This is a genomic window from Nostoc sp. LEGE 06077, assembly GCF_015207705.1.
Lineage (GTDB): Bacteria > Cyanobacteriota > Cyanobacteriia > Cyanobacteriales > Nostocaceae > Nostoc_B.
Genome location: NZ_JADEWI010000006.1, coordinates 1 through 115,343, shown reverse-complemented (window position 1 = coordinate 115,343; position 115,343 = coordinate 1). Strand labels below are relative to the sequence as shown.

General features: G+C 39.8%; 109 protein-coding genes and 2 pseudogenes (1 of these 111 running past the window's edge). 58 read left to right on the top strand and 53 right to left on the bottom strand.

Annotation, left to right across the window (positions count from 1 at the left end; genetic code table 11):
* Window positions 1-450 carry the 3' portion of a ParB/RepB/Spo0J family partition protein gene (locus IQ244_RS06440; protein ID WP_096560806.1) on the top strand. Its footprint begins 537 nt before the window's first position, so the window shows 450 of its 987 coding nt (coding positions 538-987); its start codon lies beyond the left edge, outside the window; the stop codon is at window positions 448-450.
* 35 nt (window positions 451-485) lie between these two features.
* Here IQ244_RS06440 and IQ244_RS06435 read toward each other — a convergent pair whose 3' ends face one another.
* From IQ244_RS06435 to IQ244_RS06410, 6 genes are all read right to left on the bottom strand, one after another.
* A complete protein-coding gene (locus IQ244_RS06435) occupies window positions 486-665 on the bottom strand; it encodes an alcohol dehydrogenase catalytic domain-containing protein (protein WP_096560807.1) in 180 nt (59 codons plus the stop codon).
* Window positions 666-670: 5 nt separating this feature from the next.
* Window positions 671-1,414 (bottom strand): SDR family oxidoreductase, encoded by a 744-nt coding sequence (locus IQ244_RS06430; protein ID WP_096560808.1) that lies wholly within the window; start codon window positions 1,412-1,414, stop codon window positions 671-673.
* A gap of 42 nt (window positions 1,415-1,456) precedes the next feature.
* Window positions 1,457-2,233 (bottom strand): SDR family oxidoreductase, encoded by a 777-nt coding sequence (locus IQ244_RS06425; RefSeq protein WP_096560809.1) that lies wholly within the window; start codon window positions 2,231-2,233, stop codon window positions 1,457-1,459.
* A 23-nt stretch (window positions 2,234-2,256) separates the two neighbouring features.
* Entirely contained in the window at window positions 2,257-3,348 is a 1,092-nt protein-coding gene (locus tag IQ244_RS06420; RefSeq protein WP_193891019.1) for an alpha/beta hydrolase, read from the bottom strand.
* An 84-nt stretch (window positions 3,349-3,432) separates the two neighbouring features.
* Window positions 3,433-3,912, bottom strand: a complete 480-nt coding sequence (locus IQ244_RS06415) for a cyclophilin-like fold protein (protein WP_228058771.1) — start codon at window positions 3,910-3,912, stop codon at window positions 3,433-3,435.
* A gap of 47 nt (window positions 3,913-3,959) precedes the next feature.
* Window positions 3,960-4,463, bottom strand: a complete 504-nt coding sequence (locus IQ244_RS06410) for a cupin domain-containing protein (RefSeq protein WP_096560812.1) — start codon at window positions 4,461-4,463, stop codon at window positions 3,960-3,962.
* 361 nt (window positions 4,464-4,824) lie between these two features.
* Between IQ244_RS06410 and IQ244_RS06405 the strand changes: the two genes are divergently transcribed.
* The 3 genes from IQ244_RS06405 (at window position 4,825) to IQ244_RS06395 (ending at window position 7,328) form a co-directional block, all read left to right on the top strand.
* Window positions 4,825-5,865: an AraC family transcriptional regulator gene (locus tag IQ244_RS06405; RefSeq protein WP_228058770.1), complete on the top strand. Its 1,041-nt coding sequence runs from the start codon at window positions 4,825-4,827 to the stop codon at window positions 5,863-5,865.
* Between the two features lie 568 nt (window positions 5,866-6,433).
* Window positions 6,434-6,775, top strand: a complete 342-nt coding sequence (locus IQ244_RS06400; RefSeq protein WP_096560815.1) for a hypothetical protein — start codon at window positions 6,434-6,436, stop codon at window positions 6,773-6,775.
* Window positions 6,776-6,884: 109 nt separating this feature from the next.
* Entirely contained in the window at window positions 6,885-7,328 is a 444-nt protein-coding gene (locus tag IQ244_RS06395) for a hypothetical protein (RefSeq protein ID WP_096560816.1), read from the top strand.
* 92 nt (window positions 7,329-7,420) lie between these two features.
* Here IQ244_RS06395 and IQ244_RS06390 read toward each other — a convergent pair whose 3' ends face one another.
* Window positions 7,421-8,665 (bottom strand): ParM/StbA family protein, encoded by a 1,245-nt coding sequence (locus tag IQ244_RS06390; protein WP_193891015.1) that lies wholly within the window; start codon window positions 8,663-8,665, stop codon window positions 7,421-7,423.
* 864 nt (window positions 8,666-9,529) lie between these two features.
* Window positions 9,530-10,108, bottom strand: a complete 579-nt coding sequence (locus IQ244_RS06385) for a hypothetical protein (RefSeq protein WP_193891013.1) — start codon at window positions 10,106-10,108, stop codon at window positions 9,530-9,532.
* A gap of 516 nt (window positions 10,109-10,624) precedes the next feature.
* Between IQ244_RS06385 and IQ244_RS06380 the strand changes: the two genes are divergently transcribed.
* Both IQ244_RS06380 and IQ244_RS06375 read left to right on the top strand, forming a co-directional pair.
* Window positions 10,625-10,981: a plasmid mobilization protein gene (locus IQ244_RS06380; protein ID WP_193891011.1), complete on the top strand. Its 357-nt coding sequence runs from the start codon at window positions 10,625-10,627 to the stop codon at window positions 10,979-10,981.
* Window positions 10,982-11,023: 42 nt separating this feature from the next.
* A complete protein-coding gene (locus tag IQ244_RS06375; RefSeq protein ID WP_228058769.1) occupies window positions 11,024-12,559 on the top strand; it encodes a relaxase/mobilization nuclease domain-containing protein in 1,536 nt (511 codons plus the stop codon).
* Window positions 12,560-12,691: 132 nt separating this feature from the next.
* Here IQ244_RS06375 and IQ244_RS06370 read toward each other — a convergent pair whose 3' ends face one another.
* Complete coding sequence (locus IQ244_RS06370; protein WP_228058768.1) at window positions 12,692-13,189, bottom strand: class I SAM-dependent methyltransferase; 498 nt, start codon at window positions 13,187-13,189, stop codon at window positions 12,692-12,694.
* A gap of 472 nt (window positions 13,190-13,661) precedes the next feature.
* Here IQ244_RS06370 and IQ244_RS06365 point away from each other — a divergent pair, with 472 nt between their 5' ends.
* A complete protein-coding gene (locus IQ244_RS06365; RefSeq protein WP_193891006.1) occupies window positions 13,662-21,416 on the top strand; it encodes a hypothetical protein in 7,755 nt (2,584 codons plus the stop codon).
* A 7-nt stretch (window positions 21,417-21,423) separates the two neighbouring features.
* Window positions 21,424-22,194, top strand: a complete 771-nt coding sequence (locus IQ244_RS06360) for a hypothetical protein (protein WP_096560825.1) — start codon at window positions 21,424-21,426, stop codon at window positions 22,192-22,194.
* 1 nt (window position 22,195) lies between these two features.
* Here the strand turns inward: IQ244_RS06360 and IQ244_RS06355 are convergent, their stop codons facing one another.
* On the bottom strand, window positions 22,196-22,441 hold the full coding sequence (locus tag IQ244_RS06355; protein ID WP_096560826.1) for a hypothetical protein: 246 nt from the start codon (window positions 22,439-22,441) through the stop codon (window positions 22,196-22,198).
* Window positions 22,442-22,697: 256 nt separating this feature from the next.
* Here IQ244_RS06355 and IQ244_RS06350 point away from each other — a divergent pair, with 256 nt between their 5' ends.
* A complete protein-coding gene (locus tag IQ244_RS06350) occupies window positions 22,698-23,486 on the top strand; it encodes a response regulator (protein WP_096560827.1) in 789 nt (262 codons plus the stop codon).
* A gap of 4 nt (window positions 23,487-23,490) precedes the next feature.
* Here the strand turns inward: IQ244_RS06350 and IQ244_RS06345 are convergent, their stop codons facing one another.
* Genes IQ244_RS06345 through IQ244_RS06335 form a run of 3 tightly spaced genes read right to left on the bottom strand, consistent with a single transcriptional unit; the run spans window position 23,491 to window position 25,905 of the window.
* A complete protein-coding gene (locus tag IQ244_RS06345; RefSeq protein WP_193891003.1) occupies window positions 23,491-24,111 on the bottom strand; it encodes a DUF6753 family protein in 621 nt (206 codons plus the stop codon).
* 55 nt (window positions 24,112-24,166) lie between these two features.
* Window positions 24,167-24,973 (bottom strand): hypothetical protein, encoded by an 807-nt coding sequence (locus tag IQ244_RS06340; RefSeq protein ID WP_193891000.1) that lies wholly within the window; start codon window positions 24,971-24,973, stop codon window positions 24,167-24,169.
* A gap of 47 nt (window positions 24,974-25,020) precedes the next feature.
* Window positions 25,021-25,905, bottom strand: coding sequence for a chromosome partitioning protein ParA (locus IQ244_RS06335; RefSeq protein WP_193890997.1), 885 nt, complete (start codon window positions 25,903-25,905; stop codon window positions 25,021-25,023).
* A gap of 314 nt (window positions 25,906-26,219) precedes the next feature.
* On the opposite strand from IQ244_RS06335, the gene IQ244_RS06330 reads away from it, so the two are divergent.
* Entirely contained in the window at window positions 26,220-27,161 is a 942-nt protein-coding gene (locus tag IQ244_RS06330) for an Rpn family recombination-promoting nuclease/putative transposase (RefSeq protein ID WP_193890994.1), read from the top strand.
* A gap of 68 nt (window positions 27,162-27,229) precedes the next feature.
* On the opposite strand, the gene IQ244_RS06325 is transcribed toward IQ244_RS06330, so the two are convergent.
* The 3 genes from IQ244_RS06325 to IQ244_RS06315 form a co-directional block, all read right to left on the bottom strand.
* On the bottom strand, window positions 27,230-27,511 hold the full coding sequence (locus IQ244_RS06325; RefSeq protein WP_096560832.1) for a hypothetical protein: 282 nt from the start codon (window positions 27,509-27,511) through the stop codon (window positions 27,230-27,232).
* A 122-nt stretch (window positions 27,512-27,633) separates the two neighbouring features.
* Window positions 27,634-29,835, bottom strand: a complete 2,202-nt coding sequence (locus tag IQ244_RS06320) for a hypothetical protein (protein ID WP_096560833.1) — start codon at window positions 29,833-29,835, stop codon at window positions 27,634-27,636.
* A gap of 558 nt (window positions 29,836-30,393) precedes the next feature.
* Entirely contained in the window at window positions 30,394-31,578 is a 1,185-nt protein-coding gene (locus tag IQ244_RS06315) for a hypothetical protein (protein WP_193890991.1), read from the bottom strand.
* 517 nt (window positions 31,579-32,095) lie between these two features.
* On the opposite strand from IQ244_RS06315, the gene IQ244_RS06310 reads away from it, so the two are divergent.
* Window positions 32,096-32,548, top strand: a complete 453-nt coding sequence (locus IQ244_RS06310; protein ID WP_045873776.1) for a helix-turn-helix domain-containing protein — start codon at window positions 32,096-32,098, stop codon at window positions 32,546-32,548.
* Between the two features lie 91 nt (window positions 32,549-32,639).
* Here IQ244_RS06310 and IQ244_RS06305 read toward each other — a convergent pair whose 3' ends face one another.
* From IQ244_RS06305 to IQ244_RS06210, 21 genes are all read right to left on the bottom strand, one after another.
* Window positions 32,640-33,146 carry a hypothetical protein gene (locus tag IQ244_RS06305; RefSeq protein ID WP_096560834.1) on the bottom strand — a complete coding sequence of 169 codons (507 nt, stop codon included), beginning with the start codon at window positions 33,144-33,146 and terminating at the stop codon, window positions 32,640-32,642.
* A 278-nt stretch (window positions 33,147-33,424) separates the two neighbouring features.
* Window positions 33,425-34,690 (bottom strand): hypothetical protein, encoded by a 1,266-nt coding sequence (locus IQ244_RS06300; RefSeq protein ID WP_096560835.1) that lies wholly within the window; start codon window positions 34,688-34,690, stop codon window positions 33,425-33,427.
* Between the two features lie 271 nt (window positions 34,691-34,961).
* The gene (locus IQ244_RS06295; RefSeq protein ID WP_193890987.1) at window positions 34,962-35,441 is read right to left on the bottom strand and encodes an ATP-binding protein; all 480 of its coding nucleotides are present in this window, start codon (window positions 35,439-35,441) and stop codon (window positions 34,962-34,964) included.
* A 21-nt stretch (window positions 35,442-35,462) separates the two neighbouring features.
* Complete coding sequence (locus IQ244_RS06290; protein WP_096560837.1) at window positions 35,463-35,927, bottom strand: hypothetical protein; 465 nt, start codon at window positions 35,925-35,927, stop codon at window positions 35,463-35,465.
* Window positions 35,917-37,950, bottom strand: a complete 2,034-nt coding sequence (locus IQ244_RS06285) for a DNA translocase FtsK (protein WP_228058767.1) — start codon at window positions 37,948-37,950, stop codon at window positions 35,917-35,919. The genes IQ244_RS06290 and IQ244_RS06285 overlap by 11 nt, the downstream gene beginning before the upstream one ends.
* A gap of 15 nt (window positions 37,951-37,965) precedes the next feature.
* Window positions 37,966-38,091, bottom strand: a complete 126-nt coding sequence (locus tag IQ244_RS32950) for a hypothetical protein (RefSeq protein WP_265578908.1) — start codon at window positions 38,089-38,091, stop codon at window positions 37,966-37,968.
* Between the two features lie 9 nt (window positions 38,092-38,100).
* A complete protein-coding gene (locus IQ244_RS06280) occupies window positions 38,101-38,928 on the bottom strand; it encodes a lysozyme (RefSeq protein ID WP_096560839.1) in 828 nt (275 codons plus the stop codon).
* A 26-nt stretch (window positions 38,929-38,954) separates the two neighbouring features.
* Window positions 38,955-39,605, bottom strand: coding sequence for a M23 family metallopeptidase (locus IQ244_RS06275; RefSeq protein WP_193890984.1), 651 nt, complete (start codon window positions 39,603-39,605; stop codon window positions 38,955-38,957).
* 4 nt (window positions 39,606-39,609) lie between these two features.
* On the bottom strand, window positions 39,610-39,951 hold the full coding sequence (locus IQ244_RS06270) for a hypothetical protein (RefSeq protein WP_193890981.1): 342 nt from the start codon (window positions 39,949-39,951) through the stop codon (window positions 39,610-39,612).
* On the bottom strand, window positions 39,951-40,439 hold the full coding sequence (locus tag IQ244_RS06265; RefSeq protein ID WP_193890978.1) for a hypothetical protein: 489 nt from the start codon (window positions 40,437-40,439) through the stop codon (window positions 39,951-39,953). Before IQ244_RS06265 ends, IQ244_RS06270 begins: the two co-directional genes overlap by 1 nt.
* 18 nt (window positions 40,440-40,457) lie before the next feature.
* Window positions 40,458-41,024 (bottom strand): hypothetical protein, encoded by a 567-nt coding sequence (locus IQ244_RS06260; protein ID WP_193890974.1) that lies wholly within the window; start codon window positions 41,022-41,024, stop codon window positions 40,458-40,460.
* 4 nt (window positions 41,025-41,028) lie between these two features.
* Window positions 41,029-41,871 (bottom strand): phage terminase large subunit family protein, encoded by an 843-nt coding sequence (locus tag IQ244_RS06255; RefSeq protein ID WP_096542706.1) that lies wholly within the window; start codon window positions 41,869-41,871, stop codon window positions 41,029-41,031.
* A gap of 10 nt (window positions 41,872-41,881) precedes the next feature.
* On the bottom strand, window positions 41,882-42,100 hold the full coding sequence (locus IQ244_RS06250) for a hypothetical protein (protein ID WP_011316696.1): 219 nt from the start codon (window positions 42,098-42,100) through the stop codon (window positions 41,882-41,884).
* A gap of 60 nt (window positions 42,101-42,160) precedes the next feature.
* A complete protein-coding gene (locus IQ244_RS06245) occupies window positions 42,161-42,421 on the bottom strand; it encodes a hypothetical protein (RefSeq protein ID WP_193890971.1) in 261 nt (86 codons plus the stop codon).
* Between the two features lie 8 nt (window positions 42,422-42,429).
* Window positions 42,430-42,981 (bottom strand): hypothetical protein, encoded by a 552-nt coding sequence (locus IQ244_RS06240; protein WP_193891087.1) that lies wholly within the window; start codon window positions 42,979-42,981, stop codon window positions 42,430-42,432.
* A 22-nt stretch (window positions 42,982-43,003) separates the two neighbouring features.
* Window positions 43,004-43,402 carry a hypothetical protein gene (locus IQ244_RS06235; RefSeq protein WP_193890966.1) on the bottom strand — a complete coding sequence of 133 codons (399 nt, stop codon included), beginning with the start codon at window positions 43,400-43,402 and terminating at the stop codon, window positions 43,004-43,006.
* 391 nt (window positions 43,403-43,793) lie between these two features.
* A complete protein-coding gene (locus IQ244_RS06230) occupies window positions 43,794-44,381 on the bottom strand; it encodes a hypothetical protein (RefSeq protein ID WP_193890963.1) in 588 nt (195 codons plus the stop codon).
* A gap of 5 nt (window positions 44,382-44,386) precedes the next feature.
* On the bottom strand, window positions 44,387-45,631 hold the full coding sequence (locus IQ244_RS06225; protein WP_193890960.1) for an AAA family ATPase: 1,245 nt from the start codon (window positions 45,629-45,631) through the stop codon (window positions 44,387-44,389).
* 145 nt (window positions 45,632-45,776) lie between these two features.
* Window positions 45,777-46,628 carry a hypothetical protein gene (locus IQ244_RS06220; RefSeq protein WP_193890957.1) on the bottom strand — a complete coding sequence of 284 codons (852 nt, stop codon included), beginning with the start codon at window positions 46,626-46,628 and terminating at the stop codon, window positions 45,777-45,779.
* A gap of 14 nt (window positions 46,629-46,642) precedes the next feature.
* On the bottom strand, window positions 46,643-47,437 hold the full coding sequence (locus tag IQ244_RS06215; RefSeq protein ID WP_193890955.1) for a hypothetical protein: 795 nt from the start codon (window positions 47,435-47,437) through the stop codon (window positions 46,643-46,645).
* A gap of 20 nt (window positions 47,438-47,457) precedes the next feature.
* Window positions 47,458-48,441, bottom strand: a complete 984-nt coding sequence (locus tag IQ244_RS06210; protein ID WP_096560853.1) for a hypothetical protein — start codon at window positions 48,439-48,441, stop codon at window positions 47,458-47,460.
* 233 nt (window positions 48,442-48,674) lie between these two features.
* Here IQ244_RS06210 and IQ244_RS06205 point away from each other — a divergent pair, with 233 nt between their 5' ends.
* The 9 genes and pseudogenes from IQ244_RS06205 to IQ244_RS06165 all read left to right on the top strand — a co-directional run bounded on the left by IQ244_RS06205 (window position 48,675) and on the right by IQ244_RS06165 (window position 54,993).
* Entirely contained in the window at window positions 48,675-49,262 is a 588-nt protein-coding gene (locus IQ244_RS06205; RefSeq protein WP_096560929.1) for a hypothetical protein, read from the top strand.
* 72 nt (window positions 49,263-49,334) lie between these two features.
* On the top strand, window positions 49,335-50,450 hold the full coding sequence (locus IQ244_RS06200; protein WP_096560854.1) for a hypothetical protein: 1,116 nt from the start codon (window positions 49,335-49,337) through the stop codon (window positions 50,448-50,450).
* Window positions 50,451-50,504: 54 nt separating this feature from the next.
* Window positions 50,505-50,837, top strand: a complete 333-nt coding sequence (locus IQ244_RS06195; RefSeq protein WP_228058766.1) for a GIY-YIG nuclease family protein — start codon at window positions 50,505-50,507, stop codon at window positions 50,835-50,837.
* Window positions 50,806-51,111 carry a DUF3155 domain-containing protein gene (locus IQ244_RS33350; protein ID WP_096560856.1) on the top strand — a complete coding sequence of 102 codons (306 nt, stop codon included), beginning with the start codon at window positions 50,806-50,808 and terminating at the stop codon, window positions 51,109-51,111. The genes IQ244_RS06195 and IQ244_RS33350 overlap by 32 nt, the downstream gene beginning before the upstream one ends.
* Window positions 51,112-51,167: 56 nt before the next feature.
* Complete coding sequence (locus tag IQ244_RS06185; protein WP_193890952.1) at window positions 51,168-51,332, top strand: hypothetical protein; 165 nt, start codon at window positions 51,168-51,170, stop codon at window positions 51,330-51,332.
* A gap of 180 nt (window positions 51,333-51,512) precedes the next feature.
* Entirely contained in the window at window positions 51,513-51,695 is a 183-nt protein-coding gene (locus IQ244_RS06180; protein ID WP_193890950.1) for a hypothetical protein, read from the top strand.
* A gap of 128 nt (window positions 51,696-51,823) precedes the next feature.
* Window positions 51,824-51,967, top strand: a pseudogene (locus IQ244_RS06175) (6-pyruvoyl trahydropterin synthase family protein); the annotation flags it as partial.
* Window positions 51,960-54,104: a tRNA-guanine transglycosylase DpdA gene (gene dpdA, locus IQ244_RS06170; RefSeq protein ID WP_228058765.1), complete on the top strand. Its 2,145-nt coding sequence runs from the start codon at window positions 51,960-51,962 to the stop codon at window positions 54,102-54,104. The pseudogene IQ244_RS06175 and the gene dpdA, both read left to right, overlap by 8 nt.
* Window positions 54,105-54,153: 49 nt before the next feature.
* Window positions 54,154-54,993 carry a hypothetical protein gene (locus tag IQ244_RS06165; RefSeq protein WP_096560857.1) on the top strand — a complete coding sequence of 280 codons (840 nt, stop codon included), beginning with the start codon at window positions 54,154-54,156 and terminating at the stop codon, window positions 54,991-54,993.
* Here IQ244_RS06165 and IQ244_RS06160 read toward each other — a convergent pair.
* Window positions 54,990-56,087: a DNA sulfur modification protein DndB gene (locus tag IQ244_RS06160; protein ID WP_096560858.1), complete on the bottom strand. Its 1,098-nt coding sequence runs from the start codon at window positions 56,085-56,087 to the stop codon at window positions 54,990-54,992. The two genes, IQ244_RS06165 and IQ244_RS06160, sit on opposite strands and share 4 nt — an antisense overlap.
* 193 nt (window positions 56,088-56,280) lie before the next feature.
* Between IQ244_RS06160 and IQ244_RS06155 the strand changes: the two genes are divergently transcribed.
* From IQ244_RS06155 to IQ244_RS06130, 6 genes are all read left to right on the top strand, one after another.
* Window positions 56,281-56,463 carry a hypothetical protein gene (locus IQ244_RS06155; RefSeq protein WP_193890947.1) on the top strand — a complete coding sequence of 61 codons (183 nt, stop codon included), beginning with the start codon at window positions 56,281-56,283 and terminating at the stop codon, window positions 56,461-56,463.
* Between the two features lie 12 nt (window positions 56,464-56,475).
* Window positions 56,476-58,689, top strand: coding sequence for a UvrD-helicase domain-containing protein (locus IQ244_RS06150; protein WP_096560860.1), 2,214 nt, complete (start codon window positions 56,476-56,478; stop codon window positions 58,687-58,689).
* 11 nt (window positions 58,690-58,700) lie between these two features.
* Complete coding sequence (locus tag IQ244_RS06145; protein ID WP_096560861.1) at window positions 58,701-59,720, top strand: PD-(D/E)XK nuclease family protein; 1,020 nt, start codon at window positions 58,701-58,703, stop codon at window positions 59,718-59,720.
* A gap of 522 nt (window positions 59,721-60,242) precedes the next feature.
* Window positions 60,243-65,210, top strand: a complete 4,968-nt coding sequence (locus IQ244_RS06140) for a DEAD/DEAH box helicase (RefSeq protein WP_193890944.1) — start codon at window positions 60,243-60,245, stop codon at window positions 65,208-65,210.
* Between the two features lie 10 nt (window positions 65,211-65,220).
* Window positions 65,221-65,736, top strand: coding sequence for a phospholipase D-like domain-containing protein (locus IQ244_RS06135; RefSeq protein ID WP_096560863.1), 516 nt, complete (start codon window positions 65,221-65,223; stop codon window positions 65,734-65,736).
* Entirely contained in the window at window positions 65,733-67,919 is a 2,187-nt protein-coding gene (locus tag IQ244_RS06130) for a tetratricopeptide repeat protein (RefSeq protein WP_193890941.1), read from the top strand. Before IQ244_RS06135 ends, IQ244_RS06130 begins: the two co-directional genes overlap by 4 nt.
* 33 nt (window positions 67,920-67,952) lie before the next feature.
* Here IQ244_RS06130 and IQ244_RS06125 read toward each other — a convergent pair whose 3' ends face one another.
* Window positions 67,953-68,447 (bottom strand): hypothetical protein, encoded by a 495-nt coding sequence (locus IQ244_RS06125; protein WP_193890937.1) that lies wholly within the window; start codon window positions 68,445-68,447, stop codon window positions 67,953-67,955.
* Window positions 68,448-68,726: 279 nt separating this feature from the next.
* On the opposite strand from IQ244_RS06125, the gene IQ244_RS06120 reads away from it, so the two are divergent.
* The 12 genes from IQ244_RS06120 (at window position 68,727) to IQ244_RS06065 (ending at window position 78,124) form a co-directional block, all read left to right on the top strand.
* A complete protein-coding gene (locus tag IQ244_RS06120; RefSeq protein ID WP_096560866.1) occupies window positions 68,727-69,809 on the top strand; it encodes a tyrosine-type recombinase/integrase in 1,083 nt (360 codons plus the stop codon).
* A 357-nt stretch (window positions 69,810-70,166) separates the two neighbouring features.
* A complete protein-coding gene (locus IQ244_RS06115; RefSeq protein ID WP_096560867.1) occupies window positions 70,167-70,637 on the top strand; it encodes a hypothetical protein in 471 nt (156 codons plus the stop codon).
* 267 nt (window positions 70,638-70,904) lie between these two features.
* The gene (locus IQ244_RS06110; RefSeq protein WP_096560868.1) at window positions 70,905-71,396 is read left to right on the top strand and encodes a hypothetical protein; all 492 of its coding nucleotides are present in this window, start codon (window positions 70,905-70,907) and stop codon (window positions 71,394-71,396) included.
* A 54-nt stretch (window positions 71,397-71,450) separates the two neighbouring features.
* Window positions 71,451-72,014, top strand: coding sequence for a GNAT family N-acetyltransferase (locus IQ244_RS06105; RefSeq protein ID WP_096560869.1), 564 nt, complete (start codon window positions 71,451-71,453; stop codon window positions 72,012-72,014).
* On the top strand, window positions 72,011-72,550 hold the full coding sequence (locus IQ244_RS06100; RefSeq protein ID WP_096560870.1) for a hypothetical protein: 540 nt from the start codon (window positions 72,011-72,013) through the stop codon (window positions 72,548-72,550). The genes IQ244_RS06105 and IQ244_RS06100 overlap by 4 nt, the downstream gene beginning before the upstream one ends.
* Window positions 72,551-72,871: 321 nt before the next feature.
* Complete coding sequence (locus IQ244_RS06095; protein ID WP_071524687.1) at window positions 72,872-73,171, top strand: HNH endonuclease; 300 nt, start codon at window positions 72,872-72,874, stop codon at window positions 73,169-73,171.
* 134 nt (window positions 73,172-73,305) lie between these two features.
* Window positions 73,306-73,473, top strand: a complete 168-nt coding sequence (locus tag IQ244_RS06090; protein WP_016869155.1) for a hypothetical protein — start codon at window positions 73,306-73,308, stop codon at window positions 73,471-73,473.
* Between the two features lie 96 nt (window positions 73,474-73,569).
* Window positions 73,570-74,172, top strand: coding sequence for a siphovirus Gp157 family protein (locus IQ244_RS06085; RefSeq protein ID WP_096560871.1), 603 nt, complete (start codon window positions 73,570-73,572; stop codon window positions 74,170-74,172).
* 428 nt (window positions 74,173-74,600) lie between these two features.
* On the top strand, window positions 74,601-75,050 hold the full coding sequence (locus IQ244_RS06080) for a hypothetical protein (protein ID WP_096560872.1): 450 nt from the start codon (window positions 74,601-74,603) through the stop codon (window positions 75,048-75,050).
* A gap of 182 nt (window positions 75,051-75,232) precedes the next feature.
* Window positions 75,233-75,601 (top strand): hypothetical protein, encoded by a 369-nt coding sequence (locus IQ244_RS06075; RefSeq protein ID WP_096560873.1) that lies wholly within the window; start codon window positions 75,233-75,235, stop codon window positions 75,599-75,601.
* A 259-nt stretch (window positions 75,602-75,860) separates the two neighbouring features.
* Complete coding sequence (locus IQ244_RS06070; RefSeq protein ID WP_193890932.1) at window positions 75,861-76,838, top strand: SLOG family protein; 978 nt, start codon at window positions 75,861-75,863, stop codon at window positions 76,836-76,838.
* Between the two features lie 455 nt (window positions 76,839-77,293).
* Window positions 77,294-78,124 carry a hypothetical protein gene (locus IQ244_RS06065; RefSeq protein ID WP_096560876.1) on the top strand — a complete coding sequence of 277 codons (831 nt, stop codon included), beginning with the start codon at window positions 77,294-77,296 and terminating at the stop codon, window positions 78,122-78,124.
* A gap of 229 nt (window positions 78,125-78,353) precedes the next feature.
* Here IQ244_RS06065 and IQ244_RS06060 read toward each other — a convergent pair whose 3' ends face one another.
* On the bottom strand, window positions 78,354-78,932 hold the full coding sequence (locus tag IQ244_RS06060) for a hypothetical protein (RefSeq protein WP_096560877.1): 579 nt from the start codon (window positions 78,930-78,932) through the stop codon (window positions 78,354-78,356).
* Between the two features lie 199 nt (window positions 78,933-79,131).
* Here IQ244_RS06060 and IQ244_RS06055 point away from each other — a divergent pair, with 199 nt between their 5' ends.
* The 14 genes from IQ244_RS06055 (at window position 79,132) to IQ244_RS05990 (ending at window position 98,361) form a co-directional block, all read left to right on the top strand.
* Entirely contained in the window at window positions 79,132-80,769 is a 1,638-nt protein-coding gene (locus IQ244_RS06055) for an ATP-binding protein (RefSeq protein ID WP_096560878.1), read from the top strand.
* Window positions 80,770-80,893: 124 nt separating this feature from the next.
* Complete coding sequence (locus IQ244_RS06050; RefSeq protein ID WP_096542615.1) at window positions 80,894-81,460, top strand: DUF192 domain-containing protein; 567 nt, start codon at window positions 80,894-80,896, stop codon at window positions 81,458-81,460.
* A gap of 372 nt (window positions 81,461-81,832) precedes the next feature.
* A complete protein-coding gene (locus IQ244_RS06045) occupies window positions 81,833-82,480 on the top strand; it encodes a hypothetical protein (RefSeq protein WP_193890915.1) in 648 nt (215 codons plus the stop codon).
* A gap of 93 nt (window positions 82,481-82,573) precedes the next feature.
* Window positions 82,574-82,909, top strand: coding sequence for a hypothetical protein (locus tag IQ244_RS06040; RefSeq protein ID WP_193890912.1), 336 nt, complete (start codon window positions 82,574-82,576; stop codon window positions 82,907-82,909).
* A gap of 42 nt (window positions 82,910-82,951) precedes the next feature.
* Window positions 82,952-85,780 carry a hypothetical protein gene (locus IQ244_RS06035; RefSeq protein WP_193890908.1) on the top strand — a complete coding sequence of 943 codons (2,829 nt, stop codon included), beginning with the start codon at window positions 82,952-82,954 and terminating at the stop codon, window positions 85,778-85,780.
* A gap of 112 nt (window positions 85,781-85,892) precedes the next feature.
* Window positions 85,893-86,624 (top strand): hypothetical protein, encoded by a 732-nt coding sequence (locus IQ244_RS06030; RefSeq protein ID WP_010993861.1) that lies wholly within the window; start codon window positions 85,893-85,895, stop codon window positions 86,622-86,624.
* Between the two features lie 70 nt (window positions 86,625-86,694).
* Window positions 86,695-87,846 (top strand): hypothetical protein, encoded by a 1,152-nt coding sequence (locus IQ244_RS06025; protein ID WP_193890905.1) that lies wholly within the window; start codon window positions 86,695-86,697, stop codon window positions 87,844-87,846.
* A 13-nt stretch (window positions 87,847-87,859) separates the two neighbouring features.
* Window positions 87,860-88,636, top strand: a complete 777-nt coding sequence (locus tag IQ244_RS06020) for a hypothetical protein (RefSeq protein WP_010993863.1) — start codon at window positions 87,860-87,862, stop codon at window positions 88,634-88,636.
* A 24-nt stretch (window positions 88,637-88,660) separates the two neighbouring features.
* Window positions 88,661-90,487, top strand: a complete 1,827-nt coding sequence (locus IQ244_RS06015) for a TrbI/VirB10 family protein (RefSeq protein WP_193890902.1) — start codon at window positions 88,661-88,663, stop codon at window positions 90,485-90,487.
* Window positions 90,484-91,341 carry a hypothetical protein gene (locus IQ244_RS06010; protein WP_096560886.1) on the top strand — a complete coding sequence of 286 codons (858 nt, stop codon included), beginning with the start codon at window positions 90,484-90,486 and terminating at the stop codon, window positions 91,339-91,341. The genes IQ244_RS06015 and IQ244_RS06010 overlap by 4 nt, the downstream gene beginning before the upstream one ends.
* Window positions 91,341-92,774: a hypothetical protein gene (locus IQ244_RS06005; RefSeq protein ID WP_096560887.1), complete on the top strand. Its 1,434-nt coding sequence runs from the start codon at window positions 91,341-91,343 to the stop codon at window positions 92,772-92,774. The genes IQ244_RS06010 and IQ244_RS06005 overlap by 1 nt, the downstream gene beginning before the upstream one ends.
* 143 nt (window positions 92,775-92,917) lie before the next feature.
* Window positions 92,918-94,684 carry a type IV secretory system conjugative DNA transfer family protein gene (locus tag IQ244_RS06000; RefSeq protein ID WP_193890899.1) on the top strand — a complete coding sequence of 589 codons (1,767 nt, stop codon included), beginning with the start codon at window positions 92,918-92,920 and terminating at the stop codon, window positions 94,682-94,684.
* Window positions 94,685-94,770: 86 nt separating this feature from the next.
* On the top strand, window positions 94,771-97,260 hold the full coding sequence (locus IQ244_RS05995) for a hypothetical protein (RefSeq protein WP_193890896.1): 2,490 nt from the start codon (window positions 94,771-94,773) through the stop codon (window positions 97,258-97,260).
* Between the two features lie 300 nt (window positions 97,261-97,560).
* Window positions 97,561-98,361: a hypothetical protein gene (locus IQ244_RS05990; protein ID WP_193890893.1), complete on the top strand. Its 801-nt coding sequence runs from the start codon at window positions 97,561-97,563 to the stop codon at window positions 98,359-98,361.
* Window positions 98,362-98,539: 178 nt separating this feature from the next.
* Here IQ244_RS05990 and tnpA read toward each other — a convergent pair.
* Window positions 98,540-98,812: pseudogene (tnpA, locus tag IQ244_RS05985) on the bottom strand (IS200/IS605 family transposase); the annotation flags it as partial.
* Window positions 98,813-98,960: 148 nt separating this feature from the next.
* Between tnpA and IQ244_RS05980 the strand changes: the two are divergent.
* The 4 genes from IQ244_RS05980 (at window position 98,961) to IQ244_RS05965 (ending at window position 103,085) form a co-directional block, all read left to right on the top strand.
* Complete coding sequence (locus tag IQ244_RS05980) at window positions 98,961-100,421, top strand: RNA-guided endonuclease InsQ/TnpB family protein (protein WP_228058764.1); 1,461 nt, start codon at window positions 98,961-98,963, stop codon at window positions 100,419-100,421.
* Window positions 100,422-100,571: 150 nt separating this feature from the next.
* Window positions 100,572-101,414 (top strand): hypothetical protein, encoded by an 843-nt coding sequence (locus IQ244_RS05975; RefSeq protein ID WP_096560891.1) that lies wholly within the window; start codon window positions 100,572-100,574, stop codon window positions 101,412-101,414.
* A gap of 364 nt (window positions 101,415-101,778) precedes the next feature.
* Window positions 101,779-102,234 carry a hypothetical protein gene (locus IQ244_RS05970; RefSeq protein ID WP_096560892.1) on the top strand — a complete coding sequence of 152 codons (456 nt, stop codon included), beginning with the start codon at window positions 101,779-101,781 and terminating at the stop codon, window positions 102,232-102,234.
* A 2-nt stretch (window positions 102,235-102,236) separates the two neighbouring features.
* Window positions 102,237-103,085, top strand: coding sequence for a hypothetical protein (locus IQ244_RS05965; RefSeq protein WP_228058763.1), 849 nt, complete (start codon window positions 102,237-102,239; stop codon window positions 103,083-103,085).
* 55 nt (window positions 103,086-103,140) lie between these two features.
* Here IQ244_RS05965 and IQ244_RS05960 read toward each other — a convergent pair whose 3' ends face one another.
* From IQ244_RS05960 to IQ244_RS05930, 7 genes are all read right to left on the bottom strand, one after another.
* On the bottom strand, window positions 103,141-103,542 hold the full coding sequence (locus IQ244_RS05960) for a hypothetical protein (protein WP_228058762.1): 402 nt from the start codon (window positions 103,540-103,542) through the stop codon (window positions 103,141-103,143).
* 176 nt (window positions 103,543-103,718) lie between these two features.
* Window positions 103,719-103,859 (bottom strand): hypothetical protein, encoded by a 141-nt coding sequence (locus IQ244_RS05955; RefSeq protein WP_193891096.1) that lies wholly within the window; start codon window positions 103,857-103,859, stop codon window positions 103,719-103,721.
* Window positions 103,860-104,194: 335 nt separating this feature from the next.
* Window positions 104,195-104,683 carry a DUF2808 domain-containing protein gene (locus IQ244_RS05950; protein WP_096560895.1) on the bottom strand — a complete coding sequence of 163 codons (489 nt, stop codon included), beginning with the start codon at window positions 104,681-104,683 and terminating at the stop codon, window positions 104,195-104,197.
* A gap of 232 nt (window positions 104,684-104,915) precedes the next feature.
* Window positions 104,916-105,380 (bottom strand): DUF2808 domain-containing protein, encoded by a 465-nt coding sequence (locus tag IQ244_RS05945; protein WP_096560896.1) that lies wholly within the window; start codon window positions 105,378-105,380, stop codon window positions 104,916-104,918.
* A gap of 415 nt (window positions 105,381-105,795) precedes the next feature.
* Window positions 105,796-106,473: a tetratricopeptide repeat protein gene (locus IQ244_RS05940; RefSeq protein WP_096560897.1), complete on the bottom strand. Its 678-nt coding sequence runs from the start codon at window positions 106,471-106,473 to the stop codon at window positions 105,796-105,798.
* Window positions 106,474-106,533: 60 nt separating this feature from the next.
* The gene (locus IQ244_RS05935; protein ID WP_096560898.1) at window positions 106,534-107,862 is read right to left on the bottom strand and encodes an Nramp family divalent metal transporter; all 1,329 of its coding nucleotides are present in this window, start codon (window positions 107,860-107,862) and stop codon (window positions 106,534-106,536) included.
* Window positions 107,863-108,086: 224 nt separating this feature from the next.
* On the bottom strand, window positions 108,087-108,470 hold the full coding sequence (locus tag IQ244_RS05930; protein WP_096560899.1) for a hypothetical protein: 384 nt from the start codon (window positions 108,468-108,470) through the stop codon (window positions 108,087-108,089).
* Between the two features lie 819 nt (window positions 108,471-109,289).
* Here IQ244_RS05930 and IQ244_RS05925 point away from each other — a divergent pair.
* On the top strand, window positions 109,290-109,481 hold the full coding sequence (locus tag IQ244_RS05925) for a CbtB domain-containing protein (RefSeq protein WP_015364251.1): 192 nt from the start codon (window positions 109,290-109,292) through the stop codon (window positions 109,479-109,481).
* A 309-nt stretch (window positions 109,482-109,790) separates the two neighbouring features.
* On the top strand, window positions 109,791-110,960 hold the full coding sequence (locus IQ244_RS05920) for a hypothetical protein (protein ID WP_096560900.1): 1,170 nt from the start codon (window positions 109,791-109,793) through the stop codon (window positions 110,958-110,960).
* A 5-nt stretch (window positions 110,961-110,965) separates the two neighbouring features.
* Here the strand turns inward: IQ244_RS05920 and IQ244_RS05915 are convergent, their stop codons facing one another.
* The 5 genes from IQ244_RS05915 to IQ244_RS05895 all read right to left on the bottom strand — a co-directional run.
* The gene (locus tag IQ244_RS05915; RefSeq protein ID WP_096560901.1) at window positions 110,966-111,565 is read right to left on the bottom strand and encodes a hypothetical protein; all 600 of its coding nucleotides are present in this window, start codon (window positions 111,563-111,565) and stop codon (window positions 110,966-110,968) included.
* 146 nt (window positions 111,566-111,711) lie between these two features.
* On the bottom strand, window positions 111,712-113,112 hold the full coding sequence (rppB, locus tag IQ244_RS05910; RefSeq protein WP_096560902.1) for a two-component system sensor histidine kinase RppB: 1,401 nt from the start codon (window positions 113,110-113,112) through the stop codon (window positions 111,712-111,714).
* The gene (gene rppA, locus IQ244_RS05905) at window positions 113,090-113,827 is read right to left on the bottom strand and encodes a two-component system response regulator RppA (protein WP_096560903.1); all 738 of its coding nucleotides are present in this window, start codon (window positions 113,825-113,827) and stop codon (window positions 113,090-113,092) included. The genes rppB and rppA overlap by 23 nt, the downstream gene beginning before the upstream one ends.
* A gap of 31 nt (window positions 113,828-113,858) precedes the next feature.
* On the bottom strand, window positions 113,859-114,302 hold the full coding sequence (locus tag IQ244_RS05900) for a DUF2808 domain-containing protein (RefSeq protein ID WP_228058761.1): 444 nt from the start codon (window positions 114,300-114,302) through the stop codon (window positions 113,859-113,861).
* Window positions 114,303-114,632: 330 nt separating this feature from the next.
* Window positions 114,633-115,343: sigma-70 family RNA polymerase sigma factor (locus IQ244_RS05895; RefSeq protein WP_193890887.1), on the bottom strand; the 711-nt coding region annotated here is incomplete at its 5' end.

Below are 115,343 nucleotides of genomic sequence, written 5' to 3'. Positions count from 1 at the left end.
TCGAAGTTAGGAAAAATTACTTGGCAGTCGTTTGTAGCTAATCGTCTTCCTTTACTCAAACTCCATTTGGATATCCAAACTGCATTGCAAAAAGGCAAAATTGAATACACAAAAGCTAAGGAAATCAACCGGATAAAAAATGATGATGAAAGGCAGGAAGTTTTAAATAAAGCGATCGCAGAAGGTTTATCATTATCTGAAATTAGGATTATAGTAGGAAATATTCTTCAGCAACAATCAGAAAGTAAGCCATCATCTCATAACCAAGAGCAAAAAGAAAAAGCTGACAAAATATACAAAGCACTTAGAAAAAGTAAAATTTGGAATGATGAGAAAAAGCTAAAAAAAATTAATAAGCTTTTTGCTCAAATTGAAGCACTTCTAGAAGAAGAAAACAAAGATGATATTTCTTTACAGTCAGGTAGTGAAGTCTCGGAGAACTCTTTGTAAAAGGTAATGGATGGCTAGAAGTCAACTCATCTCTTTCACCGCCGCGATCGCTTCTTTCCCTCGAATGCTGACAACAGTTCACCATCATTTATAGTTCCCCAAAAACCACCATGTACGCAGGCGGTGTGAATTCCTTTATGGCAGAATTCACAGGTAGCATCGGAAAACGCAAAGGGAGCGAGGACGCGATCGCACGAGAGTCTAAACAACCGCACTATTCTTACCAAGGCTGCGTGGTTGGTCCAATTGTAAATTCATTCACGTTTGTGTCTTCTGGCTGTTCAATTGCAAACGCCACAACATTGGCGACTCGATCTGGTGAGATGCCATATTGCTCATACAACTTTGTCATTGCTTCAGCCGCATCTTGGTCAGCAATCTGACCTAACAACTCAGTGTTAATTGCAGCAGGATAAATTGTCGCAGTCCGAATGTTAGTCCCCTCTTGAGCAGACTCCATGCGTAGAACTTCCATGAAATCGCGCACGAACCATTTCGTCCCACCATACACCGCACCACCTGGATAAGCTTTTAATCCAGCCACCGATGAAGTTGCGATAATATGCCCAGACTTTTGGCTAATAAACGTTGGTAACACAGCAGCGATCCCATTTAGTACACCCTTAATATTGACATCAACTGTTTGATTCCATTCATCCGTTTTCAATGCAGAAAGTGGAGAAGTGGGCATGATGCCAGCGTTCAAGAAAATAACATCAATGCCTCCAAATGCTTCCTTGGCAAGCTTGACGATCGCAGCGTTATCCGATGGGTTAACCACATCCATCACTTGATAAACTGCTTGCCCGCCCGCTTTTTGAATTTCATCAACTAATTGTCTCAATTGCTGCTCGCGTCGCGCACCTAATACGACCTTAGCACCTTTGCTGGCAAGCAATTTCGCACTTGCTTCACCAATCCCTGATGATGCGCCAGTAATAATCACAACTTTGTCTTTAATCATCTTATTCCTCTTTTTGTTGAGTAGATTCTTTTGCACCGACCATTACTGCACCGTTTGGCCGCCGTCAATGACCATAGCGTGTCCAATGACAAAGCCTGCTGCGTCCGAACATAGCCAGACGACGGCTGCGGCGATCTCCTCAGGCTTACCCATCCGTCCGACTGGCTCCTGGGCAATTACCTTCGCCCGCCCTTCGTCCGTACCGCCAGTGAAGCGACCCATCATCGGAGTGTCGATGTAGCCGGGACAGACGACGTTGATGCGGATGTTCTGCGCGGCGTAGTCGAGGGCCGCCGATCGCGTGAGACCGATCACACCATGCTTCGCGGCGGTGTATGCAGGGCTGCCTTTGATGCCGATAACTCCCGCGCCCGATGACGTGTTAACGATCGCGCCGCCTCCCTGCTTGAGGATCAGAGGGATTTCATGTTTCATGCACAGGAAAACGCCGCGGAGGTTGATGTCGATGATCTGGTTCCACTCTTCCTCCTCGTACTCTGCGGTGGGAGCTGGCTTTCTTGGCTCGATGCCCGCATTATTGAAGGCGAAGTCCAGCCGCCCGAAAGCCTCAATGGTCTTGGCTAGGGCTGTCTTCACGTCCTCGGCCCGTGTTACGTCGCACCGGACAGCGATTGCCTGCCCGCCGAGTTCTTTGATTATGTGTGCCGTTTCTTGATTGCCCTGTTCTGAAACGTCGGCAACCACCACCGCCGCGCCTTCACGGGCAAACGCCAGCGCTGTGGCACGGCCAATGCCGCTCGCTGCTCCGGTGATAAAGGCCACCTTGCCTGTGTAGTTTCCATTCGAGTTAGGTAGCATATTTTCTCCTGTCAATTGCTCGCTCACCGACTGAGATGTTGATTAAAAAAGGACTGAAGCTTGTCCCACGGGATCAGGTTCACCCGATCGTACAAATCGACATGGCCCGCATTCGGCACGATGTGGAGTTCCTTTGGCTCGGCTGCGCGTTTGTAGGCATCTTCGCTGAACTCCCTGGAATGTGCATCTGCCCCCGTGATGAACAGCATAGGACGAGGTGAAATCGTCTCAATATCGTTGAACGGGTAGAAGTTCATGAATTTAACGTTGCTGGTAAGCGTCGGGTGGGTTGTCAATTTCGGCGACGAACCTTTGGGGGTGTACTCGCCTCTGGGAGTGCGGTAGAAATCGTAAAATTCACGCTCAATAGCGGTGGAGTTCTCGTTCAGTTCATGCACGGTTCCGCTTGTGTATTTGGTCTCGCCGCCCGTGAACTCCGCATAGCGTTGTTCAGCCGCTTCTGCAATGACTTTCTTTCTCTGTTCGAGGGTCGTAGAATGCCTCAGCCCGTTACGGTTGGCTGCACCCATGTCATACATGCTGACCGTCGCAATGGCCTTCAGGCGCGGATCGATCTTGGCGGCACTGATGGCAAAGCTCCTGCTACCGCAAATTCCAAGAACGCCGATCCGCTCCCTGTCAACGAATGACTGGGTACTCAGAAAATCGACCGCAGCACTGAAATCGTCGGCATAAATATCCGGCGAAACAACGTTGCGGGGCTGCCCCTCACTCTCGCCCCAAAATGACAAATCGAGGGACAAAGTGACGAACCCTTGTTCAGCCAGTTTTTGGGCATACAGATTTGCGCTTTGTTCTTTGACTGCGCCCATTGGGTGTCCGACAATGATTGCCGGATTCTTAGCGTTCTGATTCAAGGTTTTGGGAATGAAGAGATTCCCCGCAACCTTCATGTTGTATTGGTTTTTGAACGTAACCTTTTGCATAGTTACTTTATCGCTCTTATAGAAGTTGTCCGCCCCCTCGACCACAGCAGACTGCTGTACGGATGCTTGGGCGATATTACGCGAGGCGGGTGTTTGGTCGGGCGCAAATGCCGCTGTTGTGAAGATTGCACTCATTAAGAGGGTTGGGATTAGAACGGGGTGTTTCATTGAGTTCTCTGTATGTGTATGGTTATCAAGTGGGTTAGCTTCGGTTCGATCGCCGTCGTAAGCAGCTTCGTTTCTGCATCCTCTTTACTGCGCTTGAAGCTCGATCGTCACTTCTACAGAACCAGGCACATTCAATGCCTCGATATCACCGTCAATTTTTCCGAGGATAATCAGTCCGTTTGAGTATCCAAAATCGTTGTAATACATCGCCAAATTTCCCCAGGGAGCGTAATACGCGATATCTCCAACCGCAGGATCACTGCCCGAAGGTGCATCTTCTGTCGATAATCGTCTTGGCAAATCACTAACTTTTTCGGTGTTCGCGTGATCTTCTAGCGTCAGTGTCAATGGCAGCAGGGAAATAAAATCCTGAGTGGTTTTGCTATCAATCAACGTGGCTGTCACGACTTCGTTTCCAACCCTGATGTTGATCTTCATCCTGTTTGCTTGCTCGGTTGATAGTTCCGTCGGTATCTCTGACGGGGCATTGCTGGTGATACTGTTGTCGGCACGGCAGGCTGAGGAACTTAGGGACATTGCTAAAGCGAGAACCAAAATCAGCATTCGCTTCTGACCGTTTTTTCCTCTAGTGGGAAGCCATCTCAAGAGCATCAGGATCTCCCTTCATATTGCTCGTCGCTGACCTGTTCCATCCAGTCCACAGGGCTGCCGTTGAGCGCTTCGTGAATGGCGGTGTGAGTCATGGCTGTAGTGGCTGTAGCGCCGTGCCAGTGCTTTACACCCGGTGGAATCCAGACGACATCACCGGGTCTAATCTCTTGAATTTGACCGCCCCACTGTTGAACCCAGCCAACTCCAGCCGTCACAATCAGGGTTTGCCCTAAGGGATGAGTGTGCCATGCGGTTCGGGCACCTGGCTCAAAAGCTACACTTGCGCCAGATGTGCGAGCCGGATCGTGCGCTGCAAAAAGAGGATTGATACGTACAGAACCCGTGAAATAGTCGGCAGATCCTTCGGTGGAAGGCTGCGAACCATTCTGCGTAATTTCTACGCCCTGTAGGCGATTGCCAGATGAGACTTGTGTATGACCCGCCCGCGCGAACCCCAAAGCCAATAAGGAAAATGCCATGACAGGCATCGTGAGCCGTTTCATTTCTGTTCCTCCAATTTGTGCTTTGTCATGCGAAGCTTTCCCACAGCGACCAATGCCTGCCGTGGATTTAATGATGCTTCTCGCGATTGCACGAGAAGCGCTTGACCAAACAAACCTGCTATTTCTCTTGGATAAAAGTCCAGACGCTTACAAGAAGCCGGAATCACGTTTCATTGCTTTAACCTCATTCTAGAAATTCTGAAAGGCAAGCAATAGGACGATCGTCTAAGATCGTTGTACAATCCTGCAAACTTATACTCGTTTCGGCTCAAGTCACGCTAGATTCTTGTACAGGGCTGGCACTGCCAAACCCTTGCTGAAGCTTGATGTATCCAAAAGTTTGTTTAAATCGGTATGAGAAATGAACGCTGCAAGAACGAGTGAAAAGTCCGGTAGAGCCTTGATGAATGACCTTCAGACTCTTCGCGAGGCAGACCGAGCGCAAGCCAACCGAGAGGAATTAACGGAGCGAATTGCTCAAGCGATTTGTACTGATGGAGCGATCGAGCCACTTTCTGGATTGCACTTCAACCGTTCCTCTTCCCCTTCGGAATGCTTTCATAATGTCTCTATTCCTGCCTTTTGTGTGATTGCTCAAGGCAGCAAAGAAGTTCTTCTAGGCAGCGATCGCTATCAGTACGACCCAATGCATTATTTGCTGGGGACGGTCGAACTGCCGATTGCCAGCCGAATTCTAGAAGCAACCCAGGAAAAACCGTACCTGGGTCTTCGTCTCGATCTCGACCCTACCCTGGTTGGTTCAGTCATGGTTGAGGCAGGCTATCCTTCAGCCCAAAGGGGTGCTAGTGTCAAAGCGATCGATGTTAGTCCATTGAATGCAGACCTGTTAGATGCTGTGGTGCGGCTTGTCAGACTGCTCGATTCTCCGGCTGAAGCGCATGTGCTTGCACCCCTGATCAAGCGGGAGATTATCTACCGACTCCTGATGGGAGAGCAAGGTGCTCGGCTGCGTCAGATTGCTGTTTTGGGTGGCTACACGCACTACATCGCCAGAGCCGTCGATCGACTGCGCAAAGACTTCAACCAGCCGATCAAGATTGAAGACATCGCCCGAGAGTTAGGTATGAGTGTGTCAGGCTTTCACCACCACTTCAAATCGGTCACGGCAATGAGTCCCTTGCAGTTCCAGAAACAACTGCGACTTCAGGAGGCTCGCCGTCTGATGTTGGGGCAAAACCTGGATGCGACCAGTGCTGCCTACCGGGTGGGGTATGACGATGCTTCGCACACTTCAACCGGGAGTACAAGCGGCTCTTTGGTGCGCCACCCATGCGCGATGTGGAACGGTTGCGAGAAGCTGCTCTTGAGGCTAATAGTTCAATACAATCTCCTCAAGACACCCGCCATCTTGCCAGAAATCACTAAAATATTGTGGAGATAACTCTGTGTAGCACACTGTATGCTGAGTGTTCTTGTGTCTTAGATAGTGCTGAATAAATCGTGTATCGTGCCCATTATTGATGAGCTTGTATCCGCAACCTGTTGTCACTACAACCCCATATTTCATTATCTCTGCTGAATCAACTTGCGAGTATCGGCTTATTATCTACGAACAGTATGTGACAGTATGTGTAAGCCATCCAGCTCATATTATTACCCAGAATTTGAAACTTCTATTGACCTCAGTGCATGAATCGTTAGCTTTCCTGAAGTAAATCACCCTTCGTCTTTACCTGAGAAACGGTCAACTTTATATTTCATACACTAACTAAAGTATCTTCCTTAATCCAGACATACTTTCGGTGGGTTAACTCTGCGGGTTAACCGACTTGCTACTCTATCTCTATTGGAAAATTTTTGAAAACAGGATAGTAGCCGAGGCGTTAGCATTCATTTCCAATTTAAAATTGTTATTTTTTACACGGACTTACGTCCAAATAAAGAAGAGAAAGCACTATAGCTAACGCTCAATTCTTTAAGAAGTAACTCTCACATAGGAGATAAAAATTATGGCTACTAAAACCAAAAAAGTTAGTTTAATTGATGATAACGCAATGGGTATTTACAAAATTGCTGACTACAACGAGCGTAAGTTTAAAGCAGTCTACTACGGGCTACAAGAAACCTGGGGTAAAACTATTCAAGCGCAGTCACAAACTAACTGGAATAAAACACAATGGGATGCTTTTAAAACAAGATTCATTGCTACATTCGGCTCAGTTGACAACCCCAAATACAGTGTACAACAAATGGTTGACTATTCCATTAAGCACTTCAACAAAGGCTTAGAAGAACTACTCGAAGTCAACAAACGTACTTGGCTACAACGCGAACGTTTATTAGCAAAATAATCACAAATAATCTAATTTTACAGAAAATCTCGCTCATACAGAGTGGGATTTATTTTTTTGATTAATGCTGACGCAGCTAAAAGCGAAACACTCATCAAGGAAAAAAACTATGGCTGCTAATAAATCTACTAAAGCTCAAGCTGCTACAGTCGATGATTCAACAATGGAGCAATTCAAGATTGAATCATTCGACGTGCGTAAATACAACACAATTTTCTATTCAATCCGTGACCTTTACGGACGCGAATCACAACGACAACTGGGGTCTGACAATTTCGATTGGAAAGCTTTTAAGCTTCAGTTTGAAATCTGTTTTGGTCGTCCTGAAGATTGTCGTTACACCACAGAACAATTATTGAATTTCGCCAAATACAAATTCAACATGAGTTTGGAAGACTTGTTAGCTTATAACCGTAAATCATGGGAACTCCGCAAAAGGCGAGAACAACAATATGCAGACATGGAGCAAATTAACTCTGTAATTCAACACATTCCAGAAATTACCAATTCTCATGTTGATTGCTACCAAATGCTAGAGCAACAGCCATACTAAAATCTCAAAGAATCAGTTAGAAAGTACTATTTTATGCAGCACTTCATTCTAGCTGATTCTTTTTTTACTACATTGATTTTTGTCTGAAACTATCAAACATTCTCGTTTACAGCAATAAAGGTACTAGGCCGCTCACAAGGTGTAAAGTTATACTTAAGCTTGACTTCTTCACCTGCATTATTTGTATTACCTTCAACAGATTTAGTTAGCGGTACAACTTCAGAGCGTATATAACCAGTTAACTTATCAAACTGAATAATCATGTGCTGGTGGAAAGCCCAAACATCCGCCATCCGATTGCCCATACCAGAAGATATTTCATCAGGTATAAAAATATTAGCGTGCCAGGATACTTTAATCCCCTCTTTCTGGAAGTAAGCATCTATTTCAGGACGAATGTAATCCGCAGTTCCTCCGCAAAATACTAGTTCTTCAATATCCTCATCCATCTTTGAGCGCAACCACCTGGCGATCGCACGCCAATATTCGTCTCTGGCAAGTAATAAAGCTTTGGACATCGACTCTCCATCAAGTTGAATCTCATCAACTTTGCGCTTGCGTGAGAGTTTTTGCATCACCTCGGGGTCACAACTGGCTCCAGCTTCTATCAGTACCTCAATAATATTGGAATTATCAGGGCTTAGTCCCGATGTTTTGGAAATCAAATTATTTACTAACCAAGACATACCAAAATTGCTGGTTATTCCTGCACCAATCGAACCACTGCGAAAGGTGAAAATACTCGCGTTGCGATAACCAAGCATCACATACATCGAAACAGGTACACGATCGCTTGGCGATCGCCTACGGTGGAAAAATATTCCACTACCCTCAGAAGCTGCATCATAACGAAGCATTTTCACCCGCATCTTACCTGCTGGTGTATCAAACCCTCGAAACACATCTTTCAACCGAGTTTGTAAATGTTCCTTGTCTTGCACTTCACCAGGCGGCAGCAGGACACTCAAGTAAGCTGCAACATCATTACCCAGGTTCAACTTCTCTTTAGCCAGCCAAAATACTCCGCAAATTTTGGGGATTGCTAGTTCATACTTTAACTCCCTCAGTTGCGATATACCCCCAAACCGACGACGAGCAAGTTCTCCCAAGGCGAAATACTCATCGCCTATCCCTACCCAAGCACGAGATTCAGGACTACCTTCAGGTTGGACGCTTTCAACTGAGGCTTTAGCAACATCCGCTATTTCTGAGTCTAAAAGTAAAACAACAGGCTTTCCTTCTGGATACTCCTGAACGATAGCCTTAGTTTTACTTGCACCCATGTCAATCGTAATTACTATCTTTTTTACGTCTGTTTTCTCCTTAATTTTAGGCATATATATTGATGTTTTATTAACTTTTCCTATTGTTACTAATTTACCTGAAATAGGAATGATGCTGTAGTGCAAAACATTTTCTTTACAGGAGTTAACAGGTTTTTTACATACAAAGTAAGTAGAGAAAAACCATTACGATCATTTTCTTCTATAACACTAATACCAAACCGAAACTGTAGATTCTAAGTAAATTAATGTATTAAAAATTTCTTCAACACACGCTGGTTAAATTACGTCCTGTATCATGAACAAATTACCCCAATCACACCCTAATTCTGTATCAACTAAAAGTTGAATTACAAAATAATATTTGTCTTTGGCTTGTCAAATAAACAATGTAATTGTAATTATTGCACCCAGTATTACCTCAATCATCCCCACATTTACCTCATCAAAAGCACCACAATTGGGCAGTCTTGTACAATAACAAGGTATGTCCAATGGGGTTTATTACAAATTTGCTTTGCTGCAAAATTATTGATTGCAACTTTTACAAATGAAATATCATGAAGGCAATTGCACCTCCGGAGTTAGAATGCGATCGCCTCTCCAGTTCGGTCAAATACTATTAATGCACTCGATCACAAGCTTTGACCAAGTGTATGGCGAAATGGTTTAATCGAAACTTTGAATAATGCAGGTGCTTGGGCAAAAACTTCTTCTCAATGTGCTTTGTACCTCTTTACAAAGCACTTCTTAGCAACAGTGCTTAACGCGATGCCTGCGGCAGGCGTAGCCATCGTACTCTGAAAAATACTGCCCACAATGACAAACAGGACAAAGGAGGAAATTACGTAAGTATCACAAGCGAAGGCAAAGAATACGCTTTTCTCTAACACCTAACAGCCATTCCTGATAATCCCTTTACTCCAGACGAAATCCTGCATCAACTTCTATTTCTGCCTTAGCAATTGGGTCATCCTCATCATCATTAAAGAACCCATCATCTTCAGAATTTTGTTCCAAAATATTTGATCCGGCTGGTTCTGAGAGAACAGGTAGCGAGTCAGGACTTGGCTCAGTGGAATCAAAAAAAGAAACCGAAGGGGGAACCAAATTAGCTGAAACAGGAGCTACTCCCACACCATTAGTTCCAATTGTTGGTTGTAAGCCAATCACACCCTGCGAGAAAATTCCACTATGAGGATTAACAAGAACGACCTGGGGCAACCCCTCCATCCCAAATGTCCGTTTCATCTTAATTATCTGGGCTTCAAGTTGCGCGATCGCATCATGGAGGGCCGACTGCAATTCCATACCAGATACTCCCGCAGCCGATAGCGCAAACGGTAGGTAATAAGCCCGCAGCGCCTCACATACTAACTCAGTTTGCCCTCGCTTCTTCGACTGGAGATAGCTAATTACTATCCCATCCTCAGTATCCTTATTCCGCATGATTCGCGCCAACTCAACAGAATCAGCAGGCTTACTCGCTCTTGCCATACCTTTACTTCTATATAATCTGCAAACCAAGCTTTTCAGTAAGCTATTTGTCAATACTCTTACTTTAACCACACTGTAGAAGAACTTACCCCCGTATTTACTCCTAACTACCCCAATTCACACACCAATTACCCCAATCAATTGAAAATTAGGTCTAATTTTTTAAATAAAAATATGTTGTTAACTGATAAATAAACTCTTACAATTCCCATGATTGAGGTATTCTGAGGGCAAATTGACCCAACTATTTCAGCATTACTTCAAACATCAATCGTCTTGGAACAAAACTCTACAACCCTCACTGCATATGAATTTACATCAGTCCCGTTCCACAATAAACCATTACTGTTGTCGCACAATCCAGAACTAAAACAAGGTATGTTCAATGGGGTCATTTTATCCTTATATTATTCGCAATAAATTAGATTAATTGACAATATATTCAATACAATCGTTTATCATGTAGTTCTAATAAATACTACTTCTGTTTTATATTTACTTTTTGATGACTAATGTATGGTAAATGACCCCGTAAAGCGAACTAAATCTATCAAGGTATACCTCTTTAAGGAAGAGAAAACTACCATTGAGGAAAAAGCGATCGCCACAGGGGTAACTGCATCTGAGTATTTACGTTCCTGTGGATTAAGGCGGGTACTAATGGCAAAACCGTCTGCCGACTTGATAACTATCCGCGCCACTGCTGGAAACCTTAAAAGCGAACTGATGATGTTATCTCACTTAGCGAAAGAAACAAACAACCAGCAAATTTTGGATACTGTTAATAAGGCGATCGCACTTGTAGATCAGACCATCGCAGCTGCATTTAACATAGACGTTCCAGAGAAATCACCCTCAAGCCAAGATAAATAAGGCATTGTAAGTTCTATAGCCCCCACTTTCAACTGTCTCAATTTGATTCCCGTCATCTACAAAAAACCCAATTTTCTCGACACGCTCAAGTATGTCTTGGGCAAAGATGATGCTGCGATTGTCGATACTAATATGATGGGAACAAAGCCAGACGAATTTAACCAGCAGTTTCTCACCATCAAGTACACCAACAAAGCAGTTAAACGGCAGTGCGCTCACCTCATCATCTCAATCGCACACCGCCCGAACTACCACGAGCATTTATCCAACAGTCAGTACAGTTATGTAGCAAGAGAATATCTCAAAGATATGGGATACTTGCCCAAAGAAGAATCATCTGTAGCAGCTACCAGTCAGTTTGTTGCAGTACGCCACCACGATCGCAACCACGAACACCTGCACATAATTACCTCCCGGATTCGGTTAGATGGTAGTTTAGTTAATGATTCTTATGATTATTTCAACTCCCAAGTCTCAACTAGACGCATCGCGGCGGAACTAGAATTAGAAGTAACTCCAACAACAAATGAAGCTGTCGCCTCTAGGTTAGAGAAAGAGTACGGCATCATTACACTTACCAGCCCCAACCGATCAAAAAGCATTAGAGCAGTCAACAGTAAGCACAAAACCCCAACCAGTAAGGAAATTATTCGCCAAGCAATAGGAGAAGCCATTAAGGACAGTCCCACCGTCTCTACGTTTATTCAACGCCTGGAGGAAAATAACATTGGAGTATTGCCTAAGATGCAGGGGGAAGAACTACTAGGCTTTACCTACACTCATAATGATGTAAAAATTGCTGGTTATCAAGTATACAAACCTTATAGCTGGAACAAACTGCGGTCTGAATATGGAATCATGTACGACCCAGATAAAGATATAGAAATAATCCAACAAGCTAAAGCCAGAGCAGTTAACCGCATAAATAACAAAATACTAAGTAATAATAATTACCTACATAGTGATAAACCTACTAGCAGCAGTGCAAGTGATAGCAATGGTGATACCGATAGTAACTCCAAAACACTTGTTAGTACATATACACTAAACAGTAATTATCCAAGTGAGATTCCAGTAACACAATCCAAATTATTGGAAGACAACCCCACATTGAAAGCAAATAACACTAAGAAAAAAGTTCAGCCGCATCCACAACAACAGTACCCACAACAGGATATTTCAGAAGACAACGGTCTCACTGCTAAACAATTCTTGGAAGAGCAATCTTCCCCTGTTCCTCCTTCTCTTAACCTTCTGCCTTCTACTGTCAAACATTTGCCTTCTATAATCACTGACTATATGCTTGTTACCAATAACTTCCGTATCAAAGGACGGGAGTTGAGTGCCAGCTTAGATAGCAAGACTCTGAGTGTTTACCGTCATGGGGATAATACTCCTGTGATGCAAACCTGCTACAGTCAGAGAACTTGGTACGAAGAGATACCAACTCGACTAACAACAAACGAAATTGAGCAGCTTGAAAGTTTGCGTTTCTTTACGCAACAAGTATTAATGAATAAACAGCGATCCGCGCTTCGCAGCAGCGCTTCACGATCGCAAAGAGGTATTGAGCAGTAGTAAATCTACCAGTAGAGAGAATTTAATCTACTGAGAATTCCTATTAAAGTAATAGCTAGAACAAAGGGCGACCTTAAAATTTTGGCGTAACCTGTAAGTATTTGTTAGATGGCATTCATTTTTAACAATTAGTCATGGGGCGATCGCCAATGCACAAAAATCACGATCCGTCTCCACTATCCTTGCTTGTGTGAAACCAGCAGTCGTAAGTATCTGAGTCAATCCAGTACTTGATTGCCCTGAATAAGAAGTAAAACCAAGTGCTATTCGACCACCAACCTTCATAACTCGCCGCACTTCCCGCAGCCCAACTACGGTATCTGGCCAAACTTGCATAGAGTTAACCGCCAGCACTTTATCGAATTTGTTGTCTTCAAAGGGCAAACTTTCCACCGAACCTTGCCGTAAATCAACCAGACCCATCTCAATCTCCGCCATGTTTCTAGCTGTAGCTTGCTCAACCATTTCTTGAGAGTAATCAATGCCTGCGATATATCCTGCTGATGCTAAAGAGGATAAACGCTGAATACCCACTCCTGAGCCGAATCCAACTTCCAACACTTGGTCATTTGGCTGAATATCGAGTAGGTCGATCACCGAATAGGTAAACGCTTGGTTCATGGATGCCATAATCATGCCACCCAACCTACCTAGCATACCCTTCGGGCGACCAAACATCTGCATGAATATACTGTCTACAATGCTCATCAGTGTTAATCGCCTCCCTACTGTGATGCCTCTATGCTATCTAGTATTGAGTTTTTAACACATTGTCATTCTGCTTAAAATTACCAACACAACCATAATCACAAACATTACAAAAGTTACTACGGATTTATAACTAAGTAAAAAGAAACCAATAAGTTTGTATATTTTTTGTCATGCTTAAACTTTGAGATCACGCTGAATAAGTATTTATCAATAAAAAGCTAAGTAAAATTTTTATAATATCGTATTTTAAAATACCCATAAATTGCTAGTCTAAATTAGAAATTTGTTGAATAAATTACTGATAAAGAGAAAGTAAAATTAAACTCTACGGATACTTTAGTGCCAAAAAGTGAAAATTTATCTTTAATTTTATAAGTTTAATTGTTCATATATGACAATTCAAGCTAAACATTTTGACACTAGATTAAATCAATGGATTCATACAGATGGTAATACAAATAATCCAGATTCGCTGTTAAAGGAAGAACTTAACAATACTCTATTAGAATATTTCTTTCCTGGGGTAAACTTTTCGTTCGGGCATATGGACGAAAAGTCTACTATGGAACAATTAACTAATAATCCTAAAGGTCATAAATTATTATTATCATCAAAAACTCGGTTGTTATATGGCCCCGAAGAATGTCTAGATACAATTAGGCAATTATGCCCTGATAACAAAGATAGAGGTGCTTACGGGTCTATCTTTCTTGGTTCATGTAGAAATGTTGTCAATAAAGAGTTAAACATCCTAATAGTTGATGATAATAATGGTGAAAATGGCGGCATTATCAGTAATGACCAAGCATATAGGTTAACAGGAGACTGTTACGGACAAATATCAAAAGACCTGTATCACGAATTAACCAAGCATCAAAAAGGTGATAAATATCGAGTAATTCAGCACCGCTTCGGTTGGACTAATCGAGACGGAGATGATCAAAAATACCGCTTTGGTAAAGGTACACTACGCCCTGCTAACCTTGAGCAAATCCTCAATTATCAAGACCCCAATAACTTAATTAAAATTGATCTAATTCTTCCCTTATCTGCGTTCAAAGGAACTGATAAAGATAATCCTAATGGCCCGATTAAGCCTCAAATTCAACCTGGATTATACCGACAAAATATCTGGCTAGGTGAAAAATCACAATCTGAACTCGGCAAGACAGCTATCTCACAGTTACTCGCTTCATTCCCTAACGGACTGAAAGACTTTACTGAACAATTAGAACTTGAAGCCAAAAAGCTTAAAGAAGCACAGGATGACCCTCGGCAACTTGCACAACTTTACTGCGAAAAGTACGAGAAACGGAAAGCTTTTCTTGAAGAACAAGCAACTACACTAGAAGAACAAGCAGCAGAAGATCCAACATTAGCAGAAGAGTTAGAAACTTTGCGGGATCGCATTGCTACTGACTCGTTTATTTACAAACTCATCAAAGCTGACCTGCAAGGAGATGGCCAACTTCTTGAAACTGAGAAAGTACAGCGCGAACTCGCCCGGTTCGTCCAAAACGAGTGGAAAGAAATCGCCATCGGCAAGACGTTAACGTTTGAGCGAGCAATGGTCATCCCCTCCAAAGACCTGCAAAATGGGGAAATTTCCATACCGCATTATCAAGATGGCGAAGAAGTTCTCAACTTCCGCTCCCCTTTCCTCAACTCTAATGGTCTGTGCGTCTCAACTAACAAAATTGTAGAAGATATCCTTGGGCCTGATGGTCAACCTCTTGCTGGTGCGATCGCTGTCTCGGACGAAACAAGCGATCGCATTTATAACCGCCTCAATGAGCAAATTAAATCTATCCTGCCAGAAGCTCAAGGAAAAAATATCCAGTTAGAAGGTATTGAAAATTACTTAGACCAAAGTATCAGTAAGCTCGAAACTAAAGATAAAATCGAGTTTACTAACGAATTTAATCAGTATATTTTAGAACTAAAATCAGCTGGTTATGAATTAGAAATTCTTCCTCAAGAGTCCGAACAAGAGCGTCAAGCACGCGATTACGATGGTGATTGTATCGGCTTCGAGCGGGCAACCAAATATCCCAACCTCACCGCCGAAGCAAAAGAGCGCAACCTTCCTGAAAACGCCTACGCTCCAACTGTCAAACTTAAAAAACAATCTTTTTACCAAGAAGATGGTAGTCAGCAAGAATTTGAGGAAATCGCCATCCACATGAGCGATAGCATTAGTGTGGGTGTTATCAACAATCACCTTACCGCAATTGAGGCGTTAGAGTCAGAAATTACGATTCTGAAAAACTTTGGTAGCGAAAAAGACCAAATTGAGTACGTACAGCAGGTAGCCAAACACTACGAAGATTTATTCAAAACAGAAGCCTGGGCAAAATCCAAGGGTATTGAAGGGAAGGAGATTCCAAGCAAGTATCGCAGTTACATGGAAGAGTTCATCAAAACTGTTCGACAAGAACCCTTAAACCAGGCTAATGCAGTAGTGGCTATGAAAATTAATACCCAAATGTACCGTGAAATGATTGCTGAGGCAGCATTTCAAAATCAAATTGCAGTTGACCTTTTTAAGAGTGCCAAAAAACCTGAAATTGAAATTATTCGCAACAACAGTCGGATTCTTCACCGTGAAGTCAACTATATTAAGGATAAGAAAAAAGATGTCTATATTGACAATATAATTCAACCGACGGGATATTCACCTGTTGAGTTACTAATTGCTCAAACCAATCAGTATTTTGAAAAAGCTCGCCTAGAATCGCGTGAAATTGTGCAATTTCACGCTTTATTTAAAGGGGTTGAATTTTCTCATGAACAGCGATTAAGAGCTACCATCATCAAAAAAGAATTCGACAAATCATTCAACCGAGCGAGTGAGCTATCTAAACAAAAAGAAACTGAAAAAGGGCCATCTGCAAATATTACCCTTGCTAATGGTAATCAAGTAAGTATAACTAATCTTCTACAGTATGATAATGAATTTATCTGGAAAGCTAACACAATTACAATAAAAGTATCAGAAATCTCCGAAGATAAGCGCAACATTAACCATCCTCATAAATATTTAGTTTATGCTCAAATTAACGATGAAACTGAGAATGGTAAACCCAAATTTAGAAAATTAGGGACACTGGCAAGGGAGCAAGAAAATAAACTCGAAGAAATAGGAATTACACTTGGGCATGAAGTAACATCTAACAAAATATCATTGCAGCCTGAACTAAGCGAAGGTCAAATTAAACTTCTTTACCAAAGAGCTTACGAAGTAGCAGAGGAATTTTATAATTCGATTCCAGAAGACCAAAAGCTAACAATGGCAGCTGCCACCTGGGCGGTATCAACTACTCGTGAGACTAGTAATGATAAAAGTAGCGATCGCCAAAATAAAGTTTCTAATTTCGCCTTTGCTGCTTTTCCTCAAGAGATTATCAGTCAGTTAGATACACTCAAGTTTACCGAGTTTAGTATCACTGGATTTGACCGGAATAATGAGTTTTTTAATAAAAATCAACCTCAGAGTATTCGATTTAATCTAGCTGAAGATGGAAAAAGTGTAATTGAAATCCAGAATCAAGAGGGTAATTACGAAACATTTGGGAATATTGAACAAAGTAACGCCCGGCTACCAATTGGTACTATTGCGATTGGCAGTGTTGAAAAAGGTGAAGTATACACCACCTCTGTTACAACCAAAGTACCCGGATTACCAGAACTCACTTTCAAAGTAGGCGAAGTTAATAAGTTTGGAAATTCCCAAAGGTTTAATAATGAACCTGTAATGTTAACAATCGAAAAGGTTGACCTGATTCGGGAAGACTATACTATTTATCTTCAAAATGGTAATAGACCTGAAAAACTAGGCAATATTGATAAAGAATCAATCAAAGAAGGTATTGCTCAAGGCTGGCTAACAGAAAAGCCTGGGAATGGGCAACAGTTACATCTTAAAATTCAAACTATCATCACTGGACAAAATGCCTATGCTATAGCAGAGACATCTCAGAATAATCTGTTACGAATTAATATTACGAATCCAAAGTACAAAAAACAGGAAATTAACAACCAAGTATTTCAAGAAACTTTAGTTAGGGCATTTGATAAAAAGCACGTTTATATTGCTAAAATTGGTGACCAATCACTCGGTATCATTGGTCAGCATAATGAACGTCTCGAAGCTGATTTAAATAAAGGAAATATACAAAAACAGTGGCAAAGGAAAGAAAGTAGCACTGTACAAAAATTAATTGATACGGGCATTATTCGCCCAAACCAACAACGAACCACTATCCCTGTACAGATTACCAGTAATGAAAGTACCTGTAAAATAATTATTAATCCAGAAACAGTACAGTATCCCGACAAATGGGTTAAACGCAGTCAGCTTATAAGTAATGAAAAGACTGTCAGAGACGAACAGCAAGAAAAACGTAACCAAATTCTCGGTAAAATAAACGAACGTCCTACAATCATGTTTCAAGATAAAGAGCAAAAATTAGTAGGGCTTTTAGGATTAGCAGTTGATGAAAATATAGCCGAAAAAACCAAAAAGTATCTTGAAAAAGTAGGAGTATCATACGAACAGCTTCCTATATCACAAGCTCGCTTAGAGTCCAAAAAAGGAATGACTATATTCGTACTTGATGAAACTACTATCAGCAGTGAATTAAGACAAACCTTTATTAACCGTGCTGGTGGTCATATCAACAGTGCAGATACACCCTCACAACCCACTCCCATTATTCCCCAACAAACTGTATATTTTTATAATCCAAATCAACAATATACTTCCCCCGATGGATCGCTCTTAGAAACTAAAGAAGCTTTGGGATTAGTAGTTCCCGCACAAGACGCGATCGCTGTAGCCACTTGGTTAGAATCAAAATCTACTGAAAACGATTATTTTATTGAGAGTAACACTGCTACATTTATTTTTAATAAAAATGAAATTAGTGAGGAAATAAAGAAAGAATTTAATAGTTTACTGGGAGAAGCTATTAATATCGCTGAAGTTGATGGATTTGACCGCTACGAACAGCTTAGTGCAGAGTTAAATGAAAAAGTTACAACTGAAGGTAGTCTTTTAAAATTAAACCAAATTCCAGAAAATAGTGAGTACCAAAAAGCTTTACAAGCACTTCCTAACCGTCCAAGAGAACTCAATCAAGAAGATTCTCCAGTACCAATTGTTCCTGCTAAAGCTTTACCAGAAAAGAATACAACTAATATTCAATTAAATACTAACGCCACAGTTGCAGGAATTTCACAAGTCTATCAAAACGCAGTTGAGATACAAGTAGTAACGGATACACAATCAGAAGCTAAGAATCAACCAATATTACTACCCAACTCGCGTCAAGCCGATCCAACTAAAGCTATCGAAATATTGGGTAAGGTAAGCGAGGAAAAAGTAGACCAGTTGCGATCGCATCTTGAAACCCACCTCAAGCCCATACTGGAAAATGACAAATCTAACTATGCACCACTGAGACAAGTTGCCTGGGTCGGTGCAAAATGGGATTTGAAGGATAAAGACTTCAAGCCAGGGATACAAGACGACAGGTTGATGGAACTTGTCAAACAAGTCTATCCTGACGCTGATATTGTGCTGGTAACTTATTCCGAGAACCCTGGTGCTGGGATTAACTACCACCGCGATGATTCCTACGCCGCGACGGAAGCCCGCAGCATCAATATCGGAAATTGTGACTGGGGCTATCGTGCTGCTAAGGAACGAATGGCATGGACTAGGGAAGAGAATCAGGACGCGCCATACCAAGAGTTTAAACTTGAGTCAGGTACAGTAACCCGCTTTAACTGCAAGAACGAACACGCTGCACTAAAGACTGAAGCTGGCAGATGGTCTATTAATATCTGGTCAATTAAAAATGACCTGGGCAGGGAAAACAGCGTTCGCCAAAAATTTGAGAACTTCCTCACCTCAAATCAACCTCCGCGTGCGGTAGTCCAAAGCAACAGCGACCTCACCATCAGAGCTAACGAGTGGACACCAGGGGGAGAAATTAAAGTAGAGCGCAGTTATACCAGCCTCAGAGAAGTCACCCAAAACATACCCTCACACGCTTTAAACCAACCAACTGTCGAAGAAATTATCGCCATTGGCAATTCCACTGCGGTACGCGCTGCTAATCCTCAGATTCCAGACAACCCGGTTATATCTGGCAAACCAGTACCAATGGTTTATACGCTGCATCTGCACGGCGAAGCTGCCACGATACCAGTTAAAACAACCATTGATGCTATGCGCGGACACGGTAGGATACACACTACCAGAGGTGTAGACTACCAAAAAACTTATGGTATCAATGAGGGAGATATTGCGATCGCCCAAGGTAAAAACGGCGAGCAAGTTGCTTTTCGGGTAGGTAAGCAATACAAAATTACCACCCAAATGATCCAAGACCCAAGTTACCAGCAAGCCTGGGCGAGATGGGAGAAGCATTCACCAAAAGAACTTACCCAAACTCAAGCGAGTAAGAGTCAGGTATATGGCTTATTCATGGAGCCACTAGGAGATTATGTCAATGGCAAAATTGTTCCGTTCCCAATTATCCAAAAACAACCTGCAACACCAGTAAATATCAGCCCAGACTCTAAAGATGGGCTGGGAGTAGCACTCAGCCTTGCCACTGCACTCGCCAAAGAACAAGGCAAGCTGCAAAACGATTACCAAGTTTCAGTCAAAAATAATCCAGAAGCCTCCGCCGGGCAGTATGGAGTAGAAACCCATGTCCAAAAACCTCAAGGGGTAGCATACGCATCCGCCGAACACGCATTTAATCACCAAAAGCAGTTGCATCCATCAGTTGATGAATACCAGCTAATGGTAGAAGTGCTTCAGGCTAAACTCGAACAACACCCCCGGCTAACTGAGGCGATCGCCAAACGTGGGGGAGTCAATTGGTTAGAAAACTGTACAAGCATTACTAATGCCCAGGATCAACAGTGGCAGGGTAAGGGTAAAGAATCCGCATTTATTCAAGCCCTTAGCGAAGCGTATATATATGTAGTTGCAAAATCACAACAAACTACAGTACAAACCCAGCAGGACAAGTCCCAACAGACTGCTCTGCGGCCCACAAATCCACTGTCCCAACTCGAACCTATAAACGCCGCCGTCGCTGAACACATGAAAAAAGACATTGCGATGGCCCAAATAGCTACCCAGTTTATCGGTAAATCAGCTGCACCCCTTGATACAGCTTCAAGCACACGAAATTACGAGCAAGCATGGGGGGAACGTGCCAACACAGGAAATTACTCAAAAGAAGACATGATTATGGTGTCCGGATCTGGCCCGTGGCGTGGAGTAACAAGCGAGCAAATTGCCCAAACATTTGAAAATCACTATAAACCCTTACTTGATAAGGCAATAGCAGTGAAAAGCTCTTTTCTAGTCGGAAATGCACAAGGAACTGACCAATTAGTTCAAAATTATCTTCAAGAAAAAGGGTACAGAGTAGAACAAACTTCCCAAGGATACGCAGTATTTAATCCTGTAGAAAACACCAAAGTTAGTAGCGATATTATTTCTACTAATACACAAGTATCAGATAACTCATTAATTTCTAACGACAAGAACATTTTTTCATCACAACAAAGCCAACAACCAAATATTAACCAAGCACTCGCATCACCTGCTCAACCCAAAATACAGCAAGTTGGAGTGATGGATAGCATTATCGAGCGGATGAAAGCTAATACAGTGCAAAATCTCCAAGACTGGTATATAGCAGCTGAAAAACTCGGTAAATCAGACACATATCTCAATAGAATTCAGGAGATAACTAATTTATACATTCAAGAAAATATTAGTCTTGAGAATGCTTTTAAGGCAATGGAAGAAGACATTAAAGAATTAGAAAAAGTTAATGAGATGACCAGTCTTGCTCAACGTGTAGTTAAGACAATTGGACAAGAGGATATTAATGGCATTATGACAGTCCAAACAGAAAAATATCAGATTGCTACTCAAACTCAAAACCAAACTTATCTAGTTAAAGATAAAAAGGATAATATCTTGCTATATGTCAAACAAGGAAAGACTCAAGTAAGTAACATTAGTGATGAAACATTACAAGATTTTCAATTTATGAGCGATCGCATCAATAATGCACTCAAAGATGTCAAAAAAGATTTAGTAGAAAGGTAATTTTATTATGAAAGAATTAATCGAGTTTCCAGTAGAAGGTTTAACTCCAGCAATGCAAGCTTGTCTCCTCAGAGAATTAATCGCACAGCTTAATATACCTGATGAGAAATTTGAAGAATATGCAAAAAATCCTCCAACTGCTGAGGAACGACAAGAGGCTGTGTTAAAGTTAAATTCAGAAATGAGTAGAATCAGTGAAATAGCGCAAGAGGAAGTAAAGTTAAGCTCCACAGAAATAAAACCTATCAATTTTGTTAATCCAGTTAGTCCAGAGTCATCTTTACAACCCGAAGTAAGCCAGTCTAAAAACAATACAATTGAACCAGACGTTCTAAAAAACTTTACAGATAAAAATGACGACAATAATGGCGACCTAGTAGAAGAAGATCAACACGATCAAGTACAATCTATTATCGCTAATTTCCAAATTCAACAATTTGTTATCCCTGTAATTTTAGACCGCTTAAATATATTTGGAAAACCAGATAAAGAGACACAAAGTATCCTTTATAAAAGTGAGACATATACTGCAAGTCTAAAATCAGAAGAAGATTCACAAACTCTTAGCCTTGATAGAAATTCGCCTGATTCAGAAGCAAGTCAAGAAGCACTCCTAGCATCTCGCAATCATAGCTCAGAGAATTACTCTATTATCATCAATAACCTTACCCATAATGAATTTGAACGGTTTAAGGCTCTGTTCGATGAGCAACAAGCACACTGCGAACAGAACCAACAACAATTCAAAAACCAGGATGCTGTTCAAGAGATAGATTAGATTAAATCAACCCAAAGCACACACCATAAGAAAAAGCTATAAACCCCAAAACTAGCTTGTTATTAAAACTCAAGGGAGTTTTGGGGCAAATAACAACCGCAACAGAAAAATAGTAAAAAGACGCAGTAAAGTCAAACAAACTTGTCGGGTTAACAGGTAATCTGCCTAACCCGACCAAACATAGCATTCCTATTAAAGACCAAACAACAATATTTTCTATCCATCCTAAAAGTTGATTTAAATTCATAAAAAATCGTTTATTACTCCCTAAGTTTGATAAATACTATTAAAACTAAAACTGATCAATAAAATTGCCTAGTAAATAGATTGCTTAATGAAAACTACACAAACCATCCAATCACTTTGTAAATTTTTTAAAATTAAAAATAAAGTTTTTAAATAAGCTGATTAATTTATAGTAACTGTAAAGATTAAGAAACAGTAAAAAGTAAGTGGTATAAGTATTATTATCAGGGACAATACTAAACCAAACAGTATGTAATATGAAACCTATTAATGTTGTCATCATTGAAAATGAGAACATATCTAGGGTTGGCGCGGCAGCAATATTATCTGAAACTGGTAAAATCCAGGTATGTGGCCTTGCTAAAACCGGAAAAGAAGGAATAGAAATTGTTGACCAACAAAAGCCAGATATCGTGGTGATAAATATTGATTTACCTGATATCAATGGCACTGATGTCATAAGTTTAATCAAATGCAAACACACGTCAATTAAAATAGTGGTTATGACTGCAAATAGCAGCCGAGATACCATTAACGCAGCAATTAGTAATGGCGCAGACTGCTACTACTGTAAAAATAATGCCAGAGAAGAAGTAGGAGAAAGATTCATTGAAGCAGTAATGGCTGCATACAATAATGAATCATGGATTGACCCAACTATTAATCGCATTTTGATTGATAATCTTAGGTCAAATGACACAGCCGATAGAGATTCACTAGATTTGTTAAGTGATTTTTCTAATAAAGAAATTACAGTTCTCAAATTAGCGGCTGGTGGCATGAAAAATAATGAAATTGCTAATGTCATGTATGTTTCCGAAGGTACAGTCAGGTCATATTTACATAATTCATTTATCAAGTTGGGAGTCAAAGATAGATTAAACGCTATCCGTGAAGCTATCCGCCTGGGAATCCTCAGCTTTGCAGACATGAAAATCGAAGAAGAAGTTACTCAAGCAACCCACACCAAAGTCAAAACCAACCAAAATAGTCAAAAGGATACAGCTAAAACGAGTAATAAGGGATACAAAGGCTGGGTTGCCTAGAAAATTAATCAACTGCAATTATGCAGCCGCCTGAATACTTCTTCTGCTGGCGGCAAGTTTTAATGATGGCAGCGTTTCTAACATAAATACTACGCGCTACTTTACCTTCATTGGATTTAGCCCAATCCAGAAGCTTTTTATCTTCGGGTTGTAAAATGGCAGATCCAAAAGCCGCCTGCTGAAAAGTTACACTTCCAGCAATAGTTTTATACGTAAAAACACCAATTGCAGTTCCTAAAGCCAGTACAAAACCCAACACTCCCGCTACTTGTGCCAATCGCCAATTACTTACACCCAAGACAGGCAACGCCCCACCAGCTTGCTTAGTCATCTTAATTAAATCCTTAGCAGCTTGGGCGATCGCACTTTTTTGTTGTTGTATTGCCACCTTAGAAGCACTATTTAACTTATCGTCCACCATGTCAGTCCAACCCACCACAAGCGAGTCAAGCCTACCAGGTAGCTGCTGCAACGCAAATTGGGTTGTTCCTAGTTCCGCGTATAAGTTAAACAAGGGGTCATCAGGTCGAACACCTAATTTAAGTATCCAATCAGTAACCTCTGCTTTCTTTTCTTCAGAATATTCTGCGATAACTTTTTCAACAACTTTTGCAATATTGGTCATAGGTGGTTTAAATAATTAATTTAAAACCTCACTGTCAATTTGGTAAAGCTCATACTTACCATTCTTCAGATTCAATATCTTCATTTACATCAAAATTGGAAGGATTTTGTTGATTTGCACCTACAGAAGCTAGTTCTGTACAGTTCTTACTTAGCCCTAAATAATTAGAAGCAATCACATTAGAAACAATAGAATTCTTAAAATTTTCCATCCAGTTGAATACTATCGAACGGTGAATAGTATTAAGAGGGGAGGCAGTTTCAATAAGTTGAGCATAGGGTAAACCAGTATCCTCAAGCAACTGATATAAGTCATTATATAAACCACCTAAAACTAATTCCAAACCATTTAATTTATTAATATCAGCTTGGAATTGACTACCTTCATAGTATCGAAATTCCTTACCAAAGTAATAATTTTTGATAACAACATAGTCAACTTGACTACCAAAATGCTGGTATAAATCCTCAAGATAATCTTCAACACAGTCTTTACGATGTGATATCGGGTGCAAGAAAGTAACGCGATATCCGAGATGGTTAAGATTTCCTATCAGTGAAACATCTTTATCAAAAAACTTGAACTCTTGATGGTTTTGACCTGGCATATCCGTCAAAACTACATCAATATTTGGAAACATTTCTAAGTCAAGTAATAATCTATCCGAATCGCCCCTCGACAATCCCAAATGGTTTATTTCAAAACCTTTTGTTTTATACATCGATAGCTTGTTACGATAACCGTGGTAGAAAATACGCGCATTGCATTTACTTTTCAAGTACAATTCCAGCAAGAGCCTAGAAACTGTGGACTTACCCACACGAGCATCACCCGATGTAATTACAAAACGCTTTTTAAACATAATCAACCAAGCAAACTATTCAATTAAGCAGCTATATCTTGAGATGCTTAATTTGCATCTTGGTTTTTAGCTTTTTCTTTTTCTTCATTTTCTCTAAGCTCTTTAGATTTTTCCACAACTACTGGGTAGTAACAGTCATCTGGTTGTATATCAAAACCCAATAAATTAAATGCTGGCTTAATTTGCGCTTCAAACTCAGCAAGCCAAGATTTAATTCTTGACTTAATTACAATATTTGTTTCTTTATGAGTCTGACCTTCATTAAAGGTTAAAGCATGGCGGTCAAGAAAGTCATAAGACTTGTAGAATAAATCTGGCATTACAAGTTCTATTAGACCTTCTGCAAGCATATTCTGACGTAGGGAAGAGTCATTATATCGCTCAAACTTTTCTTCTTCACCATGAAACAGATTTTTGACAACAGTATAATCTACTTGGTCTTTACAAAGTTCACGAAGTTTTTCTAAAACATTGATAGAGTCAAGAACTCTACTAATCACTGAAACCATTGTCGCTCGACAATTAATTTCAGTTTTCAGAACTTCAAAAAATGCAAGCTCTTTGACATAACTTTCAAAGAAACCTCCAGATTGTGCAGGTAAGTCTAATAATGTGATAGGACAATCACTCTCATCTAGATTAATTAATAAATCGTCAGCACCACCTCTATGAAAAATATCAATATAACGTATTATAGGGCGGTAATCTTTTTGAAAATATCTTTCTATCTGAGGATTCCTTAAGTCAGCTTCATAAGCAACACAGGGTAAATTTTTATTAATGTAAAGTTGAAATATTGCTCGTGCAAAGGTACTTTTACCCACGCCACCTTTATCACCTGTTATAATTATCAGTCGCTTTTGAGGTTTACCATTAGTATTGGAGGAAGTATTATTTGACATGGCTGGTTGTTCTTTATTTTTTCGGGTCATATATTATTTACAAAGTGATTAAACTTTGTTGTATTAGATTAATGTCAATCTAAATTTTTAAATTTGTAAACACAAAGTCAATAAATTAAATTAATGGAATAAAGAAATCAGCAACTATATTGCTCAATAAAATTTTCCTAATTTATTTTGAATAAACTACTTTGAGTATGCAACCTCTCGCTCAAAAAGCCAAGCAACAAAATTCCACATTAAACCAACATTTGTTGATATGTAAATTAGTCATAAATTTTATGTCGTTTAAAGTAACTTGACTTTCAAAAAAGGCATTATGATATTTTGATCGGAAATAATCTATGAGTGAAGTACGAGCTGATTATGATGGTGCTTGGAAGGAAGGTGTAGAACAATATTTTGAAGCGTTTCTTGTGTTTTTCTTTCCAGAGATTCAAGCAGAAATTGACTGGGAGAGAGGCTATGAATTCCTTGAGAAAGAACTTCAGCAGTTGATCCGAGAATCTGAAGTTGGTAAGCAATTTGTCGATAAGCTGATTAAAGTTTGGCTAAAAGATGGAAAGGAAACTTGGTTGCTAATTCACCTGGAAATTCAAAGTCAAGTAGATACCAACTTCACTAAACGAATGTTTTCGTATCACTACAGAATCTTTGACCGTTATAACCAAGAAGTTGTTAGCTTGGCAATTCTGGGGGATAATCAAGCCAACTGGCGACCACAAGAGTATAGTTATGGTCGTTGGGGATGTCGCCTTAGTCTTCAATTTCCCATTGTCAAGCTACTGGACTATGAATCTCGTTGGTTAGAATTGCAACAAAGTGATAGTCCTTTTGCCGTTCTGGTGATGGCGCACCTGCGGACACAAGCGACAACTCAAGATTTAGCAGGCCGATTGCAGTGGAAGTTGAGCTTAATTAAACGAATGTATGAGTTAGGCTATAGTAGAGATAAAATCCAGCAAATCTTCCGGTTGCTAGATAGATTAATGACTCTACCACCGGAGTTAGATTTAAATTTCAAAGCAGAATTGGAGCGTTTTGAGGCTGAACAAGAAATGACATACATGACAAGCATAGAACGCATAGGTATAGCAGAAGCTACCCAGAAATATATTGCTCAAATCCTAACAATTCGATTTAAAGATGTTTCTACTGAATTAGTAGAAAAATTAAATGAATTATATGATATTGAGTTATTGAATCAATTGTTAGAAAAAGCAGTAACTACAGGTTCAATATCTGAGTTTGAGCAACAATTAAGTCAAGAAAATACAGATACATAGTGTTAAAGTTGCACGGAACGGTGACCGTATAGTCATAAATTCTAACTACCAGCTAACTTTGTTTGCTTTCAAATACAAATTAATTCCCCAATCAAATCTGCTGCCCGCTTTCCATATTTTTGTTGAATAGCGTCCCTGTACGGCAAGCAATCTTCACTTAAAAAGTCACGAATAAATAGAGAAAAATTAAATCCTCTTTTCGAGTCCACGTATTCTGCTAATTCAATATGAAACAGTAATTTAAATTCATCATCTCTTTTTTTGAGTGCTGAATATTTAGTTAAATTGTTGGCTTGGAAGATTGGTTCAATTGCTTGATTAAACAGTTTTTCCATTAAGATATCTTTCATATCTCCTTCTATATTTTTGTACCAAATTTTACTCACAAGTATAATTACTTCTGTAAAGCTGAATCACCTCTTTTTGTGCAGTTAAAATCTAAAATAACAAACATCTTACCGCCTGATGTCCCTCATCTTTCCCAAAATTTTTCGCTCTCCAACTCCAAGGAAAACGGTAGACACCCAGGATTGGCAGTCGCCCACTCCTTAGCTTCTGCAATTAGAGTTTCGTTACCGGAATCGAGGTAGAATTGCATTTTGGCACGTTGCTCTAAGCGATCGCGTTCCTGAGTGCTGAGAATATGTCCCGTGATTACACAGTATTGGCGCACCTTAGCCTTAGCTTGGGTTAAAGCCATTAGCCGTAGTTTTGTCACTCGCTTGAGTTCCTCGATGCGGTAGGAATCATCAGCAGTCTCGTCACCAACAGATGCACCGTGCAAGCCATTGTTGGGGTTTTGGAGTGGTTGTTCTAGTGAAGCCGCAGCAGGTATCGAAACTACACCCAGCCCGTTATCCTCCATGTTAGATAAGTTTTGATTATCAACTTTTGACGACGTGCCGGAGCTACACAGGTATATAAAATCCTGATGAGAACTGAATTCATTTGATTGTAAAATGTTTGTATGAACCGAATTCTCTAATTGATTGGTAGTTTTATTTGAATTAATTTCAGCAGTATTAGAAGAATTTATGAATTCAAGATTTTCCGCAGGCTGGATGACAGCTAAGTCTGACTGAGAAACATCAAGTTGTTCAACAAACCCTGCTGACTCCAGCCCTTGGGGGGCTGTAGCAGCAGGAGGTAAACACTTACAAAAAACCTTCATATAGAAAGAATGAACGTAATTACTTATTCCACAAGGATTTTGAGTATCGTGTTTTACAAATGAGCTTTGAAATTCGTAAAATTGCCCGTTCTCGCTTGATTGATAAGGGTTTAAGCTATTTTCTGCCCAAGGGTCTAAAATGTAGCGTGTGGGATGCCACAAATGTAAGTGCTTTTGTAGTGTCTCTTGAGAGATAGTTTTGTTAAAGCGGTGTTTATACTCAGCACGTATAGCTTTTGCCCGTTCAGTAGCCCCTGCTGGTAATCCACTATCCCACTCTATTGCTGTTACTACTATCTGGATGCGTCGTTGGGCTTGTTGACTACGTTCCCAGTTCTGTTGGTGGCGACGGTCAAATGGAATTACGTTATCTTTAGGTTGATCAATGCTACTAACACCTGCTATGGCTTCTGCAAATGTGTTGGCGAATGTACCCAACAGCCGTTCGGGATAACTAACGTAGGCACTGTACCATTTGTTACGAATTGTGCATTCTACCCAATGCCGTACTCTAGCTTCGATTTCATGTTGGTGTCGGCAATATTGCTTATAACCAGGGGCGTTAATTGCGGTGGAGAGGCAAAATTCGACTAATTTATCGCCTCTTAAGTCTAGAAAGACGATTCCGTAGCCTGCAAAGATTTGTAGGAGGGTGTTTGTTTGTCCTTGTCCCGTCCAACCGATCGCAATTATTTCTTCCCAGTTGGCACGCCACTGTGCAGCATCAGCAGACTCTTGCTTACGATATCTCTCCTGTGCAATTTGTTTTTTGGCTTTGTTCGCTACCCGTTTTAATTTGGTTAAATCTTGCCGACTGGCCGCGCGATCGCAATAGTCGAGAAAAATGGAAACTGAGTCGCTAATAGCTTGTAAGTCATCATCAAGTAAAAATGACCCACTACCCGGTTGCATGGGACAACGGATGGCTTTGTAGTTGGTTATTTGTTTGGCACTATATGGTTTAGTGTTTGGGAAGATTTCTAGGTGTCCTTGGCGCAGGATAAAGCCTGCATTTCTCAAAGTAATTTCTAAGGCGCAAGCTACGGCAAAGGTAGGCAGGGGAGATGCAAAGTTTAAAATTAAGTGATAACCACCACTAAAGCTGGACTGGAGAATAACGATATCGACTATGCCGATTTCCTCTAATGCGGCTTTGATGCGATTTATAGATTCAATGTTATGGTAGTCACCAAAAAAGTCCAAATCGATTGTGGCGTAACGGGTTGTGTTGTCAAAGCGTAGACCTACTAATTTTGACTTATCTTGGTGCAGCTTCCACAGTTGGGAAGGTTGCAGGTAATAATCGATAGTGCGCCATGCTGGTTTTGCACCTTCTACTAAAGAAGGGGCAACTATCGCCCCAAATGGATGCCAAAAACGCTCTACGTAGCGTTTACCCAAAGATTCTGCGGGTAGGTGGGGTTTGATTTTCTTTTTTGCAGGCTGTGAAAGACTTAATTGGGGCCTGTTATCAACATCTGCCCCGAAATCTTCTTGGAACATGAGTGACTGTCCTGATGGTTTTAGTGCATCAGGTAGCCTCGCTGTTGGTCAAAATGTGTTAGCCTAAATTTGAAATTTTTGTTTTATTAAGAAGCGGTTGGTTATCCGCTTGTTGGAGACGACTGGTAATCGTCTCGTGGTTGAAAGCAAACAGAGGCTTATACTTGTTTAGGCTTAGACATACATAGGCTTAGGCTAAGATTTAGTCCAACACGCTTCACCAACAACAATGCGGCTACCCAACTTTTTTTTGAGAGCTATTTAAATACGTCAGTTCTAGCGAAGTTGTGACTAAATCTAGAAAATAGTTTTGGAATAAGAATGCAAAGCTAGTAACACCTAAAAGTGTCACCAAAAACTGGCAGAGGTTAGTACAATGGGTGAAGATGAAATTACACTTCACCAACGAATTTAAAAACAAAAAACAGTCAAATATATTCATACGAGTTCAGCACCCAAAAAATGAACCCGTACTGCAATCAGTATTGAGATGCTAATCTATTAGGTAACGTTAAATTGTGGGATAAATTCTCTGCTAGATTAACTGCTCACAGCTACCTATGCAGCACGAATATTACCCTTTTTTCTATTTGTAGATACTTCCATTGCTTGCATTTGGTTCTTATAATCCTCCCAAGTTTTTTCAAATACGTCAGACTCGTACATCCGCAATAAAACCTCCTCTTTATCAGTTAAATTTGGTAGTTTTAACAACTCCGCTAAAGATACCTGAACTGGAAAAACATCCCTAAACTTTTCCATTAAGTGAAGTATTCTTGCTCTCTGTTCAGCAGATGGTTCATCTTGCAACTCCGCATCAATCTGTCGCGGACGTATATTCACGATTTCTAGGTTCATATTTACTAAATTCCTCAATCCAAAGACAACAAATTCATTAGTTATACCAATAACACGCCCCACGATTTCCAACTCTGGCCGCAGTCTTTCCTTAAATTGATATACTTGACCAACTTGGAAACGCCGAAACGGATTGCGATCGCCATTCCGCATCCAAGCGATACCATCACTTATACTACCTATCTCATCTGCTTCAATCAGGTCTATAACCTGGTTACAGATATCTTGATTGCAAACAAACTTGTAAGCTGCATCAATACTCCGGTTAAATTCCGCCTCCAGTGCAACAACTGCCTTAAATTTTTGCAAATCCCGTAATTGAGAAATATATTCAAAAACTTTTTTACCCTTGTGATAACTGCCAACACTTATCCTTAGATTCTCTGATACCTCCCGAATCACAGGTTTACCCTTATTTAATTGAGAGTTACTCTCATCTATCGAAGTGTTCAAATTTGAATACTTCGATTCATTCAAACGACGAGCGCTTTCCCTCTGTCTTTCTTTCGCTTGGGGACGAAGTACGCTCTCCCAGTACTGCCCTTCGTGAAATTTTTGGTAATGAGTCTTTCCGCCTTCGCGGTGGAGATTAAAATCAAGCACTAATTTCAAATCTTCTTCAGGCGAGCCAGACTCGACAAATTCTACTTTCACAGCAGAAATTCCCAACTGGCGGGCTATCTGCAAACGACACTTACCTGCTAAGACTACATTTACACCAGTGCGTGCAGATACCTTTAAAGATTCCAGAATCCCTTTTTCCGAGATACTTTTTTCCAAAGCGGGACGAACCTCATTTTCACCGTATATTTCTATCAGCTTCGGATGAACTACCAATTCCGCAGGAGAAATATATACAATTGCCGGACTATGCACCTCAGACATATTAATACTCCGGGTCACAAATTGCCTAAATAAAGATAAGTTCAATTTTGAAAAGCTTAAGCAAAAAGTAGAAAAACTCAAGCAGCAGGACTGATGGCACTTTCTACAGTGAAAGTGATATTATTAAAAAATAATTAATTTTTGTAAATAATGAACAATTAATTATCAAACAATCTCCCGAAGAGAATTTTTGCAGTAGAAAACTATTATTATTAACCCATTTAAAACCAATTTCATTGAAGAGATATTTTTTGGCGTTATTTTTGGGAAAAATACATCTACCGAAAGAAAGATTTGTAAAACTGGCTAAACTCATGATATGATGTCTCTAGTTAATTAAATTGACAAAACAATGTTCCGCCTTGTTTTACTAACAAGTGGGCTTGTTTTCTCCTCAAAGCCCTGGTGCAAACAGGGCTTTGGGTGGGTTTTTAGAAAAAATGAACGCTACAAAAAGAGTATATCAGGCTTCATTCCATTTGGCAAAATTGTACAGTAAAGAGGGGTAAATTTTTAGATGCCTCATCTTCAGATATTAAATTCTCTTGAAAAACAAGCACTAGAACACATAGCGGCAACGAGCAGCGATGAAGTTAGCAAAAGAGCGAAAATTCTGCTAGGGCTAAACGAAGGCAAAAAATATGTAGCTTTAGCCCAAGAGATTGGTGTAACCGAAAACTCAATAGCAAAGTGGAAGAAAAGATGGACATCAAGTACCATCTTGTCAGAAACCCAGGAGTCAGCGATCGCAAAAGCTAATGAAGTATTGGGTGTCAACGTAGGCAGACCTAAGAAGTGCAAAAGTACAGAGGCAAGCAAAATTGTCGAAATTAGCGAATGGAGCAAGAACCGAAAACCTAGTCGTTCCAAGCACCACTACCATATGCAGGTAGCAGAAGAAGCCGCTAGGAGAGGTTTACCAACACTATCGCCAAGAAGTATAGGACGCATTTTAGAAGCTCAACCTTAATAGAAAGAGTCATCAAGCAAGTATTATCCTAGCCCAAGGGAGTAGTTTTGCAATCCCAGTTTTTACCGAGGCTTTTCACCAAATTCTAATTCTAAGCAAGCATTTCCACACACTCGACCACTTGAGTAGAGGTCACTTGTTGCGCGATCAGAAAGTCAACGAGTCCATCGAGTTTTTTACGGTTGTAGACGGTAGAATAGCCTTGAATTCGGCGTTCTTTGCAGAACTGTCGCAGTTTCCGCACACCTAAATCCAAAAGCTTCTTCCTTTCTTCCTTAACATCTACCAGCACAAGCTGTCTAGCTTCATCCGCAACCCCAGTTTCAGCAACTGGCGGTGCAGTTTCAATAATCGAAGATTCTGGTTTAGAAAATTCTTCCCGAACAGAAACAGCGCCAACACCAGTCAAATCCCCATGAGTTTCCAAAACTGGCAACTCTTCAGAAATCACCCCAACGCTATTACTAACTTGAAGTGATACTGATTGAGCAGGGACAAATATCACATAGAAGATTGGGAAGACCATCAAAAACAACTCGATTGGAAACAAAACATCGTTAACAGATTGCATAAAAGGCGATATTGCAAAAGCAGACATAATGTGGTTCCTCCATGAATTACTGATGGGCGGCGCTTAGCGGCTTACCACCCAGTAGCGGGGGAAACCCCCGTACTGAGTGAAAGCTTTTATACGTATCCCAACCAATAGCAGGAGGAAGGAGGATAAATTGCCTTTTTAAGCAATTAGATGAACTAAGTTTTCCAAAATTTGCAGCTGTTAAATTGGAGAAATTACCAGTTCAAGATACAGAAATTGCAAAAATGCGAAATGCGATTTTTCCGGCTTGTACTCGCAGCTTTGAGAAACTTCCTTATTCATCCCAGCACTCCAAATTTTTTACTCTTAAGGTAGTTAACGTAGCTAACCAAGTTGTAGTTATATCTGAGTTCTTGAGGAACGAAAGTTGAGTAAGGATGCAGTGCTACACCATCACGGCGAAAGCGATGACAGGGCGCATATATATCAAAAAAGATAGATATTTCATCACCATCAACTTCGATTTGAGCTATGCCATTGAGTTCCTTTGCAAACTCTAAAACTCGTCCTGATGCTACGTAGTCAAAGACCACTACATTTCGAGTACGGAAATACTGGATGTAAGAAAGAAGTTTTGCTTCCATACCAAGCTCAAGCAGTCTGTCAGAATGTTTCAGCAAGATACCGGAATAGGAAAAAGAAAACCTACGGTTAGCGTATTCATCCCACAAGATAAGATTGCCGTAAAATTTGCAAATATTCGCTTGATTGGACGATATTTCTCTATTTAAATTTTCGACAACAGCATCATCTTCAAATGGAAACAACGCCTTACGTTCATCCCATTGCTTATCTGGACAGCAACCATTCTCAAACCATCCATGTGGATGAATCCCACAAACAATATTATTGGCACCATGCAGTAACTTACACCCAGCACATACTCGCAAATAGCAAGAACTAAATTCTTCACTATTAACTGCATTAATATAGCATCGGTGTATATCTAAATGCTCCTCTAAAGCTTCACAAGGTAAAGGTTTATATGAGGAGAATGTTTGTCCAATTAATCTGTCTGGATCTGTTTCATCATAGATTACTGCCAAGTCGTCAATTTGGTGAGAACGTAGTTCTTCGTAAAGTACGGATTTCCGATATGGTTCTTCCTCAAATCTACAAATAACCAAGCACTTTGAATCAGGATGTCTTTCAAAATTCATCACCGTGTAAGTGTAAATTGAAAGCAGACAATCAAAATTTTCAAAGCTCTCAGTTTTTATTAATACAAGCGGTTTTATGTCAGCTATTTTTGCAGTTTCTCTACTCGAATTAGTTTCCTCCGATTCTTCAACAACGCTTAAGAAAGCACCGCCCAAGGAAGCAAGAATAATTCCGGTAAAGCCTAATACAATAGCACCAGTGCCAATAGAGGCAATTTGTTCGGAGCGTTCTTTCTCAACGATTGGGAATCCGCCCTTAGCTAAGTACAATAAGCCCAAACCAGAAAAAGTTGCTACAGTGCCTAAAGCAATAGCAGTCAAAGACACCATTCCAAAAGCAGCATTAAGGTTTCTCAAGCCATTAAACGCAAACTTCTTCAACATAATTTATCCCTCCAAAATGCAGGTCACAAGATTTTTAATTACTCTTGCCCCGGCACAAATTGGGATTTGCTGAGAACTACACTACTAACCTACCCCTTACTCTATTAACAATTCCACAACTATTTAATAGATATGTACTCGTTAATTTTCAGTCTCAGTAGTAGTTTCATTCCCAATGGTGATAGCAAGAGTCGAACTTGCTTTGTTGCTTAAAACAACAATCTACCCAAACTGGAATATCACCAAATCACAATATATAGAAATCACATATCTACTTTCCAAAAGTCCAAGTATTAGTTTCGTTTAATTCCAATTCTTCAAAACAGTTAGCAAAACCCGTAAAATGGAAACATCTTAGCGGCATCCGAGATATTAATAGTAAAGAAAAATTTTCTAGTTGAGCCAACTGTTGTAATCTCAATAAATCATTGCTAAAACTATCGCTCACAAAGTGCAACCTATCAAAATTATCAATCACAAGTAGTCTATTTAATCCATCAGATAATTCGCTTATTATATTTTGCCAATCCTGCTGGTAGTACAAATCAAAACTCATAGGAATAACATCAAATAGATGAGCCACACTAAAAGGATATTCAAGATTAAGATAAGCAGACTTTAAAGTCATATCTTTAAGTAAACAGTTTTTAACAGTAAAAGTCTTACCAATATCCTGTTTACCCCATAAATTAACATTCTTGCCTGCATTTAGTTCACCAATCAACCAAGTATATTCTTTATAACGTAACATTACTATTATCCTTTAGAGAAACTACAATTGGTTTGAGATTAAATGTGTGATTTTTTGATTGTGTCTTTCTAAATTTTTTCTAGAAAATTTGTTAGATACAATAAAATTATCTAATAAAAAATCAGGTGATTGTGAAAGTCTTAATAGCACACCATCATCACCACTACTGCGATGATAGTAATGTACAACAGGTGATTGGATAACTGTCAGGTTATCGTTACGAATTGCTCGCCCTGTAACTAGCCCATCCATAATAAATTTAGCGGCAGCAGCTACATTATCACTATCTCGTGCAAAATTTTTGAGATACCAATGAAACTCAATCCAAACTGTACTATCTAAATAAAATTCACATTCACTAACAAATTCACCAATTAAGTTTGTCCAGTACTTCTTAAGTTCAGCACTAGCTTGCCAACTCGACCGTGCCTGGTTGATAATTTCGTTCATACAAGGGGGTAAAGGCATGGTCAGTTCAAATATCATCTTCACCACCACCTTTAAAGTTAGTTAAAAATTCTTCGACAACGTTTCTAAATTTCTTGTATGATCTACCATCTTGACGGGATAAATTGAATACTGCTTTGACAATTTCATCAAGTTTATAGCCCTTTTGATGCAAATTCATAATTGAGTTTCTTGCTTCTTCGTCAAGCTGCACCTTAAAACTAAAACTGCCCTCAAAATCAGTCTTAGATTGCTTAGTTTTAGTAGCAGTAGTGGCTTTAGATTTACCATTATCATGACTCTCGCCATACAAACTAGCGACAAATTCATCAAAGTCTAACCCAGATTTCCATGCTGTATAAGGATCGTTCTGGTTTTTTGCTTCCAAGAGTAATTGCTGGAAGTATTCAGGGTCTTCATCGTCAGCAACATATAAAGCTTGGAGTCGTAAAACTTCAGTCGTCTTGTACAGAAAATCACCGTATCCCAGCAAATAAACTGCACGCTTGTCTTTATCGTCCCCCAGGATAATACAACTATCTTCAGGACGGGTTGTAACAAAGGCTGTCTTCGCTGGAAAGTTTGAGCGAATCAACGGGTCTATCACGTTTTTGTCAGGTCGTTGAGTATATAACAATACATGAATCCCCGCACCACCCGCTTTTGCAAGCAACTTCATCAGCGCAGTCTCAATGCGATCGCAGTAGTTATCATCGGAAAGTAGATCAAAACACTCGTCAATCAGACAAATCACTCGCGGCATGACAAAATCAGGTGCAAACCGCAGGTTGTACTGTGCGATTGTTTCAATACTGCTGTGGCGCTCAAATTCCTGGTAGCGCAATTCCATTTCTTCGACCAAGTAATCAAGCAAGTTAGCGGTAGACTCTGCATCACGTGCTACTGGGGCTACAAGATGGGGAAGCCCATCAAATTTACCAAAGGTCACACGTTTAACATCTGATAGTGCCAGTCGAACAACAGAAGGGGGATATCGTCGCACTAAGTATAAGATTGCGGCTTTCTCAAACTGCGATTTTCCACCCCGCGTCCGCCCACCACCCAGGATATGAGTAACGTTATCGCTATAAAGAGGAATTTCGACATAAGTGCCATCAACATCAACACCACCGGGGATAGACACCGAATAAATGTCAGGTTCGCCGCCAAAAGTAAAGTAATCACGGAAATAAGCAAATTGTCTATCTAACCGGGGTATGTCAAATACAACTCCCCCAGGCACTACACTCACCATTGGCGCAACTTTTAAGCCTAATTCTTCACCCAGTTGCTGTACTAAGTCATTACCTATATCTTCTACTTTCTTGTAACTAACACCCCGTCCCAGTTTTACCCTAATACGGTTAAAAGTGGGGCCATTTTTGGCATCAATATACTTAGCATTAATATTAAAATCTTCTAAAGTATCAACTAATAGTTTCCCTGCTTGCCCCATAGTTAAAATTTGTGAAGTATTTATCTCATTTGCACCGATATTTCTATCTAAATATTTAGGCTCTTTTAAAAGAATTGAGCCATCACCTGTCACTTTTAAATCTAATGGTTTACCTGTGGCACGCGCAACAAGCACTGCCGTTCGGCAGCAATAGTTTTTAATAAAATTATCTCTCGATTTATTCGCTAAATCAGTAAAGAAACTAGTTTCTTTATTGCTCAAAAATAAATTATAAAGATTCTCCTGAACTACTTTATAACCAATCTGCTTGAGATAAATATTTTTAATTGATTCTATATATTCAAATAAAGATTCAATAGGTGATAGATTAACTATCTCAATCATTTTTTGATATACGTTATTTTGCTCCCACTGTGATGGCATTCTATTGAAATGGATATACTCAAGTGCATAACGTACAAACTCGTACTGATTTAAAGTACAGTGTTCTGCACAGATTGATAATATTTCATCATCGTTTGTACCTGCAATTACTGATTCGTATATTACCTGAAATAAAAATTCCAAGTTAAATTCAACAACTGGACGTGATAATTTTGCTTTAAAGTCAATCTGCTTTAAAACAGTTTCAGCATAAAAAACCATTGCATCCGGTAAAGCTTACCGTACATTCTCTACAATCTCTTCATTGCTCAAACCATCTTGTTTGGCCTGTACAATTACAGTCCAAAGCTGTTGTTTTTGAATTTCAGTATTACCATTAGTGTTATTGTATGGTAGTAACATTACTAAGCTTCACTTCCTAGAAATTTCAAACTTCTGTAATTGCTGCTGATAGTAAGTTCTTAATTGAGCAATTGATTTAGGATTTTGACTGTAATTATTACAAGGAAACGAAGCCCAAATCCTACCTACTTTGCATACAGCAATATCAAACCTTCCTGCTTCAATGTCACTTAAAGCATTATTACGACGAATATATTCAATTGCCATCTTGTCCTGAGAAGCTGGACTAAAATCTTTTAAGTTTAACTTTGGCCGAAGGTCATACCAACTTATATCCAACATTTGATAAGCACCAGCCGCAGTCGAACAAACATTTTTACCATTAATAGGAGCGCACTGTTTCTTTAACGGGTGTGTATAAAAATCATTAAAAGTTCCGTTAAATACTAATTTTCGATAACTTTCTGGCTCACTGGTTCCTGTTTCCGCCCAACGAATTGTTGCTAAAAAAGCCCTCAAACGTGGTGAATAAGGATGTAGTGGGTAATCTCTTGTACTAACTCTTATTTTTAAACTATTTGACGAAAATGAAGAAACACTAGTACCTTGAGAAATTGAGAAATAAATGCCTAAAGTAATTAAGGAAGCAGTTGACAAATGAATGGGTTGAAAACGGGATATAAATTGATGACGAGGACTGAAAATCAATCCTATTAAACCACCAACAATAAACCCAAATTTCCAACTATCAACTGCCTTACCGAAACTACGCACTTGGCAAACACTATCCGCACCCTTGGATACCAATCCACATGGCAGTGAAGCTACTCCATAGGAAAATGCAACAGAGCAGGCTGCACCAACTACACCTGATATAAAAATCGGTACAATTTGCATTGCTCTTGCCAATAGCTAAATAACTTTCAACGGTTTGCTAAATATTCTTGTAAATAAGGACGAGGGTTCTGCGCTACGCCATCAACGTGAACTTCAAAATGTAAATGTGGCCCCGTCGAAAACCCCGTACTACCTACTGCTGCAATCATCTGCCCACGGACAACTTGTTGTCCCTGCTGTACATACAGCTGACTGGCATGACCATAGAGAGTAGATAAACTTCCCTGATGCTGAATAATAACTGCTTTGCCATAACCATCCCTGTCACCCGCAAAAGCTACTCGGCCAGCATCAATCGCATAAATTGGCGTACCCTTGGCTGCGCCAAAATCAATTCCCCTGTGAAACTTGCGATCGCCTGTAATGGGGTGTGTCCGCCAACCAAATTCACTAGTTACAGGAGTACCAGCCGCAGTAGGAAAGGCAATTCGACCGTTATTTAAAACCTGATTACTAACAACAGTTCTAGGTAGTATTAGATTCTGGAGAGATTTAACTAACAATTGAGATTCAATCCATCCAGAAACCTGGGGAATGACCATAGCTGCAATGACAACTGAGGTGGCGATCGCATATCTCCAACTTTCACTCGAATTAGTATCGGCTGTCTCATCCAAACTAGTTACAGTCGAATTACTAACCTCCTTTTTACCGTCAGTTTCAAAGATTATTCGCATTGTCTCAACGCCTTTTTGCATTAGCAGGAGAAACCTGCCAACAACCAATCTTTGCAGTACTCAATACTTCCTCAAAATCATTCTGAGCTACACGGCAATCAGGAGAATTTAGGCCATCTCCGGATGTTGCAGATTCCTTAACTTTAGGGGAATAGCGAGTAGAGGCAGGATTAGAAGATATATTCACACTAGGTGCAGCAGTAGAGACAACAGCTGGCGATAAAAATTGAAGCTTTTGTGCTAATGCCACAGCATTACGCCAGTTATAAAACTGCAAATATCCTGGTTGCAAGATATCTGCAATCCACACCAGCAGTACGAACCAAAAAATTGCCTTTACCCACATTAATCCAACTGCTTAACCACAGGCAGGGCAAAAGAAGGAACTTCCTTGGGTACAACTTCAATCTTCTTCCCATCTGCATATCCTGGCCCGGTGTAACTGCCATTCAGGAGAAAATTCAACAGCATTATTAATAACCACACTCCCACAGCAGCGACACCCACAGGAGATTTAATTACATCCGATAAAAAATATACTGGATACCAGCCAAATCTCCAGGGATTTTGTGGATGCAACCTATGTGCTTTCCAAGTCTCAATATAGGGAATTTCTATCTGAGGAACTCTCGGCTTATAGGCAGTAGGTGCATTAATATACCTCACCTCTACGGGTTGAGTATCATAAGTGGTCATAGGAGAAACGCTAGGTTGCTGATTTACCATTCCTCCTTGCTGTACCTGCTGCAACATATTTTGCAACCGATTGGCAGGCACAATTGCTCCACCTTCAGAATAATCAACATCAAAATTACGGCGTTGATTTCTACTCATAATATGACCTCAAATTAATTAGCTGGCGGGTTTATTATTTATTTGGGAGTTAGTATCTTCCCAAAAATCTTCATCTTGAAGTTGAGCGTAAAACTCTTCTGGAGATAACATTCCAGTTTGGTTTTGTACTCCATCTTCAACAACCTGATTACTATCTACTCGCCCTAATCCAGAAACAGCAGAACGAGGAGAAAATTGAACGACATTTTTAGCAGAAAACTCGTTATTAAATCTCATCCCAGGAGGCGAAACTGGGGGAATTAAAGAAGGCTGAATATCAGTATTAGGAACACCAGCATGAAGTTGCTGATTGCCAGAATTTCCCAAATTCTCAGAAACTTCATCTGTTTCTTCAACTGCATTGTTATACTCAGAAATTCCCCAACCCAAAAAACAAGCAAATCCAGCCAGAAATATAACTGCACTCATCCAATGCACTCCTGAATTGGGAGATGGCATCATCTCAAGCGTTGTCCGAGTTGAACCTTCCAGGGTAGTACGAATAGGGGTACGTTTGACTGCCGCTACAACATTGAGCGAACACAAAGCTATGCAAATTATCGCAGCAGCAAACTTAACATACATGACATCACTCCCCTGATTTATTAACAGGCTTTCTATTAGGAATTGGATTAGGTAATTGCTTCTTCATTTGTTGGAGATATATTCGCCTTTCCTCCTCTTTCTGGCGTATTTTCTCGCGGATATCTGCCACCTGTGCCATCTGCTCTACTGGATCTAAATACCCCCGCGCCCGTAACAGCTGCGCCTGTGCAAGCGAGTATGGTTCTTGAGCATTCCTAATCTGAATTAACATTTGATTCAGATCAACAGATGGTTGAGATTCCAAATTCTGGGCGTAATCAATCGCCTCTAGTTTACCCAAAATCAAAACAGCAGCAGCCCCGGTTGGTATCTTCTCCTCAACTTTCGTACCATCGGTTTTGCGGTATCCCCAGTAAAAACTATTATTTCCAGAAGCTGCTTCTAGTAACACATCCAGCGAGTTGAATTTAACTATCTCTAGTGCCGGCATATAGTGCAGGCGGTAAAATCCAGATTTCTCATTAGCTTGCATTCTGGATATTTCACCCCGCAATTGCTGCCCCCACAATGCCGCCGCCAACTGTCGCCAGCCTGTAAGAGTAGGCGCACCCTCTACTGAGGAGTAACTGGACAGATGGTCTATATTGTAATCAGTACGGGAAAGCTTTTCTAAGTACACTTCTCGAATTTGGGCAACTTGCGCCTTTACTTGCTGTACCTCCGATATCTGATTACTTGGAATTTGTTGCTTCCATCCAACCATTAATGCAACCGCCCCAATAACAGACAGCGCACTAACAGTCGAACAAACCGTCCACAGGGTGACATTTACCTTTTGTCTTCTTCGACTTGGTTGTTTATTTCGCACAGGTGTAGGAGTAAACATCATTTACCCCTCACGTATTATCAACAACCAACTGCAACTGAGGGCGCTTGTTTAACTCGCGTGCGATCGCAATTCCCGCACCACCCACAACTATCCCGGTAAGTAGCAACAGAGGATGCAGGGCAAGCGTGGCCCCCACTCCCAATAGCTGTCCTACCATCCCAGAAACACCCAAGTTCATTAACAAACCACCCGCAGTGTTGACCAAAAAATCAAATGCTGCACTCATACCTGCTCCCTGGCAATAATGCGACTAAAATCAGTAACTGCCTTGATTTTGAAAAGTTGATTAGGTTTTTTGTTCGTCCCTAGTAAACCAAATTATTACTAGTGACAAAATTAAACCAACTAATTCACCTATACCCACACCAATCAAAATTGGCTGAATACTCGGAATTTCCTGTCTCTCTTGTGTTGGGGGAACCGCTACCCACGTCCCAATCACAGTACCAGCTACTACCGAAAGTAGATTTATACCAACTGCTTGGGTAGATGTTTTTTTGAAATTAAGTAAACTCTCATCTCGTATTCGATAGCAGATGGGTAACATCTGAGCTACTATTTCTTCGGAGATTGCCCGGTTTTCGGCTGCGAGGACTTCAACTGTCTGGGCTGCGGTGTCGATGTACCGATCAACAGTGGATGAATCTCTTCCCCCCAGTTCACCTTGCCGAAAAAATCGTTATCAATGCGCGAATTGATTCGCTCTTGCGCCTGGTCGTAACCAGGCGAAACGGAAGTATTACCTTCAGCCAGCGAACTACTGCCATGAAAAACAAATTCTTCTAGAGCAAGTGTGGAAGATTCAAGCACCACTTTATGGCGTAATTCTCCTAACTGAATACCCCTATCAGCATCCCGATAAAGTATCCCTACAAAACTATCGGGGGAAGCTTGTTCTGGATCTACGCCAAATCGCTGTTTAATATACTCGCGCTTGTCGAACTTATGTTCGCCTACTTCTGATTTGCGATCGCGCATTGCAATCAAGTGCTGGGCAGCTTCTTCAAGGGACATACCTTCACGAGAAGCTATCTCTTTGAGTTGAACTAATTGCTGTTCGATTGTTTCGTCAAGCGTATCATTTGGTTGCAAAGCTAAATCTAACAACCGACAGCAGGTACGTACTACATCAGGCGACACCTGCAAAGTCTCTGCCACTTTGTTGATATGCTTCATTGCGCTCAATTCTCCTAATTACTGATTGCACAATTGGGTTGTTTTTTTCTTCATCAGATATATGCTTGCTCAAAAAGTTATAAAGGGTTAGGCCATTAACTTTTTGTAAATAAGCATCTAAGCCACCAGCAGGAATTACTTGCTGTAAATATTCCTTATACGTCAACCGCCGAATTTTGGTAGCAACGTAAAAAACATCAGCAATCTCAACTGTTGCTGCATCAAAATATCCTCCCCGCTTTCGCGGTTTTACTATACCGGCATAGGGATACCACTTTTGTAAAGCAGAGATTGAAATCCCGTATCTTTCGGCAAGTGTTTTTTGGGTGTAGATAACGTTTTCACATATCATCAAACTCAATTCCAAGTGAAAGACAACATCAATGAGAAGCGAATTAAACTAGTAAATTACTAAACTGTTTATAAATTAGAAAATAATTTACCAAATATGTCAGTTTAGTACAGGTATAGCTCAACTCAAATACATCTATATTTCAACCTAGCTCCTAATAAACTGCACACTAGCCAAGTTACATACTGCCTGTTGATAATGCAAGCACGTTTGTATATATGAGTAAAAACAATAAAAAAAATACTCTTTTAATAAAAAATTACTCTAACAGAAATATATAACGAAATATGGGACTTAATAGCCTGTGAGAAGTTCATCGAACTTTTACCCATTTATCTTGCAGTCTCATGTTATGAGAATACTTGCCTTCACAATCTAATAACTGCAAAGCTTACCCTTGTTGAGAAATAGCCTGCTGCTGTTTCTTTACCGCGCGAGCTATCAGAGGGGCTTTTTTCTCTAATCCTTGTAGAGTCAAATCACCATCCAAATAAAGTTGATACCATTGTTGACGCTGGCGCAGGACTCTTTCGTCATCACGTAACCGCAACCGTTCCAAAGTAAATTCTGCCCTTTGAAGTTGTTGCGGAGGAACTTTATCTGTTAATACTAATTGTAGGGAAGGAAGTAAAATTTCAAACCAATCTTCTCCCAAATCAAAAGGATCAAGCACTTGGTCGTCAAGTGTACCTTTACTACTATTAATCCAAGCAGAAGCAAAGCGTAAATTAGTCCATTCGTAAGCTAAATTGCGGTAATTTTCACGACTGCGATAATGATCTACTGTACCAACTGGTTCATACATAACGCTATAGCCACAAAGATTATTAAATCCATCGGCTAAATAACTTTTGAAAGGCGACCAATAATCTCTAGTTCCTTTTTTGATATCAGGATTTTTTTCCAACCAAGCATTTCCCGGTTGTCGCACTTTTTCATCAAAATCAGGCGGTTCTGGAGGAGGATTAAATGGCATCATCTGTGTTATACCTCTGATAACCCAAAATTTCTTTTCTCCGTTGTAACTATCCAACGGGGCCAAAATGGGTCATGTCCTGGTAAAACTCTTTGAAGTTCCTGATGGATTTGTATTGGTCTTCTCAAGTGTTCTGGAAACGCATTCATATCATCATTACGCATCCAAGCCTCTGCTGCTTCAATTGCGATTTCTGCTTCTTTGGAACGGGCTTGTTTAAGACCAAAAATTTCTGAGGTTAACCATCCAACTGTATCCCCTTGTTTTGACCAAGGTACTTCATCAAGGCTAACTTCTCTATCTTGTAATTTAAATAAAAATAGTTGATCTTCTTGCTCATTAAAATTTGGCTCTAAGGAAGCAAGAACAAGTGGAGAATGAGTAGTTACTAAAGCCTGTATCTTCATCCTGGGTTGTAATTCTTTCACTACAGCTAAAATAGCTGGTAAAATCACTCTCTGCCAACGAGGATGTAAATGAGATTCAATTTCATCAATTAGTAAAACTATCTGATTTACTGGCTTTTGTTGCCGTAATTCAGCAGCTTTTTTATGTTCGTACCAAGTCCACACTAGTAAATAAGCTAGTCCCAGAATACGCTTCATTCCGGCTGATGTTTGAGTGACAGGAACATTCCCGTAAGGTAGGTCAACAGTAGGAATATCGCGCACATCTTCAATAGAAACTCGCGTTGGCTCTCCCACTTCTATCCATTCTGAAGGGTGAGGTGCAAGTTTTTTAATAACATTAGAAAATAGTTGAAATGGATATTTATTTGGTTGATTTTGCCATGTTACCCAATCTTGAATTAAACCATTACAAAGAACTTTATTTTTTGATTTTAATCCATTCCAGAGTGTATTTGGGTTAAAATTATAAGCAATATCGCGTTGGCGAGCTGGGTCAAAAACAGAAAAACTACCATCAACCCGTACATAAATAACGACCTCTTTTAATAAAGGAGGCATTTGTAAACTACGCCATTTTTGTTCAGAAAAATCAAAGTAACTCTGATATTCTCTTATATCTTTTTTATTGCTAATTATTCCTGTAATTTGCGGATTTTCACCTCTAACTTTCTGTGGGTATGCTGGTTGTTCTACCCAATTTGTAGTCATCACCCACCAAGCGATATCTAGTAAAAAACTTTTACCTAAACCATTATCACCTGTAAATATATTGAGCCTATCGGCAAATGCGACATCAAAGTGGGCAGCAGGTCCAACTTGCTGGAGGTGAAGTTCTTTTAACATTTTGCTCTCCCAAACAATTTCATACTTATCAAATAACCTCTTATAAATTAGATAACCTTACTTTAATTATTAACATTATTTCTTTAACTACGCTTTTAGCCAAATTTAGTTAATTACGCCTATGAATTTTACAGAGCTAGCTATTTTATCGTTTGAAAAATAACAATATTCCGTGCGGATAATTCGTACATTTGTATTCATTAAGATTAGAATGTTGTGATTCATATCCTTGTAAATCTTGATTAGTAAGTGAGTACACATCGCTTGTTATAAGTTGATATCCTTGAGTTTTAAGATATCCAACTAACTTATCAGGGATTACATGGGATGCACCATATGTTGGTAATAAATTATGTGCAATTTTATCTTCATCTGAAATATCTAATCTAAAAATACCTGTACGACAAAATAGATTAAAATCAATTGGTTCAACCAAACTACTTGTAATAATTTCAATTGATTTTACTTCCTCAGCTAACTGATTTGTACTTGCAAAATTACGCGACCACGGGTTTCCAATTAAAAATAGCCGCACTGATATCGCTTCCGGTTGCACCTTCACTATATCGAGTAACAACCGCATAACAGCATCTGGTTGCAAATAATCTAACACTCCATGTACTGAAACTAACCGTAATGTTTTAGGAGCGTAAAGTTTTGTCAGTTCTAGTTCTGCTAGATTGCGATCGCAAAAATAATTTAACTGTAGATTTGGGTATTGGCTACGCAAAGCTAAAAACTTTTCTGGTGGATTAGTAGCAATGTCGTAACAGTCGATTGTCGGAAGTTGGTAGCGCGTCAAGTCCACTCCGTCAAAACCAAAAAAAACTTCACGTTCGGCAAAACCTGCACCCAAAATAGCTACACTATCACCTTTACCTGAAAGAATCGCTTCCCAGGTAAGGGGATAAACATTAGGAGTAAGCTCCAAAAGCCTAGCTTTACTAATCTCTAGGATATTGCCACTGCCTTTGTTTTCTAGGAATCTTACTGCCATAAAACCTCACTATATTATGAAACAACCTTGGGACGACTGATGGGTGTAATATCCTTACCTTCGCCCAAACGGTACACTTCTGTGCGATCACCAACATCAATTTCAAAAAACCGATAGCTTGTAGTAAACCGCGCCCACGGTGCCAAAGGATTAATTTTTGGGAGATTGGTTGTTGCGTGGTAAGTGATTTCAAAACCTGTGCTACCATCTTGCTTAAACTTCTGTATGAAAATCTGGTAGTCTCTAGCGTGCCAAAAATCTGTGGTTCGACGACGCACTACATCTTGTGAGTCAGAACTCATTGCCCGTGCTGCTGATGCAGACACGATCAATTGAAAATTGTCAGACATTCGTGTTAAAGCAAGTTTCTTTTCTGGGTTTGAAAATACTTCATCAACAATTGGTCTGAGTTCAGGGTACAAACAAGTTTCGGCAATGTAAAACCCTGAATACTTGCTGATATCATTCTCAAATTCCCGATCAACTAGTCTTTCGGAGTCACAACTAACCGACTTTCGTAAGCTCGCAAAAATCAAGCTTTCGTATAACTTCTGCTGCGATGCTGGCGTTGCTGCAAGAATTTTGAATGCAGACCCACGCATCCCCTGAATTCCAATCAAAGCACAGGTACAGTTGAGAGACGCTGCCCACGTCGCTAGAAATTTTCGATAGTTAGTATAAAGTATTAATGCTTCTTGGTAGTCAGGAGCTTTAATTTTGAGTAAATGCTTTACTGGGTTCGGCTTAATCTCCCATCCAGGTCTAGATAATAAAGTCCACAATGTTGAGGAATCTTCAATGGCATCCATGCATTTATCTCCTCAGCAAATTAATGACAATTATTTGTCTGTCCGTTTCTGTCAAATCTCATGCGGGATATGAGTTCCTTCAGATGCGCTGGGTCTACACCAAACCTATGAGCAATGTCATACTCCTCATCTTCAGTTGGCGGTGCATTTAGTGTCAGTAAATGCTCCAAAAACGGTTGCGACCCCCCTAAAGGCAAACCATCATCTGTAAAAGGTAACCTATGTTTGTGCATTGACTGCTCAAATACCGCAGGGCGGGTATTTTGTAGCCACGCTACAACCTCACCAGGTTTTGGCGGATCTATCCCCAGTCGCTCGCATTCTTCTAATAACTCGTTTGATAATTGAGATTCTACTGTGGAGAGGCTGCGCGATCGCTCCACCAAATCTTGTAACCATTCCTGTAGTTTTCCTGTCTCTGGTAACTGCAAACCCAGCGTCTGACAAGCGGCGACAAATTCCTGTCCAATAACAGCATTAGTATATAACTGCCCCAACCAAGTAGCAAATTCCTCATTTTGAGGTAATTCTATGCCTTGTTCAAGGCTAAAATTTTGCAGTTTCTTTCCTAAACGAATTCTTTCTAAAAGCTTTGTACCAGTATCTTCTTCATCATTAATAATTTGAGGGTCATTTGACCCAAAAGCCATTTTGTCTAAAAGCCAAATAGCTATTTGTCCTGATTTTGGAGCTGATAAATTTAAAGTTTCACAGGCAATAAGCAGCTCAGTTCCCAAAGATGTAGAACTTGCAAGCCACTCCTCTAAATTACCTGACCGAGGAACAGTAAGTCCCTTTTGAGATAAACCAACAAGCTCTAAACCCAAATTCACCAAGTTCCTAACTACCATTGACAAGCTTTTACCCATTTCAGGTATTAGCTTCTCAATTTGACCCCGCGTATCAACATTAATATGGACTGTCACGCGGTCTTTCTCTGTATCTACAGGACGACCGCGCTTTGAAGGTAGCTTCGGGTTTTGTTCGGGCTGTTGTTTACTCATGTTACTTCAGTCTATCGGAAGCACAAAGCATATTTGAAGCTTTTTTATACATAAAAGTTAATAAACGTAACTATTTAGCAGTGTGAAAATATTTTCACACTGCTAAATAGTTACGAAATGTAAATAAAACACATACATAATTAGTTGATTTGGTATTCTTCAATCAAAAGCACAAAAAAGTTGAGATGGCAGAAAAACACCTGTTTCAATCAAAATTTCTGCACGAGTCCAATATGAAATACTGCGAAATCTTCAAAAACTTACCCAAAGAAGGCTTAGAACCCAGACAATTTCTACGCCACTGTTTCGGTATAGCAGAACTCAGCCCCCCAGAACTTCTCGAAGAAGAAACCGACTCGCAATACCGCAAAAAATGTATCACTGTACTATGTGCAGTCTTAGGTGTACAAAGACCAACAGTTCGCAAGTGGGGAAGTGATCTCAATTTTGATGGGATACCCAACTACTCCAAAGTTTCACTTGCTTACATTCATACCGCCGAAATCGTGCCAAAGCAGCTAAAGAGCATCTTGAGAGGAGAATACAACGCACCAGAAGTAGATGCTCAAACCTTTCTAGAAAGAATACTCCTTGAAGGGTTAACTGAACAGCAAATACTGCAAACTGTTTCCCACGCCAATTTTCGCGCAACTTGTGTCAAAACCCTCACGCAAGTATTACATATTGGCACCAAGTCAGTCCAAGATTGGGGTCAAGATATGTCGTTTCACAAAATGCCCAAAATTCACAAGCACACCTTGGGCTATGCTTTGGCTGCTATCTCCAAATCATCAAAAGCTTGGGACAAACAAGCAGCCTGAATTATTTGCAGTGAATTAAATAGGTAAGTGGTCTTTTAAGACCAACGAAATTAATGCAAAGAGAATTTTATCATGCCAGGAACTATCACATCAATCTCTTATCTCCAAAAACATCAATTAGATCCAAATCCAACCGCACATATCGAAACCAGCAGTCTGGAATATTTGCACGCCGCTTTCCTACTCTACGAATACAAAACCACCTACAGCAAGAAAGAATACCGAACCTTGCTCGATACATACGGTTGGGATAAAGGAAGCTCTGAGGAAAAACGAGCGCTCAAAATAGCCGAAAACTTCCAAGAATTTTTAACTTGTCCTCAACACCTAGCCGCAATTCCAGTAACAATACTTCTCAGATTGTGTTCTCTTCAATACAAACCAATTATCAGTCACTTACAGGATTATCCAATTGGAGGATTGACCTGCAAACTAGTACTGGAGTTAATCGAAGAGAGGAAAGCCCTCCTTAAAACCCAAAAGCAGGAACAACAAAAGCAGATATCAATCTGGCGCAAAACTCCAAAAGGCGATCGCTACTGTCAGTTCCCTCCTCAGTGGGAAGAAGACCACCAAACAGGGATACTCACACAGGAATTAATTGATGGATATGGGCTACTTCCCCAAGAAATTCTCCGCGATGCGATCGCAGATTATCACGCCAAAATCAAATCCCAAGAAAAAGAGCAGCCCCAGGAAGAGACTGCTGAATCTGAAGTGGTTGTGGTTGGGTCGAGTATGCTTCTACAAGCGGAAACATCCTCAACAGAGAGAGAAAAAGCTCTAGAAGTTAACTCCAGACTAAAACAAAACGAACAAACTAGCACCAGTAACGCTACAGAACAACAGTCAGTTGGGGAAGAAGTGTTAATGCTGGCAGAAAAACTCAAATCAGCTACCAGTTATTATCAAATTAGAAGTGCTATATACAGGCATCTGGCTGTTAAAGATGAAGCTTGGAAGCAGCTTTCCCCAGAAGATCAGTTAAGAATTGAAAGATTGTTGCCCCAGGAAGTATTAGCTCTAACAACAGCCAGAGAAGCAGGTTTAATTATTGACTACTATGATTTAGAAACTGGCTGGCTTCAAGTATTTATTGCAGGTGAAGATAAGCCTGTAAGCATTAGTAAATCAAATGTAATTAGTTGGGTACAAGAACAAGAAAGACTCAACTGCGTAACTACGTAAACCACCACAATCAGCTAACGCCTCAGTCTTAAAAATCATCCCAAAAAAGCATATATGGAATTGTCAGGAAAAATTCCCTCAATTCCTTGCTGCTACATGATTGAGCTATCTCGTCCGCTGGGAAATGAGAAACATCAAGCTCGTTATTACTTAGGTTCATGCGCGAACCTCAAGAAAAGATTTCAGCAGCATCTACAAGGGTCTGGAGCAGCATTTACTCGTGCTGCGATAGAACGCGGCATCGAATTCAAAATTGTTTACGTATGGAAGACCTCAAGTAAACAAGAAGCTCGTCAGCTTGAAATTCAACTTAAGCGATATAAAAACCATGCACAATTATTAAGGAGAGTGCAAAATGCCAAAACGAATTCGACAAAAACTAGGTAAATACCATTTGAGACGTAAGTTAAGTGGAAAAGTTCTGCTATCAAAGGTTACAAGCTTTAGTTGCTATCAACAGAACCATCAAGAAAAAACCTGTACAACTGCAAGGAAATTCATCCGCAATAACAATATTCAACCACCATGCGTTATCACAGTACTTAAAATATCGGGTAGTGAAGAAAAATTTTTCTTATCAAACAATGGACTGTTTAGCTATAAATATGCGATTGAAAATCACAACCTATTCTCACTGGAAATAGCAGACATCGCTAGTTAAATCAAAAAATAAATTCTTTAATAGCTGGTCAACTCCAGCAGGCTAAAAATGAACTAGTGAGTGACCTCAAACAGTCAGAAATTTTAGAGATGGTTGCCGATAATATCATCTTGCCTTACTGGTACGAGTATTACAAACCGGACAAAGAAAACCAAGCAATTCTAGAATCTATCCCATTAATTAAGATTTGTGGTAAAAAGCTTCAGCTTATCGAGAACTAGAAACGAAAGATTAAGCTTTTCTAGCACATTTTACTATAAGAAGTAGGCATTTTTAGAATAGTGGGATAAGTTGCAAGACTCATCATTGCTGAATCTCGGCACAACAACAGTGTTTGTTAACAAGTAATATGGAATTATCCGTAATTTGGGGATAATTATTCGGTCGCGGAGTCAGAGCCTGTGGAAAAATCAACCCAATCAAGCCAGGCAGAAGTTCAAGAATTGTTACAAGAGTTACACGAAATGTTTTGTACGCTAAAATTCCGCCGTCTAAATTCACAAATCCAACATACAGTGAAGCGTTATTGGTCGAATGCAATCACCTTTCTCAAAGAATCACTCCGAACGAGTAAGAAAATTTAATCTCCGGAGGCTGTATTTGTCGCGGCTTGTAAAGGAGGTAGAAAGCCGGAGGTGGCGTGGCACAAGTGAATTATGATGTAAGCGCTTGGTTCAGATGGGGACGCAAGCAAAGGATTGCAATAACTTACCTGCCTCCTAAGTACGAAACGACAGCGGAGATGATTGCCAAATACATTTATGACGTAACCAAGAAGCAAGTACCATCTGATTTGCAGCTAAAGGTTGCAGTGTCAGAAACTCCTAATTTTTGGGTAGAGTATGAAGATGACTAAATCTATTCCAACAAAAACCTTGGTTTCAACTAGCACAATTTCACGCCTTCGCACACTAATTATTACTTCTTGTACTGGAAAAAAGCTTCATAACCCAACAAATCAGCTAACAATAGAGGATTTTAAAGACACAGAGAGATTAAGAGAACGCACACAATCACTTTCAGAATTCTCCTGTCCGTCTGGCCAGATGTACACAGGGCTGCAACATCTACGGCTAATGGAGGGGGTGGATATCCTGAGATCGCACTTTGGAAGAGAAGTGGTAGATGTAAAAATCATCTCAGCAGCTTATGGACTAATCCCTGAAGACAAAGTTATTGTCCCCTATTCCGTTACTTTCAACTCAATGAAAAGTGACGAAATTTCTTCATGGGCAAATTTTATCGGAATACATAAAGATTTCCAGGAAGCAGTTATTGGATATGATTTAGTATTTGTCTTATTAGGAGATAAATACATACGCGCTTTAAACTTACCAATTGAAACTCATCCCAAACAGACTTTTATTTTTTTAGCTTCTAATAAAAGTAGAAACCTTTTGGTTTTAGGAAATGCAAATTTTGAAGTATTAACGTTTTCTAATGCAGATGCATCACGATTTGGCTGTGCTTTAGTAGGATTAAAAGGACAATTAATTAAGTTAATTGCTACTGAAATTCGACAAAAACCTAACTTATTGTCAGAGCTATATAACAACCCCAAGACATTAGAGAAAGTTTTAAATAATCAGCCCCAACAATTAGAACTTCCTTTAGGGATTTCTGTAGCTACAGCAAAAAAATCAAATATTAAAAATAAAAAACCGAAAAGAGCGATAGCGAACTTAGATGAATTTTTGAATTTACCAAGAGCAGTTAATACGCATTTGAGAATGAAATATTTCATTCCTGAATGGGATGACAAGGTAGATATTGGATATAACTTTTTACTAGATGAATCTAGTCTAAATCGAAATGCATATAGAGATGATGTATATGCTCATGAAATATATTCACAGCCTAATTATGACGGAATTCTGGTATCGAAAGTAGTTGTTGATAAGATAAAAAATAAAAGAGCAGATATAGAGAAATTAGGAGGTATCCGTAACTTTGTAAGATTCCCAGGTGAAATTATGGGAGATTGCGGAGCTTTTGGATATATTAAGCAGGAAGTTCCTCCCTATAACACTGTAGAAATTCTAGATTATTATGAAAAATTACAGTTTAATTATGGAGTAAGTATTGACCATTTAATTGTAGGGCCATTTGCCGAGCCTGGAGTTAGAGAGAAGCGCTACGATCTGACTTTGCAAAATGCAGAGGAATTTATATCCAAACATCAAAAAATTGGATATACTTTTACTCCTATTGGTGTAGCTCAAGGTTGGAACCCAGAAACTTACGCTGATGCAGTAAAAAAACTGGTTGAAATGGGATATGACTATATTGCTATAGGGGGAGTTGCCAGAACACCAACTATAGAAATTTTAGAAATTTTGAAAGAAGTTTATCAACATTTAACACCGAACACCAGATTACATTTATTTGGCGTAGGGCGTATTGATGCTCTTCCTTATTTCCGCCATTTGGGAGTAACCAGTTTTGATTCAGCAAGTCCATTACGTAAAGCTTGGTTTGATGCAGTAGAAAACTATCATACTTTAAGTGGTAAAGCTTATGCTGCTGTGCGTATTCCTTTTGTAGATAAGCAGTCACCACGAATTAAGCATTTGCTATTAGAAGGTTATGAGCGTGAAACTCTTAGGCAGCTTGAGCAAGAAGCATTAAAAGCTATTCGGGAATACGATAAAGACAATATATCACTAGATGAATCTCTTGAGAAATTACTAGCTTACGATGAGTTATTAGAATTACCTCGTGACGGTAAAGTAACCCCAACAGCGAAAGCTAGACGTTTAAGACAACACACTCAATTATATAGAGAACTATTAGAAGTAAAACCTTGGCAGGAATGTGAGTGTAAAATCTGCAAAGACTATGGGGTAGAAACAGCTATTTTTCGTGGTAATGACCGTAACCGCAGGCGTGGTTTTCACAATACTTATGTATTTTATCAGCGGTTTCAAGAATTTTTGAGTAATGAAAATCATCTTGAAAATTATAATGTTGATACAACTGGAGAATCAATATAATATAGAGTGATGCTCAAATCAACTTTATGATTTTAAGATAAATACCAATATGAATTTAGAACATAATTTTCTCCCAGTTTTTTCAGTAGACTGGTTAGGTTTATTCAATAGAATAAAGAATTTAGAAGGAAATTATGGGATTCTCACACCGATTTCTTCCAATAAAAGTCTACTGACAAATATTCGGAATTTGGGAAAACTTTTTTTTATAGATAGTGGCGTTTTTGCTAATCAAGATTGCCCCTGGTATTATGAAATGCATTCTGAGTATTTTGATGACCGTTGGGTGCGTAAACGAAAATTGGCTTCTGAAGAGCATTTGCGACGTAAAGTTAGAGAGTATCTAGAACGGTGTGATCAATTTTCACCTGATTTTGTTTTTACACAAGATATTTTTGGAGAACCATTACTATCACTGTATTTAGCTAGACTAACCTGGCAAGAGTATTGGGAGAAGCCAAGAAACTATAGTTTGATTGGTGTTGTTCAAGTAGGGTATTCAATTTATAATTGGCAACAAAATTTAGTTCCTCAATTAAATTCTTTTCCTCCCCATTATTATTCACCCAAAAGTTTCTTAGCTTCTTTGATCAGTGCTTATCGTGATATTGGTTATGATTACATTGCTTTGGGAGGATTATTAAAAGTTGATAAAACTAGAACTACAGGCTTAAAATTTGGTTTGTCCACACAGGAATTAGATGAACTTCTGGCTTGGAGCCGACCGGAATTTGTTTTAGGGGGACTAGCGTTAACCCGTGCAGAAGTATTGAAAAAGCACAATGTCTGGGCAGATTCTACTGGTTGGTTGTGGTGGAATGAGAAATATGACAATAAATTTCGCGATCGCAATGCCTTCCAAGAAGTTTTAGAATTAGCAGCCATTTAGATAACGCCACTTACGGGTGTAACACCTACAAATTCTCGTAAAAGTCGATGACAAGCACTGATAGTAGTTTTAGTATTTGAAATAATAGCTTCTCCCTGACTTCCAACTTGTGTAACACCTCGGTCTTGCCATAGTTGATTATTGCGTTTCCAGTCTATTTCTTGCAGTCTACTTAACCATTGGAGAAGCTTCTCTGCTGAAACACCCTCTTGGTATAAATCGTGAGCTAACATACCGAGTGCTTGAAAGATGGTAGCGCTCACGGCTAATGACTCCTGTCTTTGGGTAGCACGTTCTTGTTTATTCATAATCCTCCAAGGATTGTTAGGAATAATGTTTGCGGTCGCCGCCCAGAATGTTGTTGCCCAATCAATTAGAGGTTCCAAATCAGTTTGAGATTTTAAATGAGGAAACATATGCTGAGTAGCAGTGACCAAGGTTGATAAAGTTAATAGCTTGGGATTGTGCTTACCCAAGCCGTTTTCCACTGTCTCCACATTGTCACGAAACTGAGGAACTCGGCAGATCAAGTCTTTGGCGATTAAAACCGTGGGCGATCGCTTGTCAAAAGCATGGGATAGCGACACACTTGGTCGTTGAACTAATAGGTTTTGGTCGCGGAAAGCTTGGCGTTCCTCTTCTAATGACAGTCCTGCATATATCAACACGCCAATTTCTAATTGTGAAAGGATGATGGCATACTCCGACTCTTGCTCCTGGATATCTTGCAATGCTTGGCGAATGCCATAGCATCGATGCTGACCGTCTGTTAAGCGCAAACTAACCGAATGGTAAGGGAGGTAGATATTACCGTCTCTGTAAGTTGGCGACGGCTGAACATTAACGCAAATCGGTGGAAAAAATGTAGTTCCATCTTGGTAAGTCTCTAGGATATATCGAGCGATCGCCTTGACTCGTGTCACGTTAAGTTTGCGTTGAGCAAAGTCCGGTAAATCTGGGATATTCGGTATATATAGATGACCGTCATTCAGCAATCGTGCAACATCTCCAAATGTGATACTGGCGACATAACTCATATGCTCGCACGCCTGACCGCGTTGTACAGGCACGCCTTTGATAACCAATTCAAACATTACTTTGCTTTTCCTGTAGGTTAACTGGATTTTTTCTAAGCTTGCATACAAGCATACATGGTAGCAGAAATTATGTCTGTGTATTTATGCTGGGGTGAGATATGTAGCTGCGGTAAAACCATTGCCTCACCAAGCACGGATTCCAGATGAAATTTATGCCCAGTTGTACACAATTAGACACTCATGTGAGCAAATGCTTGCTCCAAATCGAACTAGCGATGCCCCAAGTTTACAAGACATCGTAAACGTAGCACTGAAGCGACTGATTAGCGATTGGCAAGACGATGAAAAGCAAAATTTGCTACGTAACGAACTTCTTGAACAACGCAGGGCTGCCCGTTCAAATATGGGTCGGAGAAAAAGTGAAGACAGCTAATAAGGGTGCAAAATGATTAATTTGGATACTTTCCACAAATGTCTTGCCCAACCATCAGCTCGTGGTTACGACCTTGATCAGAAACAAAAAGAAGCTGTAGAGTATGGCAACGGTTGTTTGTGGCTTCTGGCTGGGCCTGGTTCGGGCAAAAGTGAGGTACTGGTAACACGAACACTAAAATTGCTCTGTGTGGATGGTATTCAGCCACGCTCTATATTTTTAACTACTTTTACTGATAAAGCAGCACATAATCTTGAAGATCGCTTGGCGACTTACTTAGCAGCACTACAAAAGACAGATCCTAACCTGAAAAATGTAGATTTAGCTGACATAAGAATTGGAACATTGCATAGCTTGTGTAATGATATTCTCCAAGAATACCGATATCCAAATTATCAAAATGTTCGCCTTCTAGATCAGGTAGAACAGGACTTATTTACTTACCGCTATGCTTCAATTTCAAATCACCAAGACTTAGCTTTCTGGCAGAATTTTAACTACACTGTGCGCGATTGGCGTAATCTCAACTATCCTCCTAACAAATGGAAGCGAGCTAAAGCAGCAGTTACACTTTTTAACCACATCGTAGAAGACTGTATTGATATACAAGCAATGCACACGGCTGGTGGACATTGGGCAACTTTGGCAGATTTTTATCAACAATATGTTCAGCAGCTAGAGAACTATTATCGTTGTGATTTTGCTCATCTTCAAGCTCGTTTTCTTGAGTTTATCACTTCTCCTATAGGCCAACAGTTTTTGCAAGGAAGCGGTCAGAACCCTCCTTTGCAATATGTATTAGTAGATGAATATCAAGATACTAACCCAATTCAGGAACAAATTTACTTGGCTCTAGCTCATCAAGAACCACACAACATTACAGTAGTTGGTGACGACGATCAAGCTTTGTATCGTTTCCGTGGTGGGAATGTAACCTGTATGGTGAATTTTGACAAAGCTTGTTTGGCTAAATTTAATAAATCTCCTCATCCAATTCAGCTTGATAAGAACTACCGTTCCCATCCTGATATTGTCCAATTCTTCAATCACTACATCACCTCATTTCCAGAAATGACAGTTCCAGGAGTCCGCGCTCCTGGAAAGGCTTTAGTTAAGCCTGCTTCATCTATTACGGGTGCATATCCTGCTGTTTCTTGGATTCAAACAAAGAGAGTAGGGAACTTAGCTAATTTAGTTGCTGAATTTATAACTAATCATTTAATAGGAGATAAAATTATTTCTGACTTAAGTCAGTGCGTTTTGCTGCTACGAAGTGCAAAAGATTCTGCACGAAATGCTGGTCCCTTTATTGAAGCATTCCAGCAACGTGGAATTCCTATATATAATCCCCGATCAAAATCTTTCATGGAAAGTGAAGAAGTTCAAACTTTACTTGGAGCGTTAGTCCAAGTTATTGACCGAAACTATACTTTTCAATCTAAAACAGACCCGCAAGGAAAACCTCTTGGCTGGGTAGAGACAGTTCAGCGATGGCTTGATACTCTAAACAAGGTTAGAAATAACCATAGTGTAGCAGCAACAAATCAGTTAAATGATTACTTAACCCGTAGTAATGCAGATTTACCGCAAATATGTGCAAAATATACTGGTAGTTCCCTCGGACTCAATTTACTAGAAATTATTTATCGTATTCTTTCACGAGAACCTTTTTCTATATGGAAACAAAACCCCGAAAGAAATTTACGTCTTTCCAAGGTAACTCGCCTTTTTGAAGGTTATAATAGCTTCAATTTAGATATTTTACGAGCTAATACTGCTGGAACTGATATTGATGATAGTTTCCTAAATCAGTTTTATACAATGTTTGTTAGCTATTTAATTGAAGCAGGAATTGATGATGATGAAGATGAGGACGTTATTGTTCCTCAAGGCTCTTTACCTATTATGACAATTCACCAGTCAAAGGGGTTAGAGTTTCCTTTTGTATTTGTTGTTACAAAACTAGGTCAAGAGGGAAAAGTCGGAGCAGCACAAATGCTTGAGCAAACCTTAGCTCCTTTTCGACAAGTTCTCTATCTAAGAGTTACTAGACAACCAGAAGATTTAGCAATAGAAGATGATATCCGTTTACTTTATGTAGCTTATTCACGTGCACAATACGGTTTGATTCTAGTTGGTACGCAAGACCAGATTAAAAATCATATTGCCGTACCCAATCGTAATCATGTGGAATTTCAGCGAAATATATTTGCTATTACAATATAGAGGAAAAATTTATGACTATAAATAGGCGAAAGCCTTTTCAAGGTTTTTCAATCTCTTTATCTAAAACAATAAATATAAAACGTCGTTATAGCGTTACTCAAGATATAGTTGCATTTAGACGATGCGCTCGTCAGTATGGGGCTTTTAATGTCTATAAATATGCGCCTGCTTATCAAACGCAGGCTTACTTTGGTACTATCCTTCATCAAGTTTTAGATCGCTGCCATACCCATTTTCATGGAAAATTTGACCCTTCGACAACAGGGACTTTACCAGATAATGGAAGAATCTTAAAAGATGAAGAAATTCTTAACTATTTTGATGATATTAGAGAAGCAGAAAGAACAAAATCAGCAAAGCCGACACCACCAAGTCAGATTGTCAAATATTTTATTGAAGTTGAAAATGGATTAAAAAGTCAAGGAATTAGAGCTATAACTAAAGATATTCGACTGAAAGCTGTACGATTGCTTCAATATTTCAACACCCTTGAAGGACCGACGCTTTACCAACGAGTTAAAGATACGGAACATCGATTGCAAGCAGATCGTATTACCCATATTCTTCATGGTGTTGTTGACCTTTTAGTTGATACACCGGGTTCAACCGGAAACCCTGCCGACTGCGAAATGTGGGACTATAAAGGCAGCAGTTTTTTGAATGTCAATCCAAAAGACTTAGAAAACTATGAATTTCAAATGCGAGTTTATGCCAAGCTGTATGAATTAAAGCATGGTGTTTTACCTCGAAAAGCTATTTTATATTTTCTTAATGAGCTTGATGGACCTACTTGTCCAACTCAACGTCCGGTTAATGCTTTGCTAGAAGTCAGCATTATACCGAGCGAGATTGATAGTGCAGTACAAGAGTTTGCACAAACTGTAATACAGATTGAACAAGCGCGTTGTAATGACCAATGGAATCCTGCGGTAACAGGAACTATAAGTGAAAAAGATTGTGCTATTTGCGACCTTCGTTGGGATTGCACTACTCCAAATGGTGGTAGTGGCATTACGCTTAGATATCCATAATTGCTATTTCAAAAAATATTTTTTATCTAATTTTAAAGCTTGTAACTAATCATTTACCGTTCGCGTAATCACTGCAATAAGTTCTTTACAAGTCTAATATTAGTGATTTCTTGTTTTTTTTATTATGCGAACAGTTTACTTATAATCTTGCATACAAGCATACATGGTAGCAAAAACTATGTATGTGTATTTATGCTGGAATTCAGATATACAGCAATGATAAAATTTATGCCCAGTCTTACACAATCAGATATTCGTTCGAGTAATTGCTTGCTCTTCACCAAACTAACGATACCCTAACCATACAAGACATCATAAATGTGGCATTAAGCCGATTGATGGGAGATTGGTAAAACCCCATCGGCAAGATTTACTACATGATGAGCTTCCTGAACAACGCAGGTTAGCCTGTTTAAAAAATATGGGCAGGAAAAAAGTTGACGCTAGCGAAAACGTTGTCATCTGATGCGAAATTATCCAATTCTAGCTTATTAGGTTCATCTACCTTACAGTCCAAAAACCATGAGCTTAGACTCTGATACCATTAAACGCCTGGCTGATGAAGTTCTGACCTTCATTGAACAACGCGAAGCAGAACAAGTTGCCTATGGCATTTATGATATAACAATGGCAGGGGTTGAAGTAATTGATAATTTTCAACCTTCCGAAGACATCAAGTTAACTCCTCAAGAAAAACCAGAAGCTCTCAGAAAAGCTTTAGAGCAACTAGCAAATGACTTGCAAATTATCCGCTTTAACCAAGAAGAGTCTCCTGATGGCTGGATTTTTCGCAGTCGAATTGCAGAAACTGTAAGGTTGCTATCAAAACTCCGTCAAAGAATTGTTCGAGAAAACAACCTCAAAGTAGCGCACCGCATCAGCAATAGCAAGCGTTTAGTGTCAGATATTAAGTTTAGTGTCGCTTCTCGTCGCGTACCTCGAAGGAACATAGCAGTACAAAGCTGCATGACACCTTTACTTAGTGGTGATACAGAGCAACAGCGAACAGCAAACCTAATTTTAGAGGTAATTGACACCTATCTCCCGAAGCTACGCCAGATGAGTGGCTTCCAAAAACGAACTTTAGAAAGAATTCTCGAAGCAATCGAGTTAAAAGCACAAGAAGGTATCGAGAAAGGTGTTGTAGTTACTGCTAGCACAGGAGCCGGTAAAACCTACGCCTTCTTTTTACCCGTACTAGCTAAGATGGTGCTGGAACGTTGCTTGCGAGGTCGAGAAGGGGTTAAAGCGATTTGCATTTACCCACGGGTTGCACTGTCTGAAAATCAACTTACTGATTTTATTGAAGTATTATTTTATCTCAACCAAGTCCTAGCAAAGTACAATCTTCCACAACTGACAATTGGGGTAGAAAGTGGTGCAGCAGTTTATCAAATCCGAGACTTCCAAGATATCACTGCGGATCGCCAACAAAAACTTTCTAAGCAACGGGGCTGGACTTTTAGCGAAGAATATGCAGGTTATCTATCACCTTTTGCTTACTGTGTAGGTACAGATGGTAAAGCTTGCAAAACAGATAAACAACGATTACTTGTGCGTCCCACAAACCCACAAACCTTGGTTTGTCCTATCTGTGACAAGCAATATCCGTTTATCCAGTTTGCCAGGGAGGATGTCATGGCAAAGCATCCACCTGATTTGCTCATCGCTACGACAGAATCACTTCATCGACGGCTGTTATCCACGAAATATCAATACCTGTTTGGTAATGATAAGTTTTGTGCGCCTTCAGTTGTGATGTTAGATGAAATTCACCTACAAACTTCAACTGCTGGGACTCAAGTAGCGCTTCTCCTGCGACGGTTAATGGCAAGGATTCGTTTGGGTAAGCAGCATCGCAAGGAACAAAGCAATTTAGCATTTGTAGGATTAAGTGCCACTATTTCAGAGCCAATTGAATTTCTGTCGGAGTTATCTGGTATACCTGCTCCTCGCATTAAACGGGTATACCCTCAAGATAATGAAATGCAGACAATTGGTGCCGAACGCTATGTATTTGTCCGGGCTGAGGATAACGAAGATACTGCTGTAATTTCAACTTTAATTCAAACAGCAATGTGCGTCTTACACACTATGCCGCAACCATCCGCAGATTCAGACCTAAAGCGCTACCGCACATTTGGCTTTGTCCAGTCTTTAGACATTGCAGGTCGCTGGTTATACCAGATGGAAGATGCAGAGAAAATAAAACCAGAACAACGCAGAGAAAGAGAAAGATATAAATCGCAAAAAACGCCTCTTGACCAAAGGCAAATCAGGTACATTCCACTATATGCGTATCGATATCCACCATTTAATCGGCTACTTTTTCCTAATTTCTTTGGTGCCAATTTTAGTTGTAACTGTAATTGCCATAACAGTAAAATTCCAGATTTAAATTGTCCATATTTCCAAGCAGGAGAGTGCTGGTGGGTACTCAGCCAGAAAGATAAGGCACGTCAAGAATCTCTAAATATTATACGGAAAACAGGGAGCGATCGCTCAATTACTATCGAGCCTGATGATGATTTAATCATTACAACAACTGCATTAGAAGTCGGTTACGATGACGAAGCCTTAATGTGTGTTTTACAATACACAGCACCTGCAAATGTCGCTAGTTTTGTACAACGTAAAGGTCGAGGAGGGCGGAAAGTCGGCACGCGACCGATTGTAGTTACGGTACTCAGTCCCTATAAATCTACTGATTTATTTTTGTTTCGTAACGAACACATACTTACAGACCCTACTTTCCAAAAACTTCCTCTTAATTCCCAAAACCGATACCTGCAAAGAATTCATGGGTTTTACGCTTTCTTCGACTGGTTAGTTTATCGGGCAAGTTGTGCAGGAATCGACCTCGAACTCGATAATTTATCTCGGCAGGGGTACGAGTATTTAATGGAGCAAAGTGTCGATTTTGGAGTGTTACTGGAATTTAAAGATTATCTCCAACAAACGTTTGCAATCCCAGACGATGCCATAAAACAGGTACTTGACGATGAGTCAGAAGGATTTTTGTGCCAAATTTTCTATGAAGGCTTAATGAAGGGAGTCAATCCGCAGTTTGAGCGCGACAACACGCAGCGCATTAATTCCAAAGAATTGAGAAATTTGTTATCCAAGCACTTACCAGAGAATTTATTTTCTGACATTAATTTGCCAGAGGTGCAAGTTGACTACCGTCCCGATAATAACAACCCGAATAAGAAGCCTAACTCTGAAAGTATCAGTTTGGCGGTGAGCGAAACAATCCCAGGTAATGTAACATTTCGCGGTGGCGAGGGTTCAACTTGGATACCGCCAGAAATTTCTGATGGAGAACCTTCCCGAATAGCCATTAATCAGTATTATAAAATTAGCCCCTTAAACTACCCTCCAAATACAGTTAACTTGCCAACACGGGCGCTAAAGAAAGTTGACATTAGTAAAAAAAGTACCAACTTTTTGAATTTATATCGTCCCACTGCAATTAAGCCTAAGCAGTTTAGTCGAGACTATAACTCATCATTTTGGTGGTGTAACCCAGAAACAGGAGAATTATCTGAAAGCCGTACCTCTGAAAATGCAGCCCAAGATACACAATCATTAGCCCACTCCTGTTCGGCTAACGCTATCAGTGCGGTAGCAATTCGCCCTGTCCGAGGTGATACTCCTACCCCCGCATATACCCTTAAGCCTGGTCATCCTTCACTTGTTTGCGATCCATTAGGGCAAGAATTAATACAACGAGTTGTTTTTCACAGTGACGAAACTGCAAATCTTAATTTGTTAGATGTGCAGCGAATTATTTTGGGAAGTGAATACACGATTAAATTCCACAATTCACCATCTGAAGAAATTCGTGGAGTCGTGGGTTTTACAGCAGACGAGGAGAGCCTGAGTAACTGTGCTTTAGGATACCAGATATTGACGGAAGGAGTTTGTTTTGATCTCAATTCCGATTTGCTAACTAAGCTCCAATTTTCTGCTTCGACACAGAAAAATCTGTGTTACCATGCCATCCACCATGCCTTTGTTAGCGTTCTCACGGTTGAATATCAGGCAAACTACTTTGCTGCTGAATATCTTGTTAATGTGCTGCTGACTATGGCAGATAGATGGTGTGGTGGAGAGGGAGGAACACCAGAAGGGCTACGTGATTGGTTTACTCGTGGTAACAATCAGTTTGACCGTTGGTTGACAGAAGCAATTAATGGAATACAGCAGTTATCCCGCAAAAATCAACAAGCTGTTTACCACCTCATAAATAGTGGCAATGATTATTTATCGATATTTGTGAATTTGTATGCTGAAATTCATAGCGGTGGATTGAGCTATCAGCAATACTTAAGGGACAGCTTTCAGTATAGTCTGACTCAAGCTTTAAAGTCTGTAGCCCAAGAAGTTGCAGGTGTTGAGGCACTAAATTACGTTGCAGCCTGGACTGAGTTACACGCTGACTTTGAGGGTACGGCGGCTAACCGGATTTGGTTGTACGAAATTGGTATGGGAGGTATTGGTGTAATGCGGGCAACCCATGACTTGCTACGCAACCATGCTGATAAATTCTGGACAACCCTTGCCAACAAAATGACTCGCTGTACCACTGCCCAAGAGGAAGCATTTTTGCGTCATTTATTAGCGCAACCTGAGCCTTGGTTAGAAGGATGTGCAACTAGAGTCAATGAAATTATAGCAGCAGGTAAATCTAGCGATCGCCAAAATAAAATTGAACAGTTAATGGCACAGGTACGGCAACAATTGGGTGTGCCTATGCGCCAAGCCCAACTCAAAGCCATCTTTCGGGTTTTTATTCCCGACTACACTCAGAAACTAGGGGATATACCTCTGGTTAACTGGCGTATTTTTCGGGAAATTAACCACGAGTTTCTTCCTGAGTGTGCCGAACAACTAGGACGCGATCCTACATTTACTGAAGCAACGGCACTACTTTACCGCAAAATAGTTAAAGCTAGGCGTGATCAACAATCACCGCCCTATCCAGAGTTAATGCGCTTACTTGAAATTTACGAAGCCGAATATAGTGCTTCAGATAACGAAGCACGTAAAGCATTTGAAGCAGGGGTAGAACGCAGGATGCTTTTAAATTGTCGCTGCAATTGTTCCAGTTGCCTAGATGACCGCAGTGGCGACATCGAAGCGCCAGGTTTAAGCCGTCACCTGCTGAACCGTCCCCTACTGACGGAATGGTTAAATCAGGTTCGTACTCCTCAAACCCTAGAATTAGATGGCACTGTCAGCGGTACTGACATCAGTGAAAGAATGAGAACCTTGCTGGAAAATGGCTGTCAAACAATTTACTTACGGGTAAGAAGCGATAATCTTGCGTCCCTCTGTGTCACAATTAGCTACTTGACAGACGCAGGTATCGACACAGATATCGGCATGGTTTACCCAATGATTACCGATATTCAAACTATTTACCCTAACAACTTAAAACCAAACGAATTACCTGTCATTCAAGTAACAGTTCGTCCTATTAAGTGAGGTTCTGCCAATGGCAAAGCAATCAACTCAATTGCAACCCAGTGGTCAAGCAATGCTTTACAACTTTCTGCTCAATGAGATTTTAGCATCACAACTAGAAGGCAGTTACGAGTTTTGGATTGTTTCGCCTTGGGTAACAAATTTCCGTTTAGAAAAACCCTACTATGTTTCTTTTGGGGAAATTGTAGAGACAAAACAAGAAGCATTACACCTGTTTGACATTCTGCATCAAATGGCCGCTAATGGCGGTAAAGTTTACGTCACAGTAGGTAGCGATAAAGAGTATTATCCTTTATTGAGACAACTGGGCAATAAAAGCGATCGCATTCAGGTAAGGGTACTTTCCAAACTCCATACCAAAGCATACGTTGGTCGTTACGGTGCTATTAACGGTTCACTAAATTTAACTGATGGAGGAGTTAATCAAAATTTTGAACTCTTCACATACAATCATGACGAACGGAGTATTGCTGAATTACGGAATATATGTGTACAGCATTTTGAACAAGGATTACTACTGTCATGACGTTTGGATATCAAATTGAGGCTAAATTGGGAAACGCTGACCAAGTTGGATTGCGTTTGCGGTGTAATGGGCAAACTCAAGCAGTAGAAATTCATCGGGAACTCAGGCAAGCTGAATTTAAAGTTACTAATCCAAGATTCTCATATCATGACGATTATACCCACTTTTTTTATGTTACTTCCACAGTCAACAACCTTGATAGCGTAATGCAAAAAATAGAAGCCCGTATCAAGGTTTCAAACAATGCTAGTGTTGCCACAAAAGAAGCAACTTTAAAAGACTTTAAATCATGGCAAATTCTATTTCGTAAAGCCATCAAAAAATTAAATAACGATGATGTAAATCCTACAAGTTCAGTACAAGAAATTAATCAAAATACCCTCGAACAAAAAATTTCTGCTGGACGAATCACTGAAGTCGAAGACCATCTGCTGCGGCAAGCTGATGTTAATGATAGCAATGCTTTGCGAACATTAATTGCACTTTATGCCAAGACAGAACAGCATGAACAATTAGTAGCACTTTGTAAAGCTAAATATAACAGTATTTTAGCTTTACCTGTTTCTGGAAGGTTGGTAGAGCAGTTGGTAACTGCTCATCTCCAGCATTATCAACAAACAAAAGAACAAGAGTTATTAGGTTCTGTGCAAGCATTAGCACAAGAATTTTTACCCGAATTAGAGAGGTTACGCCAAGCCAACGGAGTACGAAAACTATTGCATTTGTCCTTGGTTACTCAAGAACCCTTACCAACAATAGAAGGAGCTACACTTAACGAACAATTGATGCGGTTATTAGAAATTGAACCAGGAGAACGTATTTCCCAACTTGAGAAACTCAAAGAAGACTATCCTAAAGCTATTAATGTACTACTTGCTTTAGCTGATGCTTACATATCAATTGATAATACTGACTCTGCTTTACAAATATATCAATCAATTACCGAAAAGACAGAAGAGTTGCAACAACGTCATGCAGAACTGCTGCTAAATAGTCAACTTTTCCAAGAAGTAATTGAATTATTACCGAGCGTAATTTCTGAACTGTCACCAGCATTGGCAGGATTGCGTGGTGCTGCTCTTTATAACTTAGGGCAGAAAACACAAGCTAGTGAATTCTTAGAAAAGGCTTGGCAAGGAGGTGAACGTAGAGTTCAAATTCTGCTACCTTTAGCAAAATTATGGGCTACAGTTGGTGATCCAATCAAAGCCGGGGAGGTATATCAAATACTTCTAGAAACAGCTAATGAACAATTAACATTGTTAGACCGTGCTTTAATAGCAAGAGTTGCTAATTTAGATGGTTTTGGTGATATTTCTGATGAAGATAAAGTTAGTTATTATGAGTTATGTGTAAATTTTGCTGGAGTACGCCTGCGGGATTTACCAGAAGCAGAAGAAATATTAAAAGACAGATTAGATTTGTGTAAGCAGGTACAAAACACGTCAGGAATGCTCAATGCTTATGCTGACTGGCTAGACTGGCTTGCTAATGTAGGAAAATGGGAAGATTTAAATAAAGAACTAGATATTTTAAGAAAATTTGCAATCGAACAAAAAATCAGTTCGCTACAGTATTTTGAATTACTTGAAGGACTGGAAGCATACATCAATGTGCAACCTACTTTACGTCAAAGTTTAGCAAATGACTATTTTGGTTTAGCGATCGCTGAAATAGATAACGCATTACGTCAAGAAGAAGCCGAAGCATATTTTTTTCAAGATTTGAAACGTGCTTTATTCTGTCTTAACTCGGATTTAGCAAATGAGCTTGTTGAGTATCGCCAACAACGTCGTGCTGAGGCTACTAAGCTGGAGGTACAAGTAGCTTCAGATAAAAACATAGTATCAAGAACCCAAAACTTGGCATCCATAAGTCTTGCATTGGTCGGTGGACACCAAGCAACTAGACGAGAGGTCATCCGTGAATTGTGCGAAAATTACGGTTTACAAAATTGTGTTGAGGTTGCGCCCTCAAGTGAGGCATATATAAATCGCAGTAACGTACAGGCACAAATAAGCAATTGTAATTTAATTGCAGTAATTACTGGATATATGGGTCATGATTTAAGTCAAATTGTGTCTGACTTAAAAAAAGATGGCGCTTTAACAGGTGATGTATTTTTTCTAGCTTGTCGGGGCAAAACTGGTGTAGTTCGCGCAATTCTTAATAAGGTGCAGTAATAAAATGGCTATACAATTGTCTTATAACCAATTTCAAAAACCCTCAATATCTTCTCCTCTCACATCACCAGAGTCTTCCCCAAAAATCCAGTCGCTATCACTGTCGGCATTACCTTCACCATCCACCTGAAGATTTAAGGAAGGTATTAGCTGTTCAATTTGGCTTTCAAGCCGGGAGAGCGCCAACGTCAAAGAAGCAAGTTGCTCCCTATCCTTCTTAATTTCATTTGAAATTCCCACCCGCAATTGATTCAACCGCTCCTGGAGGGTATGCACTTCCGTTTTGGTCGCAGAAGGAATACTCACTTTCTCTGACAGGGCGGCGATTTGAGCTTTCAAAGCTTCAATTTCGGCAGCAGTTGCACTATCTGCACTATTGGGACTCTCTTCTACAAGTGCATTTCTAATACAATCCAACACAAACTCTTTAAAAGTTAAGCGCAAATCCTCAGCACGCTGCTTGGCCTGCTTCACCAACTCCCGGTCTTCTTCTGAGAGAAGTTTTATATTTATCTGCGGATATTCCACCAGTCCCTCGCGCTTTTGTTGTGGAGAAGTGATTTCTAACCAGTTCTTTAACCATTTGCTTCGAGTTCTAATATTTACTTACTCCCCCTACCTCCCTATCTCCCCTTACTTCCCCAACTTTCCCCACTACCATCATCGCATACGGGATATCCGCGTATATACGATATAGATTATTTTCGATGAGTAATTTTGTGGTGCTTGGGAAACAACTATCATAAAGATACCGGGAATTATAGTTCTCGGCATCATAATTATCAGTGGGGGTTGGGGAATTTTATTATGGAAAATTTACCCGTCAAAAGCGTGGAATCACTTGCTGTGGAGGTGGTAACTCTACCGCTTGATGAAGCTCGTGTTGCGCTTGTGGATTATTATTTTCCCAACCGCCAGAAAATTAATTCGACACAGCAGCTAATTGAGCTATGGGTGCATTCTGTCACTATCAAAAGCGACCAAACGCGACGGGCATATCGGCAAATTGGTTATGAGCTTGTCGATTATATGCAGTCGCGGTTTGGGATATCTGATTTGAGGATGGTAACGTTATTTCATCTACACGCTTATCTGGCTTGGCTCAAGGATGAAAAGCCAGTACGGGGAAAGAAAAATACTTATGGGCTGAGTAAAAATACTGCGGCTAAGTACACGGCGGCGATTAAAAGTTTGTGGGAATGGGGTACTAGAGCTTCTATTGGTTATTTCGCTATCGACTTGGGCAAGGACTTAAGCATCCAGTGGGACGATAAGCTCGCAGAGCGCATTCTGTCGGAACGCGAGATTGCTAAGTTGGAAAAAGCGGCGATGGCAGTAGACTTGCAACACAATACTAATAAGATGCACTGGCTGCTGTTTACTCTCATGTTTTACAGTGGGGTGAGGGCAGGAGAAATTGCGCGGCAAACTTCTGATTATGGTAAGCGCGTAATTACGCCGGGGTTGTTTTGGCGGCAGTTTCGGGAGGATGGAGATTGTCTGTTGTTAACTGTGACGGGGAAACGAAATAAAACCAGAACTATTAGTCTCGATCCGGAAACTAGTGAGGTACTACTGGATTATCGTGGGGATGCAGGCAACGATCGGCCGGTGTTTCCTAGTCCCAGCCGGCGGGATAGGGGCAAACCTCTAAGCGATCGCGGGTTGCGACTGATGATGGAGGAAATTTCTACTTTTGCGGGAATTAAGTTCAGCGCCCACTTTCTGCGCCACACCCACGCAACGCTGGCTAAAAAAAATGGAGCTTCTGATTTTGACTTGCAAGCAGATTTGGGCCATGCTTCCCCGGCGACAACTGCAAAGTACATTCACCATGTTGGGCGTGTTGGGACTTCTCACGCACTGCGTAAGAAAAGCAAACATCGGTAAAAAAGCGTAGGTGTACCCCTACGGGGAAGCAAGCTAAGGAACATGGATTAAATAAAGTACAAAAGTAGGGTGTGTTAGCGGAGCGTAACGCACCATTCCCAGTTAAATTAGAATTGCAGGTTATTAAGTTCGCATTCCTAAGCGCAGCGTCTCGCTCCAGAAGGCATCACCTACGGTAGGCGGGTACGCCACGCCATCACGCTCATCATGATATTGTCAAGGTAGCTATCAAGATGGAAACACGCTCAGTTGTTCCTGTCCGCGGATAAGTTTACCTAGATAATACCTAGACATTACCTAGATATGAGCAATACAGGGAGAACAAAGAAGCTAGCATCTTTCAACTGTGACCAAAAGATGTGGGAGCAGTTTATCGCCCATTGCAACTCGAAAGGCACGACAGCAACAGCGACGCTCACCCGTTTTATTGAGCTATACCTAGATGGTTCTTTAGATGACCTTGATGCAATTGCTGGTAATGAAGATAAACGCCTGGACTCTTTAGAACAAAAAACTGAAGAGATAACAGCCCAAATGAAACAATTTGCTGAGGCGATTATTAAAATTCAAAATTATCTCAACAACCAACCGAAACGGCAGAAGAAATCGTACAACAACAATTCATATTATCAAGGGCAAACTCCTCGAATCCAACCGCTAACAGAAGAAGGTTTAGCTTCAAGACTTGGTGTAAGTGTAGAAACTATACGCGAGCAGCGAATTAATCTGCCACCACCGCTTTTTGTGGGATGGTGCAAAGGCAAGGATAGAGCAGGGTTAGGATGGGAATTTAATCAGGATACGGGGTTATATCATCCGGCAAGTTAGAATTTTTATTAATTTTAAGAATTTCTGAATTTACACTGATTCGCTCTGTTAATGCGATTGCGGGTAAGAAAAAGAATAGGGCTTTAGTTCCTCCTGGAGATAATGCCGAGCTACGCTAACACTACGACTACGGTGCTGGCTCGTCTACACAAACAAAACTTCCCTCCAGATAAGGGATTAGAAGCAACAGAGCGTTCTGATTATTTTGTAACTGAAAGCTAAAATTTTAATAATGTAGAGGTATATCTGACGAAGCAATGCAGGGAAATGACTGAACTATATAAGGCTGGAATCATTGAGGTAACAGAAAGCGAAGCCGAAGATGAGGATGAAGATTTATTTGAAGTTGCGGTGCATTTTGACGGCGATATTTTTCTTCCCAGCGTTGTTTTTGAAGGCAAAGACCATGCATTGCGGCAAGCTAAAAAACTTTATGATTGGCTAGAAGCTAATCCAAAAGAAATTAAGAGTGAGCGACTACGTTGGCAATCATACACAGTTAATCGCGAATCTTTAAGAGAATACCCAGCTTGCTATTTACCTTACTACTACTCAAGATATGAGCAAAGTTTAGAAGTTTCAATTTTTGAGCGAGACCAAGAAGCCATTGCTTATGGTTGGTTGAGTGCTGAACCTTTACCCTACTATGTGGATAAAGAAAATAGTTTGGTAGTTATTGGAGAAATTTCAGATGATGCTGTGCTAGCTGGTTGGCATAAAGCCACTGATATACGCAGTTATTTTTACTCTTTTATTTAGTAGTAAAATAGCCGTTATAAGCTTTAAGAATAAGTTAATAACTAGGAGCTTTAGGTGCAGCGAAAAATAGAATTAAAAAGAGGTAGCAATAACACATCTGTTGAAGCATATTTGGTAGATTTAGGACAAAGACACGTTGATAATTATGTAAGTGATTGGGTCGAAAAATTAAGGTTATTTACTCAAGAAGATAAATACTGGGACTGGATATTTAAATTAAGATATCTTGCTAATCAAGCAAATCTTGAAGGTTATGCAGTTGAGTGCGAAAACACAACTCAAGGATTAATGATAATAGAAACACAAATGCACGGTTCCCGGTTGAATATTGGTAAGAGACTAGTTTATGTTGATGGTATTGCAACTGCCCCCACTAACCGAATTGAAATTCAGCGTCCGCCTCAATTCAAAGGTGTTGGTCAAGCACTTTTAAATTTCGCCAGAATTAGAAGTGTTGAGCTTGGGTATGAAGGTAGAATTAGGTTGCATTCTTTACCAAGGTCTGTAGGATTTTACGAAAAACAAAATATGTTTAACTGCGGGCCTGAAGAAGAATACGATAATTTGGTTTACTTTGAGTATGGTGTATTGAGACGGAGAGCAGGTGAAAATTTATGAATCATCAACAGCAAAATAATAATTCTCAGGTGAACGAGCCAGTAACAACCCAAGAAGCTATAGATTTACTTTTTGGTGAAGGATGGCTCGATGAAGCTGTTCGTATCGAAGATGAAGCCAATTGCACTATTGGTGCTGGTTTGGATTGGGGTAATGCACTACCACCTTTAATGCTTAACCTTCCTTTATTTGGTCGCCTATCAACGCTGCGTGTATCACTTAACCGTGAAATCAGGCTAATAATTGAAACATGGGATTTAGGTGTAGGTACTTCTTCGGCAACAGAGACTGCAAGGAGACGCATTAAAGAACGGTTGTTATCTCCTGCGCCTGAGCTATTACCTTACTTAGAAGCCACACTGCTGCAAGATGATTTATACGGTGAAGAGTTTATATCTAACCGCGAAGCTCTCAAATCGCTACTTGCAGTACTTCTTACTGATTCTGATAGAACAGAAATTGCAGAGACGGCTGCTAATTCAATACGCGCACAAGTTATGTCGCAGGTAAATTTTTCCGAAAAAATTTCTGCTTAAATACTTAATATAATAACAACAATATTGCATCAAATTCATCAAAGGAGCAACAGCAAGATTAGTAGATCCTCTGCGTCAATCATTAGCTTGCTCCGCTAGGAATCCATATCGATATCAAAGACTTATATATTTTTTTTGGCGTAACCTGCGTTATTCAATTACAATAATCAGTGCATATTTATCCTTTTTTAAAAGTTAAGACTTCCTTAACTACGCAAATAAATTTATAAACCAAACTGAATATAAAAAAATTACGTATATTATGATAAATATTAACGATATAATCAAAATTATTTTTGTGTAACCCAAAAGGACTGATTAATGACTAGCAAAACCCGCAGTCGCTATTCTTCAAACTGGGATACTATCGCACTTGAGGTCAAATCAAAATCCGACTGGAAATGCACGCGCTGTGGTATACAATGCTTACGCCCAACTGATAAAAGAGATGGGTTAAATCGTAGAGAACGCAGTATTAAAACTTTAGTGGTTCACCATTGGAATTATCTGCCCGAAGATAATCGAGTCGAGAATCTCGCGGCTTTATGCACGGCTTGTCATCTGCTGTTCCATACGCGACGACGGGGAAACATATCACCAGGACAACTATCTTTGTGGTAGAAAAGCCAGTAGTTAAAGACAAATCAGTAGTAGATAGTTATGAGAAAGGTAAAAGAGAAATATTATCTTTCTAAGTCAAGATCACAACATTTGCTGACGCAATAACTTCATTGAAAAATTGAAGTTGTATAGACATGAAAACTACTACTAATTCTAATCTAAAAGCTAACAAAAAATTAGTAACCTCTGCCCAGCAAATTCAACAAATAAGCACCTTACTAAGCGAGGCGGATTACTACGACTACGAAGCAGAATTAGCACAAGAAAAGTCAGATTACTATCACTTGCGGTACGGGTACTAGATTCAATCTCCCTTCAAGCATCAACTCTTCCTAGTCAACAAGCAGTAGCAGGTAACTAGTTAACTGCTACTGGCTTTTCATATCAAAAAGTAAATCATGACTCAAGCAATTGAACGCGAAATCAATCAACTCACGCTCAAAGAGTTAAGCTTAGATGCTGCTAAACTCTGGTCACAGATAGAAGAAGTAAGCGAGTTAGGCGAAGAAGGTAAAGTAGAACAACTCGTACAAGAACTTATGGGTGTTCAAAATGGTATCGAAACCAAAATCGATGCGATCGCCTGGGTAGTAGACCAGTTAAATCTTGACCTTGAAACCTGGGAAGAAAGAAAAGTGCGAGTAGCCGAACTCCACGACCAGGTAATCTCACGTCGTAAAACTCAACTTGAACAAATCAAGCGTACTCTGATCCATCTACACGAGATTGGATTAATCAGTGACAAAAATATTGGTAAAGAAAGGGTTATTGAAATCAGGGATAACCCACCCAAAGTCGCTAACTTACTAGTAGAGGTAGACGATCAAGATTTTCCTGATGAATTTAGAGTTATTAAGTACCAAGCTAATAATAAGGCAATTCTTGAAGCCTATAAATCTGGTAAAGATATTAGCGATGTTGCTGAGATAACTATTGGGAAACAGGTACGGTTTAAGGTGCAATCAGCTACTAAGGGGCGCAACAAGAAAAACCACAACTAATGGCATACGCCTCAACCATGTAAATCAAACACAGGTATATCCCATCATTTTACAAATATATCATCAAATGGTTAAGAGTTAAATCTTAATCATTTTTATTTTTTCTAAAAACTATACCTCAATTTTAAACTTATTAAAAAAATCATCAAACCTTTGCTTAGTTTTAAAATCAGTGAAGATATAATCGGTAAAACAGGAAATATCAATTTTAGCAGCAGTAACTATACCAAAATGGGTACAAATATTGTTATGATAGGTTGATAATTTTAATTTTATTTATTGTAGTTCAATAAGTAATTTCAATTGATTATGTATTTTATAATTTTCAGCCATCAAGATGATAATTCAAACTAGCCTTAAGTTTAATCTTAAGGTATGCAATCACCATAAATAAAAATTAAATATTAGCTATCGGGAGACATCTTCAAATGTCATATCATCAAAATCGAAGTATAGTTATCCGTAACGCTATTATCAACAGTTTGTTTATTATTTGGTGTTTGGTTTGGCGTACTGGTTTGGGGCTAACCTTTTTCATGATCTATGCTTCGCTGGGCTACATATATAACTGGCCATTCTACCTTCCCATTTCGATTATTTTGGGATTTGTCCCTTGGGGCTGGAAGGTGCAAGAAGAAAGAAGGATTAGAGAAGAAGAACAAAAAGTGAGGAATTTAAAAAATAAAATTGGAGATGGTGTTATCTATGCCAGAGCCGAATCAAATGTCGAGATAAATTACAGGGGAGTTATCTTCCTTAAATCAGTACTTGGTCTATTTGTTAGCGGATTTTGGGGAATAATACTTGGCTGGAAAGCTATTTTGGGAATGATACTACAGTTAGTTGATAATATTAAAACATTGGCTAAATATATGTAGAGTGGCATCTTTATTTAAGTAAACCAAGCCCAAAATATTTCATCACTATTACACCATTAATTTATTATCGAGCTTTTATTCAAAGTAAATTTCCACAAGCTAACGCTTTGATATAAACAGAAAGCTGGTATACCGCTTCATCAAATAACCAGTTACTAGTTATATCAACAGGAGCTAAAACAATGGAATTAGCACAGTATATGCTAACAGGTCTTCTCTACATTCTTATTTACGGATTTTCTACTCTCTTCATTTTTCAATTCTTGCTAGAGATATATATCGCTTTTGAAAAGCACTGCAACTGCACTACATCGATAAAACCCACTGTAAGTAAAATCGAAAACTTAACTGATAAATCCAAACTTCGGATATCTAACAAAAATCAAGGATCTACAAACAAACATATCACTGTTCAACAGTTAAGAAAAAGATGCTCACAAGCTGGAATAAAATGGAGTTACGCTATTCAAGTATCTAAAACAGGCAAGAAACGACATCTCAATCGAGAAGAAATGTTAATAGCCTTAAACCAGATTAAGCAGTCAGCATAATAAAAATATAAACTGATAGTAATTACTTTTATTATCAGTTTATATAAAATGGACAAGTATTGTATTTGTTGGCGAAGAAAAAATTCTACTAAAGACGCATCACCCCTAATTTTCAATCATCCAAATTCTAGACAAGAAGCAATGATAAGAGGTGATTATGGAGAGATGGAATTATGGGATAACCTAACGGCTGCTCAAGCAGAAGTAAAAAAATTTAACCACAGATATCCCAATCTTTTCTTTTGGGTAAAAGAACCAAATGTCAAATAATCATCCCTACAAAATTATTCCTGATAGAGTTATCAAACTAGCAGAAAACCAGATTTTTGTATTTGGCAGCAACACACAAGGAAGACATGGTGCTGGAAGTGCTTTATTTGCGCGACAGTACTGCAATGCAGAATACGGTAATCCCCAAGGACGACAAGGACAATCCTGGGCGATCGTGACCAAAGACCTAAATAAGGGTATCCGGTCAATTCCCCTTCCCCAAATAAAATCCCAAATTGAGAAACTAGTCGAATATGCAAAGACTCATCCTGAACTAGAATTTCTAACAACTAGGATTGGATGCAACCTTGCAGGATATACTGACCTAGAGATAGCTTCCTTGATTAGCAATTTCAATCTTCCTCCTAATATCTGGTTGCCCCAAGAGTTTGTTGATTGCCTCATAGAAGATAAACCAACCCTAAAAGTGGCATTTACAGGAAATAGTCATAAAAAATTTGATGAGGAAGGATGGAAACAGGTGCGTAACCGACTCGAAGGCATGATTGTTCGTGCTTGCGATCGCTCTGTTGAGTGGGGTTACAAACGCATCCAGTTCTATTCAGGCATGGCATTGGGGGTTGATACCGCAGCAGTAGAGATCGTCTTAGGCTTAAAAGATAAGTACCCTATTGAGATAAACCTTACTGCTGCGGTACACTGCATTAACCAAGATGCCAAATGGAATAATCTCGATAAGCAGAAGTATCATTGGCTGTTATCCCAATGCGACGCTATCAAATTTATTTCCAACTTACTTTATCAAGAAGCTGGAGGAATCAAATGTTTAAATGCTCGTAATCGATGGATAGTTAATCAAATAAAAAATGCCCACGATATGATGATTGCTATCTGGGATGGACAAGCAGGAACAGCTAATTTTATCGCTGATGCAGCAAAATTAAACCACAGAGTCATAATTTATAACTGGGTTACAAGCACTTATCAAAAGTTGGGAAATTGGTAAATTAATCAGCAGTCAATGAGACTGCTGGTTAAGGTTTACTTCTGACTTTTTCTAAAATGCTTGCGATCGCTAATAACTCCATCTCGCGCCACCGTTTGTCAACAACTTGCATGTCCTACGCTAGACCATTTTGAGTCTATCCAATTGGAATCACGACCACAGGATGTCCACTCAGATTAAATGGTATGGTATGAGCGCCGTTTGCCACTGCATATCTTTGGACGTTGTTCCATTGGAAGTTGTGCAGAAAATTCCGTGTAATATCCTAAATAGGGATGTTATACGGAAAGTTTCCGTATAATAAATTGTTAGCCGGAATGACCAAAAACTTAGTTAAGTTACAGAAGTTGTCTAAATCCGGTGAGCGCGACTGTTAGCCTGCTTAAATCATAGGTTGGGTACACCGCAGAATAGATTTCATATTTGTCATTTTTAGATTTAAGTATTGTACATATATGTCAGAAGCTGAGAGATCCAAAAGTGAAGAGGAACAGAGAAAAGGAATTCCTGTATATGCTGATAGAGGTGAGCCAAAAATCAATGATCCAGCTCTACTGTTATCAAACGCAGCTTGGAGAGGTTCAAATGAAATCTCTTTTAAGTTACTCCGATGCCTTGAAGCAATTCGAGATTTGTCAAAGAGCATGGAAGTTTTGGCTTCACTTAATGAACCTGGTTCCGATAAACGCCTTGTAAAGCATCTTGCATCTCCGCTTTATGCTTTAGTATCGGGTGTTTTAGACATGTTTAATGAATTAGAGAGTAATGCGAAAAACTACACAGTGATTGCATCTCCTCAGCATAAAGAAATCATTAGCAGGAAGAGCCAGCTTACGGCAAGTGTACCAATAGACAACAAAAGCGCTTTACGTATCGTAAGGGACAAGATTGATTCGCACATAGATAAGGCTGCTGTCATCAGACCAGAGGATTACTGGGTGAATGTAGATTTGCCTTCTTTTCTAAAATGGATGGGAATTTGTCTAGAGCAAATTTTGTACCTTATTTCACTTGACGTTTACGGTTGGACGAGAGATAGCGGACACCCTGATGTATGGAGTTTGATGAGTGTCGATGGAACAGTAGTAGACTTCTATATGCAAGATGGTGAGCCAGTTGCAATCATAGGCATAACTTTTGCAAAGTCACCAAAATATGGAGTATTAAATGAGATCAAGAGCTTTTTGAAGCTGTACAACGAAGTAGCGCGAAAGTGTCAAGATGTGAATTTAATAGAAATATCGAAAATAGAAACACATGACACAGAATCTGAGCAAGCAGAATAATGTAGATTTGCAGCAATCGTAGGCTAACACTTTACGGCAGCGGACGGTCGAAAGCCACTGGTGCTGAGTTTGAGGTTGTCTGCCGCCGCTGCGTTTTGTCGTTAGCCAGCAATTACATACAGCAGTCTAGACGGAGTTGCTTCACGTACCAGGGGTTAACCGATAAATTTCAAAGCTGAAGAACGCTAATGGCTCTCATCAAATTGTCTCGAAATACTTTTTCACATCCTTAGTTCTTCCTTTGGACAAGATAGCCTTGGCGGTAATCACTTTTCTTTAATCTGGAAGCTTGACGCGCAGACCACTGACGTATAGGAGTGACTTTCTCTACATGAAGTAGCTTCTGGCGATAAGTATTATTATCTGTCAGTTGGGCGATCGCACCAGCAATAAATCGAGCGCAGCGTTCTGGTTGAGACGAAACTTGTTCTTCTGCAAACCGGATCACCAGCCAGTTTGCATCGACAAAACACTTGTTTCTATAGTCATCCTCGCCGATACAGTGAGTGGGCTTCCCAGTTGCAAATGAGATAGGCTCATCAACCTCCAAGTCTATGTGTAAGCCAGTATTTGGTTCAATCAACAGAAAATCAGCCGTAAATGGTAGTCGATGCCCCGGTGGAAGCATCATCTGCTGAGGAGAAACAATTTCACCAAAATAGTGTTTGAGAACATTTTCAAACATCCCCTCAGTTGCCCCAACTGGTGCATCTCCCTGTCCAGACGGAAAAACTAAAGGGGTAAACTGTTTTTTCTCTTTCACTAACTCTGGAATAACAACGATTGGATATTCCGGTGTTTTGGCCATAACTGAAAATCAAAAAACTTGGAAAATCAGAACTCTTGGCAATTATCTAAATTCACAATGCCATTACACAATCAACAAAATACTGAAAAGAAACCAACTTTTTTCTAATTTTTTGGATTTAGAAATTAGAAAATTATCAGTTATCGTACAGCATCCCTTCTAGATAAGATTGCTTCTGATTACGCTACAAGCAACTAAGATGAAGTCTAGTTTTGAGTATCTAGAAGACCTGCTTGCGAACAATTATCCAATCATTGCCTGTGAATCCCCCCTCCAAGAACGCCACCGCTTCCTCATTCGTATTACTACTTCCTGTCGGCAAGTAGGTAAAAAAGTCTATATATGGAATTTAAGCGAGGACAGGATTAAAGAATTAGTTTTCAGCCCTAAAAATAATCTTATTTTTCAAGAGTTTCATGACTATAAACCTTCTGTTAAACAAAATACAGAAGACTATTTTCAAGTACTCAATTTTTGGAGAGTTTATTCTGGCACTGGAGTATTAATCGTTGAGAATATTTTTCCTTGGTTAAAAGAAAGCATAACTAAAGATACTGAATTTGTTCTTCTATCAGAATGGATTAAGTCGTCGCTAGTTAATCTAAAATTTCATACAAACAATAGTGATAAGACTACCATATTACTAGGAGCCAATGCCGAGATAGCCAGCGAAATAGCAGCAGAAATACCCCTTTGGAGCCAAGAACTACCAGATACACAAGAAATAATTGCTAGTTTAATTAGCAGCAATTTATTTCCTTTAATTTATACGGAACAAGACTATTTAGAAATTGCTAACGCTAGTGCTGGTCTGTATATTTCTGATATTATTCATTGCTTAAACGATATTAGAAAAAATCATGACTTAGGAAATTCCAGTGAGATAGCAAAGCTACTACTAGCAAAAAAAATTCAATTGCTCAACCGCTTGTATGACATCGAATTCTTACCTCCACCAAAAGTCGAACTTGGTGGGTTAGAACTCATGCAGCAGTCATTCAAAAAGTTCAAGCGATTGCTTACCCCGCGTGCCAAACAATACAATCTGCGCGTACCCAAGGGGATTATGCTTGTGGGGCCACCGGGGACGGGAAAATCACACTCAGCAAAAGCCTGTTCCCAGAATATGGGTATTCCCCTCATCATGGTCGATTGGGGAAACTTTAGAAGTTTTGGCAACCAAGCAGAAATGAAACTCAAACGCTTATTGCGACTGGCAGATAGGCTCAACCAAGTAATTTTGTATTTCGACGACTTTGATAAAGGCTTCGCCGGGGATGATGACCTCGCCAAACGGCTTGCTGGTCAGCTGTTGACGTGGATGCAAGAGCGCACGTCAGATGTACTGGTCATCGCGTCAGTTAACCGTATGGAATGGCTGCCACCTGAACTCACCCGTGCTGGACGGTTTGACTATTTATTTAAAGTAGACCTGCCCAATAATGGGGAAAGATATAGTATCTTCAAACTGCACGCTGCCCGGTTTGACGAACGCTTTCGCAATGGCGGTGACCCCTGGAGTGAGGAACAGTGGCGCAGAATTCTTAAAGCCACCAATCGCTGTGTAGGTGCAGAAATCCAGACAATTGTAGAACGCGCCGCTAGTACGATATTCTGCGAAACCATAACAGAAGATACCTACTCAGAAAGCCAACTCCCCACACTTGAACTAACAATCGAGGCATTACTAGAAGAACGCCGCCAGATTAACCCGCTTGCCATCCGCGAAGCCGATAGAGTCGAATCGATGCGTAACAAAGCTGACCAACAAGCTTTACCTAGTAGTCCCCTCGACGAAAGCAAGTTTGCTGTTGGCAACATTGATATTTTCAGATAGCACACCTCATAAATCAATTCAAAGTTTCATCATGTTTGGACGAAAGCAAATGTAACCAAAACATTTCAACAGTTCATAATGCTCGCTATTTCTAACCACTTTACTACCTTATTTAGCTAAAACTATGGAAGTCACAAGACAAACTGCTCAAACCAACATTCAAACTAAACAATCACAAAATCCAGAAAAAAGCCTATTTTACAAATTCATCAAATTTATCAAATTTGTTGGGCCAATTGCTGGTTTTACTGCTGCCCTCTCACCCCTACCGCTATACTTTTGGACTCGCCAGCCCCAGTATTTACCTATTGGCGCGACCTTTACCAGTAACAATCAAACAGTTCAACTCGAATTAGCTGACGATAGAAAAGAATATGCCCACGGACTCAAATTTCGTAATTCGATTCCTGAAAATCACGGAATGTTATTTGTCCTCAACAAACCTGAAAAAATTAAACTTTGGATGAAAGATACGTATATTCCTTTAGATATGATATTCCTCCAAGATGGAGTTATCAAATCAATCGTAGAAGCAGCTCCCCCTTGCAATACCAAAATCTGTCCTAAGTACGATTCAATCTATCCTGTTAATCAGGTTATCGAACTACCTGCTAACAGTACTAAAACCCTCAATCTCAAAGTAGGCAAGAAACTTCAACTCGATTTCAACACAAATAAAACGCAGAATTAGTTGACGGAGAGTTGATCCATCACAACAACCTAGCGGTAAACAAGCGTAATTACGCTACCTCATATATCAATCTTTGACCCCCGATATAGCTTATATCGGGGGTCAAAGATTATGAAATCAATCACTGATTTAATTATTGTAACTTGTCAAGCAAATTTGCCTGAGTTTTTACTGAATGATTTACTGAAAAACATAGTGTTTAAAAATAGAAAATTTTTAGATGATTTTCCGGTTATTAATCTCATAAAATAATTTCACAAGTGAGAAGTTGGAGCAGATATTTACTCCAATCAAAACTTTGGTAAAAAGCAGTAATTCGACCTTAGTTACCCCTACAAAGTTTCATCCACTAATTTCTGAAATAATCTTTTTATGAAAACAGACTACGAATCTGATTTTGGTAGCGATAGCGAAGCGCTGCTGCGTTCGCGGAGCGTCTCGCAGAGAAGCGCAGATCGCATTCCTTCCAACGAAGAATACGGATACCCCGCTTCCACCCGCCGCAAAAAGCGCAACTGGAAAGAAAACGCTAGCATTGCCGGACTGATGGCAGTTGGTACGGGCTTGATGATTGCAGATATCTCACTCCACCACATGGTGATGGCATCACTCGCGTTTGGAACTGGCATTGTGGCGTTACTACCCAAGGAAGCAAACTTGCTACTTTCCAACTTTGAGAAATGGCAGCGCAAGTATGGCATCAATATTTATACTGTTCTGTTTTGCTTGGTAGGTGTAGTATTTATGTTGGACATTGCCACTGCACCTGCAAACGCCCAGTTCATGCAAAACGCAGAGGACTTCTTCACAGAATATTTTGAAGGTATTGACGAAACAATCATTCGATATGTATTTGCAGTACTGCGAGGTTTGTTCCTAATTTACCTTGGTATTGGTCTTATTAGGGTCGTTCAAGCAGCCAGAAATGACGAAGATTGGCAAACGATCGCCCGTACACCAATTATCGTTGCCCTCACAGTTGTAGTCGGAGACTTGCTTGCAGGACTGGTAACAGGCTGATACGTCACTCGTCAAAAAAGCCACCACGAGTGGCACAATTCCACAAGTGCCACTCATCAAGATTTCAAAAACTGACTTTCGTCTTTCGTCATAATGGCCAGAGAACGGGAATTTCGTACTGTCAACCGCGTATTAGGAGAACAGCCACGCCTTGGGCCATTCCCCGCCGACCAAATTGTTCCCTGGAGTGCGATCGCTCTCATCTCTTACATGGTAGTCAAGGGTTTTATGCAAGCTTCCTGGCTGGCAACCGGAATGGTAACTGCTTGGGGATGGGCAACTTGGTGGACGGTAAGTGCCAACAAAGCTTTCTTGGGTAAGTTTGTCGGCACGCCGCGCATCACCCGTGGCTATAAACCTTTTGTTTCTCTCGTTAATCCTTTACAACCTCAATCCCAGAAAAAGCACCAGCTGAAAAAACGCAGATAAAGCTGCTCAAGTAAAAAATATCACCGAACGAAACTACAGGCTATGAGTTCGACCGCCTCAACGAAAACAAAGGACAAAATTGGTAAAAAATCCCTCGATACCGAACAATTAGGTGTTGTCAAAAATCTGACACCGTTTGAGGATATTACTCATTTAGCCGGGATTGCAAGTATCTCGCTTGCTGGTCGTAGAGATATCGGCGCACTCATCCTCCAGAAAAAAGAAGATATTCAAATCAAGTTCTGCTTCGACGTACAAGGAGTCCACCCGTCTTTACCAGAAGAACAGATTATCCCAATTTTTGAAAATATTGAGGGTGGACTCAAAGAACTTCCCGAACGCGAAACCTTAACAATTCATCTTGGTTCGTTCACTGATGATTTTCTCCGACAGCAAGAACTAAAAAAGATAGAGGATAAATGCGACCTAGAGCAACTAACTTTATTAGTGCGATCAGAACGTCTGCGGGCAAGAGAACTTACTAAAGCGGGAACTCGTAAAAATAAGTTTTTACGTTTCTGGTGTACCTATAGTGTGCTGGCTTCTGAAGATAGTCGCTCAAATGATGCAATTGAAAAAACTATCAAACAATTGCAAAATGCCTGGTTCCAATTTACTGGACAAATTCACAGTGTTCGGCAAGAACGAATCGAAACAATTTTACGGGATAGTTTTACCTCTGGGTTTCAACGGTGGGAACAACTTTTGACAAACTCGATGGGGCTTTCAGTGCGAGCAGTCACGAGTGAGGAAGTATGGTCAATTCTTTGGAGCCAATTTAACCGTAGCGATGCACCCAAAGTTCCCAATCCCCTCATATTAGATGAAGAGGGACTTCGAGAAGTTCAAACTAGCGATTTTCACATTCGCCACCTGATGCTAGAGAATGAAAAATCTGTCCCGTTTCTCGATCGCAGCTGGGTAAGACTGCAAGACAGGTATATCGGCGTTCTTCAGTTTAGCGAAAAGCCCCAGGGCTGGGTAGACGAATACGCCCAGCTTCGATATCTCTGGGAGGTAATATCCAAAGAAAAAATCTCCGACACCGAGATTATCTGCCAGCTATCTAAAGCCAACCAGGGACTCGCCAAAACTGCTCTGCAACGGATTACCAAACAGTCAATTACCTCCAGCGCGATGTCTTCTGAAAAGGGATCAATTGACGTAAAAGCCAATATGAACATCGAGGAGGCAGTTAAGGCACAAGAAACTATCCTCAGAGGCAGTCTCCCGATTCATACTGCTGTTGTTTTTTGTGTCCATCGTCACAGTCGTCAAAAACTTGATGAAGCTTGCCAATACCTTTCTAGCTGCTTCTTGCGACCTGCTGTAGTTGATAGAGAAATCGAGTATGCCTGGAAAACATGGTTACAATGTGTACCTGTTGTTTGGGAAAACCTACTTACAAGGCCCTTTAACCGTCGCCTCCCCTATTTCTCATCAGAAGTTCCCGGACTCATGCCGATAGTTAGAACAGCTACAGGAGATAAATCCGGGTTTGAGCTAATTGCTGAAGAGGGAGGAACTCCAGTACATCTTGACTTGTACAAGCAGCACAAAAATCTTGCCATTTTTGGTACTACCCGTGCGGGTAAATCTGTCTTAGTAGCAGGTCTATTAACACCTGCCTTGGCTCAAAACATTCCCGTAATTGCGCTTGATTATCCCAAACCCGATGGTACTAGCACGTTTACCGACTACACCAAATTCATGGGAGAAGAAGGGGCATATTTCGATATTAGTAAAGAATCAAACAATTTATTTGAATTACCTGATTTAAGGGGATATGAGCCTGAAGTTATTAAAGAAAGAATGACCGATTTCAAGGAATTCTTGAAATCAACATTAATGATTATGGTACTAGGGACAAATCCTGTAGGGGTAAGTCCGACAACAGTATCAAATATTGAAAGTATCATTACAATCACAATTGAAACTTTTTATAACGATGAAGATATCAAACTTCGGTACAAGCTAGCCCTAGAAAATGGATTGGGAACACCTGAATGGGCAGATATTCCCACACTTAAAGATTTCTATAATTATTGTTCGCCTGGATTTATCAAGCTCGATTCCATCACCAATAATAGTAAAGAAATCCTCGATGCCCTTGACCAAATCAGATTACGATTAAAGTTTTGGCTAAATTCACGAGTTGGGCAGTCAATCGCCAATCCATCTAGCTTTAAAACTGATGCTCGATTGCTTGTATTCGCACTGCGATCGCTTGGGAGTGAAGCCGATGCCGCAGTCCTTGCCCTGAGTGCCTATTCCGCAGCCTTACGTAGAGCTTTATCATCTAAAGTATCAATCTTTTTCTTAGATGAAGCACCAATTTTATTCAATTTTGAGAGCATAGCCGAGCTAATTGGTAGACTCTGCGCTAACGGTGCAAAAGCAGGTATACGTGTAATTTTATCTGCCCAAGAACCAGAAAGTATCTTCCAAAGTAAGTCTGCTTCCAAGATATTTGCTAACATCACAACTCGCCTGATTGGTCGGATTCAAATATCGGCAGTTGACCCATTTGTGAACAGGTTTAAATATCCTTATGAAATTATCGCGCGTAATAGTACCGAAGCATTCTTCCCAAAACGTGAAAGTATTTATTCACAGTGGTTACTTGACGATAATGGCAAACTTACTTTCTGTAGGTATTATCCTGCTTATTGCTTACTTGCAGCAGTAGCAAATAACCCAAACGAGCAAGAATTACGCACTCTATTTCTCAATAAATATGCCGATAATCCAATGCTGGGTATGGTGAAATTTTCAGAAAGCTACATACAAATGCTTCGGGGAGATGAGTTAAGCCAAGAAGCACAACAATTATTCGATAACAATAACAATCAGCAATTAAAGTCAGCATAAATTATAGAAGAAAAACTAAGAATAACCTGGATTTATAAAAACAAGAATCAATAACTCATAAACAAGTGGCTTAACTTTAATTGCCACATTGATTATTTTATCCACCAAAAGTATGAAACCAAAATTCAAGTTTACTAAGAAAGGAGTAATAATCGGGTCAATAATTGGTCTGGTTACTTTACTCGGTACAGCACCTAGCTATGCCTTTTCAATTGACGATTTCTTCAAGGTTTTAGGGAAATTCAATAACTATTTTGAGGAAACCAAAAAGGAACTCACTTCAGGAACTAATAAATGGGGTGGGATGAAAGGCGAAGCTAAAACTGCTATTCAGACTGGCAGTATGGATATGCCAGACCCAGTAAACTCAGCCGAAAAGCTCAAAGAGCAACTTAAGAGCAAGGGTAACTGGAATGAAAGCAACACAGTTGAAGCTGCGGTCAGTGCAGCTAACGAACTGGAGAGAGAAACCACCCGCGCCACGATCGCCAGCGTCTTAGGGGAAGTCGGTCAGGAACGTACCAAAAATGAGATAGAAGCAACTGAACAAACTGTAGCTGAGGCCAAAGAACTCGCAGAATCTGCACAACCAATGGATGCTTCACAAAACATCCTCAAGGTCATTGCTGCTCAAAACTCGCAAATTGTCTCAATGTTGGGTCAATCTCGCATTGACGGACTGCAAACACGGCACGATGCCCAGCAAACTAACTTAATGCTATCTCAACTTGCCGAACAAGGGGCAAGCGATCGCCGTCGTCAAAACCTGATGATGGACGGTATTAGCGCCCAGTATATCGAAATCAGTGGGTTTAGCAGTCTCAAAACTACCGCAGGTGAATAATTCACCTTAATTAGTTGGTCATCTCTGCAATTGAGATGACCAATTCTCTATCAGGTACATAATACAGACCATGTTAGAACATCTTGTAATTGCAACCGACCCATTCTTTGGACAAGACATTTTAGAAAATGCGTCAGCTGGAGCGCAACTAGTAGCAGAAGGTTTCAATGAACTTTGGCAGGAAACCCTCAACGGTAACTTGTACGGCTCGATGTGCAAAGTTGGTCAGTTTTTTGCGATCGCTACACTCACCCTTTTTATGGTTGAGTTAGGCAAAAACTGGATAAATCAAGAAGATATGAAAGCTCTCTCCAGTTGGATATGGCCCATTCTGGTTATCGGGCTACTAGCTAATAATGGCACTTTACTCAGAAGTGGAACACTCGCCATCCGGGGATACATTAATACTGTTAATAATGACATCCTGGAATTTACTGCTGCCGGAGCCAACCTAGAAGTAGCATTCAACCGTGCAGTCGGTAATATTGCCCTCCAGCAGCAAGTAGGGGCGGCAATGGAAAGATGCCGTTCCATCCCTGGTAACACGCAAGATTCAATCACCTGCTTGCAACAAGCAGAAGCAGAACTTAAAACCTCAGCCCCTGATCTATTTAAAGGAGAAGCCCCCGATAGCGGTAGTTGGGAATTTAACCCACTTCAGGCTTTATCTGATGCCAAAGACGCGCTCGAAAATCTCTCCCCTGGTCAAATCGCCGAAAAGATTGGTAATACTATCACCAGCACAATCGGTTCAATGATTACCGGATTTGTCGCAGTCATCCTCCTCGCCCTCAATAACGCTTACCAGTGGGGTATCGAATTCACGATGCTTTTAACTGCCCTACTTGGCCCGTTGGCAATAGGCGGTTCGCTACTCCCCTTTGGTGCAAAACCTATTTTCGCTTGGCTAACTGGTTATTTCACCGTTGGAATGGCGAAACTCTGCTTCAACATAATTATTGGTTTGTGCGGACAACTTATCGCTAATTCCGAACAAAATCAACCGATGATATTTCTGCTTTTTGTTGGGTTAGTTTCTCCTATCCTGGCATCTGCATTAGCCGCAGGTGGTGGAATAGCTGTTTGGACAGGATTAGGTAAAACAGTAGCATTTGGCTCTGAAATTGCAGCAGGAATCGCTACTGGTGGAGCAAGTACAACTGCTACGGTTGCTGTCAACGCCACCAAATTTGTTAGTTCCAAAATCAAACTTAGAAAGTAATTAACAAATAATTATGCTTAAACCTAAGTCTAAATCTCAACCAGCTCGGCTCCTCAGTTATGGGCAATCTACGTCCACACCTATTGCAATGGCGATCGCGGTTACAGCAGGAGGAACTATCTTATCTACCCTATTGCAAATCATAAATATTGGTATGAGTGCTAGCACAAATCATCATGTCAAAGGCATGACGATAGTGCAACTCCAAGATGGGTCTATTTCACCTGGTAAATTTGCTGCTCCCAACGAACGCGAAGCCGAAACTATCAAACGCTTTATCTCAGATAGCATGATTAAAATGTTCGGTTGGAACGGAATAATCGAAGCAACAGAGAATGGTGAAAATGTCACTAAACCTGATAGGGGAATAGATATTCAAACAACAAAAAATAGTAGAAAAAAAATTCCCACTAGAGCCTGGGAAGCTGCATTTGCACTATCTGAAAACCAAGATTTTCGGGCAAATTTTCTCAAGAAATTAGCAGAAATCGTTCCAAGTGGTGTATTTAACGGTGAAGTTCAAGTTTCACTTGTAACTCGCCATATCTCTGAACCCAGAAAAATCAAAGATGGACAGTGGGAAGTCGATTATATCGCTACGCTCGTCAGCTTTAATAGGAACGAAAACCAAGGCAAAGGAATCGCTTTTAACAAAACAATTACTGTCGAAGCTGTCGATACTCCCAAATTACCAAATAAGCCAACTGAACTCGATAAGAAAATTTATTTAGTACGAGAACCAGGTTTAGAAATTACTCAAATCGTTGATTATAACCTCGGTAAGAAATAAAAATAGTTAATCAAGAAGAAAACTATGTTACAGCTAGAAAATGAGGCTTCCAATAAACATATATCTTCCGTAAATAGCCTTTTACCAATTGACAGGGCAGAAGAAGATGAAGTTGAAAATTCACAATTTGAGGTAGTTGAAGAAGATGAAACTGAAGTAGAATACCCCGCGTTAATCCAAACTAAACACGACTTTGTTACATCTCCCTGGTCAAGATTAGGAATTATTGGTGGTGCATTTGGTGCTGGGTTTCTAGTTATATTTGTTGTCCTCAACGGCATGATGAATGGGGGTAGTAAAAACGCCAAAAAGCCAGAATTAACTACTCCAACTCCCACAGTTGCCGCATCTGAGAAAAAAGAAGGCGATGTTTATGCCAAACTTGCCCTCGCCAAGCAACAGGAAGAACTTGATGCCCTAAATGGTAAAGCTAACACAGAAGACAAAGAGGAGAAAAAAGAAGCTACTGAAGAAGAACAAGCCAAAAACCAAGAGAAAACCCGTTCTATTCGACAACGAAGGGTAGTTGCTCAAGAAACTCCCCCTACTTCCAGAAGACGTGTATACCGGGAAGAAACACCCGAACCTGTTAGACCAACACGTAGAGTAGTGGCCTCACAGCCAATACCACCTCTGCGTCCTAGCGCTCCTCTGCCAAAATTTGCCAAACAATTAGTTGCCAGCAACCAGAGTGTTGCCAAAGATCCAATAGCCGAACTCGAACGCCTGCGTAACCTGGGTTCGGTTGGTCGAGTTGAGTATATGCTAGCCAGTACCACTGTCAGTGAACCTACAAACACAACAGTACAAGAAGTTACAGGTAAAACTGAAGAAACATTACGCCCAGCAGAACAAAATAGCAATCGCTCCGGTCGTCGCCGTAGCCGACGCAGCGAGAATACCGAAACAGTTACCAATACTCCTAATCAAGTTGAAGAACTGCGCCCGCGTTGGCAACCTATAACCACAAATGATAGTACTCCTGAGTATGGCAATACTGATCACAAAGATAACAATCAAGCCGTGCCAGTTATTTATAGCTTCTCGGTGAAAGAGCCACAAATTAGCTTAGAACTTGACAAAGAAAAGACCGTAGAATCCAGTTCTGCTAGTAATAAAGAAAACAACTCCACTCAGCAAGCCGAACAAGTTGCAAATAACTACCTGCCAGAAGAAGCGCAGATACTCCAAGAAACACAACCGCAGTATTTAGTTGTCGGTTCGTTTGCAAGTGCAACCTTGGTAACTCCACTCGTTATGCCCCAAACCAGTAATAACGCTCGTTCCCAGGAGCAGACAAATACATTACGGTTTGTCGCCCGGTTGAACGAGCCGCTTTATAGCAATACTGGTGAAATAGCCATTCCCGCAGGAACGCAAGTAACTATCGCTATGATTTCGGTTGATAGCACATCAGGCGTGCGTGCCGAAGTCACGGCCATCCTCAAGGATGGCACAGAATATCCTCTATCACCTGGAACGATATCGGTTTTGGGAGAGGCGGGTTCACCCCTAATCGCCAGACCTTACGACGACAAGGGATCTGAAATTGCCAAATATGATGCCACATTAGGGACAATAGCTGGTCTTGCCAAGGTAGGGGAAATTATTAACCAGCCGGATGAAGAAGTCACAGAAGATTTACCTTTAGGTGGGACAAGAACCCGCAGCCGCAATAACAACCGCAACCTGGGAGCTGCTTTCCTTGAAGGTGCCTTTGGTAAACTTGGCGAAACAGTCAGCAAGCGGACAGAACGTGCTACTGACGAAATCAATCGCCGTCCCAATGTTTGGTATGTGCCTAAAGACACCAAAATCACAATCAAAGTCGATAGGTCAATCAAGCTGTGAAACTAAGAGATATAGCAGATTTTAGTTTAAGGATGCCTTGGGCGATCGCCTCTGGCACTGCGCTCCGCGCAATCGCCTTTAGCGGATGCCTCACCATCACCTCCGTGCTTGCACCAAACCAACTTGTACTAGCAAATACTATCCGTCAAGTCGCAGCGTCCCAGGTATCAGGGGAAAATGCTCAATTGCAGACAGTTAAGGTCTGGCCCGGACATGGGGTATCAATATCGTTCTACAACACCAGAGAAATTATCAAGAAAATCTGGCTGGATGACCCATCTAGGTTTGTTTTTGATGTAGACGGATGTCTTGAGGGCTTGGGTAAGTGTTCTGGAAGCAGCACGGGTGCAGGACTAATTCACATTCGCCGCATCGAGACAGTCAAAATCCCCGGTTTACCACCAGCTCCTTACGGGGCGCACATGACGGTGATTACCGAATCTGGCTCAACAAGGAAAAGCTATCACTTCCGGATTGTAGCGGGCAGTGGCACACCAGAGTACAGCCAAATTGAAATTATTGGCGACACTCCTAGCAAACCTGAAGAAGTAAAACCAAAGGTCAGTTACACCGCATTATCTGATAGCAGACATATCGCCAAAGGGATGCAAGTTGCTCTAAAAAACCAGTGGGTTACGACAGACAGCAAGCTCTGGAAGCGTCTGAACCAACTTGTGGAGTTGCGATCGCAAGGAGAGGAACTTGTCGTCGCCGCCAGCACCGCCGGAGTATCAATGCAATTGGTTGAAAAACTCATGCTACTGGGTGGAAAGCGCTTGTTAGAAATACCACCACAGCGCAATAACCCTCTCACAACAACAAATCTAGGTAAATCAAGTTTTAAAGAACAGTGATGTATACCGAAAATCTCACCTCTAACAACCAAATTTTAGATACTACAGCAGAGGTAACTGCGATGCCTTTGGCGGGCGTAGCCATCGTACCAGTGAGAGCTGCAAGCCAGGAAACTACTCACAACAAAACCAACCGAGGGCTTGAGTATCGGATAGAAAAATTTAATAAATTACGCTACCTGATGGTTGCAGGACTTATTGCTGGGCTTGCCCTACACGGATTAATCCGATATGGAGGTAGCTATAATATCGGCAGTCTCTTATTCGGCAATAAAGCGGTAGCTCAAACAGTTCCATCGAAGTATTCAAATTTGAACACTTCGATAAATAAGACAAAACAAGCCAAACAGCCACAGCCCGTTGCAACTAAATATGTCAATGGCGCACCTACTCCCGATTGGAGCAGTATCACGTTTAGAAATATGAAATTTGGCGGTGCTGGCAGTGTTGAATTTCCTAATATCAAAAACCCTGGTATGAAGGAGACACGCACCTGGAGTGCTGGACAAAGCCTTGCTGAAGTCATGGAACTGGGTGATTTTGAAGCAACCGAGTTCAATATTGAAGATTTCACGCTTGAAGATATCGCTGGCATCACGGGCATTCAACTCGAAAATCTCAAACTGTCAGATTTTGAAACACTCGATTGGCAAACACTCGAAGACCTCGCCGAAGCAATTCCTAATTTAGAAGATTCAGAAGTCGGAGCCATCCCACCAATTCAAGAACTAGTGACCAAAGTTACAGGCAGCACTGCAAGCTACCAAACTGTTGGTGAGGTGCTGGACAATTATCCCCAACTGGGAGAAGTGGAACTTGGTGAGTATGTCAAACTTGATAAATATAAACTCACCAGCATCCCTGGTATTCAGAATGCACAGCTAAAGGACTTCACTAACTGGCAAAACACAACAATTGGTAAGGTTCCGGGATTAGCTGATGTACCGTTCGATCAGTTCCCCAGTGTTCCCATCCCTGATGTTAGCTTTATCGGCAAAGTAGACTTACCCCTCGGTTCCCTTGAAAGCGGACGCTGGAAGTCTATATCTGGTAGCTATCAAGCTGGGTTTAATGTCCCGTGCGAGAAAACGTGCGGTCACATTGAAGTTTCGGGTAGCGATATTGTAACTGGCGCACAATGGATGTCCGGTAAAGACCAAAAAGTTAAAGGCGGATTTGGCATCTTGGGCAGCCTCAACGGTGGCAAAGAACCCACAGGTCGTCACCCCTTTGGGAAATCATTTAAACAAGTCATCTGGGACATTAACGAAGCGGACGGCAGTATCACCACCGCAATGTTCTTCCGTATCTGCAAGCGGGGATGGGTTGACTTGGGTTGCTCGCCCTACTTCATTGGCCCAGTTCCCTTCTTCACCTACCGCGAGATAGACCCAATTATCCTTGGTACGCCCCTCACCGTACCTAAAAATTAACAAGTAAAAAGGCAATCATAGAAGAATTTATCCTCTCTAATTTTTGACTTGAAGAGGACACACTAGACAACCAATGAAGAAATATGCAACTTCACTTCACCGCATATTTCTTCGATTTCCTCATGCAATTAACACAGATTAATATGAATAATTATCTGTTTGCAACTGCTAAAACTAAGACAGTTAGAGAAGTAAAAGCTGCTCATAAAAATAGCAATACTGACTTTAGTAAGTATACAGATAAGCTCATGTCACCTCAAGGTTTGGCACTGGCCGGGGGAATTGGCTTATTGTTGCTTTTACAGCTTTTTAGTAATGGTAAAAAAGGCAAGCTTGCTACTAGCTATTGGGGTGGAGCAAAGGAAACCGCTCAAGCTAAGAAAAAAGCCCTCAAGCAAATCGTCGCTCCTAAATGTGATAGTGCCAGTTTATATATTGGAGTACATAGATACAAGGGTCAAAAATTACCCCAAGGAAGTGGGGGAGTTCCAGTTTATGTACCCGATGTCCAACGCGGAACTGCTGTAATTGGCGCACCTGGTAGCGGTAAATCATTCTCGGCTATCAACCCGATGATTTACTCAGCAATTGACCAAGGTTTTGGTATAGTATTATACGATTTTAAGTATGCCAGTCAAGCCAAAATTGCCAGTTATGCCAAATCCAAGGGGTATGACGTACATATCTTTGCACCGGGATTTCCCGAATCAGAGGTATGTAACCCAATCGATTTTTTACGCGACAGTAGCGATGCTGAAACTGCACGGCAGTTAGCTACGGTAATTAACAAAAACTTCCGCCTGTTAGGTAATGCATCTGAGGATGCCTTCTTTGGCCCCGCCGGCGACCAGTTGACGCAGGCTATTTTAATGCTAACCAAAGAGTTTGGCGACCGCGCTGATATTATGACGGCTGCGGCAATACTTTCTAGCGAGAAGATGGTCGAACGCTTGATGGCAGCCGAACTAAACCCTTGGATTAGAATAGCTTTTGGTCAATTATTTAGCTCGGCTGGCTCAGAGAAAACTGTAGCGGGTATCGCTGGTAGTGCTTCATTGATGTTCACCCGGTTCATGGCAAGGGGTACATTGGGATGCTTTGTTGGTAAAACAACCTTGCCCCTGGAGGTAAAACGCAAACAGATGATTATCTTCGGGTTAGACCGCGAACGCCGCGATGCTGTCAGCCCCCTGATGACTAGTATTCTTCACATGGTAGTTTCCCGCAGTATTGCCAAAAAACGTAAGGAAGACGGCCCATTAGTAGTGTGTCTTGACGAGTTGCCAAGTATCTTCCTTCCAGATTTATTTAGATGGCTTAACGAATCTCGTTCCGAAGGATTCTGCGGTATCCTGGGTTGGCAAAATATGGGTCAGCTTGAAAAGATTTATGGTAAAGAAATCTCTAAAGCTATCCTTGGTGCGTGCGGTACAAAATTTGTTTTTAATCCTGGTGAAGAAGAATCAGCACGATTATTTTCTGCATATTTAGGTGAAGAGGAAATTAAATATAAACAAAAATCTCGCTCAACGGGAGGGGGTAAATCCAGCACATCTATCAGCGAACAAGAACGGACTCGTAAGCTATTCGAGCCAGCCCAATTCCTCAAATTACCACCTGGGAAATGTCTATTTATCAACCCGGCTTATAGTAATAAAAATGAGGGTTCAGTACCACTATTAAAAAATATCAAAATCCCCAAACATATCATTGGATTAGAACAAGAAAATGACGCTAACTGGGATAAACTCATCAAAGAGCTTGCTAGGAAAAGTACCCAGAAAAAACCCACACAGGAAGATTTAGATTTACGAGTCAAGGAAGTAGATCGGAAGTTCCCTATCCCACAAGCACCCGTACAAGCGGGCAATGCACCTTTACCTGTTGATGCGTACAAGAGCTTTTTCTGAAAACTTTAAGTTTAATGACCAACTGGTTTTTATAAAGCATAGTCAGGCTGTTTGAATTTATAGATTATTTTCACCACATTTAATATATGTTTGACACCAGACACACTCAAATTAATGAATCATATTTAGGTACAGCCGATACTGCAATTCAAACAAGTCGAGAATTAAGTAAAAGCCTCATCAATGTACTTACTAAGATAACTAAAGTAATTCTCGAAAAACTCAAAGAAGCTCAAGAAGCAAGTAAAATTGCAGTTAAAGTTGGCAAAGATATCTACAATCTTGTACCTGATGAATCTACCCCTGGTGCGTATAAATGGGAAAAGGTAGATTTAACCAGTCAAAGTATAAAAAGCAATCAAGAAACTAATATTGTGTTAATGCCCGATTTATTAGTAGAAGGTCAATACACAATAGAAACTGAACCTTTTACTGACTATCAAGCACAAACAATTGCTGCAAGATTAGTAGAAGATGTACCCAATTTCAATAGTGATTATCAGCAAACAAGTGATAATACTCTAAAAATTACAGCTTATCTAGAGTCAGATGGTTCAGCAAAACAAATCGTTATCTACGAACAAAATAGCGAAGGTAAATGTACAACTAATCTCGTCACTGGAATACTTACTCCAGATGAAATAATAGATGTAGCAAGTGAACCACTAGTTAAGTTACTACCTCCATCTGCTGACATTATTAACAATCATAAAGATACAAAAGACTTATTATTTGATAACGGCAACCCAGATGTAACAAAAGTAACTGCATCCTTAGATAATTTATCAGTAATATTGAACGAAGATAATCAACCATTAAATTCTGAAATTGTAACTACACCAGTTAACTTGGATTACGAAGCAGAGGAAGCTGCGGTAGGTTTTATAAATGATATCGACATTAGTAATCCACCCGACTTTGACTCCCCACCAGATGTTAATTATTATCAGTCTCCTGTAGTCAAAAACTATCCTGAATCAGTAGAGCAGACACTCAACGAACAATCTGAAACTAAGATTCAAGCAGTCGAATCAAATACTTCACAACAGTTACCACAAGATGAAAACAGCGAAAACAGTTCGTCTATAAATCAAGAAATTAACTTATCTGTTGAAATAGAGGTAGATGACAGGTTTGGAGATGATGTGGTCAATAATCTTCAAGAAGAAATCGCACAGTCCGAAGAAACTATTCAAATTCAACCGATAGTTACTAGTAACCCTCAATTTCAAAATCAAGCTGGAGAGGAGGTAAATGAAAATGTAAATCCCAATCAGTTTTTTGCACAAGAGCCAGAGGAGCAAACGACTAATAATCGAAAAAAATATGCACCTAAGTTTACGTATCAAGATGTAGAGCCAGCAGCACAACAGTGGGCGCGTCAGGTTGAAGTACCTATTTATCAAATAAATAATAAACAAGCGCGGGAAGAACGTTACAACGGGGAAAATAAAGACATTGCTGAAACTGCGATCGCAATGCTAAAAAAATACGGCACTCTTGAACAAGATGGTTCACGTATTTACCGTAGCGATACATTTGTGATTCGCCAACAGGGAGACACTGTTAGCATTCACCGCCGCAGTGATGAACTATTTGGGTGGGAGAACTCTTTGATGGATTTTAAACTCAACAAAAAAGAGGAACCCAAAATCACGAAAAAGCCGACAGAGATGTTACCTGTTGAACGTCAGGAGTTTCTGATTGTGGCAGAATACTTAGGCGACAATGGCAAGCTACCTGACCTCAACAATGCAGATATCCGTGATGTAGCAAACAGCTTGGGAAGTCTTGCACCTGCCGGCACGATTAAAACGCTGGAAGTATTTAAACAAAATGAGATGTTACACACCCTGAATAATGTCCTCATCCAGGCTGATAAGGAGGAACTTACAGTAGGTGAATTTACCATCAAGCGATCGCGCAACCCCGAAAAAAATCGAGCCAGCTTGCAATTATTTAAAACTACCGAAGAAAAAGGTACTCAGGAACTTGTCCGGTTTGATCTAACTAAAACCGAAGCTGGCATTACCAAAGAAGTTAGCAAGATGAACATCTCTGAGTACGACATCAACCAAATTCAGTTTATTGCCCAAAACGCCGGCAAACTCAACCTGGAACACATCTTTGGTGACGAACAATCTACTCCCAGCACCACATCTGCACCCAAAAAACGAGTAATACAAGCAGTTGGCGATTTGCCTGTCACAGTTCACCCTTACATCGCCAAGGAATGGGCAAATATGGTCAAGCATGGTGGCCCTGGCTGGGGAGGGGCAATGAATCAAGGCAATGAAGAAATTCTTCAACGGATAAATGAGAACAACGGCAAGTTACCAATTGCCGACCAGCGAGAGATGTACTTCAAGATTATGACCCATAAGGCAACTGAGGCACAAAAGCAAGGAGAAACAGTCGTCGATTTTGTTCCGCTTAAAGATATTATGAATGACTTACAAGTATGGCGAGGAGAAGAAATTCGGCAGCAATATACCCCTACTGAACACATACCCTCCCCTCAAAAGCAAACTGTCGCTGCTGCACCTAAAACCAAGTCAAGAGAAGTTGAACTATAAATTACCCGTCACCAAGTTTGCAAAGTTGCATTGGCAATATAAAAACTTGGGTTTAGAAGTTACGCAAATTTACATCAGTTGTAAATTTCAACTCAACAAGCTTTTCATTTATTTTAATGATTAGTTTATTGTTTTAAATAACACAATATAAGGGGAAATTACTACGCAAAGCTCACGCAGATACTCAATGTAGTATTTCAAGCGAAAAATCAAAAAGTGAGCTTAACATCTGAATTAAAAAATAGAAATTCACCTATAAGGGCATGGTTTGACTCTAGACTAAACCAAACAGTTATTAGAATGATTACTAGCCATAATCAACTATTAGAAAAACAAGAAATTATCAGACCAGTTGATGGTGTAGATTTTCCATTAGTAGGAAATGCGATCGCCAAAGCACTTGCTAAGTATCTAGGAAACATCTATGAAGATAAAAGATGGTTTACTAATTGTCTTGCTCAGGTTGGAGCCAAAGCTCTCAAAATAGAATATGCTTTTGATTACTGCATTACAAATTCAACTTCCCTTGAAGAAGAAGCTCTAAAGTGTATGCTACTGGGTGCGTTAGAAAATTATGCACGCAGCCGTAACATTCATGAAATTATTCAACCTTTTCTCCAAGGAGAAAAAAGCCTTCAACTTGAATCAGAATATTTCAAAAAATGGCTTCCTACTATCCAAGATACATCTCAAATTATCGGTATTTTACCCCGTACTTGGCAAACTGTAGCTAATCAAGTAAGTGGAAATATCACCTGCAATGCTTCATACCCTTTAAGTGAATATCTTGGAGGTGCTGATTGCCAGATAATTGCTGGAAATACTCTCATCGATGTACGAACAACTGCTAAAAAGCGTCCCTTCTCTCTAGAAAATTTTTACCAACAAATTAGTTACGTCCTGCTTGATAGCAATGATACCTATAGTATCAATCAACTGGTCTGGTTTTACAGCCGCCAACAGTCGGTATTCTTCTATCCTACTGACAAAATATTCCGCGACTTGCAAGCAACAAGAGAAGAATTTAAGAAAATGATTCTTGATAACTATCACACAAATAGGCTAGCAGAAAAAAATAAGTGTTTATATCTTCCCCAGTAAGGATAAAAATATGATTCAAGACTTTCAACTTTCAACTCAATCCTAGCTTCAATATCCACTTCGATGGTATGAAGTATCACGCCAAGATTCACTTTGATGATGCTTTTGAAACTGAAGCAGAAGAAATTGCAGCAAGTGATATTAGCTCTCTTGCTGCTAAAGTCTCTAACCGTTGGCGAAAGTATGAGTTAGTCCACAAAGAAGGTAATCGGCTTTTTAATTCTGGAAATTCCAATCTTACATATCTTGAGCTAGCACCTTTAAATCTCTTAACCGCTCGATGCACTCCAAACTGTGGGTCTACCTCAATCAATAAATGCACATGGTCTGGCATTATCTCCATTTCTAGAATTTCTACATTAATATCAAGTGCTATTTGTGCTATTAATTCTTTAAGTCTCGAAGTAATAGCAGTAACCAGTACCTTTTGCCTGTATTTTTGACAAGAAATAACGTGGTATTTGCACGAATAAACAACATTGCATCTATAATGATAAAATACAGAGAACTAATAAATAAGTATTGGAAGGTGATAAATTTTGACAGCAAAAACACCTAGTTTTATAACTGAAATTCCATTAAGAACAACCTCTAAAGACATGGCTGTACTTGCTGCCAGATTAGAAGCAGGAAGACAGTTGTATAACGCTGTATTGTCTGAAGGTTTAACTAGATTAGAATTAGTTCGTAATTCTGAACTATATAATCAAGCTAAACTAGTTCCAAAAACTAACAAAAAAGAACGTGATACAGCTTTTAAAAAAGCGCGTGAAGCTTATAGATTTAGCGATTATGATTTACAATATTTTGCCAATGCAATAGCTATAGCTAGTGTTTGGATTAAATCAAATCTTGACGCTCAAACTATTCAAAAAATAGCAACCAGAGCGTTTAAAACTTTAGAAAGATTAATTTATGGAAAAGCTAATAAAGCTAGATTTAAACAAAAAGGACAGTTTGCGTCTTTAGAAGGTAAAACTAACAAGCAAGGTATTCGCTGGACTGGTTCTAGTGTTGAATGGTTAGGGTTAAAACTTTCGGGAATTATTGATAGTAATGACCCTGTATTATTACATGGTTTAAATTCTAGGATTAAATATGTTCGCTTAGTGCGTCGTATTATCAACCAAAAAACTTACTGGTACGCTCAGTTAGTTTGTGAAGGATTAGCTTATCAAAAGCCAAAAAATGTTATTGGTGATGGTATTGTTGGTATTGATTTAGGTGTTTCAACTGTTGCAATAGTTGGAGATAATCAAACTATTTGGCAACCATTCGCTGAAGAATTAACTTCTAAGCAAAAGAAAATTAGAAGATTACAGCGAAAGATGGACAGACAAAGACGCGCCAACAATCCTGATAATTTTAATCCCAATGGCACTGTAAAAAAAGGTGTAAAACGCTGGCATACATCAAAACGATATAAAAAGACTGCTAACAAAAAACGTGAAATTGACCGCAAACAAGCAGGACACCGTAAGTCTTTGCACGGTCAATTAGTAAATCAAACATTAGCTTTAGGTAAAACAGTTAAGACTGAAAAAGTTAATGTTAAGGCTTGGCAGCAAATTTACGGTAAGTCAATAGGTTTTAAAGCACCATCAAGTTTTCAATCAGAACTAGTACGCAAGGCTGAAAGTGCTGGCGGTACAGTTCTAAAGTTCTCTACTCGAAAAACTGCACTGTCTCAAACTTGTTTGTGTGGTAATAGGCAGAAAAAATCATTATCTCAACGTGTCCATAATTGCTCAGAATGTGGATTACGTATGCAACGAGATATTTTCTCTGCTTATTTGAGTAGGTACGTCGATCCAAAAACAGAAACTCTGTCAATCCCATCAGCTAGAAATGGTTGGTTAGGGATGGAACAATCCTTGCTAGACGGTTGGCGGAGCGGGTCAAATCAATCAGCGAGAACTGCGACTAGTTCAAAGTCACCTATCAATAATGGGTCAGAGTTGATGTCTAGTAATCCAATAGCGCGTGAGGAGTCGGAGCCAGTGAGGGCAAACGAAACTTGCTACGCAAGTTGGAACCTCATGCCTTTAGGCATGGGATAGTTCAGTATGGGAAGAATCGCCCACAACCTCAATCTGGTGATCAGCACCTAGCCATTGGACAGCAACTTGCCTGGATAAAGAAGGAACTGGAGCAAGAAAAACAGCTTGTTTTAGATATATAACCCAGCAGTAATAGCACCAAAATAATTTATGGAGACTACAAAACGAGTAATTAATATAAGTGAAAAATTCGGTAGCTGGATTGTACTAAATAAACAAGGAAAGCAAGTATTATGCCAGTGTGATTGTGGAACCCAAAAACTTGTCTACAGTCACACCCTCACTAATGGTCAGTCAACTAACTGTGGTTGTAAAAAAAGAAAAGAATCCATCCCAGTTGGGGCAAACTTTGGGAGACTAAAAGTTATATCTGATGTAGAAGTTAAGGGGAAAAGGGGTGAACTACTACTCCTTACCTTATGCAGCTGCGGAACCCAAAAGTATATCAGTAAAAATAGCTTAAAAAGAGGGCTTACACAAAGCTGCGGATGCTTGCAGCGCGAAACCCTCAAGAGCGATAAAACTATCCACGGTCACTGCAAAAGCCACGAGTATAACTCCTGGTTACACATCAAGCGTATCTGCTATAACAAGAACCACCATCAGTACAAATATCATGGCGGGTGTGGAATTGAAGTTGATGCATCCTGGCGTGATAATTTTACCCAATTTCTAAAAGATATGGGATTAGCACCCGAAGGAGCAGTTATATCTCGTATTGATCAAGAGAGCGACTTTGCCCCTGGTAATTGTCTGTGGATACCCAGAAAAGAACATTATCGCCAAATACATTTATTAAGAAGAAAAGAATTCTTTATTTCTCAAACTTTACCTAAACCAGTCGTTACCAATAGTGAGATTAATGTTTCACCAAACATTGCTCGATCAATCATCAAAGATCATGCAAATGGTGAAGCCAACATGAATAAACTTGCTACACAATATAAAATTAGCACTCAAGACGCAATAAATATTATCCTTCACCACGTTTAACTATCAATTTATTTTTAATAAAAGTGCGCCATCGAATTAAAAAGGCGCACTTTTTATTTTATAGCAAGCATTTAGTTTTAAAAAGCACATCAAATTGATAGTAGATTAATTACCACAATTGTTACACACATCAGCAAGGTAGACATTGATGATTAGTAATTTAGGAAATAATCACTAATATCTAAAGTGTTGTAGCTGAGTATAAAGTTTACTGCAATGAATAATATTTGCAATTTGAAACCACGTATCCATACAAATACGAAATCATTGTTCAGTAGACAAAGTAACTAAACTTTCTACCACAGACGAAGTTATCAATTAGCTGAACAAGCAAAGCCTCAAGTCAAAATTATAAAACTTGCACATGATAATACACAACGGCTCTTATATCTGGTTTCATGCAGGACAAACTGCTAGATGGGGAACTATAAATGCGATTAAAGCATTGCCATACCTAATGATTGCATACCAAATCGACGGACAATGGTACAGTGACCCCTATTTTTCACAATCTAAAAATTTAGAATATAAACCAGTAATCCCTATAAGTTCAGCAATTATTCATATACCAAAAATAACAGTTGAGTTACAACCAATTGTTCAATTATGTGCTGGATTTAGGAACAAAAGAATTCATAGTCTTTGGGTGGTTAATGCTCCCGCTCAGGTATTGAAACATATATTAGAGTGCAGCCAATGGGACAGTATATCACTCAAGCAACTACTAGCAACTTTGCACGAATTAATTCTTTATGGCTATGAAGTTAAAATACTTCCCGCCAAAAAGGAAACCATATCCCCTATCGAATGGATGGAATAATAATGACTAATAGCAACCAACAACTCACACTTTACTATCCTTGTGTAGTTCAGATTTTAGATCAGTTTGTACAGACAATATCAGTTGAGTTTTGGATACAGAATCCAATAAACGAAAAATGGAATTTGTTACCATGTAAAAATGGTGATAGCAGCATATCAGGTTACACATATGCGATAGCACCACGGATAATGGTTTATCCCAATGAAGCATATCCGTCAATAGAAGCATTTTTACAAGCGAAACAAGAGGAAGGTGTAGACTATCCCATTCGATATAAAAGAACTTATCTTACAGTTAAGGGTGCTGCATCTCACAAACTATTCTGGGCATGGAAAAATCCTCAGACTAATAAAATTGAACGTATCCATTGGCATCCTTTAGCTATAAAAGCAAAGGCAAGTGAAGATGACCAAACTGACTACTCAAATATAACTCCAGTCAAGATTGTAAATAGAAAATTAATCACACTTGAAAAGGATAATTTACCATCAAATAGAGCAGCTTTTTCAGAGTTTATTGCAGACAGAGAAGAAAACCTCCGCCTTGCACTTGAAGCCATGAAATCACCCAATCCTGATGCTGCACTTGAACTGCTAGCCATCATGGAAGAAATATCCAAAGACTGCTTCTACGCCAGTTGGATTATGGGCAATGGATACAATTTAGAATCAATTCTTAAATCATGGGATGGCACTAGTAACGTCAGCTACGGTAGTGGGGAAATCACTTATGAACAATTAGCACTAATGCGCGTTCTTTCTGAACTATCCCAAGGTTGGTGGTTTTGGGATGAAGATCGGGATACTGGCGTAATTTTCCAAAGTTATCCTTACCAGGAAATCGCCTGATTATTGGGGCTGGGAGTCTTGCGATCGCTGTAAAAAATTTATTGGTGGGTTAAACTTACAATTCCATATCGCTGTTCCGAATCGGAAAAAACTGATATTGCTTTTGCTGTGCAGCAGCTATTTCTGACGGAGCATTAAATACAGTAGCCTTTGTACCAAGTTGGAGTTCTTGGTACAAAGGCACACCATCACCGTCATTATCGCTGAGAAGAATTCTAGTCATGATATGAACAGGGGCAACTTGCGCGAGGCGATTGACTACATTAGCAACAAACTCGTTAGATGCATCGCAGCCATCAAGGTACCTAATCAACATATCAGCAGTAGCCTCAGTCATCTTGGCTGGGTCTTTTACCCCCGCTTCCAGAATAAACTCATCATAAATAGCTTTCTCGCTATCAGTAAAATTTTCTTTGCAAGCTTGCTGGATAATTAATTCAGCCTGTTGTTTCTGCATAAATTCCATAATAAACTTTTGCAAGCATAAATATTAGTAGTAGATTATGAATATTTTAAACATGAGTTAAATTGGAAAAATAATAATTAAATATACAGGGAAAACAAATTGTAATTAAATTATTATAGCTCATGTTACCTGGTAATTTAACTGTAAAATTGCTACCTTTACCCAATTCACTTTGTACCATTATTAGGAACAGCAGCACTATTACCTAGATGAGAAATATTAGCATCATTTGGATTTTTAGCCCAAACAGTAGAAACTGAAGATGCAAAAACTAAGGTAAAAGCAGCTGCGTAAATCAGCTTTTTCATAAATATTCTTCTCATTTAGTTAACCAATGAATTATGTGTATAGAAATCCAATTTGAGTCTTGCTACGTATACTGAGAAGCAAAACCTTGTTTAGCAAGCTTTCATTCAGCTTGACTTTTCAATAATCAAATGGGATTTCTATATATTTATAATTATGAAATATATAGATGAAATCGAAATGAAATAACGTTATAGCAAGGAAATTTAAGCTGCATTTACTATAGCTAATTATTCAAAATTACTTATAATTAAAATATTAAATAGTCAAGTTTAACAAGAATTAAAAATTCTCCTAATAGTTAACTATCAGGAGTTTTATTTGGATATGGCAGATTTTAAAGACTAACACGAAACCTAGCTACACCTATAGGTATTTTTGCATCACTACCAACGAGATTAACAGATAAATAATAGACAGGGCCATTACCAAGAAATGGTTGTTTGACATTCTTGATGTCAATCTCTAGCTTAGTGTTAGGAGCAACTGGTTCAGGGAAAGCTAGTAGTATAGTATTACCATTCAAAGAAACACTAGCATTAATTTTCTGACCATTCTCCTTATTTACAACAACATCATTAGTATCATTGCTCCATTTCACAGTACTCGGAACTTCAATATTTAACTGCGAAACATCCTTGCTATTTTTAGGAACGTGTACTCGCAAAGTATGTCTAACACGCGACCAGCGAGTTTGAGGAAATTGATAGTTACCCTCAACATGAGGAAGACTATTATTTTCTTCATTAGCAATTACATACTTGGCAGGAATTAAAAATGCAGCAGCGAGAGTAGATAAAGCAATGTAAGCTAGAACTTTTTTCATATTTACTCCTAATTTTATAAGTTATATCAGCAAATATTCAGATTCGTATTTTGTAAGCTGTTATGAATCAATACATAACAAATTAGTAAAGATAGAATTATCTATCTTCTACATTTACACAAGAATCCAGAACTGTTTTAATTCAAAAAGGTTTACTACCTTTATTGATCAAGTTTGACAGGTCTTGATGAAATATGGATGAAATTTCTGATGAATATGAAAATCTAAAATCTTAAAATGTAGGGAATTGAGCTACACCAATGGGGATTTCTACCTCACTACCAACAACTTTAGCCCACAAGCGATATACAGAATTTGAACCTGTAACTGGTTGTTGTACTTTATTAAAATTAACTAGGAGTTTAGTGTTAGGAATAACCTTTTCAGGAAACTCTATAATAATTTGTCTGCCCTTGACGGAAATATTAATATTAATTTTTTGACCATTCACATCCCAGACTTCAATTTCATTACTCACTGCTACAGTAGATGGAGTTTCAATAATAAGTTGAGAAAGGGCATTGTTATTTTGGGGAATGTTTAACCGAAAAGTATGCTTTACCAAACGCCAGCTATTAGTAGGATATTGCAAATTATTATCAATATTAGTCTCCTTAGCGTTTGCAGAATCAAGGAAAATGGAAGCTATAGTGCTAATGGCAAACACTGTACCTATATAAATCAATGTTTTCTTCATCTTGAATTGTTCAACAACAATTATGTCAAATATGTTATGGGGTTCAATGAATAGACCTTTAAATAATAAGTTTGACAGGTCAGGATGAAATTAGGGTGAAATTTTGGCTAGTTCAAAAAATAATTTTTTGATGTTGTGGTATGTAGCTAAACCTGAACTCAAACTTTAGTTACTGCCACAAAAAATTCAATATTTTCAGTCTCAAGAACTAATAAGATCGTGAAAATCAGTTGCAGATGATATTAAAAAATCAGGCTTTTAGTTGTAATACTACAATTAAAAGTCTGATTCTGCATCAAAGCATAAGTTTAAACGGCTCAATAATAGTATAGAGACATCAAAGTGAAATTAAGATGAAAATTGAGCATGACTAAAGAGAAAATTAGTGTTTACTATCATTCACCCGAACAAATTATTAACGCTGAATTTGTTGAATCAGGGCTTGTGTTTGTTGATAAGCTTGGGTATCACCTTGTTTAATAAACAGGTTTGCAGCTTGCTGAAGGTCTGTAACAGCACTATTACTGTCTCCTAAAGCATATTGTGCCAGTCCTCGGTTCCCATAAGCATCAGCTAGGTTAGGATTGATTTGTAGTGCTTGGTTAAAGTCTGCGATCGCTTGTTGATGATTACCCTGTCTAAAATGAGCAAGTCCTAAATTATAGTAACCGTCTTGTGAGGTCGGATCAATTTTTATTGTTTGGTTAAAGTCAGCAATGGCTTTCTGAAAATCTCCTAGTTCTACATAAGAAATTCCCCGACCATTATAAGCATCTGTATGCTTGGGATTTAACCGCAGTGCTAGGTTAAAGTCAGAGATTGCGGCACTAAAGTCTCTCAATTGAGATTTAGCTAAACCTCGAAGGCAAAAACCCTCGTAATATCGTGGATTCAGCTGCACTACAGAGTTAAAATCTGCGATCGCACCATTGAAGTTACCTTGGTTAAGCTTTTGCACCCCTTGGTTATAGTACTCTTGGAAGTTCGTCGCCTTCAAAGGTATTTGTGCTTCTCGCGCAGAAACAGCAGCAGGCATTACACCCAGTAGACTTGTTATTCCCAGGATGGCTACTGTTCGCTTCATATATTTCATGGCTTTACCCCTTCATTCTTGCAGCATGACATTGGATTGCCACGGATCTGTTCCTTTATTTTAACTGGGAACTTGTAATAGCCATCCCCAAAGACTTTGTAATAGCAACCAAGCATTTAAGCCAACGATGACAATAGCAACTAACCAAGCTAAAGATTTTAACCACAAGGGATTGACAAACTCACCCATCAAGCGGCGATTACTAGTAAATATCACCAATGGAATCACTGCAAACGGTAACTGTAAACTGAGGATGACTTGACTGAGAACTATGAGGCTGCTTGTACTATTTTCACCAAACAGAATGATTGTAATTAACGCTGGAATGATGGCAAGCAGACGGGTTATTAAACGGCGTAACCACGACGGAAGGCGAAATTGCAAAAAGCCTTCCATAACAATTTGTCCTGCTAGAGTCGCAGTCAGCGTTGAACTTTGCCCAGAAGCAAGCAATGCAATGCCAAAAATCGCACTAGCAGCACTGACTCCTAATAGTGGTGAAAGCAATTTATAAGCATCTTGAATTTCTGCGACATTCTGATTGCCAGAAAAATGAAATGTTGCGGCAGACACAATTAAAATTGCTGAGTTAATGAATAGTGCCAACGATAGAGCAAAAGTTGAATCAATTGTGCCAAACTTAAATGCTTCCCATCTTTTTTCAGTAGTAGGTTGCCAATCACGGGTTTGCACAATAGAGGAGTGTAAATATAAGTTGTGAGGCATCACTGTTGCCCCTAAAATACCAATAGCGATGTAGAGCATTTCTGGATTCTGTAAAATTTCCTTCTTGGGCAGATATCCCAACAAAATCCCCCCCATATCAGGTAGAGAAAACAGAATTTCCGCTGTAAAACAGATACCTACGGTTGCTACCAGCATTATTACTAAGGCTTCTGTATAACGAAAGCCTTTATGTTGCAGGAATAGCAATACCAGGACATCCAGCGCAGTGATACACACACCCCATATCAAGGGAATACCGAATAAAAGTTGTAGGGCGATCGCACTTCCCAATAGTTCCGCTAAGTCACAAGCTGCGATCGCAATCTCGCACAATATCCATAAACAAAAGCTTACTCTTGGTTTGAAATAATCTCGACAAGCCTGCGCCAAATCTCGCCCCGTAGCAACCCCCAAACGCACACACAAAGATTGCAGCAATATCGCCATCAGGTTGGACAGCAAGATCACTGTTAACAGTGTGTATCCAAACTTTGACCCCCCAGCAATGTCTGTTGCCCAGTTGCCAGGGTCTATGTATCCAACTGAAACCAAATACCCTGGACCTCCATAAGCCAGCATCTTGCGCCAAAAGCTGCTGCTATTGGGGATTTTAATACTGCGGTGAACCTCTGGTAAGCTAGGTCTATTTTCTGGGGGAGTCATTTACTTTGCCATGAAATATTCTCATATTCTTTTCATAATCTCAGAAAATGTAGAATAAACATCAGCCTTTAGGCAAGTAGGGATGCTGCTGTTATCCTGAAAGCATAAGATGAGCAACTTGCTCACGTTATGCTTTCAGTGACATGAACACAGTTTTGATATGTAATTAAAATTTGAACAGCTTACTTGTGCTGAGTCAATGCAGTAACAAACACTTTTATAACTCAGTACACTAAGTTTCCACTACCACGTAACAGACGCAAAGAATTTAGACAGTACGGACAGTCGCAACTAAATAAACGAATTGCAGCATCACTTTCTTCATCTGTGAAGTTTAGTACAGCAACCTTGCTATCAGATGGCTGCGCTGAGATAACTGTCGATGCAGGTACAGGGGGTGCACCTAGCTTTCTTTCTGAATCCCGAATACATACAAAAGAGGTGTTACCGTGAGGATGAGTTATGCAGGTACGACCATCATTTGTATGAACTAATCGTTGAGTCATCGTAGCTGCGGCGTAGGCAGGGTGAACTACTGTCAGCGTAGACATTAGCGAAGTAAAAATTGTGGAACTGGAAAGCAAAGTAAGTAGAAATTTTTTGTTCATTGATTTACTCAAAAAGTATATTTAAATGCTCATAATAACTGCTATCTTTCTATATTTCCAATAGGTTTGTATTAAAGATACTAGGTTATAAAAATATAATTATTACAATCAAAAAAAACAAGAATAAATTGTTTGCATTTGCAATATCCTAGCTTTAGAAAAACTAAAATATTGCATTTGTACGAAAAACTTTTCATAGTATTAGTTATGTCAAGAGTTAAATTATAAAAATATATTAAGAATAAAATTAAATATATTCAAATTTAATTGAATAAAAAATAAGCTATGCTCAAATAGCATTGCATATTCTTTTGAAGAAGTTATTACAAAGCTATGACGAAAGTATGACTAAACTAAATATTCTACACGAGAACATAAACAAATGATGGAGCGTATGAGATTCTTTATCTGGAGGCTGTCATGATAATCATCATGATAATCAAATAATAAAGTGGTATTACCGGATTAAGAAGATTGCTTTTAGTTTGACAACAAGCAACTCTATACAATTGAGCAAATTGAGCGCGATCGCCTACCGTGGGCGGTTCGTTATTGCACCTTGTTTTCGCTTCTTAGTAGCCCTAAATAGATAAGAGAAAAGCAATTAAGAATATTCAGTCATGTCCAAGTTATAATCTTTATTTGATAGATGTTTCGTCGGCTTTGAAAATCACCTTTAGAAATTTTATTTAGGCAAATTAATTAATACATTTTATGCACCCTTGTCAAACATAAAGTTTATGGTATATCTTTTTTGCAATCGAGCGGCAAAATGCTTTTGATTGATGAATTAGCCAAATTAATTTCAAGAGGTCAAAAATGACTACTTTTTCTTCTACTTCAGTGTTGCGGAAGACCGCAGGTGTTACTTTGTCTAAACCTGTACAAGTAACACTTTATATGTTGCTGTCGTCTTTGGTAATCTGGACTGTTTTGTTCTCTACCTATCCTGCGGCTCACAACACAGCACATTCAGCGCGTCACCACACTTTAGGTGTTGCGTGTCACTAAATTATCATAATCTCAAGATTTTTCTGGTGCATGAGATTTTGCTAAAACACTCGATAAAATAACAGTGCGAGGATGGCGCAGATTTCGCGCCATTTTTTGAGATAGAAGAAATTTTAAGTTTTGTAGAGTAAAGATACTTTGTCTTTCATCTCTGCATTATTATTTTGCTTTGATTTCATTCCATCTCTGAATTTATTGTCAATATTTTTACTAGAATTTTCCACTGCCTAGTGAATAGAAGCTGATAAAGTAACTTTTACTTACAACTATCAAACATTGACGGAAGATATACAGTTTACGTAAGCTTTTATGAAAAAATATCGACTGTTTGGGGTGCTAAGTGCTGTTTTTTGTGTTGCATTGTCAATTCTTTATTCCGTTGTAGGAGTTTCCCAAACTCCTGCACCCAGAGTACAACTCTCTACCAACCCACCTTTAGAACGGATTCATCCCTTTGAAGCAGGAACCGATAAACCACAATCTCCCGTTACACTAACGCTACAAGCTCTTGATACTATAGGTAAACCCTTAGAAAATACCAAAATTAGCTTACAAATTCTGACACCTCCAGCTAATGCTTGGTTGACTACAGATTTTCCTATTGTCGAGGGAACAAAATTACTACAAATGGATGCGGCTGCACCTGACGGTAAGCTTGAAATTCAACAGATGTTACCTATCCGTGGTAACTACCAACTGCGAGTGAATGTATCACCCTTGGTAGCAAATGCTTTTACGCCCTACGAGCAAACCCTGAATTTGAATGTCCAAGAAAATCCAGTTAAATATAAATATTTTGCTGTTGTTGCAGCTATCTTACTATCAGTTGGATTACTAGGTGGCTGGGTGATTGGCGGACAAGAAGAACTGCGACAAGGAGAAATTGCGCCGCAATCTGTACGCCTGTTGTTAAGTGCATTGACAGTAGTGGCTATAGTAACTTTATTGTTTATTAACATTAGTGCAGAAGTTGCAGAGGCTCACGGTAGTGGACACTCAAGGGGTAAAGAAGAAATCGCACCATCAGTCCAAAAATCTCAAGGGTTGGAAGTCCGTGTTGAGGGAAATAAAAGCGCAACGGTAGGAAAACTTGCTAATTTGATAGTAAATGTTAAAGATGCTGCCACAGGACAACCCATCAAGGATGTAGTGTTGCAGGTGAAGGCGATCGCTCTAGAAGATAATTTAACAGTCTTTGCCTACAAGGGAGTTACTGACCAATTCGGCAAGTTAACGTGGCAAGAGCAATTTTTTGATGGCGCACCTCACAAAGTTGAGGTCGAAGCAACTCCTAGCCCTGGATCTAAGCGTCAATTTCCACTGGTGAAAGTCGCACAAGAAGTTGAAGTTGAAGGAATTGCACCGCCAATGTACATCCGGTTGATTGGTTTATTCTACTTTACTGCTATTGTCGGCATTGGTATGGCGATGGGATTGCTAATACAGCACCGACGAAAACCACAAGCTGGGGCAAATTAAAAGCATCAACGCTTGACACTAAGCCGTATCAATATTCCTGAAATGCCTAGTCCTAAGAATACAGCACTAGCGATCGCCGGAATATTTAATTCTTGTTTAGTCGTGCTAGTTGCAGTCTTTTCTGACTGGGCTAATTCTTGGGACGCAAGAGACGGTGCATTCACACCAGATGCAACCGTAACCTGATATTTCATCTGAAATGACTGAAAATTGCCTTCAGTTTTAGGCGTACAGTTTAACTCCAGTTGATAAATTCCAGTATTGGGAAAGACAATATCTGCTCCAGGAATACCTTGATATTTTTCAACTGAGATAGCTTTGACAGTAGGCTGTAGCACTGGTAAGTCACCAGGTTTACGAGGTTGCAAGTAAACAGCCATTTGACAATTAGTCTGATCTAATGGCAGGATTTTTCCTCCTTTGCGGGTAAGTGCAACCCAGGCTTTAGCATATTCTCCAGCTTTGGGAGTATGGTTAGGCTCAATGTGCCAAGTGCCTGCCACATCCCCTGATACTTGAATATTGTGAGCAGTAGCAGGAGTAACAAATAAGGCGAAAAATAGCGTGTAGCCTAGAGTTTTATTGATAGTTGATAGATATAACATTTTATTTGTAACCCTCACACAAGCCACAGGCTACGTCAAAAGACAAATTGTCAAACTTAACTTTTTTAGTGATTTCATTTATATCTTCTAGGAGAATATTCCACTCTCAATTGCTTGCGCGATCGCGAAGCGCGACCTAGGAATCGCTAACCCAAATCCAGATCCCTCAGTACAACGCGAGCGATCGCTTCGTCTGTCAAGGGTAAGTGAACGATGAAAGTGCTACCTTTACCAATTTGGCTTTGCACTTGTATACTACCTCCATGAGCTTGAACAATTGCTTGAGCGATCGCTAATCCCAATCCAGATCCACCAGTACGACGCGACCGATCGCTATTCACTCGATAAAAACGGTCAAAAATCCGCTTTTGTTCGTGCGACGCAATACCAATACCTGTATCTTGAACTTCAATTACAGCATTACCGTTGCTGCGTTTGAGGATAACAGTTACATAACCACCAGCAGGGGTGTATTGAATAGCATTGGCAATGAGATTAGAAAGCACACGCAACAGTTGATCTTCATCTCCCATCACGTATAAAAGCTCTTGGCATAACACCAAAGATGTTAGTTGCAAAGAAGCCGCAGCCGCTAACGCTGAAAATTCTTCTATCAGATCATTAATCAAAATATTCAGACAGCAAGGTATTTGTTGTGTCGCTAAAATATGCTGTTCCAATCGAGACAGTAACAGCATATCCTGAACTAGTTCAGCTAGTCGATGATTTTGACGTTGAATAGAGGCCAAAACATCTCGCGCCTCCTCCGGCAGATAATCCATATCAAATAAAGTTTCTACCGTTGCATTAATCGCTGCAAGAGGAGTACGCAACTCATGAGAAGCATCAGACGTAAACTGTTGCATTTGTTTATACGAAGAGTCAATTGGCCGCATTGCTAACCCTGCCAGCCACCAACTAGAACCGCCAACTAACAATACCGTAATTGGCAATCCCACCGCCAAAATTAATTTCAAAGCAGCGAGACGACTATCCAGGTCCTTGAGATTGCGCCCTACCTGAATATAGCCCCAATCTTGATTATCTTGCGTGTGCAGCAGTAGAGACTTTTGACTGTAACGATTGCCTTGTAAATCTTTGACTGTTTGCCACACTTGGGTTTCCACAGTCGGTGGCAGTTCATTAGCTTGGAAACCTGCTACCGCAATTAACCGTCCTGAACCATCGACAAAACGGATGTAATATTGCTTCTCTTTGTATACAGTACTAAAAATGCCGTGTTCATTATGGGTGCTTTGACTGTGACTTAGGATATTTTGGGTAGGACAACTGGACTCAGCTAAACAAATATTTGGTAAAACCTGCTGGAAAACTAGCTCTGTAATACCAGGTTGTTTCAAAGCCGGTTCAATTACATCATGTAGTGTACCTGCTACCGATTCCAGTTCCCGGTTGATAGAAGCCACATAAGCATCAATGATTACCTCATAAACCACGAAACCACATAAGGATAGAATCAGAGCCATAACTACCGCATACCAGGTAGCCAATTGCCAGCGAGTCTTACGAAATAGTCGAATCTGCATTGCCAGGATTGAAACGATAGCCCATACTAGGGATAGTTTCGATTAAGCCATCACAACCATATTCCGATAATTTGCGTCGCAAAAGTCGGATTTGAGCTGCTACTACATTACTAACGCGTTCTGCACTAAAGGCGTACAGATGATTTAAAATTTGGTCGCGGGTAATAACTGTATTAGGACGTTTCATCAAGTATTCTAATAATTGGAATTCTTTTTTTGTTAAATAAATTACCTTATTTTCACCATTAGGATACTGCCGAGAAACTGTACAATTACCGCAGTCTAGAATCAGTCCACCAACTTGCAATTGTAAAGACTGGAACTGAGACGTAAGCGATGCGCCTCCAAAGGAAGCTCGCCTTTGCAAAGCCCGCAACCGTGCCAGCAGTTCTACCATACCAAATGGCTTTACCAAATAGTCATCAGCCCCTGCATCTAGACCAGCTACCTTATCTGCCATGCTATCTTTAGCGGTTAGCATCAGCACGGGCAAAGCATTACCCCGACCTCGTAATCGCTTGCACAGTTCCAAACCTGACATTCCCGGTAACAACCAATCAAAAATTGCCAGTGTATATTGAGTCCAATCATGTTCTAGATAAGTCCAGGCTTCATTTCCATCCAAAACCCAGTCAACAATATATCTTTCTTTACTCAACTTTCGCTGAATCGATGCACCCAGATCCGGCTCATCTTCAACAAGCAAAACTTTCATAATTAGCAGATGTATTTTAGCAATTTGTTCATTAAATTACACGCAATTGAGCAACACCAATTGGTAACTCTGCATTCGTACCAGCGAAAATGGTAGATATCTTGTAGAACTTATTACCAGTAGTCACTGCTGTTTTTTTAACATTATTCATTTCTACAATGATGGTAGTTCCAGAAGCGACTGATTCAGCAAACTCTAATGTAGCTTTTTTGCCTTGAATAGAAACTTTTACATCAATTTTTTTACCAGATTGATCGGAAACATCAATATTTTCTCTGAGAACAATGTTAGCTGGAGCTTCGATAATTAGCTGAGAAATAGCCTTGCTATTTTCAGGAAGTGCTATTTTTAAAGTATGTCTGAGAATTCTCCAGTGGCGAATACCTTGAGGAGATTCCACGAGGCTAATAACGTGAGGAAAGCTACTAGATTGTGGTGTAGGATTTGCATAAGTAGCTGGAACTAAAACTGCCATAGTCAAGGCAAAAATAGCAGTATATCTCAGTATTCTAATCATTGCGCTTTTATAATCACTTTACTAGATCCATCAAACATCAGAATCATCTTTGTTGAAAGATGTTACCTCTTAATAGCTTGACAAAGTGAGATGAAATTTGGGTGAAATTTTAGCTAGTTACAGGGATTTTTTAAAAAAACAAATAAGTGACCTTTGATGGATCTGTAACTTTTTCCTAAACGTATCTCTTTATAGTCTCAAAGCTCTCTCTCATCTCGTTTCAGCTTATAACGATATTAACAAACAGTTGAAGAAGCAAGATGTTCGTACTGATGTTTTGTCATACAGTTAACTGAAAATATACTCTCGTAGATTTGTTTGGCAACGACGGAGGTAACTCAGTGCTTGTTTTTCTATGTAACGAACTCTCCTTTCACTAATATTGAGATGTTGAGCTACCTGCGTCAAGGTGAGTTCGCAATTATCTTCCAAGCCATAATGCAAAATTAGGACTTGTTGCTGCTGTGGAGTTAATTCTCTCAGTGAGAGATAGATATCTTGACGCATTAAATTTTGAGTTACTTGGATTTCAGGCGAGGCTTCTGGAACTTCTGTTAAAAGTTCTTGCAATTCTGTGTCTTCGTTATCACCCACTTGTTTATCTAATGAGATAGGTTGACGAGATATCATCAGCAGTTCGCGGACTTGAGCAGGGTTTAATTTCATCTTTTCTACAATTTCAGACATACTAGGACTGCGTTTTAATTTCTGAGATAATTCTCTTTGCACTTTTTTAAATTTATTCAACTTTTCGGTAATATGAATTGGCAGTCTAATAGTTCGTGATTGCTGAGATATTGCTCGTGTCATTGCTTGGCTAATCCACCAATAAGCGTAGGTAGAAAATTTATAGCCACGAGTAGGGTCAAATTTCTCTACGCCACGTTCTAAACCTAATGAACCTTCCTGAATTAAATCCATCAACTCCAAATTTCTTCTTTGATATTTTTTGGCAATAGCAACCACTAAACGAAGATTTGCTACCATCATTTTTTGCTT

Excerpts from the sequence above, each read along its gene's own strand:
- IQ244_RS06430 (WP_096560808.1), bottom strand. The coding sequence starts at position 1,414 with ATGATTAAAGACAAAGTTGTGATTATTACTGGCGCATCATCAGGGATT.
- IQ244_RS06425 (WP_096560809.1), bottom strand. The coding sequence starts at position 2,233 with ATGCTACCTAACTCGAATGGAAACTACACAGGCAAGGTGGCCTTTATC.
- IQ244_RS06420 (WP_193891019.1), bottom strand. The coding sequence starts at position 3,348 with ATGAAACACCCCGTTCTAATCCCAACCCTCTTAATGAGTGCAATCTTC.
- IQ244_RS06415 (WP_228058771.1), bottom strand. The coding sequence starts at position 3,912 with ATGCTGATTTTGGTTCTCGCTTTAGCAATGTCCCTAAGTTCCTCAGCC.
- IQ244_RS06410 (WP_096560812.1), bottom strand. The coding sequence starts at position 4,463 with ATGAAACGGCTCACGATGCCTGTCATGGCATTTTCCTTATTGGCTTTG.
- IQ244_RS06405 (WP_228058770.1), top strand. The coding sequence starts at position 4,825 with ATGAACGCTGCAAGAACGAGTGAAAAGTCCGGTAGAGCCTTGATGAAT.
- IQ244_RS06400 (WP_096560815.1), top strand. The coding sequence starts at position 6,434 with ATGGCTACTAAAACCAAAAAAGTTAGTTTAATTGATGATAACGCAATG.
- IQ244_RS06395 (WP_096560816.1), top strand. The coding sequence starts at position 6,885 with ATGGCTGCTAATAAATCTACTAAAGCTCAAGCTGCTACAGTCGATGAT.
- IQ244_RS06390 (WP_193891015.1), bottom strand. The coding sequence starts at position 8,665 with ATGCCTAAAATTAAGGAGAAAACAGACGTAAAAAAGATAGTAATTACG.
- IQ244_RS06385 (WP_193891013.1), bottom strand. The coding sequence starts at position 10,108 with ATGGCAAGAGCGAGTAAGCCTGCTGATTCTGTTGAGTTGGCGCGAATC.
- IQ244_RS06380 (WP_193891011.1), top strand. The coding sequence starts at position 10,625 with ATGGTAAATGACCCCGTAAAGCGAACTAAATCTATCAAGGTATACCTC.
- IQ244_RS06370 (WP_228058768.1), bottom strand. The coding sequence starts at position 13,189 with ATGGCATCCATGAACCAAGCGTTTACCTATTCGGTGATCGACCTACTC.
- IQ244_RS06365 (WP_193891006.1), top strand. The coding sequence starts at position 13,662 with ATGACAATTCAAGCTAAACATTTTGACACTAGATTAAATCAATGGATT.
- IQ244_RS06360 (WP_096560825.1), top strand. The coding sequence starts at position 21,424 with ATGAAAGAATTAATCGAGTTTCCAGTAGAAGGTTTAACTCCAGCAATG.
- IQ244_RS06355 (WP_096560826.1), bottom strand. The coding sequence starts at position 22,441 with ATGAATTTAAATCAACTTTTAGGATGGATAGAAAATATTGTTGTTTGG.
- IQ244_RS06350 (WP_096560827.1), top strand. The coding sequence starts at position 22,698 with ATGAAACCTATTAATGTTGTCATCATTGAAAATGAGAACATATCTAGG.
- IQ244_RS06345 (WP_193891003.1), bottom strand. The coding sequence starts at position 24,111 with ATGACCAATATTGCAAAAGTTGTTGAAAAAGTTATCGCAGAATATTCT.
- IQ244_RS06340 (WP_193891000.1), bottom strand. The coding sequence starts at position 24,973 with ATGTTTAAAAAGCGTTTTGTAATTACATCGGGTGATGCTCGTGTGGGT.
- IQ244_RS06335 (WP_193890997.1), bottom strand. The coding sequence starts at position 25,905 with ATGACCCGAAAAAATAAAGAACAACCAGCCATGTCAAATAATACTTCC.
- IQ244_RS06330 (WP_193890994.1), top strand. The coding sequence starts at position 26,220 with ATGAGTGAAGTACGAGCTGATTATGATGGTGCTTGGAAGGAAGGTGTA.
- IQ244_RS06325 (WP_096560832.1), bottom strand. The coding sequence starts at position 27,511 with ATGAAAGATATCTTAATGGAAAAACTGTTTAATCAAGCAATTGAACCA.
- IQ244_RS06320 (WP_096560833.1), bottom strand. The coding sequence starts at position 29,835 with ATGTTCCAAGAAGATTTCGGGGCAGATGTTGATAACAGGCCCCAATTA.
- IQ244_RS06315 (WP_193890991.1), bottom strand. The coding sequence starts at position 31,578 with ATGTCTGAGGTGCATAGTCCGGCAATTGTATATATTTCTCCTGCGGAA.
- IQ244_RS06310 (WP_045873776.1), top strand. The coding sequence starts at position 32,096 with ATGCCTCATCTTCAGATATTAAATTCTCTTGAAAAACAAGCACTAGAA.
- IQ244_RS06305 (WP_096560834.1), bottom strand. The coding sequence starts at position 33,146 with ATGTCTGCTTTTGCAATATCGCCTTTTATGCAATCTGTTAACGATGTT.
- IQ244_RS06300 (WP_096560835.1), bottom strand. The coding sequence starts at position 34,690 with ATGTTGAAGAAGTTTGCGTTTAATGGCTTGAGAAACCTTAATGCTGCT.
- IQ244_RS06295 (WP_193890987.1), bottom strand. The coding sequence starts at position 35,441 with ATGTTACGTTATAAAGAATATACTTGGTTGATTGGTGAACTAAATGCA.
- IQ244_RS06290 (WP_096560837.1), bottom strand. The coding sequence starts at position 35,927 with ATGATATTTGAACTGACCATGCCTTTACCCCCTTGTATGAACGAAATT.
- IQ244_RS06285 (WP_228058767.1), bottom strand. The coding sequence starts at position 37,950 with ATGGTTTTTTATGCTGAAACTGTTTTAAAGCAGATTGACTTTAAAGCA.
- IQ244_RS32950 (WP_265578908.1), bottom strand. The coding sequence starts at position 38,091 with ATGTTACTACCATACAATAACACTAATGGTAATACTGAAATTCAAAAA.
- IQ244_RS06280 (WP_096560839.1), bottom strand. The coding sequence starts at position 38,928 with ATGCAAATTGTACCGATTTTTATATCAGGTGTAGTTGGTGCAGCCTGC.
- IQ244_RS06275 (WP_193890984.1), bottom strand. The coding sequence starts at position 39,605 with ATGCGAATAATCTTTGAAACTGACGGTAAAAAGGAGGTTAGTAATTCG.
- IQ244_RS06270 (WP_193890981.1), bottom strand. The coding sequence starts at position 39,951 with ATGTGGGTAAAGGCAATTTTTTGGTTCGTACTGCTGGTGTGGATTGCA.
- IQ244_RS06265 (WP_193890978.1), bottom strand. The coding sequence starts at position 40,439 with ATGAGTAGAAATCAACGCCGTAATTTTGATGTTGATTATTCTGAAGGT.
- IQ244_RS06260 (WP_193890974.1), bottom strand. The coding sequence starts at position 41,024 with ATGTATGTTAAGTTTGCTGCTGCGATAATTTGCATAGCTTTGTGTTCG.
- IQ244_RS06255 (WP_096542706.1), bottom strand. The coding sequence starts at position 41,871 with ATGTTTACTCCTACACCTGTGCGAAATAAACAACCAAGTCGAAGAAGA.
- IQ244_RS06250 (WP_011316696.1), bottom strand. The coding sequence starts at position 42,100 with ATGAGTGCAGCATTTGATTTTTTGGTCAACACTGCGGGTGGTTTGTTA.
- IQ244_RS06245 (WP_193890971.1), bottom strand. The coding sequence starts at position 42,421 with ATGTTACCCATCTGCTATCGAATACGAGATGAGAGTTTACTTAATTTC.
- IQ244_RS06235 (WP_193890966.1), bottom strand. The coding sequence starts at position 43,402 with ATGATATGTGAAAACGTTATCTACACCCAAAAAACACTTGCCGAAAGA.
- IQ244_RS06230 (WP_193890963.1), bottom strand. The coding sequence starts at position 44,381 with ATGATGCCATTTAATCCTCCTCCAGAACCGCCTGATTTTGATGAAAAA.
- IQ244_RS06225 (WP_193890960.1), bottom strand. The coding sequence starts at position 45,631 with ATGTTAAAAGAACTTCACCTCCAGCAAGTTGGACCTGCTGCCCACTTT.
- IQ244_RS06220 (WP_193890957.1), bottom strand. The coding sequence starts at position 46,628 with ATGGCAGTAAGATTCCTAGAAAACAAAGGCAGTGGCAATATCCTAGAG.
- IQ244_RS06215 (WP_193890955.1), bottom strand. The coding sequence starts at position 47,437 with ATGGATGCCATTGAAGATTCCTCAACATTGTGGACTTTATTATCTAGA.
- IQ244_RS06210 (WP_096560853.1), bottom strand. The coding sequence starts at position 48,441 with ATGAGTAAACAACAGCCCGAACAAAACCCGAAGCTACCTTCAAAGCGC.
- IQ244_RS06205 (WP_096560929.1), top strand. The coding sequence starts at position 48,675 with ATGAAATACTGCGAAATCTTCAAAAACTTACCCAAAGAAGGCTTAGAA.
- IQ244_RS06200 (WP_096560854.1), top strand. The coding sequence starts at position 49,335 with ATGCCAGGAACTATCACATCAATCTCTTATCTCCAAAAACATCAATTA.
- IQ244_RS06195 (WP_228058766.1), top strand. The coding sequence starts at position 50,505 with ATGGAATTGTCAGGAAAAATTCCCTCAATTCCTTGCTGCTACATGATT.
- IQ244_RS33350 (WP_096560856.1), top strand. The coding sequence starts at position 50,806 with ATGCCAAAACGAATTCGACAAAAACTAGGTAAATACCATTTGAGACGT.
- dpdA (WP_228058765.1), top strand. The coding sequence starts at position 51,960 with ATGACTAAATCTATTCCAACAAAAACCTTGGTTTCAACTAGCACAATT.
- IQ244_RS06165 (WP_096560857.1), top strand. The coding sequence starts at position 54,154 with ATGAATTTAGAACATAATTTTCTCCCAGTTTTTTCAGTAGACTGGTTA.
- IQ244_RS06160 (WP_096560858.1), bottom strand. The coding sequence starts at position 56,087 with ATGTTTGAATTGGTTATCAAAGGCGTGCCTGTACAACGCGGTCAGGCG.
- IQ244_RS06155 (WP_193890947.1), top strand. The coding sequence starts at position 56,281 with ATGCTTGCTCCAAATCGAACTAGCGATGCCCCAAGTTTACAAGACATC.
- IQ244_RS06150 (WP_096560860.1), top strand. The coding sequence starts at position 56,476 with ATGATTAATTTGGATACTTTCCACAAATGTCTTGCCCAACCATCAGCT.
- IQ244_RS06145 (WP_096560861.1), top strand. The coding sequence starts at position 58,701 with ATGACTATAAATAGGCGAAAGCCTTTTCAAGGTTTTTCAATCTCTTTA.
- IQ244_RS06140 (WP_193890944.1), top strand. The coding sequence starts at position 60,243 with ATGAGCTTAGACTCTGATACCATTAAACGCCTGGCTGATGAAGTTCTG.
- IQ244_RS06135 (WP_096560863.1), top strand. The coding sequence starts at position 65,221 with ATGGCAAAGCAATCAACTCAATTGCAACCCAGTGGTCAAGCAATGCTT.
- IQ244_RS06130 (WP_193890941.1), top strand. The coding sequence starts at position 65,733 with ATGACGTTTGGATATCAAATTGAGGCTAAATTGGGAAACGCTGACCAA.
- IQ244_RS06120 (WP_096560866.1), top strand. The coding sequence starts at position 68,727 with ATGGAAAATTTACCCGTCAAAAGCGTGGAATCACTTGCTGTGGAGGTG.
- IQ244_RS06115 (WP_096560867.1), top strand. The coding sequence starts at position 70,167 with ATGTGGGAGCAGTTTATCGCCCATTGCAACTCGAAAGGCACGACAGCA.
- IQ244_RS06110 (WP_096560868.1), top strand. The coding sequence starts at position 70,905 with ATGACTGAACTATATAAGGCTGGAATCATTGAGGTAACAGAAAGCGAA.
- IQ244_RS06100 (WP_096560870.1), top strand. The coding sequence starts at position 72,011 with ATGAATCATCAACAGCAAAATAATAATTCTCAGGTGAACGAGCCAGTA.
- IQ244_RS06095 (WP_071524687.1), top strand. The coding sequence starts at position 72,872 with ATGACTAGCAAAACCCGCAGTCGCTATTCTTCAAACTGGGATACTATC.
- IQ244_RS06090 (WP_016869155.1), top strand. The coding sequence starts at position 73,306 with ATGAAAACTACTACTAATTCTAATCTAAAAGCTAACAAAAAATTAGTA.
- IQ244_RS06085 (WP_096560871.1), top strand. The coding sequence starts at position 73,570 with ATGACTCAAGCAATTGAACGCGAAATCAATCAACTCACGCTCAAAGAG.
- IQ244_RS06080 (WP_096560872.1), top strand. The coding sequence starts at position 74,601 with ATGTCATATCATCAAAATCGAAGTATAGTTATCCGTAACGCTATTATC.
- IQ244_RS06075 (WP_096560873.1), top strand. The coding sequence starts at position 75,233 with ATGGAATTAGCACAGTATATGCTAACAGGTCTTCTCTACATTCTTATT.
- IQ244_RS06070 (WP_193890932.1), top strand. The coding sequence starts at position 75,861 with ATGTCAAATAATCATCCCTACAAAATTATTCCTGATAGAGTTATCAAA.
- IQ244_RS06065 (WP_096560876.1), top strand. The coding sequence starts at position 77,294 with ATGTCAGAAGCTGAGAGATCCAAAAGTGAAGAGGAACAGAGAAAAGGA.
- IQ244_RS06060 (WP_096560877.1), bottom strand. The coding sequence starts at position 78,932 with ATGGCCAAAACACCGGAATATCCAATCGTTGTTATTCCAGAGTTAGTG.
- IQ244_RS06055 (WP_096560878.1), top strand. The coding sequence starts at position 79,132 with ATGAAGTCTAGTTTTGAGTATCTAGAAGACCTGCTTGCGAACAATTAT.
- IQ244_RS06050 (WP_096542615.1), top strand. The coding sequence starts at position 80,894 with ATGGAAGTCACAAGACAAACTGCTCAAACCAACATTCAAACTAAACAA.
- IQ244_RS06045 (WP_193890915.1), top strand. The coding sequence starts at position 81,833 with ATGAAAACAGACTACGAATCTGATTTTGGTAGCGATAGCGAAGCGCTG.
- IQ244_RS06040 (WP_193890912.1), top strand. The coding sequence starts at position 82,574 with ATGGCCAGAGAACGGGAATTTCGTACTGTCAACCGCGTATTAGGAGAA.
- IQ244_RS06035 (WP_193890908.1), top strand. The coding sequence starts at position 82,952 with ATGAGTTCGACCGCCTCAACGAAAACAAAGGACAAAATTGGTAAAAAA.
- IQ244_RS06030 (WP_010993861.1), top strand. The coding sequence starts at position 85,893 with ATGAAACCAAAATTCAAGTTTACTAAGAAAGGAGTAATAATCGGGTCA.
- IQ244_RS06025 (WP_193890905.1), top strand. The coding sequence starts at position 86,695 with ATGTTAGAACATCTTGTAATTGCAACCGACCCATTCTTTGGACAAGAC.
- IQ244_RS06020 (WP_010993863.1), top strand. The coding sequence starts at position 87,860 with ATGCTTAAACCTAAGTCTAAATCTCAACCAGCTCGGCTCCTCAGTTAT.
- IQ244_RS06015 (WP_193890902.1), top strand. The coding sequence starts at position 88,661 with ATGTTACAGCTAGAAAATGAGGCTTCCAATAAACATATATCTTCCGTA.
- IQ244_RS06005 (WP_096560887.1), top strand. The coding sequence starts at position 91,341 with ATGTATACCGAAAATCTCACCTCTAACAACCAAATTTTAGATACTACA.
- IQ244_RS06000 (WP_193890899.1), top strand. The coding sequence starts at position 92,918 with ATGAATAATTATCTGTTTGCAACTGCTAAAACTAAGACAGTTAGAGAA.
- IQ244_RS05995 (WP_193890896.1), top strand. The coding sequence starts at position 94,771 with ATGTTTGACACCAGACACACTCAAATTAATGAATCATATTTAGGTACA.
- IQ244_RS05990 (WP_193890893.1), top strand. The coding sequence starts at position 97,561 with ATGATTACTAGCCATAATCAACTATTAGAAAAACAAGAAATTATCAGA.
- IQ244_RS05980 (WP_228058764.1), top strand. The coding sequence starts at position 98,961 with ATGGCTGTACTTGCTGCCAGATTAGAAGCAGGAAGACAGTTGTATAAC.
- IQ244_RS05975 (WP_096560891.1), top strand. The coding sequence starts at position 100,572 with ATGGAGACTACAAAACGAGTAATTAATATAAGTGAAAAATTCGGTAGC.
- IQ244_RS05970 (WP_096560892.1), top strand. The coding sequence starts at position 101,779 with ATGATAATACACAACGGCTCTTATATCTGGTTTCATGCAGGACAAACT.
- IQ244_RS05965 (WP_228058763.1), top strand. The coding sequence starts at position 102,237 with ATGACTAATAGCAACCAACAACTCACACTTTACTATCCTTGTGTAGTT.
- IQ244_RS05960 (WP_228058762.1), bottom strand. The coding sequence starts at position 103,542 with ATGCAGAAACAACAGGCTGAATTAATTATCCAGCAAGCTTGCAAAGAA.
- IQ244_RS05955 (WP_193891096.1), bottom strand. The coding sequence starts at position 103,859 with ATGAAAAAGCTGATTTACGCAGCTGCTTTTACCTTAGTTTTTGCATCT.
- IQ244_RS05950 (WP_096560895.1), bottom strand. The coding sequence starts at position 104,683 with ATGAAAAAAGTTCTAGCTTACATTGCTTTATCTACTCTCGCTGCTGCA.
- IQ244_RS05945 (WP_096560896.1), bottom strand. The coding sequence starts at position 105,380 with ATGAAGAAAACATTGATTTATATAGGTACAGTGTTTGCCATTAGCACT.
- IQ244_RS05940 (WP_096560897.1), bottom strand. The coding sequence starts at position 106,473 with ATGAAATATATGAAGCGAACAGTAGCCATCCTGGGAATAACAAGTCTA.
- IQ244_RS05935 (WP_096560898.1), bottom strand. The coding sequence starts at position 107,862 with ATGACTCCCCCAGAAAATAGACCTAGCTTACCAGAGGTTCACCGCAGT.
- IQ244_RS05930 (WP_096560899.1), bottom strand. The coding sequence starts at position 108,470 with ATGAACAAAAAATTTCTACTTACTTTGCTTTCCAGTTCCACAATTTTT.
- IQ244_RS05925 (WP_015364251.1), top strand. The coding sequence starts at position 109,290 with ATGACTACTTTTTCTTCTACTTCAGTGTTGCGGAAGACCGCAGGTGTT.
- IQ244_RS05920 (WP_096560900.1), top strand. The coding sequence starts at position 109,791 with ATGAAAAAATATCGACTGTTTGGGGTGCTAAGTGCTGTTTTTTGTGTT.
- IQ244_RS05915 (WP_096560901.1), bottom strand. The coding sequence starts at position 111,565 with ATGTTATATCTATCAACTATCAATAAAACTCTAGGCTACACGCTATTT.
- rppB (WP_096560902.1), bottom strand. The coding sequence starts at position 113,112 with ATGCAGATTCGACTATTTCGTAAGACTCGCTGGCAATTGGCTACCTGG.
- rppA (WP_096560903.1), bottom strand. The coding sequence starts at position 113,827 with ATGAAAGTTTTGCTTGTTGAAGATGAGCCGGATCTGGGTGCATCGATT.
- IQ244_RS05900 (WP_228058761.1), bottom strand. The coding sequence starts at position 114,302 with ATGGCAGTTTTAGTTCCAGCTACTTATGCAAATCCTACACCACAATCT.